Origin of the sequence: Ornithinimicrobium tianjinense, from assembly GCF_014636495.1 — a bacterium.
In the GTDB taxonomy this organism is placed as follows: domain Bacteria; phylum Actinomycetota; class Actinomycetes; order Actinomycetales; family Dermatophilaceae; genus Ornithinicoccus; species Ornithinicoccus tianjinensis.
Genome location: NZ_BMEM01000004.1, coordinates 147,573 through 262,042, shown reverse-complemented (window position 1 = coordinate 262,042; position 114,470 = coordinate 147,573). Strand labels below are relative to the sequence as shown.

Annotated in this window: 103 protein-coding genes, 1 tRNA gene, 1 pseudogene and 1 riboswitch (2 of these 106 cut by a window edge); of the genes and pseudogenes, 59 read left to right on the top strand and 46 right to left on the bottom strand. The window is 72.4% G+C overall.

Going from position 1 to position 114,470, the window contains the following annotated elements; translation table 11 throughout:
* A protein-coding gene (locus tag IEV65_RS12805) for a DEAD/DEAH box helicase (protein ID WP_188431380.1) crosses the window boundary here: on the top strand, positions 1-251 show its 3' portion. It extends 2,371 nt beyond the left edge of the window; the window shows 251 of its 2,622 coding nt (coding positions 2,372-2,622); the start codon falls outside the window, past its left edge; the stop codon is at positions 249-251.
* 255 nt (positions 252-506) lie between these two features.
* Here IEV65_RS12805 and IEV65_RS12800 read toward each other — a convergent pair whose 3' ends face one another.
* The 3 genes and pseudogenes from IEV65_RS12800 to IEV65_RS15850 all read right to left on the bottom strand — a co-directional run.
* Positions 507-1,280, bottom strand: coding sequence for a methylenetetrahydrofolate reductase (locus IEV65_RS12800; protein ID WP_188431378.1), 774 nt, complete (start codon positions 1,278-1,280; stop codon positions 507-509).
* A gap of 97 nt (positions 1,281-1,377) precedes the next feature.
* Complete coding sequence (locus IEV65_RS15855) at positions 1,378-1,905, bottom strand: formate/nitrite transporter family protein (RefSeq protein WP_268235350.1); 528 nt, start codon at positions 1,903-1,905, stop codon at positions 1,378-1,380.
* A 49-nt stretch (positions 1,906-1,954) separates the two neighbouring features.
* A pseudogene (locus tag IEV65_RS15850) lies at positions 1,955-2,215 on the bottom strand (formate/nitrite transporter family protein); the annotation flags it as partial.
* A 161-nt stretch (positions 2,216-2,376) separates the two neighbouring features.
* Here IEV65_RS15850 and IEV65_RS12790 point away from each other — a divergent pair.
* Positions 2,377-3,162, top strand: coding sequence for a DUF5995 family protein (locus tag IEV65_RS12790; RefSeq protein WP_229735249.1), 786 nt, complete (start codon positions 2,377-2,379; stop codon positions 3,160-3,162).
* A gap of 15 nt (positions 3,163-3,177) precedes the next feature.
* Here IEV65_RS12790 and metH read toward each other — a convergent pair whose 3' ends face one another.
* The gene (gene metH / locus IEV65_RS12785) at positions 3,178-6,909 is read right to left on the bottom strand and encodes a methionine synthase (RefSeq protein WP_229735248.1); all 3,732 of its coding nucleotides are present in this window, start codon (positions 6,907-6,909) and stop codon (positions 3,178-3,180) included.
* A gap of 80 nt (positions 6,910-6,989) precedes the next feature.
* On the opposite strand from metH, the gene IEV65_RS12780 reads away from it, so the two are divergent.
* The 7 genes from IEV65_RS12780 (at position 6,990) to IEV65_RS12750 (ending at position 14,106) form a co-directional block, all read left to right on the top strand.
* Positions 6,990-7,526, top strand: a complete 537-nt coding sequence (locus IEV65_RS12780) for a SigE family RNA polymerase sigma factor (RefSeq protein ID WP_229735247.1) — start codon at positions 6,990-6,992, stop codon at positions 7,524-7,526.
* A complete protein-coding gene (locus IEV65_RS12775) occupies positions 7,523-8,440 on the top strand; it encodes a hypothetical protein (protein WP_188431373.1) in 918 nt (305 codons plus the stop codon). Before IEV65_RS12780 ends, IEV65_RS12775 begins: the two co-directional genes overlap by 4 nt.
* 1 nt (position 8,441) lies before the next feature.
* The gene (locus IEV65_RS12770) at positions 8,442-8,648 is read left to right on the top strand and encodes a hypothetical protein (RefSeq protein WP_188431372.1); all 207 of its coding nucleotides are present in this window, start codon (positions 8,442-8,444) and stop codon (positions 8,646-8,648) included.
* Between the two features lie 138 nt (positions 8,649-8,786).
* Positions 8,787-9,071: a Fe-S cluster assembly protein HesB gene (locus IEV65_RS12765; RefSeq protein ID WP_188431370.1), complete on the top strand. Its 285-nt coding sequence runs from the start codon at positions 8,787-8,789 to the stop codon at positions 9,069-9,071.
* A gap of 153 nt (positions 9,072-9,224) precedes the next feature.
* Positions 9,225-11,699, top strand: a complete 2,475-nt coding sequence (treY, locus tag IEV65_RS12760; RefSeq protein ID WP_188431368.1) for a malto-oligosyltrehalose synthase — start codon at positions 9,225-9,227, stop codon at positions 11,697-11,699.
* On the top strand, positions 11,696-13,486 hold the full coding sequence (gene treZ, locus IEV65_RS12755; protein ID WP_229735246.1) for a malto-oligosyltrehalose trehalohydrolase: 1,791 nt from the start codon (positions 11,696-11,698) through the stop codon (positions 13,484-13,486). The genes treY and treZ overlap by 4 nt, the downstream gene beginning before the upstream one ends.
* On the top strand, positions 13,483-14,106 hold the full coding sequence (locus tag IEV65_RS12750; RefSeq protein WP_188431366.1) for a hypothetical protein: 624 nt from the start codon (positions 13,483-13,485) through the stop codon (positions 14,104-14,106). The genes treZ and IEV65_RS12750 overlap by 4 nt, the downstream gene beginning before the upstream one ends.
* Positions 14,107-14,581: 475 nt before the next feature.
* On the opposite strand, the gene IEV65_RS12745 is transcribed toward IEV65_RS12750, so the two are convergent.
* Genes IEV65_RS12745 through IEV65_RS12735 form a run of 3 tightly spaced genes read right to left on the bottom strand, consistent with a single transcriptional unit; the run spans position 14,582 to position 17,252 of the window.
* Positions 14,582-15,517 carry an NUDIX hydrolase gene (locus IEV65_RS12745; protein WP_188431364.1) on the bottom strand — a complete coding sequence of 312 codons (936 nt, stop codon included), beginning with the start codon at positions 15,515-15,517 and terminating at the stop codon, positions 14,582-14,584.
* On the bottom strand, positions 15,514-16,500 hold the full coding sequence (mshD, locus tag IEV65_RS12740) for a mycothiol synthase (RefSeq protein ID WP_188431362.1): 987 nt from the start codon (positions 16,498-16,500) through the stop codon (positions 15,514-15,516). The genes IEV65_RS12745 and mshD overlap by 4 nt, the downstream gene beginning before the upstream one ends.
* 23 nt (positions 16,501-16,523) lie before the next feature.
* Entirely contained in the window at positions 16,524-17,252 is a 729-nt protein-coding gene (locus IEV65_RS12735; RefSeq protein WP_229735245.1) for a winged helix-turn-helix transcriptional regulator, read from the bottom strand.
* Positions 17,253-17,293: 41 nt separating this feature from the next.
* On the opposite strand from IEV65_RS12735, the gene IEV65_RS12730 reads away from it, so the two are divergent.
* Positions 17,294-18,085, top strand: a complete 792-nt coding sequence (locus IEV65_RS12730; protein ID WP_188431359.1) for a hypothetical protein — start codon at positions 17,294-17,296, stop codon at positions 18,083-18,085.
* Between the two features lie 74 nt (positions 18,086-18,159).
* On the opposite strand, the gene ygfZ is transcribed toward IEV65_RS12730, so the two are convergent.
* The gene (gene ygfZ, locus IEV65_RS12725) at positions 18,160-19,176 is read right to left on the bottom strand and encodes a CAF17-like 4Fe-4S cluster assembly/insertion protein YgfZ (RefSeq protein WP_188431357.1); all 1,017 of its coding nucleotides are present in this window, start codon (positions 19,174-19,176) and stop codon (positions 18,160-18,162) included.
* A 66-nt stretch (positions 19,177-19,242) separates the two neighbouring features.
* On the opposite strand from ygfZ, the gene IEV65_RS12720 reads away from it, so the two are divergent.
* The 8 genes from IEV65_RS12720 (at position 19,243) to IEV65_RS12685 (ending at position 24,950) form a co-directional block, all read left to right on the top strand.
* Positions 19,243-20,424, top strand: a complete 1,182-nt coding sequence (locus IEV65_RS12720; RefSeq protein WP_188431355.1) for an LCP family protein — start codon at positions 19,243-19,245, stop codon at positions 20,422-20,424.
* Positions 20,425-20,449: 25 nt separating this feature from the next.
* Entirely contained in the window at positions 20,450-20,947 is a 498-nt protein-coding gene (locus IEV65_RS12715) for a heme-binding beta-barrel domain-containing protein (RefSeq protein WP_188431353.1), read from the top strand.
* An 80-nt stretch (positions 20,948-21,027) separates the two neighbouring features.
* A complete protein-coding gene (locus IEV65_RS12710) occupies positions 21,028-21,870 on the top strand; it encodes a beta-keto acid cleavage family enzyme (protein ID WP_188431351.1) in 843 nt (280 codons plus the stop codon).
* Positions 21,867-22,868 (top strand): asparaginase, encoded by a 1,002-nt coding sequence (locus IEV65_RS12705; RefSeq protein WP_188431349.1) that lies wholly within the window; start codon positions 21,867-21,869, stop codon positions 22,866-22,868. The genes IEV65_RS12710 and IEV65_RS12705 overlap by 4 nt, the downstream gene beginning before the upstream one ends.
* Complete coding sequence (gene dtd / locus IEV65_RS12700) at positions 22,865-23,290, top strand: D-aminoacyl-tRNA deacylase (protein ID WP_188431348.1); 426 nt, start codon at positions 22,865-22,867, stop codon at positions 23,288-23,290. Before IEV65_RS12705 ends, dtd begins: the two co-directional genes overlap by 4 nt.
* A gap of 51 nt (positions 23,291-23,341) precedes the next feature.
* On the top strand, positions 23,342-23,668 hold the full coding sequence (locus tag IEV65_RS12695; protein WP_188431346.1) for a DUF2516 family protein: 327 nt from the start codon (positions 23,342-23,344) through the stop codon (positions 23,666-23,668).
* The gene (locus tag IEV65_RS12690) at positions 23,662-24,477 is read left to right on the top strand and encodes an alpha/beta fold hydrolase (RefSeq protein WP_229735244.1); all 816 of its coding nucleotides are present in this window, start codon (positions 23,662-23,664) and stop codon (positions 24,475-24,477) included. Before IEV65_RS12695 ends, IEV65_RS12690 begins: the two co-directional genes overlap by 7 nt.
* A gap of 53 nt (positions 24,478-24,530) precedes the next feature.
* Entirely contained in the window at positions 24,531-24,950 is a 420-nt protein-coding gene (locus tag IEV65_RS12685) for a phosphomannose isomerase type II C-terminal cupin domain (protein ID WP_188431344.1), read from the top strand.
* A 312-nt stretch (positions 24,951-25,262) separates the two neighbouring features.
* On the opposite strand, the gene IEV65_RS12680 is transcribed toward IEV65_RS12685, so the two are convergent.
* Positions 25,263-26,048 (bottom strand): class I SAM-dependent methyltransferase, encoded by a 786-nt coding sequence (locus IEV65_RS12680; protein WP_188431609.1) that lies wholly within the window; start codon positions 26,046-26,048, stop codon positions 25,263-25,265.
* Between the two features lie 88 nt (positions 26,049-26,136).
* On the opposite strand from IEV65_RS12680, the gene mshA reads away from it, so the two are divergent.
* From mshA to IEV65_RS12665, 3 genes are read left to right on the top strand one after another with little or no spacing between them, the layout of a single operon-like run.
* Complete coding sequence (mshA, locus tag IEV65_RS12675) at positions 26,137-27,399, top strand: D-inositol-3-phosphate glycosyltransferase (protein ID WP_229735243.1); 1,263 nt, start codon at positions 26,137-26,139, stop codon at positions 27,397-27,399.
* On the top strand, positions 27,396-27,893 hold the full coding sequence (locus IEV65_RS12670) for a YbjN domain-containing protein (protein ID WP_188431342.1): 498 nt from the start codon (positions 27,396-27,398) through the stop codon (positions 27,891-27,893). Before mshA ends, IEV65_RS12670 begins: the two co-directional genes overlap by 4 nt.
* A 27-nt stretch (positions 27,894-27,920) precedes the next feature.
* Complete coding sequence (locus IEV65_RS12665) at positions 27,921-28,673, top strand: phosphoglyceromutase (RefSeq protein ID WP_188431340.1); 753 nt, start codon at positions 27,921-27,923, stop codon at positions 28,671-28,673.
* 51 nt (positions 28,674-28,724) lie between these two features.
* Here IEV65_RS12665 and IEV65_RS12660 read toward each other — a convergent pair whose 3' ends face one another.
* On the bottom strand, positions 28,725-29,408 hold the full coding sequence (locus tag IEV65_RS12660) for a response regulator (RefSeq protein WP_188431338.1): 684 nt from the start codon (positions 29,406-29,408) through the stop codon (positions 28,725-28,727).
* Between the two features lies 1 nt (position 29,409).
* Positions 29,410-30,663, bottom strand: a complete 1,254-nt coding sequence (locus tag IEV65_RS12655; protein WP_229735242.1) for a sensor histidine kinase — start codon at positions 30,661-30,663, stop codon at positions 29,410-29,412.
* Between the two features lie 198 nt (positions 30,664-30,861).
* On the opposite strand from IEV65_RS12655, the gene phoU reads away from it, so the two are divergent.
* Positions 30,862-31,581 carry a phosphate signaling complex protein PhoU gene (gene phoU, locus IEV65_RS12650; protein WP_188431334.1) on the top strand — a complete coding sequence of 240 codons (720 nt, stop codon included), beginning with the start codon at positions 30,862-30,864 and terminating at the stop codon, positions 31,579-31,581.
* Between the two features lie 77 nt (positions 31,582-31,658).
* Here the strand turns inward: phoU and IEV65_RS12645 are convergent, their stop codons facing one another.
* Positions 31,659-32,201: a hypothetical protein gene (locus tag IEV65_RS12645; protein WP_188431332.1), complete on the bottom strand. Its 543-nt coding sequence runs from the start codon at positions 32,199-32,201 to the stop codon at positions 31,659-31,661.
* Between the two features lie 142 nt (positions 32,202-32,343).
* On the opposite strand from IEV65_RS12645, the gene IEV65_RS12640 reads away from it, so the two are divergent.
* From IEV65_RS12640 to ispF, 3 genes are read left to right on the top strand one after another with little or no spacing between them, the layout of a single operon-like run.
* Positions 32,344-32,826: a CarD family transcriptional regulator gene (locus tag IEV65_RS12640; protein ID WP_141820351.1), complete on the top strand. Its 483-nt coding sequence runs from the start codon at positions 32,344-32,346 to the stop codon at positions 32,824-32,826.
* 11 nt (positions 32,827-32,837) lie between these two features.
* Positions 32,838-34,193, top strand: coding sequence for a 2-C-methyl-D-erythritol 4-phosphate cytidylyltransferase (gene ispD, locus IEV65_RS15940; protein ID WP_188431330.1), 1,356 nt, complete (start codon positions 32,838-32,840; stop codon positions 34,191-34,193).
* Positions 34,190-34,705: a 2-C-methyl-D-erythritol 2,4-cyclodiphosphate synthase gene (ispF, locus tag IEV65_RS12630; protein WP_188431328.1), complete on the top strand. Its 516-nt coding sequence runs from the start codon at positions 34,190-34,192 to the stop codon at positions 34,703-34,705. The genes ispD and ispF overlap by 4 nt, the downstream gene beginning before the upstream one ends.
* A gap of 37 nt (positions 34,706-34,742) precedes the next feature.
* Here ispF and IEV65_RS15770 read toward each other — a convergent pair whose 3' ends face one another.
* Both IEV65_RS15770 and IEV65_RS12625 read right to left on the bottom strand, forming a co-directional pair.
* The gene (locus IEV65_RS15770; RefSeq protein ID WP_229735240.1) at positions 34,743-34,949 is read right to left on the bottom strand and encodes an AMP-binding enzyme; all 207 of its coding nucleotides are present in this window, start codon (positions 34,947-34,949) and stop codon (positions 34,743-34,745) included.
* Positions 34,942-36,456 (bottom strand): AMP-binding protein, encoded by a 1,515-nt coding sequence (locus tag IEV65_RS12625; RefSeq protein WP_229735239.1) that lies wholly within the window; start codon positions 36,454-36,456, stop codon positions 34,942-34,944. Before IEV65_RS12625 ends, IEV65_RS15770 begins: the two co-directional genes overlap by 8 nt.
* Before the next feature lie 139 nt (positions 36,457-36,595).
* On the opposite strand from IEV65_RS12625, the gene IEV65_RS12620 reads away from it, so the two are divergent.
* Together IEV65_RS12620 and IEV65_RS12615 are read left to right on the top strand one after the other, a co-directional pair.
* Entirely contained in the window at positions 36,596-37,738 is a 1,143-nt protein-coding gene (locus IEV65_RS12620) for an S-(hydroxymethyl)mycothiol dehydrogenase (RefSeq protein WP_188431326.1), read from the top strand.
* The gene (locus IEV65_RS12615; RefSeq protein WP_188431324.1) at positions 37,735-38,364 is read left to right on the top strand and encodes an MBL fold metallo-hydrolase; all 630 of its coding nucleotides are present in this window, start codon (positions 37,735-37,737) and stop codon (positions 38,362-38,364) included. The genes IEV65_RS12620 and IEV65_RS12615 overlap by 4 nt, the downstream gene beginning before the upstream one ends.
* Positions 38,365-38,757: 393 nt before the next feature.
* Here IEV65_RS12615 and IEV65_RS12610 read toward each other — a convergent pair whose 3' ends face one another.
* Positions 38,758-41,046 carry a glycoside hydrolase family 31 protein gene (locus IEV65_RS12610; RefSeq protein ID WP_188431322.1) on the bottom strand — a complete coding sequence of 763 codons (2,289 nt, stop codon included), beginning with the start codon at positions 41,044-41,046 and terminating at the stop codon, positions 38,758-38,760.
* Positions 41,047-41,107: 61 nt separating this feature from the next.
* Between IEV65_RS12610 and cysS the strand changes: the two genes are divergently transcribed.
* The gene (gene cysS / locus IEV65_RS12605; protein ID WP_188431320.1) at positions 41,108-42,565 is read left to right on the top strand and encodes a cysteine--tRNA ligase; all 1,458 of its coding nucleotides are present in this window, start codon (positions 41,108-41,110) and stop codon (positions 42,563-42,565) included.
* A gap of 17 nt (positions 42,566-42,582) precedes the next feature.
* Positions 42,583-43,545, top strand: coding sequence for a 23S rRNA (guanosine(2251)-2'-O)-methyltransferase RlmB (gene rlmB / locus IEV65_RS12600; RefSeq protein WP_188431319.1), 963 nt, complete (start codon positions 42,583-42,585; stop codon positions 43,543-43,545).
* 112 nt (positions 43,546-43,657) lie between these two features.
* Here rlmB and IEV65_RS12595 read toward each other — a convergent pair whose 3' ends face one another.
* From IEV65_RS12595 to IEV65_RS12585, 3 genes are all read right to left on the bottom strand, one after another.
* A complete protein-coding gene (locus IEV65_RS12595; RefSeq protein WP_188431317.1) occupies positions 43,658-45,967 on the bottom strand; it encodes a DNA/RNA non-specific endonuclease in 2,310 nt (769 codons plus the stop codon).
* A gap of 159 nt (positions 45,968-46,126) precedes the next feature.
* Positions 46,127-47,374: a DUF4032 domain-containing protein gene (locus IEV65_RS12590; protein ID WP_188431315.1), complete on the bottom strand. Its 1,248-nt coding sequence runs from the start codon at positions 47,372-47,374 to the stop codon at positions 46,127-46,129.
* 102 nt (positions 47,375-47,476) lie between these two features.
* A complete protein-coding gene (locus IEV65_RS12585) occupies positions 47,477-48,562 on the bottom strand; it encodes an ABC transporter ATP-binding protein (protein ID WP_188431313.1) in 1,086 nt (361 codons plus the stop codon).
* Positions 48,563-48,821: 259 nt separating this feature from the next.
* Between IEV65_RS12585 and IEV65_RS12580 the strand changes: the two genes are divergently transcribed.
* From IEV65_RS12580 to IEV65_RS12555, 6 genes are all read left to right on the top strand, one after another.
* Positions 48,822-50,963 carry an alpha-amylase family glycosyl hydrolase gene (locus IEV65_RS12580; protein WP_188431311.1) on the top strand — a complete coding sequence of 714 codons (2,142 nt, stop codon included), beginning with the start codon at positions 48,822-48,824 and terminating at the stop codon, positions 50,961-50,963.
* A gap of 167 nt (positions 50,964-51,130) precedes the next feature.
* Complete coding sequence (locus tag IEV65_RS12575; RefSeq protein WP_188431309.1) at positions 51,131-52,486, top strand: sugar ABC transporter substrate-binding protein; 1,356 nt, start codon at positions 51,131-51,133, stop codon at positions 52,484-52,486.
* Between the two features lie 110 nt (positions 52,487-52,596).
* Positions 52,597-54,180 (top strand): ABC transporter permease subunit, encoded by a 1,584-nt coding sequence (locus tag IEV65_RS12570; RefSeq protein ID WP_188431307.1) that lies wholly within the window; start codon positions 52,597-52,599, stop codon positions 54,178-54,180.
* A 1-nt stretch (position 54,181) separates the two neighbouring features.
* Positions 54,182-55,111 (top strand): sugar ABC transporter permease, encoded by a 930-nt coding sequence (locus IEV65_RS12565; protein WP_188431305.1) that lies wholly within the window; start codon positions 54,182-54,184, stop codon positions 55,109-55,111.
* The gene (locus IEV65_RS12560) at positions 55,108-57,003 is read left to right on the top strand and encodes a glycoside hydrolase family 13 protein (RefSeq protein WP_443093929.1); all 1,896 of its coding nucleotides are present in this window, start codon (positions 55,108-55,110) and stop codon (positions 57,001-57,003) included. The genes IEV65_RS12565 and IEV65_RS12560 overlap by 4 nt, the downstream gene beginning before the upstream one ends.
* A gap of 70 nt (positions 57,004-57,073) precedes the next feature.
* Positions 57,074-58,069: a LacI family DNA-binding transcriptional regulator gene (locus tag IEV65_RS12555; protein ID WP_188431605.1), complete on the top strand. Its 996-nt coding sequence runs from the start codon at positions 57,074-57,076 to the stop codon at positions 58,067-58,069.
* On the opposite strand, the gene otsB is transcribed toward IEV65_RS12555, so the two are convergent.
* The gene (gene otsB, locus IEV65_RS12550) at positions 58,032-58,835 is read right to left on the bottom strand and encodes a trehalose-phosphatase (protein WP_188431301.1); all 804 of its coding nucleotides are present in this window, start codon (positions 58,833-58,835) and stop codon (positions 58,032-58,034) included. The genes IEV65_RS12555 and otsB overlap by 38 nt on opposite strands.
* Positions 58,836-58,868: 33 nt before the next feature.
* On the bottom strand, positions 58,869-60,344 hold the full coding sequence (locus IEV65_RS12545; protein WP_188431299.1) for an alpha,alpha-trehalose-phosphate synthase (UDP-forming): 1,476 nt from the start codon (positions 60,342-60,344) through the stop codon (positions 58,869-58,871).
* 119 nt (positions 60,345-60,463) lie between these two features.
* Here IEV65_RS12545 and IEV65_RS12540 point away from each other — a divergent pair, with 119 nt between their 5' ends.
* The 6 genes from IEV65_RS12540 (at position 60,464) to IEV65_RS12515 (ending at position 66,240) form a co-directional block, all read left to right on the top strand.
* The gene (locus IEV65_RS12540) at positions 60,464-62,179 is read left to right on the top strand and encodes a serine/threonine-protein kinase (protein ID WP_188431297.1); all 1,716 of its coding nucleotides are present in this window, start codon (positions 60,464-60,466) and stop codon (positions 62,177-62,179) included.
* 279 nt (positions 62,180-62,458) lie between these two features.
* Positions 62,459-63,574 (top strand): transglycosylase family protein, encoded by a 1,116-nt coding sequence (locus IEV65_RS12535; RefSeq protein ID WP_188431295.1) that lies wholly within the window; start codon positions 62,459-62,461, stop codon positions 63,572-63,574.
* 73 nt (positions 63,575-63,647) lie between these two features.
* Positions 63,648-63,720, top strand: a tRNA-Thr gene (locus tag IEV65_RS12530).
* Between the two features lie 102 nt (positions 63,721-63,822).
* On the top strand, positions 63,823-64,608 hold the full coding sequence (locus tag IEV65_RS12525; protein WP_188431293.1) for an META domain-containing protein: 786 nt from the start codon (positions 63,823-63,825) through the stop codon (positions 64,606-64,608).
* A 34-nt stretch (positions 64,609-64,642) separates the two neighbouring features.
* Complete coding sequence (locus IEV65_RS12520) at positions 64,643-65,821, top strand: MFS transporter (protein ID WP_188431291.1); 1,179 nt, start codon at positions 64,643-64,645, stop codon at positions 65,819-65,821.
* On the top strand, positions 65,818-66,240 hold the full coding sequence (locus IEV65_RS12515; protein WP_188431289.1) for a hypothetical protein: 423 nt from the start codon (positions 65,818-65,820) through the stop codon (positions 66,238-66,240). Before IEV65_RS12520 ends, IEV65_RS12515 begins: the two co-directional genes overlap by 4 nt.
* 15 nt (positions 66,241-66,255) lie before the next feature.
* Here the strand turns inward: IEV65_RS12515 and IEV65_RS12510 are convergent, their stop codons facing one another.
* From IEV65_RS12510 to IEV65_RS12470, 9 genes are all read right to left on the bottom strand, one after another.
* Positions 66,256-67,035 (bottom strand): SDR family NAD(P)-dependent oxidoreductase, encoded by a 780-nt coding sequence (locus IEV65_RS12510; protein ID WP_188431287.1) that lies wholly within the window; start codon positions 67,033-67,035, stop codon positions 66,256-66,258.
* Positions 67,036-67,060: 25 nt separating this feature from the next.
* Positions 67,061-68,215 carry an acyl-CoA dehydrogenase family protein gene (locus tag IEV65_RS12505; RefSeq protein WP_188431285.1) on the bottom strand — a complete coding sequence of 385 codons (1,155 nt, stop codon included), beginning with the start codon at positions 68,213-68,215 and terminating at the stop codon, positions 67,061-67,063.
* Between the two features lie 68 nt (positions 68,216-68,283).
* Positions 68,284-69,369 carry an ABC transporter ATP-binding protein gene (locus IEV65_RS12500; protein ID WP_188431283.1) on the bottom strand — a complete coding sequence of 362 codons (1,086 nt, stop codon included), beginning with the start codon at positions 69,367-69,369 and terminating at the stop codon, positions 68,284-68,286.
* Positions 69,366-70,151: an ABC transporter permease gene (locus IEV65_RS12495; protein WP_188431281.1), complete on the bottom strand. Its 786-nt coding sequence runs from the start codon at positions 70,149-70,151 to the stop codon at positions 69,366-69,368. Before IEV65_RS12495 ends, IEV65_RS12500 begins: the two co-directional genes overlap by 4 nt.
* Complete coding sequence (gene modA, locus IEV65_RS12490) at positions 70,148-70,927, bottom strand: molybdate ABC transporter substrate-binding protein (protein ID WP_188431279.1); 780 nt, start codon at positions 70,925-70,927, stop codon at positions 70,148-70,150. The genes IEV65_RS12495 and modA overlap by 4 nt, the downstream gene beginning before the upstream one ends.
* On the bottom strand, positions 70,927-71,316 hold the full coding sequence (locus IEV65_RS12485; RefSeq protein ID WP_188431277.1) for a TOBE domain-containing protein: 390 nt from the start codon (positions 71,314-71,316) through the stop codon (positions 70,927-70,929). The genes modA and IEV65_RS12485 overlap by 1 nt, the downstream gene beginning before the upstream one ends.
* Positions 71,317-71,416: 100 nt before the next feature.
* Complete coding sequence (locus tag IEV65_RS12480) at positions 71,417-72,103, bottom strand: HpcH/HpaI aldolase family protein (protein ID WP_188431275.1); 687 nt, start codon at positions 72,101-72,103, stop codon at positions 71,417-71,419.
* Positions 72,096-72,959, bottom strand: coding sequence for an SGNH/GDSL hydrolase family protein (locus IEV65_RS12475; RefSeq protein ID WP_268235348.1), 864 nt, complete (start codon positions 72,957-72,959; stop codon positions 72,096-72,098). The genes IEV65_RS12480 and IEV65_RS12475 overlap by 8 nt, the downstream gene beginning before the upstream one ends.
* Positions 72,956-73,636 carry a uracil-DNA glycosylase gene (locus tag IEV65_RS12470; protein WP_229735238.1) on the bottom strand — a complete coding sequence of 227 codons (681 nt, stop codon included), beginning with the start codon at positions 73,634-73,636 and terminating at the stop codon, positions 72,956-72,958. The genes IEV65_RS12475 and IEV65_RS12470 overlap by 4 nt, the downstream gene beginning before the upstream one ends.
* Positions 73,637-73,749: 113 nt before the next feature.
* Here IEV65_RS12470 and IEV65_RS12465 point away from each other — a divergent pair, with 113 nt between their 5' ends.
* The 4 genes from IEV65_RS12465 (at position 73,750) to groL (ending at position 78,566) form a co-directional block, all read left to right on the top strand.
* Positions 73,750-74,037 carry a DUF3263 domain-containing protein gene (locus IEV65_RS12465; RefSeq protein WP_188431271.1) on the top strand — a complete coding sequence of 96 codons (288 nt, stop codon included), beginning with the start codon at positions 73,750-73,752 and terminating at the stop codon, positions 74,035-74,037.
* A gap of 65 nt (positions 74,038-74,102) precedes the next feature.
* Positions 74,103-75,800, top strand: coding sequence for a formate--tetrahydrofolate ligase (locus IEV65_RS12460; protein WP_229735237.1), 1,698 nt, complete (start codon positions 74,103-74,105; stop codon positions 75,798-75,800).
* A gap of 10 nt (positions 75,801-75,810) precedes the next feature.
* A complete protein-coding gene (locus IEV65_RS12455) occupies positions 75,811-76,650 on the top strand; it encodes an MBL fold metallo-hydrolase (RefSeq protein ID WP_188431267.1) in 840 nt (279 codons plus the stop codon).
* 290 nt (positions 76,651-76,940) lie between these two features.
* The gene (gene groL, locus IEV65_RS12450; RefSeq protein ID WP_188431265.1) at positions 76,941-78,566 is read left to right on the top strand and encodes a chaperonin GroEL; all 1,626 of its coding nucleotides are present in this window, start codon (positions 76,941-76,943) and stop codon (positions 78,564-78,566) included.
* 162 nt (positions 78,567-78,728) lie between these two features.
* Here groL and IEV65_RS12445 read toward each other — a convergent pair whose 3' ends face one another.
* Positions 78,729-79,025 (bottom strand): WXG100 family type VII secretion target, encoded by a 297-nt coding sequence (locus IEV65_RS12445; protein ID WP_188431263.1) that lies wholly within the window; start codon positions 79,023-79,025, stop codon positions 78,729-78,731.
* 110 nt (positions 79,026-79,135) lie between these two features.
* On the opposite strand from IEV65_RS12445, the gene IEV65_RS12440 reads away from it, so the two are divergent.
* The gene (locus IEV65_RS12440) at positions 79,136-79,471 is read left to right on the top strand and encodes a YnfA family protein (protein WP_188431261.1); all 336 of its coding nucleotides are present in this window, start codon (positions 79,136-79,138) and stop codon (positions 79,469-79,471) included.
* Positions 79,468-80,235 (top strand): DUF4031 domain-containing protein, encoded by a 768-nt coding sequence (locus IEV65_RS12435; protein ID WP_188431259.1) that lies wholly within the window; start codon positions 79,468-79,470, stop codon positions 80,233-80,235. The genes IEV65_RS12440 and IEV65_RS12435 overlap by 4 nt, the downstream gene beginning before the upstream one ends.
* Positions 80,236-80,282: 47 nt before the next feature.
* Here IEV65_RS12435 and IEV65_RS12430 read toward each other — a convergent pair whose 3' ends face one another.
* On the bottom strand, positions 80,283-80,978 hold the full coding sequence (locus tag IEV65_RS12430) for an HD domain-containing protein (RefSeq protein WP_188431257.1): 696 nt from the start codon (positions 80,976-80,978) through the stop codon (positions 80,283-80,285).
* A gap of 507 nt (positions 80,979-81,485) precedes the next feature.
* On the opposite strand from IEV65_RS12430, the gene IEV65_RS12425 reads away from it, so the two are divergent.
* Positions 81,486-83,315: an adenylate/guanylate cyclase domain-containing protein gene (locus tag IEV65_RS12425; protein ID WP_188431256.1), complete on the top strand. Its 1,830-nt coding sequence runs from the start codon at positions 81,486-81,488 to the stop codon at positions 83,313-83,315.
* Between the two features lie 6 nt (positions 83,316-83,321).
* Here the strand turns inward: IEV65_RS12425 and IEV65_RS15760 are convergent, their stop codons facing one another.
* Positions 83,322-83,972, bottom strand: coding sequence for a hypothetical protein (locus IEV65_RS15760; RefSeq protein WP_229735236.1), 651 nt, complete (start codon positions 83,970-83,972; stop codon positions 83,322-83,324).
* Between the two features lie 97 nt (positions 83,973-84,069).
* Here IEV65_RS15760 and IEV65_RS15935 point away from each other — a divergent pair, with 97 nt between their 5' ends.
* Entirely contained in the window at positions 84,070-86,373 is a 2,304-nt protein-coding gene (locus tag IEV65_RS15935; protein ID WP_188431254.1) for a PEP/pyruvate-binding domain-containing protein, read from the top strand.
* Between the two features lie 56 nt (positions 86,374-86,429).
* On the opposite strand, the gene IEV65_RS12410 is transcribed toward IEV65_RS15935, so the two are convergent.
* The 7 genes from IEV65_RS12410 to IEV65_RS12380 form a co-directional block, all read right to left on the bottom strand.
* Positions 86,430-88,466 (bottom strand): HelD family protein, encoded by a 2,037-nt coding sequence (locus IEV65_RS12410; RefSeq protein WP_229735235.1) that lies wholly within the window; start codon positions 88,464-88,466, stop codon positions 86,430-86,432.
* 68 nt (positions 88,467-88,534) lie between these two features.
* Positions 88,535-89,710: a glycosyltransferase family 4 protein gene (locus IEV65_RS12405; protein ID WP_188431252.1), complete on the bottom strand. Its 1,176-nt coding sequence runs from the start codon at positions 89,708-89,710 to the stop codon at positions 88,535-88,537.
* Positions 89,711-89,740: 30 nt separating this feature from the next.
* Complete coding sequence (locus IEV65_RS12400) at positions 89,741-90,976, bottom strand: NAD-dependent epimerase/dehydratase family protein (RefSeq protein WP_188431250.1); 1,236 nt, start codon at positions 90,974-90,976, stop codon at positions 89,741-89,743.
* A gap of 98 nt (positions 90,977-91,074) precedes the next feature.
* Positions 91,075-92,322 (bottom strand): S1C family serine protease, encoded by a 1,248-nt coding sequence (locus tag IEV65_RS12395; protein ID WP_188431248.1) that lies wholly within the window; start codon positions 92,320-92,322, stop codon positions 91,075-91,077.
* 81 nt (positions 92,323-92,403) lie between these two features.
* Positions 92,404-92,838 carry a VOC family protein gene (locus IEV65_RS12390; protein ID WP_308642579.1) on the bottom strand — a complete coding sequence of 145 codons (435 nt, stop codon included), beginning with the start codon at positions 92,836-92,838 and terminating at the stop codon, positions 92,404-92,406.
* A 369-nt stretch (positions 92,839-93,207) separates the two neighbouring features.
* Positions 93,208-94,746 (bottom strand): sensor histidine kinase, encoded by a 1,539-nt coding sequence (locus IEV65_RS12385; protein ID WP_229735234.1) that lies wholly within the window; start codon positions 94,744-94,746, stop codon positions 93,208-93,210.
* A gap of 10 nt (positions 94,747-94,756) precedes the next feature.
* Positions 94,757-95,461 (bottom strand): response regulator transcription factor, encoded by a 705-nt coding sequence (locus IEV65_RS12380; RefSeq protein ID WP_188431246.1) that lies wholly within the window; start codon positions 95,459-95,461, stop codon positions 94,757-94,759.
* A gap of 204 nt (positions 95,462-95,665) precedes the next feature.
* Between IEV65_RS12380 and IEV65_RS12375 the strand changes: the two genes are divergently transcribed.
* Together IEV65_RS12375 and IEV65_RS12370 are read left to right on the top strand one after the other, a co-directional pair.
* Entirely contained in the window at positions 95,666-96,007 is a 342-nt protein-coding gene (locus tag IEV65_RS12375; protein ID WP_188431244.1) for a hypothetical protein, read from the top strand.
* Entirely contained in the window at positions 96,004-96,582 is a 579-nt protein-coding gene (locus IEV65_RS12370) for a hypothetical protein (protein WP_188431242.1), read from the top strand. The genes IEV65_RS12375 and IEV65_RS12370 overlap by 4 nt, the downstream gene beginning before the upstream one ends.
* 35 nt (positions 96,583-96,617) lie before the next feature.
* Here the strand turns inward: IEV65_RS12370 and IEV65_RS12365 are convergent, their stop codons facing one another.
* The gene (locus IEV65_RS12365) at positions 96,618-98,315 is read right to left on the bottom strand and encodes a DNA repair helicase XPB (RefSeq protein WP_188431240.1); all 1,698 of its coding nucleotides are present in this window, start codon (positions 98,313-98,315) and stop codon (positions 96,618-96,620) included.
* 64 nt (positions 98,316-98,379) lie between these two features.
* A riboswitch (FMN riboswitch) is annotated at positions 98,380-98,508 on the top strand.
* 74 nt (positions 98,509-98,582) lie between these two features.
* On the opposite strand from IEV65_RS12365, the gene ribD reads away from it, so the two are divergent.
* From ribD to IEV65_RS12335, 6 genes are all read left to right on the top strand, one after another.
* Positions 98,583-99,659 (top strand): bifunctional diaminohydroxyphosphoribosylaminopyrimidine deaminase/5-amino-6-(5-phosphoribosylamino)uracil reductase RibD, encoded by a 1,077-nt coding sequence (gene ribD / locus IEV65_RS12360; protein ID WP_229735232.1) that lies wholly within the window; start codon positions 98,583-98,585, stop codon positions 99,657-99,659.
* Between the two features lie 2 nt (positions 99,660-99,661).
* Entirely contained in the window at positions 99,662-100,261 is a 600-nt protein-coding gene (locus tag IEV65_RS12355; protein WP_188431238.1) for a riboflavin synthase, read from the top strand.
* Positions 100,258-101,526: a 3,4-dihydroxy-2-butanone-4-phosphate synthase gene (gene ribB / locus IEV65_RS12350; protein ID WP_188431236.1), complete on the top strand. Its 1,269-nt coding sequence runs from the start codon at positions 100,258-100,260 to the stop codon at positions 101,524-101,526. The genes IEV65_RS12355 and ribB overlap by 4 nt, the downstream gene beginning before the upstream one ends.
* Entirely contained in the window at positions 101,523-101,996 is a 474-nt protein-coding gene (gene ribH, locus IEV65_RS12345) for a 6,7-dimethyl-8-ribityllumazine synthase (protein ID WP_188431233.1), read from the top strand. The genes ribB and ribH overlap by 4 nt, the downstream gene beginning before the upstream one ends.
* 18 nt (positions 101,997-102,014) lie before the next feature.
* A complete protein-coding gene (locus IEV65_RS12340) occupies positions 102,015-102,626 on the top strand; it encodes a hypothetical protein (protein WP_188431231.1) in 612 nt (203 codons plus the stop codon).
* A 71-nt stretch (positions 102,627-102,697) separates the two neighbouring features.
* Positions 102,698-103,639, top strand: a complete 942-nt coding sequence (locus IEV65_RS12335; protein ID WP_188431229.1) for a hydroxymethylglutaryl-CoA lyase — start codon at positions 102,698-102,700, stop codon at positions 103,637-103,639.
* Between the two features lie 295 nt (positions 103,640-103,934).
* On the opposite strand, the gene IEV65_RS12330 is transcribed toward IEV65_RS12335, so the two are convergent.
* Together IEV65_RS12330 and IEV65_RS12325 are read right to left on the bottom strand one after the other, a co-directional pair.
* On the bottom strand, positions 103,935-105,533 hold the full coding sequence (locus IEV65_RS12330) for an ABC transporter permease (protein WP_188431227.1): 1,599 nt from the start codon (positions 105,531-105,533) through the stop codon (positions 103,935-103,937).
* The gene (locus IEV65_RS12325) at positions 105,530-106,435 is read right to left on the bottom strand and encodes an ABC transporter ATP-binding protein (protein WP_188431225.1); all 906 of its coding nucleotides are present in this window, start codon (positions 106,433-106,435) and stop codon (positions 105,530-105,532) included. Before IEV65_RS12325 ends, IEV65_RS12330 begins: the two co-directional genes overlap by 4 nt.
* A 77-nt stretch (positions 106,436-106,512) precedes the next feature.
* On the opposite strand from IEV65_RS12325, the gene IEV65_RS12320 reads away from it, so the two are divergent.
* The gene (locus IEV65_RS12320; RefSeq protein WP_188431223.1) at positions 106,513-108,489 is read left to right on the top strand and encodes a M13 family metallopeptidase; all 1,977 of its coding nucleotides are present in this window, start codon (positions 106,513-106,515) and stop codon (positions 108,487-108,489) included.
* 46 nt (positions 108,490-108,535) lie between these two features.
* On the opposite strand, the gene IEV65_RS12315 is transcribed toward IEV65_RS12320, so the two are convergent.
* Together IEV65_RS12315 and IEV65_RS12310 are read right to left on the bottom strand one after the other, a co-directional pair.
* Entirely contained in the window at positions 108,536-110,206 is a 1,671-nt protein-coding gene (locus tag IEV65_RS12315; protein WP_188431221.1) for a BCCT family transporter, read from the bottom strand.
* A gap of 97 nt (positions 110,207-110,303) precedes the next feature.
* Positions 110,304-111,089, bottom strand: a complete 786-nt coding sequence (locus IEV65_RS12310; protein ID WP_229735231.1) for an IclR family transcriptional regulator — start codon at positions 111,087-111,089, stop codon at positions 110,304-110,306.
* A 132-nt stretch (positions 111,090-111,221) separates the two neighbouring features.
* Here IEV65_RS12310 and IEV65_RS12305 point away from each other — a divergent pair, with 132 nt between their 5' ends.
* Positions 111,222-111,719: a DoxX family protein gene (locus IEV65_RS12305; RefSeq protein ID WP_188431219.1), complete on the top strand. Its 498-nt coding sequence runs from the start codon at positions 111,222-111,224 to the stop codon at positions 111,717-111,719.
* Positions 111,720-111,792: 73 nt separating this feature from the next.
* On the opposite strand, the gene IEV65_RS12300 is transcribed toward IEV65_RS12305, so the two are convergent.
* Positions 111,793-114,033, bottom strand: a complete 2,241-nt coding sequence (locus tag IEV65_RS12300; RefSeq protein ID WP_188431217.1) for a helicase-associated domain-containing protein — start codon at positions 114,031-114,033, stop codon at positions 111,793-111,795.
* Positions 114,034-114,043: 10 nt separating this feature from the next.
* Positions 114,044-114,470, bottom strand: the final stretch of a protein-coding gene (locus tag IEV65_RS12295) for a gluconokinase (protein ID WP_188431215.1). Its footprint extends 1,073 nt past the window's final position; 427 of the gene's 1,500 nt are visible here — the last part of the coding sequence; its start codon lies beyond the right edge, outside the window; the stop codon is at positions 114,044-114,046.

Here is a 114,470-nt window from a genome sequence, read left to right as displayed (position 1 = left end):
ACGACCACGGCAGCGTCGCGCTCGACGCCGACGCGCGGGGCCCCCGGCGGCTGCTCGTGGAGCCGCTCCCGGGGGAGCGCTCTGCGATCACCGACGGCCGCCCGGGGCGCGTGTGGCGGGTGGTCCAGACCGTCTCCGACCCGGACGGGCACAACGACTGGGTCATCGAGGCCGAGTGCGACCTCGACGCCTCCGACCTCGTCGGCGAGCCCGTCCTGCTCGCCACAGCCATGCGCCGCCTCGGGGGCTGAGGCTCAGGGCCACCCTGCACCCACGTGACATTGCTTCCCCACTGGAAGCAATCTGTCGCCTGCTTCCGCAGGGGGAGCAATGTGTCATCTGCTTCCGGAGGGGGAGCAATGTGTCATCTGCTTCCGGAGGGGGAGCAAGTGGTTCTTTGCTTCCGGATGGGAAGCAGGCGGTTCTTTGCTTCCGGTGGGGAAGCATGCTCACGTCCTCGCAAGGGGAGGGGTTCGGCGGCGGATCCGGAGCGCCGCGGCCGCCCTTCAGACGATGCCGTCCAGGTAGTCCATGACGGAGGTCCGCACGGGCATGAGGTAGACGTGGTGGCCGTGCTCGCCGGCGGCGTCGATGGCCTGGCGGGCGAACGAGCGCTGCCACTCCAGGGTCAGCTCGAAGTCGCGGGGGAAGGCCACGAGGTTGCGCCGCCTCCAGTAGCCCAGCGAGGCCTTGGACGTCACGGTCGTCGCGCCCCACCAGACCGGTACGTCCTCGGGCAGGATGCTCGCCCAGGTCCGCAGGAAGTGGATGTCGAAGAAGGGCTGGGTGAAGACACCGTCCGCGCCGGCCGACAGCTTGCGCTCCAGGTAGCGCATCTCCTTGGCGATGCCGTCCCGGTAGGGGTCGAGCGCGCAGTAGACCTTCAGGTGCGGCAGTTCGGCCTTGAACCGACGGATGACGTCCACCGCGTCCACCGGGTAGGTGTGATGGGTGAAGTAGTCGGCGATGTCGCCCGAGACGATGAGCACCTCCTCGACACCTGCCGCCTCGAGGGCCTCGGCCATCGGCAGCGGAGCGTCCGGGTCCACGTCGGCGGCACGGATGTGGGGGATGGTTGGGTATGCCGTGCCGTCCCGCCTGACCTTCGCCTCGCGGACCACTCCCGCGGCCTGCCAGCTGCGCAGCTCGAACTTCAGCAGGTCGGGGACGTTGATGTGGCTGACCGAGGGGAGCCGGCTGGCGACCTCGTCGAGCTCGCTGGCCAGCGACTCGGCGCTGCGGGGGACGAGCTCGACGGAGATGCTGGGCTGGTGGCTCACCTGGTCAAGTGTGCCAATCTTCGGCGCAGGTCACGAAATCAGTGAGAAGCCCGAGGATCGTGTGGCATTCAAGGGGAAGCGCGGCGGATGGTTCGGGTCACGCGGTCGATGCTGCCGTGGCCGCCTTGCGGCTGGGCAGGAAGTGGAAGATCGTCCAGTAGAGCACGCCGATCATCACGCCGCCGACGATGTTGCCGAGGGTCACGGGCGGCAGGTTGTCGAGGTAGAAGGAGCTCCAGGTCAGATCGCTGTACGCGGCCGGGTCGAGGCCGGAGGTGCTCCAGTACTCCTCACCCGCGGTGTTCTTGATGAGGATGGCCAGCGGGATCATGAACATGTTGGCCACCGAGTGCTCGAAGCCGCTGGCGACGAACAGCGCGATCGGCATGGTCACGGCCAACACCTTGTCGGTGGTCGTCCGCCCGGAGTAGGCCGCCCACACGGCCAGGCAGACCATGAGGTTGCACAGGATGCCCAGCACGAACGCCTGCAGGAACCCGTGGTGCACCTTGTGCAGGGCGGTGTTGAGCACCACCGCGCCCCAGGTGCCCTGCGCGCTCTCCCACGTCCCGCCCAGGTAGACCAGCACCACGATCGTCAGGGCCCCGAGAAAAGTTCGCGGCATACACGACCACCCAGTTGACGAGCAGCTGCCCCCAGGTGATGCGGCCGCTCGCGCGCGCGGTCAGGGTGAGCGTGGAGCTGGTGAAGAGCTCGGCCCCGGTCAGCACGACCAGCGCCAGCCCCGTGGAGAAGACGAGGCCGCCGATCACCTTGGCCAGCCCGTAGGGCAGCTCGGCGGCGCCGACCTGGCTCGTGGTGAAGAAGACGAAGCCGAGGGCGATGTAGCCGCCCGCGGTCAGTCCGAGCAGGAAAGACCTGAGCGGACCGCCGGTGGCCTTGGCGTAGGCCGCGTCCTCGGCCGCCCGGGCCATCTGGACGGGGCTGAGGATGGTCGTCGACTCGGACATGGGCAACCTCGGGGGCTCAGGGCCGCGCCCGACGTGCGAACCACTACGACAAATAGTAGAAACTCGTCGGTGGTGCCTGCCGTCGCCGGCCTGTGTTCTTCGCCACTCATGGACAAGGCGGCGCGGTGGTGGTCGAATCGGGCATGGGACTGCGCAACCTGCTCGACGTCGTCCGCTCCACCCTGCGGCTGGGCCCACGGCGCGGCGCCGTCGTGCCCGTGCCCCCGCACCAGCTGCCGGACGTCGCGTCGGTGGTGGACGCGCTCCGGCAGCTCCAGGAGGAGCTGGAGCCCGGTGACGGCGTCCGCCAGTTCAACCGCATGTACCTGCAGGTCACGGAGCTTGTCGGGAGCCGGTTGTCCGCCGGCTACTTCGCGGACCCGGAGCTGATGGAACGCCTCGACGTCGTCTTCGCGCAGCTCTACCTGGACGCGGTCGCGTCGGACCGGCAGGGCCGGTCGCTGCCCCAGTGCTGGGAGCCGCTCTTCGAGCGCCGCTCCGTGCCGCTGGCGCCCGTGCAGTTCGCGGTGGCCGGGATGAACGCCCACATCAACCACGATCTCCCGGTGGCCGTGGTGACCGCGTGCGAGCAGCTGGGTCGTGACCCGCGCAGCCGGCGCGTCCGCGAGGACTACGACCGGGTCAACGCCCTCCTGGCGCAGGTGCACGAGGAGGTGAGGCGCTCGTTCGTGCGCAGCCTGCCGGAGGTCGAGGCCGAGCTGAGCCCGCTCCTGACCCTCGTGGGGTCGTGGAGCATCACCCGCGCCCGAGACGCGGCCTGGGTCAACGCGGAGGTGCTGCGGACGCTGAAGGAGGTGCCCGAGCTGCGCGAGGAGTTCCGCGTCAACCTGTGCCGGACCGTGGGGATGGCCAGCCGCACCCTCCTCGTTCTCGTCGCCGAGCCGGTGTGACCGCGGTGACCGGGGTCAGCGCAGCAACGGCCCCAGCCAGCGCTCGGCCTCCTCGACCGACCAGCCCTTGCGCGCGGCATACTCCACGACCTGGTCCTGGTCGATCCTGCCCACGGCGAAGTAGGTCGACTCCGGGTGGCCGATGATCAGCCCGGACACGGCGCTGTTGGGGCGCATAGCGCCGTGCTCGGTCAGCGTGATCCCCGCCGCGCGGTCGGCGTCGAGGAGGCGCCAGAGGGTGAACTTCTCGGTGTGGTCCGGCTGGGCGGGGTAGCCCGGCGCGGGCCGGATGCCGTCGTAGCGCTCCTTGATGAGGTCCTCGACAGGGAGGTCCTCGTCGGGGGCGTAGCCCCACAGCCGGGTGCGCGCCTCCCGGTGCACCCACTCCGCGAATGCCTCGGCCAGCCGGTCGGCCAGCACCTGCACCATGATCGCGCCGTAGTCGTCGTGCTCCTCGTCGCGCAGCCGGGCAGCCAGCTCCTCCGCGCCGTGCACCGACACCGCGAAGGCGCCGACGTGGTCGTCGGCGGGGGCCACGAAGTCCGCGAGCGCGGCATACCCGCCCTGGGAGCGTTCCCGCTGCTGCCGGAGGGTATGCAGCGTGACCGGCTCGCCCTCGACGTCCAGGACGATGTCGTCGCCCTCGCGGTGGGCAGGCCAGAAGCCGACGACGCCGCGCGCCGTGAGCAGGCCCTCGTCGAGGATCCGGCGCAGCCAGCGCTGCCCGTCCTCCCAGGTGGCGCGCGCCTGCTCGCCGACCTTGGGGTCGTCGAGGATGCGGGGGTAGCTGCCACGCAGCTCCCAGGCGGTGAAGAACGGGGTCCAGTCGACGATCTCGACCAGGTCGGCCAGCGGCGGCTCCAGCACCTGGGTGCCCAGCAGCGCCGGCGTGACCGGCACCGGTGCGTCGACGGCCCGGGTCGAGGCGCGGGCGTCCTCGAGGCCGACCAGCCTGACCTCCTTGGCGCCGTGCCGCTCGCGCAGCTCGGCGTAGGTGCCGGCCAGGCGCTCGCGGAGCTTGTCCTCGGCGCCCAGCGCGTCGGCGACCACGCCCACCGCGCGTGAGGCGTCGACGACGTGAACGACCGTGCCCTCGTAGGCCGGGTCGATCTTGACCGCGGTGTGCGCGGCGGAGGTGGTCGCCCCGCCGATGAGCAGCGGCGTCGTCAGGCCGCGCCGCTGCATCTCGGCAGCGAGGGAGACCATCTCGTCCAGGCTGGGCGTGATCAGCCCCGAGACGCCGATGATGTCCGCGCCCAGCTCGTCGGCGCGGGCGAGGATCGTGTCGGCGGGGACCATCACGCCCAGGTCGGTCACCTCGTAGCCGTTGCAGCCCAGCACGACCCCGACGATGTTCTTGCCGATGTCGTGGACGTCGCCCTTGACCGTGGCCATCACGATCCGGCCCTTGTGCGAGCCCGACCCCGCCTCCAGCGCCTCCTTCTCCGCCTCGAGGTAGGGGGTGAGGTGGGCGACGGCCTTCTTCATCACCCGGGCCGACTTCACGACCTGGGGCAGGAACATCTTCCCGGCGCCGAAGAGGTCGCCGACGACGTCCATCCCGGCCATGAGGGGACCCTCGATGACCTGCAGCGGGGAGCCGAGCTCCTGGTAGGCCTCCTCGGCGTCCTCGACGACGAAGGCGTCGAGCCCGTGCACGAGCGCGTGCTTGAGCCGCTCGGTCACCGGGGCGTCGCGCCAGGCCAGCGCCTTGGCGGCCCGCTCGGCGCCGGCTCCCGCCGAGTCGTCGGACTGCTCGGCCTTGATCTCCTCCGCCAGCTCGATGAGGCGCTCGGTCGCGTCGTCGCGCCGGGCCAGGACGACGTCCTCGACCGCCTCGCGGAGGGCGGGCTCGATGTCCTCGTAGATCCCGAGCATGCCGGCGTTGACGATGCCCATGTCCAGGCCCGCACGGATCGCGTGGTAGAGGAAGACGGTGTGCATCGCCTCGCGCACGACGTTGTTGCCGCGGAAGCTGAAGGACACGTTGGAGACGCCGCCGGAGACGAGGGCCCCCGGCAGGTGCTCCTTGATCCAGCGGGTCGCCTCGATGAAGTCCAGGGCGTAGCGGTCGTGCTCGGACATGCCGGTGGCGACGGTCAGGATGTTCGGGTCGAAGATGATGTCGTGGGCCGGGAACGGGTGCGGCAGCGTCTCCGACGGGGTCGTCAGGAGCCGAAAGGCCCTCTCGCACACCTCGATCCGCCGCTCGTAGCTGTCGGCCTGACCGGTCTCGTCGAAGGCCATCACCACGACGGCCGCGCCGTAGCGCCGCACGACGGCGGCCCGGCGCAGGAACTCCGCCTCGCCGTCCTTGAGCGACAGGCTGTTGACCACGCCCTTGCCCTGGATGCAGCGCAGCCCGGCCTCGAGCACCTCCCAGCGTGAGGAGTCGATCATCACCGGCACGCGGGCCACGTCGGGCTCGCCGGCGAGCAGGTTGAGGAAGTGCGTCATCGTCGCCGGCCCGTCGAGCATGCCCTCGTCGACGTTGACGTCCACGAGCTGGGCGCCCGCCTCGACCTGCTGCCGCGCGATCGCGACGGCGGCGTCCCAGTCGTCCTCGCGGACCGCCTTGGCGAACTTGGGCGAGCCGGTGATGTTGGTCCGCTCGCCCACGTTGACGAAGTTGACGTCCGGGCTGAGCGTGAACGCCTCCAGCCCGCTGGTCCGCAGGTATGGCGTGAGCGCGCGGGGCGTGCGCGGTGCCAGACCGTCCACGGCCTGGGCGAAGGCGCGGATGTGGTCGGGGGTGGTGCCGCAGCACCCGCCCACGATGTTGACCAGGCCCTCGGCAGCCATCGAGGCGATGACCTCGGCCATCTCCTCGGGGGTGTCGTCGTAGCCGCCGAAGGCGTTGGGCAGACCGGCGTTGGGGTAGACCGAGACCAGGGCGTCGCTGGCGTCGGAGAGGGCGTGCACGTGCGGGCGCATGGCCTCCGCGCCGAGCGCGCAGTTGATGCCGATGGAGAAGAGGTCGACGTGCTCGGTCGACACCGCGAACGCCTCCGGCGTCTGGCCCGAGAGGGTGCGGCCGGAGGCGTCGGTGATCGTCCCCGAGAGCATGACCGGCACCGGCGCGAGGGGACCGTCGGCGGCGGCCGCGCGGGCCTGCTGCACGTCGGCGATGGCGTGCAGCGCGGCCTTGGCGTTGAGGGTGTCGAAGACCGTCTCGACGAGCAGCAGGTCGGCCCCGCCCTCCAGGAGGGCCGCCGCCTGCACGGCATACGCCTCCCGCAGCTGCTCGTAGGTGACGGTGCGCAGCTCGGGGCGCTCGACGTCGGGGGACAGGCTCGCGGTGCGGTTGGTGGGGCCCATCGAGCCGGCGACCCAGCGCGGGCGGCCGGTCCGCGCGCCGACCTCGTCCGCGACCTGCCGGGCGACCCGCGCGGCCGCGACGTTGAGGTCGTGGACGAGCGCCTCGGTGCCGTAGTCGGCCTGGGCGATCGTGGTGCCGCTGAAGCTGTTGGTCGTGAGGATGTCCGCGCCGGCCTCGAGGTAGGCGCGGTGGACGTCGGCGATGACCTCGGGGCGGGTCAGGCCCAGCAGGTCGAAGTTGCCCTTGAGGGAGGTGTCGTGGTGGGCCTCCCAGGCCGGCCCCTGCCCGTGGAAGTCGTCCTCCGTGAGCTCGACCTGCTGAAGCATCGAGCCGTAGGCCCCGTCCAGGACGAGGATCCTTCGGTCAGCGGCGGCCCGCAGGGGGTGCTGCGCGGGCGATGCTTCGGCGTTCGGGTTCAGGGGCGACACCTGCACACTCTACCGGGGGCGCCGAGCAACGTCGGCGGGGTGCTCGCGCGTCTAGCGGTCATGAGATGGAGGATGAGCCGGTGAGGCTCTTCGGCGGGTCCGGGCGCCAGGCGGAGGCGGAGGCCTACGTCGAGGCGGCGATGCCGCGCCTGGTGGGCCTCGCCTTTGCGTTGACGGGGCACAAGGCGGATGCCGAGGACCTGGTGCAGGACACGCTCGCGCTCGTGGTCACCAAGTGGTCGCGGGTGCGCGAGGCGGAGAACATCGACGCCTACGTCCGCCGCACGATGATCAACACCCTGGCGTCGCGCAAGCGGCGCCGCTCCTCCACCGAGCTGGTCTCGCACGAGACCGTCACCGCGGACTGGTCGGCACCGCCGTCCCCTGCCGCGGACCAGGACAGCGTCGACCGGGCCACCGTGCTCGCCATGGTGCGCGCGCTGCCGGACCGGCAGCGCGCCGTGGTCGCGCTGCGCTACTACGAGGACCTGGCGGACCGGGAGATCGCCCACGCGCTGGGCTGCTCCGAGCAGGCGGTGCGCAGCGCCGCCCACGCGGCCCTGCGCTCGCTGCGGTCCCTGGTCCCCACCCACCTGGGAGAGGAGGCTCAGCGATGAGCTGGCACGACGAGCACGAGGGGTCCCGCGGACCCACGATCGACGACGACCTGCGCGCGGCGCTGGACGGGTCGAGCACCGACTTCGACTACGACGCCCTGATCGCCGGCACCAAGGTGCGCGCCGCCCGGCTGCGGCGCCGCCAGACGGTGGCTCGGGCCGTCACCGCCGCGGTCCTCGCCCCCACCCTGGCGGGAGCGGGCTGGCTGCTGAGCAGCACCCTGGGCCAGCCGGACGCCTCGACGGAGTATGCCGCGCAGCCGACGGACGACGTCTCCGCGACGACCGGGGCAGCACCCACCACCGACGACGTGACCACGACGACCGCCCCCGCACGCGTGGACGGGCCGCCCCACCAGGACCCGGAGGAGCTGCCCGATGCTGTCCTGGAACCGGTGAACCCGGACTGGCCCAACCGCTGGGAGATGCCGGACGTCCGGCCGACCGGGGTCGCCTTCCTCGACGCCCTCGGCGCGCCGCAGAGCTTCGCCCTCTACCCCCGGACCGTGCCCCTCATGCACTTCACGACGGGTGAGGACGGGCGACCTGAGCCGCACAGCGCGGCCAGCTACTACTTCTTCGCCAGCGGCAACGAGGTCTATCAGGACACGGTCGAGATCACCCTCACCGCGTGGGACGACAGCGCCGCCCCGATCGCGGCGCTGCGCGGAGGTGCGCTCTCCGGCACCGTCGTGGAGTGGCCCGGGCGCACCGACGATGACCACCTGCTCGTCGAGGAACGGTTCGGGCAGGGGTGGACGTTCGCCGGCGCCGCCGTCCGGCAGGGCGACTACATCGTCGGGGTGACCGTGCTGGCCGAGACCGCCGAGGAGGCGCGGGCGGCCGCCACGGAGATCGCCGAGAAGTCGGCCGCCAACCTCGCCTACCTCGACCCCGAGAACGCGACGGACTGACGTGGACGCGGCGCTCCTCCGCGCCCTGGAGGACCTGCTGCGGAGGGTCCTCCGGGCGCCCAGCGGGATCGACCTCCGCGCGGTCGCCTCGTCCACCCGGGGCGAGGTGGCCCGGCGGCGGGCCCGGCACCAGGTGCGCCGCGCCGTCCTCCTCGGCCTCGCCGCCGCGCTGGTCCTCCTCGGCTGGTATGCCGCGGGCCGGGCCTGACGTCCGGGCTTGCATCGGGCGCGGGCCTGTCGCAGGGTGGAGGAGTCCGAGGCGCGTGCGCACTTGCCCCGCGAGGTGGTCGTAGGCGTCGAGGTCGGCCCGAGGTCGACCGACCGCACCGAAGACAAGGAGTACTGCATGCTCACCGTGACCGACAACGCCCAGGCGGCCGTCAAGGGCCTCACTGCCGACCAGACCCTGCCCGAGTCCGCCGGTCTGCGCCTGTCGCTGGCCGACGACCCGGGCAAGCTCGAGGTCGCCGTCGTCAGCCAGCCGCAGCCCACCGACCAGGTCGTCGCCGGCAGCGACGCCAACGTCTACGTCGCCGAGGACTGCGCAGAGGTCCTCGAGGACCAGACGCTCGACGCGGGGCAGACGGCCGACGGCATCGGCTTCTCCCTGGTGCCGCAGCACGCGGGCTGAGCCGGGCCCCCTTCCCGACCGGACAGGCGGTGGTGCCGCGGCATCACCGCCTGTCCGGTCGCGCTGTGCCGGGATGCGCCGGGCCGGACATCTCGGCGGGAGACGTCACGACGGACGGAGAAAAGACCGTCCTCCTGCGACACTGGTGCGGACATGAGCCCGACGGAACAGACCGACACCCGACCCCTGACCGCCACCTACCGCATGCAGCTGCACGCAGGCTTCACCTGCGACGACGCCGTGGCGGTCCTGCCCTACGTCGAAGCCCTCGGGGCGAGCCACATCTACCTCTCCCCGGTGCTCACGGCCGTCCCGGGCAGCGAGCACGGCTACGACGTCCTCGACCACACCCGCGTCAACCCCGAGATCGGCGGTCGCGAGGGGCTGGAGCGCCTGGCGGCGGCCGCGCACGAGCGAGGGATGGGGGTCGTCGTCGACATCGTCCCCAACCACATGGCGCTCGTCGCGCCGCTGTGGCGCAACGAGCCGCTCTGGCAGGTGCTGCGCGAGGGCCGACGCTCCCCGCGTGCCCACTGGTTCGACGTCGACTGGGACCACCTGGACGGCCGCTTCGGGCTGCCCGTGCTGGGCCGGCCGCTCGACGAGGCCGTGGCGGCCGGCGAGATCACCGTCGGCACCGGCCGCGAGGACGAGGGCGTCGCCGCCGGTCAGCTGGTCGTCCGCTACTACGAGCACGTCCTGCCGGTCGCGAGCGGCACCGAGCAGCTCGCCGAGCGCCCCGACGGCCTCCACGCGCTCCTCAAGGCCCAGCACTGGCTGCTCGGTCACTGGCAGGACGGCGCCGAGGTCCTCAACTACCGCCGCTTCTTCGAGGTCGACGGGCTGATCGGGGTGCGGGTCGAGGAGACCGACGTCTTCGAGGCCACCCACGCCGAGCTGCTCGACCTGCACCACCACGGGGTCGTCGACGGCTTCCGCGTCGACCACCCCGACGGGCTCGCCGACCCCGAGGGCTACCTCGCGATGCTGCGCGACCGGGTCCGCCCCGACGCGCCGGTCTGGGTCGAGAAGATCCTCGAGGGCCCCGAGCGCCTGCCCGCCACCTGGGAGTGCGAGGGCACCACCGGGTATGACGCGAACGCCGCCGTGCTCGGCGCGCTCGTCGACCCGACCACCGCCGAGGCGGTCAGCACCAGCTGGTTCGCCACCGGCGGCGAGCCGGACCTGGCGGTCGAGGTCGAGCGCTGCAAGCGGCTGGCCGTGGAGGAGCTCCTGCAGCCCGAGGTCGCCCGGCTGGTCCGCCGCGCCCGCGAGGTCCTTCCGCACGCGGACGAGCACCGGCTGCGGGCCGCCCTCGTCGAGCTGCTCGTCGACGTCCACGTCTACCGCGCCTACGTCCGCCCCGGGCACCAGACCGAGGCCGACCCCGAGCTGCTGCGCCCTCTCACCGAGGCGGTCCGGCGCGCCCGCGTGCGCCGACCGGACCTCGACACGGAGCTGGCCGAGCTGGGCGAGGTGCTCAGCCACCCGGACGGCGCGGGCGGCGACCCCGGCGCGGCGTCCGACCTGGCGATCCGCTTCCAGCAGACCACCGGCCCGGTGATGGCCAAGGGCATCGAGGACACCGCCTTCTACCGCTGGCACCGGCTGGTCGCGCTCAACGAGGTGGGGGCCGACCCCGCCGTCGGCGAGCGCCCCGACCAGGCCGTGCAGGCACTGCATACCTGGGCGGCGCACCAGGCGCGGCACTGGCCGCAGGGCATGACCACCCTCTCGACCCACGACACCAAGCGCAGCGAGGACGTCCGGGCCCGGATCCTGGCTGTCGCCGGCGACGCCGACGCCTGGCGCGACATCTCCGCCGCCACGGCCGCTGCCGCCCAGCGCCACGGCGTCGACGCGCCGACGGCCCACCTCCTCTGGCAGACGCTCGTCGGCGCCGGTCGCGTCTCGCCGGACCGGCTGCACGCCTACCTGACCAAGGCGGTCCGCGAGGCCAAGCTGCACACCACGTGGGTCGAGCCGGACGAGGACTACGAGCGCCGGGTGCTCGCGCTCGCCGACGAGATGCTCACCGAGGGCGGGGTCAGCGAGGCCATCGCGGCGGCGCTGCGCGACAACGCCCCGACCGTGCGCACGCTCACCCTGACCCAGAAGCTCGTCCAGCTGACCCTCCCGGGCGTGCCCGACACCTACCAGGCCTCCGGCCTCGTCGACCTCTCGCTGGTCGACCCCGACAACCGTCGCCCGGTCGACTACGAGGAGCGGGTCACGCGGCTGCGCCGGCTGGACGCGGAGGGCTGGCCGCAGGACCTGTCGGACGAGGTCCTCTGGGTGATCTCCCGCGTGCTCCGGCTGCGCACCTGGCTGCCGCAGGCCTACGGGCGTGGCGCGGGCTACGAGCCGCTCGAGGGGGGCGAGCACGTGCTGGGCTTCCTGCGCGGCGGCACGGCGGCGACGCTGACCATCCGGGCGCCGCGTGCCCTGGGCGCCGCCGGCGGCCTCGGCGACACCCGCGTCCGGCTGCCCGCCGACCACTGGCGCGACGCTCTCACCGGCGCCGACCACCACGTGGGGGAGGAGGGTGCGCTCGCGGTCGACGTCTTCGCCCGCGCGCCGGTCGCCCTGCTCGTCCGGGCCCGCGACCTGGAGGAGGGACCGCGGTGACCGAGGGCACCCGCACCTCGCCCGGCCCCCTCACCTTCCGGCTGTGGGCGCCCGACGCGCGCACGGTAGAGCTGCGCCTCGGCGCCGACGGCGCGACCACCGTCCCCATGGTGCGCGGCGACGACGGCTGGTGGGAGGTCACGACCGACCCCGGCGACGGCCGCTACGCCTACTCCCTCGACGGCGGCAGCCCGGTCCCCGACCCCCGCTCGCGCTGGCAGCCCGACGGTGTCCACGCGCCGAGCGCGCTCGTCGACCCGGCCGCGTTCCCCTGGACCGACGCCGGGTGGCGGGGCGTGCCGCTCGAGGACGCCGTGGTCTACGAGCTGCACGTCGGCACCTTCACGCCCGAGCGCACCTTCGACGGGGTCGTCGCGCACCTCGACCACCTCGTCGACCTCGGCGTCACCGTCGTCGAGCTGATGCCGGTCGCCGCGTTCCCCGGCCGCCACGGGTGGGGCTACGACGGTGTCGCCCCGTATGCCGTGCACGCCCCCTACGGCGGCCCGGCCGGGCTGGCGCGGCTCGTCGACGCGGCCCATGCCCACGGCCTGGCCGTCTGGCTCGACGTCGTCCACAACCACCTCGGCCCCAGCGGCAACTACCTGGGCCAGGTGGCGCCCTACTTCACCGACCGCCACCACACGCCGTGGGGCGCCGCCGTCAACCTCGACGGGCCGGGCAGCGACGAGGTGCGGGCCTACCTGCTCGACAACGTCCGCCTGTGGCTCGAGGACTACCACCTCGACGGGCTGCGGCTGGACGCCGTCCACGCGCTGCACGACGAGCGCGCCACCCACCTGCTCGAGGAGATGGCCGCCCTCGCGGACGAGATCGGCGAGCGGACCGGCATACCCCGGACGCTGGTCGCCGAGAGCGACCGCAACGACCCCGCGACGGTGACGCCCCGCGCACCCGGCGGTGCGGGTGGGCTGGGCCTGCACGGGCAGTGGGCCGACGACGTGCACCACGCGCTCCACGTCGCGCTGACCGGAGAGGCGCAGGGCTACTACGCCGACTTCGCCGACCCGCAGGCGCTGCCCAAGGTGCTCGGCACCACGCCGTTCTTCCACGACGGCACCTACTCCACCTTCCGCGGCCGGGTGCACGGGCGCGCGGTGGACCCGTCGACCACCCCCGGCCGGCGGTTCGTCGCCTCGCTCCAGACGCACGACCAGGTCGGCAACCGGGCGACGGGCGACCGGCTCGGGCACGGCATACCCCTGGGGCGGGCGGCCGCGGGCGCGGCGCTCCTGCTCACCTCGCCCTACACACCCATGCTCTTCATGGGGGAGGAGTGGGGCGCCTCGACGCCGTGGCAGTACTTCACCGACCACCAGGAGGAGTGGCTCGCGGAGGCGGTGCGCCAGGGCCGGCAGGCGGAGTTCGCCGAGCACGGCTGGGGCGCGGCCGTCCCCGACCCGCAGGACGAGGGCACCGTCACCGCCTCGACGCTGCGGTGGGAGGAGGTCGCGCGCGAGGGGCACCGCGAGCTGCTCGCCTTCTACCGGCAGCTCATCCACCTGCGCCGGACCGTGCCGGCCCTGCGGTCCGTCGGGCTGGGCGAGGTCGAGGTATGCCGCGGGCCGGGTGCCGCGGTCACCGTCCGGCGCGGCGACGTGCGGGTCGTGGCGGTGCTCGGGGGCGGGAGCAGAGGTGGAGGCCGGGTGGAGGGGGAGCTGCCGGAGGGGGCCGAGGTGCTCGCGCGGTTCGGCGCGGTGCAGCTCGACGGCGGACGTATCGTCGTAGGTCCGGACTCCGTCGTCGTCCTGGGAGGGTGCGCATGAATGAGCAGTCAGGGCGCCGGCCCTTCCACCGACCGACGCTGCGGCCGGGCGAGGTGCTGGAGGAGGTCGCCGGGGGCGTCGACCCGCTCGAGGCGGCCGAGGCCGCGCACCGCACCGCCGAGCTGGTGGTGGGGCGCGGCCGGGACACCGACGACCCGGCGCTCACCGCGCGGCTCGTGGCGCTGGTCAACGAGCTGGGGCTCTCGACGGTGGCGGAGATGTGGGCCGACCGCCCCGCCCGCACGCTGCCGGGCGCGCTGTGGCGCCTCTACCTGCTGCACGAGTGGGTGCAGCGCCAGCCCGACGAGACGGCGCGGCTGTTCGCCGCAGGGGCCGGGCACGCGGAGGTCTACCGGGCGATCGCGGGCGTGGCCGAGCCGCCCCGGCCGGAGACGATGCGGGTGCTGACGGAGGAGATCCTCACCGGCGTCTTCCGCGGCGACCTCGCGGTCGCGCTCGAGCGGGCGGCGGCGTTCTGCCAGGTGATGGCGGTCGGGATGTCCGAGCCGGGGGTCGAGGCGGTGCCGTCGGCGCAGGTGATGCGCGGGGCGCGACTGCGGGACACGGCCGACGACCTCGTGGCCTGCGCGCGGCTGTGGCGGATCGGCGACCTGCACTGAGCGGGTGAGACTCACGTCACACCGGGAACATCCGTCCTGAGCGGCCCGTTGGACCCCAGTGCGTGCCGGGCCGCGGCAGCCCCGGGCTCCAACACTCGCCGCTACGAGCGGCCTCGCGCCGAGAGGCGCTCCCGGTCCGGCACGCACCTTCTTCCTCGGAGCCAGCCGCTCGTGGGCCAGCCGCTCGATCTCCCCTGCTTGACGTCCACGTCAGTGGCGACCTGTGGCCCCCCTGGGGGCCACAACTCGCCACGGACGTCCACGTCAGTCGCCTGACGTCCACGTCCGTGTGGACTTCTGGCCGCTATAGGGCCACAACTCCACACTGACGTCCACGTCAGGCGCGCGGCGGAAGCTGGCGGGGCTGCGCTCCGACGGTGGTCTGGCTGCCGGGAGAGGCCGGGGATCAGTCAGCGTGGGCGAGCTGTCCGGCGGTGAGCTTGTCCGGCGTGGGTCAGGGGAGTCGACCGCGACCTCAGGGGCGGTGACGCTCGACCGCCACCACGCGCGCCTGCGCGCCGGCGCCCTGCATGAGGCACACCAGCACCTCGCCCTTGTCGGGCGAGACCGTGCCCAGGCGGCTGAGCAGCCGCCGGTCGCCCGTGCCGAGAGACGGTGCCGCGCGGCTGCGGAGCTCTGCGAGCACGGTGCCGAAGAGCGGCCGGTGGGTGCACAGGGCGGCCGGGTCGGCAGTCGTGAGCAGCCGACCCAGGTGCTTGACCACCTTGCCCGGCGAGCGCTCGAAGCCCTCCTCGCTGAGACCCTTCTTGGTGACCATGAGTGTCCCGGTCGCGGCGACGAAGGGCTGGAGGGTGTCGACGCACCGGACCGACGGGCTGGAGAGGACGCGGTGCGGGGCGTAGGCCCGGAGGAGGCCCGCCAGCGCCCGCGACCGGGTCTGACCCTCCTCGGTGAGCGGGCGCTCGGGGTCCGGACCTACCCATTCCTGGCGGGCCACGGCGACCGCGTGCCGCACCAGCAGCAACGGCCAGGTGGCCAGCGTGCCCTGCTCGTGCAGCGCGACGAGGGCGTCGCACTGCTCCCGGTCGCGGGCGTAGGTGAGCCGGGCCCAGGCCTCCGTCGGGTCCAGCCAGCAGATCTCGTCCACCTCGTGCTCGAGCGCGCCCTCGCCCCCGACGACCTCGGCCGCCCAATAGCGCACCCGCTTCAGACCGGACCGGCTGACGGGGTACCGGGCCTCGGGCAACGGCATACCGAGCCGGACCTGCAGCCCCGTCTCCTCGCAGGTCTCCCGGGCCGCAGCGGCCGCCCAGTCCTCGCCCGCGTCCAGCTTGCCCTTGGGCCAGGACCAGTCGTCGTACTTGGGGCGGTGGACCAGCGCGACCTGCGGGCGCCCGTCCACGAGGCGGTAGGGCAGCGTGCCGGCGGCGCGCACCGAGACCCGGTTCACGACCCTTCGGTCCCCGCGGCATACATGACGTCGATGGCGGAACGCTCGAAGCCGAGCCGGTGGTAGGTCGCGATCGCGGGGGCGTTGTCGCCGTCGACGTAGAGCGTCGCGGTGTGGACGCCGACGTTGCGCAGGTGGCGCAGGCCGACGAGGGTCGCCGCCACCCCGAGCCCGCGGCCCTGGTAGTCGGGGTCCACGCCCACGACGTAGACCTCGCCGGTGGCCGGGCCCTCGCTGGGGTCGACCTTGGTCCAGTGGAAGCCGGCGATCCGCCGACGACCGTCCGCGTCCACCTCGTCGACGTCCTCGAGCAGGAGGAAGCCGTGCGGGTCGAACCAGGGCTCGGCCTCCCGCTCGTGCAGGTCGGTGAGAGTCATCCGGCCCTGCTCCGCGTGGTGGGCGAAGGCGCGGGCGTTGACCGCCAGCCAGGCCTGCTCGTCCTGGCCGACGATGAAGGGCCGGACCACGATGCCCTGCGGCAGCTCCACGTGGTCGCCCTTGGGCAGCTCTGACCACTCGCCCACGAGCGGGCGGCTCATCTGCCACAGCTCACGGACGACCACCAGCTGGCGGGAGCTGTAGAGGCGACGGGCGTCCTGGAGGTCCCCGTGCGACCAGAGGCGGGCGCGGGGCCAGCGCTCGAGCACGTGGTCGAGGAGCTGTCCGCCGAGGCCGCGACGGCGCCGGGCGGGGTCGATGACGATCTCGACCGACGGGATGTCGGGGTCGCCCAGGTCGACGTGGCCGTAGCCGAGCACGGTGGCGGCGAGGGGGTCCCCGGTGGGGTCGACGTCGAGCAGCAGCAGGTGGACGGAGGTGCTGGTGCTGTCCTCCTGCGCGGTGCGTCTGGCCTCGAGGACGGTCTGCTCGGACAGGGGTTTGACCCCGTCGTGCTGGGCGGCCCGCACGGCGAGGGCGAGCACGTCCCCGGCACGCTGCGGGGGCAGGGAGTTCAGCTCCTCGACGACGGTGTGGCCAGGCATGGGGGTCAGTCTCGCACGCTGCCTCAGCGCTCGCCGCGAGGCCCGCTGAAGCGGTAGCCGACGCCGCGGATCGTGCCGATGAGCGACTCGCGCTCCGGCCCGAGTTTGGCACGCAGCCGCCGGACGTGGACGTCCACCGTGCGCGTCCCGCCGTAGTAGTCCATGCCCCAGACCTCCTGCAGCAGCAGGTCACGGGTCACCACGCGGCCGGGGTGCTGGACGAGGTAGCGCAGCAGCTCGAACTCCTTGAAGGTCAGGTCAAGCGGCTGCCCGCCCGCCCGGACGGTCCAGCTCGCCTCGTCCACGACCACGTCCGCGACCTGCAGGGTGGCGGCGTCCGTGCCGGGGTCGGAGGTGGGCAGGGCGACGGCTGGCGGTGCCGGGCGGCGCGGCCCGCGCTGCAGGAGCAGGCGCACGCGGGCGCCCACCTCGGCGGGTCCGGCGTCCGTCGCGACGACGTCGTCCGCGGGCCAGCTCGCCTCGACGATCCCGAGGGCGGACTCGCCCAGGACCGCGAGCACCGGGCAGCCGAGCTCCAGCTGCTCCAGGGAGCGCAGCGCGCCGTGGCCCGCCATGAGGTCGCTGACGAGGTCCACGAGGACGAGGTCTGGCTCGGCGGGGCGTCTGAGCAGCACGCCGACGTCCAGGGCGTGGGACTCGAGGACGTGGGGAAGCAGGGCCAGCCCGGGCAGCACCAGGGGCACCGCGTCGGAGACGGGGGTCCGTGGGGTGAGCAGCACCAGGTCGGCCACCACCACAGGATAGGGACCAGAGGCTGACATGATGGGCCGTGATGCCGTCGACACCAGTGCAGGAGGCCGCACGCCGCGGGGCCCAGGTGCCCGTGGCGGTGGCCGTCGTGGCGGTCTCCCTCCTCCTCGGTATGGCGTCGCTCACCTCCGCAGGTCTGCTCTCCCTCGCGCTCGCCGCGGCGGTCGTGGTGGTCGCGTGGGGCTGGGCCGGGGCACTCGCGCTTCCGACGCCGCGCGGGACGGTGGGCACGATCACGGTCGGCGGGCTGGCGCTGGTGGCCGCGGTCGGGCTGCCGGCGGAGGGGCCGTGGCTGTCGTGGGTGCCGGCTGCGCTGTCGCTGGCCATGCTCGCGGCCTTCACCCACCAGCTCCTGCGTCGCGACGGTCGGCCGCGGGTGGTGACGTCCGTCAGCGCGGTCGTGCTGGCGCTCGGGATCGTGGCCTGCGGCATCCTGATGGTGCCGCTCTCGCGCACCGACGAGGGCGTGGCGCTGGTGGTGGGGTCCCTCGCGGCGGCGTCCGCGTCGGCGCTGACCGACATGGCGGGCCGGTGGGCGGCGATGGCGACCTGGCTGACGCCCCTGGCCCTGCTGGCCGGCGGTGCGGCGGCGGTCGCGACCGCCCTGGTGATGGACGTCCCGTGGACCACCTGGCTGCTGCTCGGGGTGGCCGGGGCCGCCCTCAGCCACGCGATGCGAGGGATCGTGGCGCCTCTGCCGGCGATGTCCCGACCGCGACCACGGCTGGTCGCCGCGCTGACGTCGGTGCTCGTCGTGGGCGTCGTCCCCTACCTCACCGCCCTCGTCTTCCTGCCCGACGCCCTCCCCCTCTGACCCACCGGGCGCGTCCCGGTCAGCGCGGAGGACACCACCTGGCGCGGTCGCTCGGGTATGGGGTGACCGCTTGGTCAGGGGGCGACGATCAGCGTCTGTGCGGCGCTGGTCGTGCCGGCCAGCAGCACCGCGTCGGGGTCGGTGTTGCGCTTCACCAGCGCGAGTGCGATCGGGCCGTCCTCGTGGTGGCGCGCCACGCTGGTGAGGTGGCCCACCGCTCGCCCGCCCTCCACCGGCACGAGCTCGGTGCCGGGCTCGGGCAGCACGTGGCCGGAGCCGTCGAGGTGGAGGAAGACCACGCGCCGTGGGGGGCGGCCGAGGTTCTTGACCCGGGCGACGGTCTCCTGCCCCCGGTAGCAGCCCTTGCGCAGGTGCACGGCCGTGCGCAGCCAGTCCAGCTCGTGCGGGATGGTGCGGTGGTCGGTGTCCACCCCGGCCCGCGGGCGCCAGGCAGCCACCCGCAGGGCCTCCGCGGCCCACGTCCCGGCAAGCGGGCGGTCGCCCACGGCCGTCTCCAGCTCCTCCACCGGCACGATCAGCTCACGCCAGGAACGGCCCAGCGCCGGGTGGTCGGCCGCGTCCGGCCCGTAGGCGAAGGTCTCGCCCACCAGGGTCGGCCACGGGTCGACCCACGCCAGAGGCTCGCCCTCGACCGACTCCGCGCCGACCGGCTCGCCGAGCACGGCATACCGGGCGCTCACGTCGGACACCTCGACCCGCAGCATGAACCGCATCGAGTCGAGCCACGCCGTCACCGCGGGGGCGGCGCCGGGCTCGGTCGTCAGCCAGGTGGTCTCCCCGTCGTCCACGACGTGGAGCGCGTGCTCGATGTGACCCTTCGGCGAGAGGATGAGGGTCTCGGTGGAGGTGCGCGGGGGCAGGCCGAGCAGCATCTGGGTCGTCAGCGAGTGCAGCCACGAGAGCCGGTCGGGGCCGGTCACGGTGACCACGCCTCGGTGCGAGAGGTCGACGACGGCCAGGCCCTCGGCGAGCAGCACCTGCTCCTTGTGGGGAGCTCCGTAGTGCGCCGCGACCCCGGCGTCGGGCCCGGTGCCCTCGACGGCGCCGGGGCGGGACAGCAGGACGCTCATGCCTGGCAGGCTACGTCACCGAGAACCGGCCTCAGCTGCCAGCCCGGCCCCGTAGAATCCCCGGCCATGGGTGTGGAGCACCGTCCGACGGCGGACTACGACGACTGGGGCGACCCCGACGAAAGCCGCCGCGGCCGCAGGCGCCAGGCCCGCCGCCACCGCCCGCTGAGGGCCATCGCCCTGTCCATCGGCGCGCTCGCCCTGCTCGCCGTGGTCGTGGTCGCGGGCTACGCCTTCTACCTGCAGCGCACGGTGTCCAGGAACATCAGCCACGAGGACCTGCGCGGCGAGGACTCCGTCATCACGATCTCCCCGGACCTCACCGGCGGCATCCAGCCCCCTGACGAGGAAGGTGAGCTGCCGCCGATCGTCGGCGAGGACGGCGAGGCGATCGACGTCGACGGCGCCGAGGTGTCGACCGAGACCCCGGCCCGCTCGCCCGAGGCAGGGGACGCCCTCAACTTCCTCATCATCGGCACCGACAGCCGCGACCTCAGCGTCGAGCGGGGCCGCTCCGACGTCATCGTGCTCATGCACATCAACGACGAGCGCGACCGCGTCGACCTCGTCCACTTCCCCCGCGACCTGTTCGTGCCGATCGCGGGCACCGGCGGCAGCTCCAAGATCAACGCCGCCTACGCCTACGGCGGGGCGCCGCTGCTGGTCCAGACGCTCCAGCCGCTGATCGACGTCCCGCTGGACCACGTCGTCATGGTCAACTTCGAGAGCTTCAAGGCGATGACCGACGCGATGGGTGGCGTGGACGTCAACGTCACCGAGGCGGGCGGCGGTTTCAGCGCCGGCGTCCAGCACATGGACGGCGAGCAGGGGCTGCGCTTCGTTCGCGAGCGCAAGTCGCTGTCGCAGGGCGACATCAGCCGCGGCGAGCGCCAGATGCAGTTCGTCAAGGCCGTTATGCTCAAGGCGCTCTCGCGCGAGACGCTGACCAACCCCGCCCGGCTCGCGAGCTTCATCGACGCGGCGACCACCAACCTGACCGTCGACGAGGACCTCAAGGTCAGCGACATGCGCGACCTGGGCTTCTCCATGCGTGAGGTGCGCGGCGACGACGTCCACTTCTGGCAGGGCCCGTGGTGCGGGATCGACATGCACCCGGTCGCCGGCTCGATCGTGCTGATGTCCGAGAGCCAGATGGGGCGTCTCTCGGACTCCCTGCGCAGCGACTCCATGGACAGCTACGTCGACTCGGTGTCGCCGACCAGCGGTTTCAGCGGCGTCTGCGGCTGACCCCCGGCTCGCCTAGCATGGGGCCGTGCCTATCGAGCTCGACCCCACCATGCACCCCGACTGCGCCCCGCTGGCCTGGATGATCGGCTCGTGGGCCGGGGCCGGCGTCGTCGGCTACCCCTCCATCGAGTCGCGCCACTTCGGCCAGGAGGTCACCGTCACCCATGACGGCCGGCCGTTCCTCATGTGGACCTCGCGCACCTGGCTCCTCGACGCGGACGGCAACCAGGAGCGCCCCAGCGCGATCGAGACCGGCTTCTGGCGCCCCCAGCCGGACGGCAAGGAGGTTGAGCTCCTGCTCTGCCACCCGACGGGGATCGTGGAGATGTATGCCGGCGAGATGTCACCGGCCAAGGTCGAGCTGCGCACCGACGGCGTGATGCGCAGCCCGCACGCCAAGGAGTATGCCGCGGCGCACCGCCTCTACGGCTACGTCAACGGCAACCTGATGTGGGTCATGGACATGGCCGCGACGGGCCACGCGCTGCAGTCGCACGTCTCGGCCGAGCTCAAGCGCGTCTGACCAGGCCCGTCCGCCGCCCGGGGGCCACCCGGGCGACCCGCGCGCGCACGGCATACCCCTGCCCCTGAGAGGATCCCCCCATGTCCGGAACGCTCATCACCGTGGCGCCCACCGGCGCCGAGACCGCCAAGGCCGACGTGCCGCAGCTGCCGACGACGCTGGAGGAGCTGGTCGAGACCGCGCAGCGCTGCGAGGCCGCCGGCGCGGGCCTGATCCACGTCCACGTCCGCGACAGCGACGCGGGGCACGTCCCGACCCTCGACCCGGTGCGCCTGCGGGACACCGTTCAGGCGCTGCGCGAGGCCACCGACCTCGTCGTCCAGCTCTCGACCGGCGGCTCGGTGCACGACCCGCTCGAGAAGCGCCTGACGGTGCTGGACGCCGAGCCGGACTCGTGCAGCCTGACCTGCGGCACCGTCAACTTCGGCGACGACGTCTTCCTCAACCCCTACGGCTTCATGAGCGACCTCTACGTGCAGGCGCAGGAGCGCGAGGTCGTGCCGGAGTTCGAGCTGTTCGACCTGGGCCACGTCGCGGCGCTGCGGCGGCTGATCGACACGCACGGCCTGCCCTTCGGCGGCAAGGTCCACGTCGACTTCGTCACCAACGTCCCCGGCGGCATGCCCGGCACGGTCGAGGCGCTCGTCGCAGGCGTGCAGATGCTCCCCGCCGAGGTCACCAGCTGGTCCGCCACCGGCATCGGCCGGGCCCACCTGCCGATCGCTGCGGCGGCGCTCGCCCTGGGCGGACACCTGCGGGTCGGCATGGAGGACAACGTCATGTATGCCCGTGGCCAGCAGGTGCAGCACAACGCCGAGCTGGTCGAGCGGGCCGCGGGCCTGGCCACGACCCTGCAGCGGCCGCCGCTGTCGACCGACGAGGCGCGCGAGCTGCTCGGCGTCAAGGAGCGTCGCACCCGATGAGCACGAGCCCGCTGGCCGGCGCCCCGGTCGTCGCAGAGGTCGTGCGCAACGGCTTCGTCGAGTCCGTCCACCACGGCGTCGTCGCCGGCACCGGGCCCGACGGGCAGCTGGTCGTCGAGGTCGGCCCGGTGGACGCCCCGATCCTGCCGCGCTCCTCGCTCAAGCCCCTGCAGACGGTCGCCATGCTGCGCGCCGGGCTGGAGCTGACCGACGAGGAGCTGGTCGCGCTGGCGGCCGCGAGCCACTCCGGCGAGCCCTTCCACCAGGACGGCGCCCGGCGCATCCTGGCCTCGGTGGGGCTGGACGAGACCGCCCTGCAGAACACCCCCGACCGCCCGCTGTCGGAGACCGAGCGCCAGCGCTGGCTCGCGGCGGACCTGCCCCCCTCGTCGGTCGCGCAGAACTGCTCGGGCAAGCACGCCGCCATGCTGGCCGCCTGCGTGGCCGCCGGGTGGGACACCGCGACCTACCGCGACCCGGGGCACCCGCTGCAGCGGCTGATCGTCGAGGTCGTCGAGGAGCTCACCGGGGAGCAGGTCGCCGCCGTGACGGTGGACGGCTGCGGCGCCCCGGCCCTGGCCGTCACCTCCGTGGGGCTGGCCCGCGCGTTCGGTCGCCTCGCCTCCGCCGCGGAGGGCACCATCGAGCGGCGCGTCGCCGACGCGGTCCGCGCCCACCCGGGCTGGCTGGGCGGCACCGGCCGCGACGTCACCCGCCTCATCGAGGGTGTTCCCGGCCTCATCGCCAAGGACGGGGCGGAGTCGGTGTATGCCGTCGGCCTCGCCGACGGCTCGGGACTCACCGTCAAGATCACCGACGGCTACGACCGCGCGCGGGTGGTGGTCATGACCGCCGCCCTGCGCCGGATGGGCGTGGAGGGGCTCGGCCCGGACGTGGTGGGCGTGCTGGACGCGCTCGACGCCGACGCGGTGGTCCGCGGGCACGGCGAGCCGGTCGGTGGCGTGCGGGCGGTCCTGCCGGAGGCCACCGCCCGGTGAGGGCGGTGCTGCAGCGCGTCACGCGCGCCAGCGTGACCGTCGCGGGCGAGGTCGTCGGGGCGGTCGAGCGCCCCGGCCTTCTCGCCCTGGTGGCGGCGACGCACGCCGACGGCCCCGCCCAGGTGGAGGCGATGGCGCGCAAGATCGCCGAGCTGCGGATCCTGCGGGACGAGCTCTCCGTCTCCGACGTGGGCGCCCCCGTGCTGGTCGTCAGCCAGTTCACCCTCTACGGCCAGACCCGCAAGGGCCGCCGCCCGTCGTGGAGCGACGCGGCCCCCGGCCCCGTGGCCGAGCCCCTGGTCGACGGGGTCGTCGCCGCGCTGCGCGGTCGTGGGGTCGAGGTCGCGACCGGCGTCTTCGGTGCGGCGATGGAGGTAGAGCTCGTCAACGACGGGCCGTTCACGGTCGTCGTCGACGTCTGAGCCGCGCCCGACGCGCAGGGCAGTCCCAGCCGGACGGCATACCCTAGGAGCATGCCCGCGCTCTACAACGCCCAGAGCCTGCTCTCCTCGGCCGTCGGTGTGGCCGTGTTCGTGATGATGGTGTGGGCCCTGATCCACTGCGTGCGCACCCGCGAGGACGCCTTCCCCGCCGCCGGCAAGCGCACCAAGACGTTCTGGCTGGCGCTCACGGGCGGGGCGACCGTCGTCGGCTTCATCTTCCTGCTCAACCCCTTCAACCTCTTCAGCCTGGCGGCGATCGTCGCGGCGGGGGTCTACCACGCCGACGTCAAGCCCGCGGTGAGCGCCGTGCAGCGTGGTGGCCAGGGCACCCACATGGGTCCCTACGGCCCGTGGTGAGCCGCTTCGGGGCACCCCGCACCGAGCTCGTCGACGGCCCCGCCGGGCCGCTGGAGATCCTGCGCACCGGTCACGGGCGGCCCAGCACGCTCTTCGTGCACGGCCTCGCCGGCTCGATCAGCACCACCCGCCCCTACGCGACGGCCGTCCCCGGGACGCGCACCTTCATGCACCTGCGCGGTCACGGCCGCTCGGCCGTGCCCTCCGGGCCGTTCGGGTATGCCGATCTCGCCGCCGAGGTCTGGTCCGTCGCGGACCGCCCGGACGTGCGCGCGGACCGCGCGCTGGGGGTGAGCATGGGGGCGGGCGCGATCCTGCGCGGCCTGACCCAGGAGCCGCACCGCTTCGAGCGGGTCGTGCTGGTCCTGCCGGCCACGATCGACCGGCCTCGGTCCGACACGGCCATGGCCGCCCTGGAGTCGCTCTCCGAGCGGGTCTCCAGCGGCGACCGCGACGCGGTCGTGGAGCACCTGGTCGCCGACCAGCCCGCGGCCGTGCGGGCGGACCCGGCGGTGCGCGTCTGGGCGGAGGGGCAGGCTGAGCAGCTGCTGTCCTCGGGCGTCGAGGCGGCCCTGCGCCTGCTGCCGTCGCAGGCGCCGGTGCCGGACCGTGCACGGCTGTCCGAGGTCACCTGCCCGGTGCTCGTGCTGGGTCAGGAGGGCGACGACACCCATCCCGCGGAGGTCGCCGAGGAGCTCGCGGATCTGCTGCCCGACGCGGTGCTGCACGTGGCGGGGTCCGGTGGCATCATGTGGGAGCACCGCCTCGAGACCCGTGAACTCGTCGGTGCGTTCCTCGCGGGGCAGTGAGGGACACGAGCCGGGGCGTGCAGGGCGCCCCTGACGAAGGAGTTGCACAACCGGTGCCGACCGACCAGCCCGACCTCACCACGCCGGACCACGACGTCCTCCGCCACGACCGGACCCAGGACGTCTTCGTCGTCGAGCGACCCTGGGGGCGGTTCCAGCAGTTCTCCAGCAACGAGGTCGTGACCGTCAAGACCATCACGGTGGAGCCGGGTCACCGGCTCTCGCTGCAGACCCACGGCCATCGTGCGGAGATGTGGCACGTCCTGGACGGGGCGGTCGACGTCATGGTGGACGACCGCTCCTGGTCCGCGGGTCCGGGAGAGATGGTGTGGGTGCCCTCCGGTGCGGTGCACCGCCTGGGCAACTCCGGCGCGGTCCGCGCCCGGGTGCTCGAGCTGGCCTTCGGCGACTTCGACGAGGCGGACATCACCCGGCTCGAGGACGACTACACCCGCTGCGAGCCCGGCTCCTGAGCAGCGGCAGCACGGCTGGGGGGTCTCCACCGCTCGCCGAAGGAGCCGCCGGCCCGCGTAGGCGTGCGCGCTCGCGCCTGGCCGGTATGGCGTGCGCAAGTCACTCCGGTGAGTGCGTCGTGCTCGCCCCTGGCCGGTATGGCGTGCGCAACTCACTCCGGTGAGTGGGTTGTGCTCGCCCCTGGTCGGTATGGCGTGCGCAAGTCACTCCGGTGAGTGGGCCGGGCTCGCCCCTGGCCGGTATGGCGTGCGCAACTCACTCCGGTGAGTGGGTCGGGCTCGCCCCTGGTCGGTATGACGTGCCCCTCGCCCTCAGCGGGGCGCGACGGCCGACCAGGCGACCGTCAGCTCGCCGAGCCGCCACCGGGCCGGCCCGTGCAGCACCGGCCAGCCCTCCTCGCGCAGGTCGGCGACCGTCGCGACGAAGCGCTGACGGGCGCCGTAGGACGCGAGCGGCGACCGTCGCGCCCACGCCGCGTCCAGCGACCGGAGGAAGCCGTGCACCGGCTCGCCCGGCACGTTGCGGTGGATGAGCACCTTGGGCAGCCGCTCGGCGACCACCGACGGGCGTTCCAGCCCGGCCAGCCGCCAGGCGAGCGTCAGCGACCGCGGGTCGGGCGTCCCCTCGGGGCCTCGCCGCACGTCCACCCACGTCGCCAGGCGGCCGATCTCGTCGCAGGTGCCCTCGACAAGGGCGCCGCCAGGCGCGAGCCGGCCCACCACCTGGGCCCAGGCACCGGGAGACTCGTGCTCGGCATACTGCCGGAGGACGTTGAAGGCGCGCACGACCACCGGCTCGCCGCCGCCGGGCACCGGGACCTCGAAGCCGCCCAGCACGAAGTCCACCCGCGGCGGCACCGCCACCGCCACCCCGCGAGCCACCCGCTCCGGATCGATCTCGACGCCGACGAGCCGCACGTCGGGGCGCACGCGCGCCAGCCGGTCGGCGAGCTCGAGGACGGTCACCGGCGACGCGCCATACCCCAGGTCCACGACCACCGGCGCCGCCGCCGGACCCCGCAGGACGTCCCGCAGCGCCCAGGCCATCCACCGGTCCACGCGGCGCAGCCGGTTGGGGTTGGTGGTCCCGCGCGTGATCGTCCCCACCGGGCGAGGACGGGCAGGGCGCGGGGTCACCCGGCAAGCCTAGGCGGCGCGCCGAACCGCGCGGTGCCAGACTGGGCGGGTGCCTGCCCCGACCACCTCCGCCAGCGCGGTGGTCCGGCGGCTCGCGATGGTCGCCCTGCACACCAGCCCGCTCGAGCGTCCGGGGACGGGGGACGCGGGCGGGCTCAACGTCTACGTCGCGGAGACGGCTGCCCGGCTCGCGCGACGTGGCGTCAGGGTGGACGTCTTCACCCGCGACGCCGGGACGGCCACCGGCGCGGTGCCCCTCGCGCCGGGTGCCACGGTGCACCACCTGACCGCCGGACCCCGGGCCCCCGTCGACAAGAACGCCCTTCCCGCCCATCTGGAGGCCTTCGCGGACGCGCTCGGCGGGGCGCTCGCCACGGGCGGGTATGACGTCGTCCACTCCCACTACTGGCTCGCCGGCGTCGCTGGTCGGGTCGCGTCGGCACGCGTCGGCCTGCCGCTGGTGCACACCGCCCACACCCTCGCCCGCGTGAAGAACCTGGCCCTCGCGGAGGCCGAGCGGCCGGAGCCGGAGGTGCGCGTCCGGGGCGAGCAGCGGGTGGTGGACGAGGCGGACGCCCTCGTCGCCAACACCGAGCTGGAGGCGCGGGCGCTGCTCGACCTGTACGGCGCCGACCCGGGGCGGGTCCACGTGGTACTCCCGGGGGCGGCGCTGGAGACCTTCCGCCCGGGGTCGCAGGCCGCGGCCCGCGCCGGTCTCGGCCTGCCGGAGGACGCGCTCGTCCTGCTCTTCGTCGGGCGGATCCAGCCCCTCAAGGCCCCGGACGTCCTGGTCCGTGCCGCGGGGGAGCTGGTGCGCCGCGACCCCTCGCTGCGCGGACGTCTGGTCGTGCTCGTCCTCGGGGGACTCTCCGGCTCCGGCCTGGCCGCCCCGGACGCGCTGCGCAGGGTCGTCCAGGAGGAGAGCCTCGAGGACGTGGTGCGCCTCGGCCCACCGGTGTCGCGCGAGGAGCTCGCGGAGCACTACCGGGCCGCCGACCTGGTCGCGGTGCCGTCGCACAACGAGTCGTTCGGGCTGGTGGCGGTCGAGGCCCTGGCCTGCGGCACGCCGGTGGTCGCGGCGAGGGTCGGCGGCCTGCCGGTCGCCGTCGGTGACGTGGGCGTCCTCGTCGACGGCCACGACCCCCGCGACTGGGCCGACGCGCTCGCCGCCACCCTCGGGCGGCTCTCCGACCCGGCCCGGCGCGCGGCGTGGGCCGAGCGCGCGGTCACGCACGCGGCCGCGCTCTCCTGGGAGCGCACGGTCGACGGCCTTCTTGCCACCTACTCCACCACCCTCGAGGAGACCTCATGACCGACCTGGCCCGCCTGTCCGCGATCCTCGACGGGCTCGGCGTCGCGTGGGAGCCGGGAGCGCGCGAGGGGGAGACCGTCGTCACGCTGCCCGGCGAGCACAAGCTGCGCACCGTCGTCTCGCTGCACGTCGGCGCCCGAGCCCTGGAGCTGCGCGCGTTCGTCATCCGCAACCCCGACGAGCGGCACGAGGACTTCTACCGCTTCCTGCTGCGCCGCGCGCTCCGCCTGCCCGGTCTCGGGTATGCCGTGGACGCGGCGGGCGACGTCTACGTCACCGCCCGCGTGCCGCTCGGGGGGCTCGACGAGCAGACCGTCGACGAGCTCCTGGGCGGCGTCCTCGCGGCCTGCGACGAGCCCTTCGACGACCTGCTGCGGATCGGCTTCTGGACCTCGATCCGGCGGGAGTGGGCCTGGCGCGTGTCCAGGGGCGAGCCCACCACCAACCTCGAGGCGTTCCGGTCCGAGCTGGAGGCGGAGGACGGCGCGGGGTGAGCGCGTTGGACCACTAGGGTGGGCGTCATGAGCGCCGAGTACACCCTGGTCCTGCTCCGTCACGGCGAGAGCGAGTGGAACGCCAAGAACCTCTTCACCGGCTGGGTGGACGTCCACCTGACCGAGAAGGGGCAGCAGGAGGCCCGGCGCGCCGGCGAGCAGCTGCTGGCCGAGGGGCTGCTGCCCGACGTCGTCCACACCTCGCTCCTGCGCCGCGCCATCACCACGGCCAACGTCGCGCTCGACGTCGCCGACCGGCACTGGATCCCGGTGCACCGCACCTGGCGCCTCAACGAGCGGCACTACGGCGCGCTGCAGGGGCTGGACAAGGCCGCCACCCGGGACAAGTACGGCGAGGAGCAGTTCATGCTGTGGCGCCGCAGCTTCGACACCCCGCCGCCGCCCATCGACCCCGACGACGAGTACTCCCAGGCCGGCGACCCGCGCTATGCCGAGGCCGACGGCGACATGCCGCTGACCGAGTGCCTCAAGGACGTCATCGCCCGGATGCTGCCCTACTGGGAGTCCGCGATCGTCCCCGACCTGCGCGAGCGCAGGACGGTGCTCGTCGCCGCCCACGGCAACAGCCTGCGCGCGCTGGTCAAGCACCTCGACGGCATCTCGGACGAGGACATCGTCGGCCTCAACATCCCTACGGGCATCCCGCTGCTCTACGAGCTGGACGGCGACCTGCGCCCGGTCACCGCGGGCGGGCGCTACCTCGACCCCGAGGCGGCCGCGGCGGCGATCCAGGCGGTCGCCAACCAGGGCAAGCACTGACCCCGGGCGGCACGGCGCCCGAGGGGGCGCCGTGCCGTCCGGCACGGACGATCAGAGCGACTCGAACTTGTAGCCCAGCCCCCGCACCGTGATGATGTGCGTCGGGGAGGAGGGGTTGGGCTCGATCTTGGCGCGCAGCCGCTTGACGTGCACGTCCAGGGTCTTGGTGTCCCCGACGTAGTCGCTGCCCCACACCCGGTCGATGAGCTGGCCACGGGTCAGCACCCGCCCGGCGTTGCGCAGCAGCATCTCCAGCAGCTCGAACTCCTTGAGCGGCAGCTGCACGGACCGGCCGTCCACCTGCACGGTGTGGCGCTCCACGTCCATCCGCACCGGACCGGCCTCCACCGTGGAGGGCACGAGCTCCTCGGGCTCGGAGAGCCGGCGCAGCACGGCCTTGATGCGCGCGAGCAGCTCGCGGCCGGAGTAGGGCTTGGTGACGTAGTCGTCGGCCCCCAGCTCCAGGCCCACGACCTTGTCCACCTCGGAGTCCTTGGCGGTGAGCATGATGACCGGCACGGACGAGCGCTGCCGCAGGGCCCGGCACACGTCGACGCCCGAGAGGCCCGGGAGCATGAGGTCGAGCAGCACGAGGTCGGCGCCGGAGCGGTCGAACTCCTCGAGGGCGGCCGGCCCGGTCGCGGCGACGGCCACGTCATACCCCTCCTTGTCCAGGAGGTAGGAGAGCGGGTCGGAGAAGGACTCCTCGTCCTCCACCACGAGAATGCGGGTCATGTCAGCGGCTCACCTTTCGTGGGTGCGTCGAGGGTATGTCGTCCCCGTGCGCCGGATCGGCGACCCGGAGCGGCCCGTCGGCCGCGTGCGGGGCGGGGGAGCCGGTCGGGCGGAGGTCGTCGAGGGCGGCAGGCAGCCGCAGGGTGAAGGTGGAGCCCTGCCCCTCCCGGCTCCACAGCGTGATCTCGCCGCCGTGGTTGGCGCAGATGTGCTTGACGATGGACAGCCCCAGCCCGGTGCCGCCAGTGAGCCGGGAGCGGGCGGAGTCCACGCGGTAGAAGCGCTCGAAGATGCGTTCCTGGTCGGCCGCCGAGATCCCGCTGCCCTGGTCGGAGACCGCGACCTCGACGACGTCGCCGACGCGGCGGGTCACGACGCTGACGCGCGTGCCGTCGGGGGAGTAGGTGATGGCGTTGGTGAGCAGGTTGCGGATGGCGGTGACGACGAGGTCGTGGGCGCCGTAGATGCGCAGCTGAGGCAGCGGCCCCTGGGTGGCGGCCACGATCTCGTGGTTTCCGGCCAGGGAGGCGGTCTGGTCGATGGCCTCGTTGGCGCAGGCGACGACGTCGACGATGACCATGTCCGCGAGCATGTCGCTGGTCTGCAGCCGGGACAGGTCGACGATCTCGGTCACCAGGTGCGCGAGGCGGTTGGTCTCGGTCTTCATCCGGCCGGCGAAGCGGGCCACGGCCTCCGGGTCGTCGGCGGCGTCCTCGACCGCCTCGGCGAGCAGCGCCAGCCCGCCGACGGGGGTCTTCAGCTCGTGGCTGACGTTGACGACGAAGTCGCGGCGCACCTCCTCCACGCGGCGGGCCTGGGTGCGGTCCTCGACGAGGATCAGCACCAGGTCGTCGTTGATGGGGGCCACGCGCGTCGACAGCTCGAGACGGCTGCTGGTCAGGGGCCCGCGGGCGACGTGGATGTCGCGCTCGCGGATCTGACGGTCGCGGTGGACGGCGGCCACCAGCTCCAGGAGGTCGCGGTCCAGCAGGTTGTGCCCGCGGACGAGGCCGAAGGCCAGGGCGGGCGAGGTGGCGCTGCGCACGCGGTTGCCGCGGTCGACCACGATCGCGCCGGAGCGGAGCACGGCCAGCACGTCGGCCACTCCCCGGGGGAGCGTGGCGGCCTCCAGCGCGGCGGCCTGCGCGGCGGCCTCGGCCCGGCGGCGTGCGGGAAGGGTCGCCAGCCAGACGACCGTCAGAGCCGCCGCGATCCCGGCGAGGACGCCGAGGGTGAAGGCGGGCAGGGGGCTCACAAAGCCCACAGTATGCGGCACCGGCTCGCCCACGAGCCGTCCAGGCCCGGACCCGCCGGTGGAGCGGGCCCCCGTCAGGCGGCCGTCACCCCGATGACATACGTTGTTCATCACACCGTGGGACGATCGGCCACCGTCGGCGGGAGGCGGCCACCGGGGCCGCGGGTGCTGACGGCACGACGACACGAAAGGGATGAGATGCGCAGCGTCTTCCACGACCAGCTCGAGCAGATCTCCGACGGCCTGGTCGAGCTGAGCCGACTGGCCTCCGAGGCGCTGGGGCGGGCGTCCACCGCACTGCTGGAGGCCGATCTCTCCCTCGCGGAGCAGGTGATCAGCGACGACGAGAAGATCGACGCCCTGCGCCGCCAGATTGACAACGACACGATCGACGCGCTCGCGCGCCAGCAGCCGGTCGCCACCGACCTGCGCCAGCTGGTCACCACCCTGCGGATGACCTCCGACCTCGAGCGGGCGGGCGACCTCGCGCGGCACGTCGCCAAGCTCACCCGGATGCGCTACCCCGACCACGTGCTCCCCGCGGAGCTGCACCCGACCTTCGCCGAGATGGCTCAGGTCGCCGAGCAGATGGTCCTGCGCTCGGGCGAGATCATCGCGACCCTGGACACCCAGGGGGCGGCAGAGCTGAAGGCGCAGGACGACACGATCGACCGCCTGCACCGGGCCGTCTTCGGCATCCTGCTGGACGAGAGGTTCCACGGCAACACGCAGCTCGTCATCGACGCCACGCTGCTGTCCCGCTACTTCGAGCGCTATGCCGACCACGCGGTCTCGGTCGCCACGCGCGTGGTCTACCTCGTCACCGGCGGGTGGAACGACGACATCGACCCGGACGACCGCAGCTGGCGCGAGCACGAGGCGGTGGCCCCGCACGAGGTCCCGCGCTCCGAGCTCTGAGCATCACGCCCTGCTGACAGCGCGAGGCGCCGCCGTCCTTCCCGGACGGCGGCGCCTCGTGATGCTGAGGGGCGGGGTCAGTGGTCGCCCTCGCCCTCCTCGGTCTGGTGGGGCTCGACGGTGCCGCCGGCGTCGTCGGCGAAGTCCTCGTAGGGGCCCTGGGGCAGCAGGACCGGGACGTTGGCGGCCAGCGTCTCCCCGCCACCCTGGAGGCGGACCTCCACGCTCTGGCCCGCGGCGTTCTCGACCGCCTCGACCTTCGTGCGCTCGCCCTCCGTGCCGTCGGCGGCGACGCCGTCCAGGCGGACGCTGCTGCCCGGCTCCACGGTGACCTCGCCGGCCGGCGTGCCGGCGACCGTGACGGTCACCGTCAGCGGCTCGGCACCGCTGTTGACCAGGGTGCCGGAGACCACGCCGGGAGCGCCGGCGCCGTGGCTGACCACCAGCACGTCACGCGCGTCGAGGCTGGTGCCGTCCATGTCGATGCCGTCACCGGGGGTGTAGCGCAGCAGGGTGGTCTGCGGGTTGGTCACGGCGCAGGCGCTGAGCGCCAGGGATCCGGCGGCGAGCGCGCCGACAAGGGTGGCGCGGCGGGTGCGGGACGAGGCAGCGGTCTTCACGGGGCCAGCGTAGCGGGAGGTGCGGGGGAGGTCGGTGGTGACGCGACGCCCTTACCCCTGACCAGCGCAAATACCACGCATCAGATTCGTGACGTTCGCCACGCATGGTATTCTGGACTTCCGCGAAAGGGGCCAGCTGAAGATGACGTTCAAGGTCGGCGAGACGGTCGTGTACCCGCACCACGGAGCCGCTCTCATCGAAGAGATGAAGACCCGCACCATCAAGGGCGAGGAGAAGCTCTATCTCAAGCTCAAGGTAGCCCAGGGAGACCTCACCATCGAGGTCCCGGCGGAGAACTGCGACCTCGTGGGTGTCCGCGACGTCGTCGGCAAGGAGGGCCTGGACAAGGTCTTCTCCGTGCTGCGCGCCGAGCACACCGAGGAGCCCACCAACTGGTCGCGCCGCTACAAGGCCAACCTCGAGAAGCTCGCCTCCGGCGATGTGATCAAGGTGGCCGAGGTCGTCCGTGACCTGTGGCGTCGTGACAAGGACCGCGGTCTGTCCACGGGCGAGAAGCGCCTGCTGAGCAAGGCCCGCCAGATCCTGGTCTCCGAGCTGGCGCTCGCCGAGAAGACCAACGAGGACACCGCCGAGGCCACCCTCGACGAGGTCCTCGCGTCCTGAGCGACGCACCGGTGCCCAACGCCGGTGAGGGCTGGCCCGTCGGGCTCGTCCTCGTCGCCGCCGGTCAGGGCACCCGCCTGGGCGCCGGCATGCCCAAGGCCCTCGTGCCGCTGGGCCACGGCCCACGCTCCGCACCCGTCATCGTCCACGCCCTGCGCGCCGCGTTGCGCTGCAGGGCGTTGACGTCGGTGGTGGTCGTCGCGCCGGCCGACCCTGACGGTATGGCGCAGCTGTCCGCCGCGGTCGCGTCCGTCCCCGTCCCGCCGGGCGTCTCCGTCACCGTCGTGCCCGGCGGTGCCGAGCGGGCCGACTCGGTCGCGCTCGGGCTGGCCGCGCTCCCGACGGAGGTGGGGGTCGTCCTCGTGCACGACGCCGCGCGGGCGCTGACGCCGGTCGAGGTCTTCGACCGGGTGATCCACGCGGTGCACTCCGGGCACGCCGCGGTGACCCCCGCCCTGCCGGTGACCGACACGGTCAAGCAGGTGACGGTCGGGCCGACGGGCGTGGAGACCGTGGCCGCCACGGTGGACCGGTCCACGCTGCGCGCCGTCCAGACCCCGCAGGGCTTCCTGCGCGAGACCCTGGAGCGCGCGCACCGGGAGTTCGGTGCAGGGTCTGCGGCGCCGCTGGCGACCGACGACTGCGGGATGGTCGAGGCCCACGGCGGCCGCGTGACCGTGGTGGCCGGCTCTCCCCGCGCCCTGAAGATCACCACCCCCCACGACCTCGAGGTCGCCGCCGCCTGGCTGGACGACGACAACGACAACCCCGACCCCGACTCATCCCCAGACCCCCGCCGAGCGCGTGACGTGGTTGCTCCTGAGGGCACCCGGCGCACCGAAGGGTTGCCCGGCCGTCCCCTGCTCGTCGTCCTCAGCGGCCTCCCCGGTGTGGGCAAGACGACGATCGCCCGGGCGCTGTGCCGACGCATCGGCGCCGCCCACCTGCGCGTGGACACGGTGGAGCAGGGGCTGCTGCGCGGCGGGCTGCCGGAGGACGAGCTCGTCGCCCAGGGCTACGGCGCGACGTATGCCGTGGCCACCGACCAGCTGGCCGTCGGGACCCCGGTGGTGGCCGACATGGTGAACGGCATCAGCCTGGCCCGCGAGGCGTGGGACGAGGTCGCGGCGGCGACCGGTGCACGGCTGGTCCGGGTGCTCGTCGAGTGCAGCGACCCCGGGCTGCACCGTCGGCGGGTCGAGGGTCGTGCCCCCGATCTCGAGGGGCACCGGCTCCCCAGCTGGGAGGAGGTCCGCGACCGTGAGCTCGAGAGCTGGGTGGAGGCCGACGTGTGCCTCGACACCGCCGTGCTGTCCGCCGAGGAGGCTGTCGAGCGGATCATCGCCCAGGTGGAGGACGGGACATGAGCACGCACACGGCATACCCCCTGCCCCGGACCGGGATCGGAACGGACATCCACGCCTGGGCGCCGGACGACGACCCGCGGCCGCTGTGGCTGGGGTGCCTGGAGTGGCCCGGGGAGCGGGGCGTGGCCGGGCACAGCGACGGCGACGTCGCGGCCCACGCGGCCTGCAACGCGTTGCTGTCCGCCGCGGGGCTGGGTGACCTGGGGTCGGTCTTCGGGACCGACCGGCCGGAGATGGCGGGCGGCTCGGGTGCCCGGATGCTGGCCCACGTGAGCGAGCTGCTGACCACGGGCGGCTGGGTCGTGGGCAACGTCGCGGTCCAGGTGGTCGCGCCCAGGCCCAAGGTCGGCCGCCGTCGGGCGGAGATGGAGGCTGCGATGTCGAGCGCGCTCGGCGGCGCGCCTGTCTCCGTCAGCGCGGCCACGACCGACGCCCTGGGGTTCGTCGGCCGCGGCGAGGGTCTGGTCGGGATCGCCACCGCGCTGGTGGTGCCCGCGTCCGGGGCCGGCTGACCGACACCCGGCCTGGTCGACCGACCCGGCCGGAGCGTCAGCCGTCGTGGCGCGGCGGCAGCAGCTCGCGGACGCGGCGGCGCAGCACCTTGCCGAGCTGGCTGCGCGGCAGCTCCTCCAGGACGTGGACCGCCCGCGGCAGCGCGTAGCGTGACACCCGGCCGTGCAGCCACTCGCGGACCGCCGCCAGGTCGACGCTCGCCCCGGGCTCGAGGACGAGCGCCGCGACGACGTGCTCACCCATGGGAGGGGTCCGGCATACCGACGACCGCCACGTCCGCGACGCCCGGTATGCCGCGCACCGCCTCCTCGATCTGGGACGGGTAGACGTTGAAGCCCCCGGAGACGATGAGCTCCTTGCGACGGTCGGCGAGCGTGACGAAACCGTCCGCCGGGTCGCGCCGCACGAGGTCGCCCGTGCGCAGCCAGCCGCCGGGCAGGAGCACCGAAGCCGACTCCTCGGGGGCATCGAGATAGCCCGCGAAAACCTGCGGACCTCGCGCCAGCAGCTCGCCGGTCTCCCCGTCCGGCACGTCCGGCACGTCCGGGGCGCCGGGGTCGGGGTCGAGCGCCTCCGGGTCCACGATGCGCACCTGCGTGCCCGGGAAGGGCAGGCCGAGGGTGCCGGGTCGCCGGTCGGGGCCGAACGGGTTGCCGAGGAGCACGGGGGAGGCCTCGGTCATGCCGTAGCCCTCGATGATGAGGCCACCGGTCGCCGCCTCCCACCGGGAGGCCACCTCGGGGTCGAGGGCCATCGCGCCGGAGATGGCGTAGCGCACCGAGCGCAGCAGGTGCGGGTCGTTCGACCCCGCCGCCGCCTCGAGGCGGTCGAACATCGGCGGCACCCCGGCCAGGAAGGTGAGCGGACGCCGCCGCTGGGCCGCCAGGACGAGGTCCACGTCGAAGCTCGGCAGCACCACCTGGGTGGCGCCCATCGACACGGCGAAGGTGAGGCTGAGCGTCATACCGAACGCGTGGAAGAAGGGCAGCACAGCGCCGAAGGTCTCCTCGCCCTCGCGGAGGCCGGGGATCCACTGACGGCCCTGGGCCACGTTGGCCATGAGGTTGGCCTGCGTCAGCGGGACCAGCTTGGGCGTGCCGGTCGTGCCGCCCGTGGGCAGCAGGACCGCGACGTCGTCCGGCCCCGGACCCGGCCCGGCGGCCGGTGCGGACCGGCCGGCGCGACGCGCGCGACTCACCGCCCGGTCCCACGACCCCACCCCCTCCGGCACGGGCGCGCGGAGCCGGTCGCGCTGGGCGCGGGCGGCCTTGGCCGGGAGCCTGAGGAGCAGCCGGCTGCGCAGCGGCATGGCGGCGGTCAGGTCCACGGCCAGCACCGTGCGCCCCTGGTCCGCCACGACGGGGAGGGACTTCTCCCACGCCAGGACGACGTCCGCGCCGTGCATCCGCAGCTGGTGCCGCACCTCCTCGGGCGCGGCGAGCGGGTTGTGCTCGGCGACCGCGGCCCCCAGCGCGTGGGCGGCGTAGAAGGCGACGACGTGCTGCGGGCAGTTCGGCAGGACCAGCGCGACCCGGTCGCCCCGGCGCACCCCGAGGTCGCGCAGCACCGCGGCCGCCGCCGCCACCTGAGCGGCCAGCTCGGCATAGCTCGTCGTCGCGCCCAGGAAGTCGATCGCCACCCGGTCGGGCCACCGGCGGGCGGCCTCCTCGAGCAGGGCCGTGGTCGAGGAGGCCGGAGCGACGGTCAGGGGGTCGGCGCGGGGAGGTCGTTCACGGGTGGCACGCCACAAACCTACGCTCGCGTAGGTCAGGCCGGGAAACCGCTCCGACCGCCGTCCTCGAGGGCACGACGCACCCCCGGGACCGCGGCGACGCGGCACGGCATACCGTGGGCGCCGGAGCCGACCCAGGGATCAAGGAGCGTCAGGTATGCCGCAGACCGTCAAGGGTGTCATCGCCCGCAGCAAGGGGGCCGACGTCGAGGTCGTCGACATCGTCGTGCCCGACCCGGGCCCGGGGGAGGCGGTGGTGCGCGTGGAGGCGTGCGGCGTCTGCCACACCGACCTGCACTACCGCGAGGGCGGCATCAACGACGAGTTCCCCTTCCTGCTCGGGCACGAGGCCGCCGGCACCGTCGAGGCGGTCGGCGAGGGCGTGACCGACGTGGCGCCCGGCGACTTCGTCATCCTCAACTGGCGCGCGGTGTGCGGCCAGTGCCGGGCCTGCGCCAAGGGGGAGCCGTGGTACTGCTTCAGCACGCACAACGCCACGCAGCGGATGACCCTCGCCGAGGGCGACCCGATGGCCGGAGCCGAGCTGAGCCCGGCCCTGGGCATCGGCGCGTTCGCCGAGAAGACGCTGGTCCACGCGGGCCAGTGCACCAAGGTCGACCGCGAGGCGTCGGCGGTGGCGGCCGGCCTGCTCGGGTGCGGCGTGATGGCGGGCTTCGGCGCGGCGGTCAACACCGGCGGCGTCTCGCGCGGCGACTCGGTCGCGGTCATCGGGTGCGGAGGCGTCGGCAACGCGGCGATCGCGGGGGCGGTCCTGGCCGGTGCGACCACGGTCGTGGCCGTCGACATCGACGACCGCAAGCTCGAGGCCGCCAGGAGGTTCGGGGCCACGCACACCGTCAACAGCCGCGAGACGGACCCCGTCGAGGCCGTCCGTGGCCTGACCGGCGGCCACGGCGCCGACGTGGTCGTCGACGCGGTCGGGCGCCCCGAGACCTACACCCAGGCGTTCTACGCGCGCGACCTTGCCGGGACCGTCGTCCTCGTGGGGGTGCCGACGCCCGACATGGAGATCACCCTCCCGCTGCTCGACGTCTTCGGGCGCGGTGGCGCCCTCAAGTCCTCCTGGTATGGCGACTGCCTCCCCTCGCGCGACTTCCCGGTCCTCATCGACCTCTACCGCCAGGGGCGCTTCGACCTCGACGCCTTCGTCACCGAGACGATCGGCCTGGGGGACGTCGAGGCGGCCTTCGACAAGATGCACGCCGGCGAGGTGCTGCGCAGCGTCGTCGTGCTCGACGAGGGCACCGGCACGCCGACGGCGACGGAGGCGCAGGCATGACCGCGCGCCTGGACCGGACCGTCACGACCGGCACCTTCGAGCTGGACGGCGGTGTGTGGGAGGTCGACAACAACGTCTGGGTGCTCGGTGACGACACCGAGTGCGTCGTCTTCGACGCCCCGCACGACGCCGACGCGATCGTCGAGCTCGTCGGTGACCGCGCCGTGCGCGCCATCCTGCTCACGCACGCGCACAGCGACCACGTCGACGCGGTGCTCGACCTCCAGGAGAAGGTGGGTGCCTCCATCCACCTGCACCCGGCCGACGCCCCGCTCTGGGAACGCTCGCACCCCGAGCGCCGGTGGGACGAGGACCTCCGGGACGGCCAGACGTTCGAGGTGGCGGGCGTGACGATCCACGTGCTGCACACCCCCGGCCACGCACCGGGCGCCTGCTGCTTCTGGGTGCCCGACCTCGGTGTCGTCCTCACCGGGGACACGCTGTTCGAGGGCGGGCCGGGCGCGACGGGCCGCTCGTTCAGCGACTTCCCGACGATCATCGCCTCCATCACCGACAAGCTGCTGACCCTGCCGGACGAGACCGTCGTCCACACCGGCCACGGCGGCGACACGACGATCGGGGCGGAGAAGCCGCAGCGGCAGGAGTGGGTGGACAGGGGTCGCTGACGACAGCGCGAGGACCCGAGCGAGGGACGAGCGAGGCCCGGAGCGCCGAGGAAGGGACTACGAGGGGGGGTCGCTGACGACAGCGCGAGGAGTTCGGTGGCGGGCCGCACCAGGCACCGGCTGAACCTTCTCGGCGTCCCTGACGACATCCCGGGTGAAGGGATCCCGCAGGGACGCCCCGGACAGTCAGGGGAACGCCATGAGGACCACACGTGGTGAGCAGCGGGCGCCCAGTTGATCGGGGTGCACCAGATGATCGATGTGCACGGCTGTCGTGACACAACGAATGCCCTGGCATTGCCTGTGACACAACAGCCGTGCACATCCATGGTCACGTGGGGGCGGCGACCTCGGTCGGCCTCTCGGCGGCCTGAGGCGACAGGCGTGGGCGGCTCACCCGCCCGCGGTGAGCACCTCCACCAGCGCGCCGTGCAGGGACGGGTCGAGGTCGAGCGCCGCCAGCTGCCCGAGCACCGCGGTCGGTGAGCTGTCCGGGGCGGTGAGCAGACGCCATACCCGGTCCTTGGTGAGGTGCTCGACCTGGGCGGCGTCGAGGATGGCGAAGCACTCGTCCAGCGGGCGAAGCAGGAGCAGGTCCCCGCCCAGGTGCACGGTGAGCGCCCGGTCGGTCGGCACGTCGGTGCGGACGACCGGGTCGCCCACGAGGCCGACGCCGCGCACGGTCCAGGTCCGGCGGGCCGGGACGACGTCCAGGTCGCCCTGCGCCGGGCCGATCGTCAGCGTGCGCGCGGCGTCGTCCCAGCGCAGGGGCGTGCGCGCGAGACGCCGCGTGGCCGACGGCCCGTCGTCGTCCTCGACCAGGACGTGCTGCCCGTCGGCGCCGGGGAAGACCTGCACGTCCAGGTGGTGGGGGAGGGCGACACCGTTGCCGACCTCGTCCTCGGCCACCAGGGGCAGCACGGTGCCGGCCCCGGCCAGCGCGACGGTGTGGGTCAGGTCGCGGTAGGCGGCCAGCGTGCGCCCGTGCTCGCCGCCGCTGTAGCGCCGCCCGGTCTCCAGGTCCCACCAGGTGCCCGGCGGCAGCCAGAGGTCGACCCGGGCCAGGCCGGTGCGGGCGTCGCGCGGCTCGACGACCGGCGCGCAGAGCAGGTCCGCGCCGAAGAAGTAGCTCGCGCGGTGGGCGTAGGCCTCGTCGCGCTCGGGGTGCCGGTGGTAGACCGGCTCGACCAGCGGGACGCCCTCGGCGCTGGCGCGCTCCGCCATCGTCGCCAGGTAGGGCAGCAGCCGGTGCCGCAGGCGGAGCGCCTCGCCCATCAGGGCAGCCGCCTCCGGGCCGAAGCGCCACGGCTCCTTGCCCTGGAAGGGGCTGGAGGTCGCGTGCAGCCGGTTGACCGGCGACCACACCCCGAGCTGGACCCAGCGGACCGCCAGCTCGACGTCCTTGACCCCGCCCCAGTGACCGCCGATGTCGTGGCTCCACCAGCCGTAGCCGATGTTGCTGGCGCTGGCGGTGAACTCGGGCTGGAAGCGCAGGGAGGCCCAGGAGATCACGGTGTCGCCGGAGAAGCCGATCGGCGTGCGGTGCGAGCCCGGCCCGGCGTAGCGGCTGAAGACCACCGGCCGCCGCCCGGTCGAGGCCAGCTCGTCGAAGTGCACCTCGTTGAGCGCCCGCAGCGGGTCCAGGCCGGGCAGCCGCGACCACGGCCCGGACTGCCAGTCGATCCACCAGAAGTCGACCCCGTCCCGCTCCATCGGGTGCGCGACGTGGTCGAAGAACGCGCGCAGCCAGGCGGCGTCGGTCACGTCGAAGCTCAGCGGCACCTCGCTCTGCGGGTCGACGCCGAGCGCGCGCGCCATCGCGGGGTAGGCCTCCTCGTGGGCCCGCACGCCGTCGGCCGGGTGGTCGTTGAGCGTGACCCGCAACCCGCGCTCGTGCAGCTCGCGCAGGAAGCCGGCCGGGTCGGGGAAGAGCCCGCGGTCCCAGGTGTAGCCCGTCCACCCGCTGCCGAAGCGGGGATCGGGGTCGGTGACGTGCCAGTCCATGTCGAGCACCGCCACGGAGAAGGGCATGCGCTCGGCGGCGAAGCGGTCGAGGAGGGCGAGGTACTCGTCCGCGGAGTAGGGGTGATAGCGGCTCCACCAGTTGCCCAGGACGTAGCGCGGCAGCAGCGGCGTCGGCCCTGTCAGCGCGTAGTAGTCGCGCAGCGCCCCGCGGAAGTCCAGCCCGTGGGCGAAGACGTAGAGGTCGACGGTCCCCGGCTCGCGCGCCGCCACGTCGGTCACCAGCGGGCCGGTGCGGACCAGGCCGGTCGAGTCGTCGAGGACGGCGTAGCCGTCCCGCGAGACGATCCCGGGCTCCAGCTCGGTGCGGCCGTCGACCTCGTCGAGGGTGCGCGCGGTGCCGTCCAGCGCCCACGCGGGGCGCTGCGGCACGCCATACCTCCACACCGAGTGGTAGGCCGTGACACCGCCCCTGACCTGCAGGGACAGGCTGGACTCGGTGAAGGGCCCACCGGTGTAGGCCAGCTCGAATCCCTCCGTCACGATCTCCACGCCGTCCTCGACGGGGGTCACCCGCGCGTCCACCGGACCGAGGTCGCGCTCGAGCACCACCTGGGTCGGGCGGTCCTCGAAGCGGCCGGAGGGTGACCACTCGACCCGGACGAGGTATGGCGTGAGGACGGTGAGGCGGGCGTGGTCGCTCTCGTGGACGACAGGCATGGTCGTCACGCTAGCGACGCACGAGGCGGGCGGCGCGGCATACCCCCGGTAACCTGTGCGGGTGACCCTGCACCTGTACGACACCGCCTCCCGCGAGCTGCGCCTCTTCGCGCCGCTCGAGCCCGGCAAGGTCGGCATCTACATCTGCGGTCTCACCACGCAGGGCAGCCCGCACATCGGGCACGTCCGCTTCGCGGTCGCCTTCGACATCCTGCGGCGCTGGCTCGAGCGCGGGCACGGGTATGACGTCACGCTCGTCCGCAACGTCACCGACATCGACGACAAGATCCTGGCCAAGTCGGCCGAGGCGGGGCAGCCGTGGTGGGCGTGGTCCTACCTGCACGAGCGGGAGACGACCGAGGCGCTGGAGCTGCTCGGCGTGCTGCCGCCGACCTACGAGCCCCGCGCGACCGGGCACATCACCGAGCAGCTGGAGCTGATCCAGCTGCTCATCGAGCGCGGCCACGCCTACGCCGCCGAGGACGGCTCGGGCGACGTCTACTTCGACGTGCGCTCCTGGCCCGCCTATGGCGAGCTGACCCGGCAGTCGATCGAGGACATGGAGCCGGCGACCGACGCCGACCCCCGCGGCAAGCGCGACCCCCGCGACTTCGCGCTGTGGAAGGGGTCCAAGTCGGCTGAGCCGGAGACGGCGTCCTGGCCGACGCCCTACGGTCGCGGCCGTCCGGGCTGGCACCTGGAGTGCTCGGCGATGGCGCGCAAGTACCTCGGTGACGCCTTCGACATCCACGGCGGCGGCGTCGACCTGCGCTTCCCGCACCACGAGAACGAGCAGGCGCAGTCGCGCGCGGCTGGGCTCGGTTTTGCCAACTTCTGGCTGCACAACGCCTGGGTGACGGTCAAGGGCGCCAAGATGGGCAAGTCGCTCGGCAACGCGCTGGCGGTGCTCGAGCTGGCTCGCACCGTCCGCCCGCTGGTGCTGCGCTACTACCTCGGCGCCGCCCACTACCGCTCCACCATCGAGTACGCAGAGGGGTCGTTCGAGGAGGCGCTCGCCGCGGTCGAACGGATCGAGGGGTATGTCGCGCGCGCTCGCGAGGTCGTCGGCGAGCCCTCTGACCAGCTGGTCGCGCAGGCGCGCGCGCTCCCGGCGGTGGAGGCCTTCCCGCCCGCCTTCCGCGAGGCGCTCGACGACGACGTCAACGTGCCGGGCGCGCTCGCGGTCGTCTTCGGCGCGGTCCGCGAGGGCAACCGCGCGATCGACGCGCACCCCGACTCCGTGGACCAGGAGGCCACCCGGCGCTCGCTGCTGCAGCTGCTCGCCATGCTCGACGTCCTCGGGGTCAACCCCCTGGACGAGGTCTGGGGGGCCGAGCCCGCTGGCTCGGACGCAGCCACGCAGGTGCTCGCGGCGCTCGTCGAGGAGCGGCTGCAGGCACGGGGGACCGCCCGCGCGGAGAAGAACTTCGCGGAGGCCGACGCCATCCGCGACCGGCTCACGGCGCTCGGCGTCGTGATCGAGGACACCCCTTCCGGCGCGCGCTGGTCGCTGCGCTGAGGGCAGAGGAGACAGACATGGCTACCGGCAACCAGCGTCGACGCGGCGCACGGACGAGCAACAAGAAGGGCGCGGTCGTCGGCTCGGGCGGCCAGCGCCGCAAGCAGCTGAAGGGCAAGGGACCGACCCCGCGAGCCGAGGACCGGGTCGGTCACCCGGCCGCGCGTCGGGCGGCGCGCGACGCCAAGGCCGCCGGGGCGGCGGCGCGCCGGGCACCGGCCCGCCGCGGCAGCACGAAGGGCTCCTCGGAGGTCGTGGCGGGGCGCAACAGCGTCCTCGAGGCGCTGCGCACCCACATCCCGGCGAGCACGCTCTACGTGGCCTCGCGGATGGAGTCCGACGACCGGGTCAAGGAGTCGATCACGCTGGCGACCGAGCAGGGCGTCGCCGTGCTGGAGACCCCGCGCACCGAGCTGGACCGGATCACCGACGGCGCCGTGCACCAGGGGCTGGCGCTGCAGGTGCCCGCCTACGAGTACGCCCACCCCGACGACCTGCTCGACGTCGAGCTGCCCGGGCTCCCGCTCATCGTCGCCCTCGACGGGGTGACCGACCCGCGCAACCTCGGCGCGATCATCCGCTCGGTCGGCGCCTTCGGCGGCCACGGCGTGGTCGTGCCGTCGCGGCGCTCGGTCGGGATGACCGCGTCGGCGTGGAAGACGGCCGCCGGCGCGGCCGCCCGCATCCCCGTGGCGCAAGCGACCAATCTGACCCGGGCGCTCGAGGCCTACCGCAAGGCCGGCTTCTTCGTCATCGGCCTCGACGGTGACGGCGACGTCGAGCTGCCCGGCCTCGCACTCTCCGACCGACCGCTCGTGGTCGTCGTCGGGTCCGAGGGCAAGGGCCTGTCCCGGCTCGTCCGCGAGACCTGCGACCAGATCGTCTCGATCCCGATCTCCGGGGTGACCGAGTCCCTCAACGCCGGCATCGCGACCGCGGTCGCTCTCTACGAGATCTCCGTCGGCCGCAAGCGCGACTGACGGGGCCCTCCCCGGGCAAGAGCGCTCGAGGACGCGCCGCGCCGCGGCCGCCGCTGGCCCCGCGGAAGGGGTCCCGAACGTCGAGTGAGTGTCCGGCCCCACGTCGCTGGTGTCAGATCATGATGTCGTCGTAGGCCCGGATCGGGATCACCCTGCGTCCCGAGACCTCGAGGGTGCCCGGGTCCCCGCCGGCGGCCAGGTGGTCGTGGTCGCGCAGGACCGGGAAGGTGAGCCCCGTGAGTTCCTCGACCGCGGCCACGGTGGTCTGGACCGTCGCGACGTCGAGGGTGGCCTCGAAGCCGGGCAGGCCGGTGATGTCCTGCTGGTCCAGCACGAACGCCGTGGCCGACAGCGTCCCGTCCGGGCGCACCAGGGCGCACACCTTCCAGAAGGCGAGGGGGATCCGCGCCGGCGCGTCCATGTGGTCGTTGCGGTATGCCGGGTCGCTCGCGCGGAACACCGGGCCGGTGGCGACGCTGATGCGCCGCTGCTCCGCGGTGGCCTTGCGCTCCAGCAGGAACTGCTCGATGCCCTGCCAACGGGCGGTGCGCTGGTTGAAGCCGTCCAGCTGCAGGCAGGCGTTGGTGAAGTGGAAGGAGTCGGCGGCCGCGGCCATCGCCTCCTCCACCGTGCCCCAGGCGACGTCGGCGTAGCGTGTCAGGTGCCCGCGGTCGGTGTTCTTCGCCGCGTACAGGTCCTCGCCCAGCTGGTGGACGGGAGCGCGGGGGTCGTCGATGCGCGGGTCCACGAACCAGCGGTCGCGGCGCCTGGGCAGGTCCGGGCGGGCCTGGCCGTCGACGTTGGCGGCGCTGTACCACGCGAACCGGCGCTCGGAGTTCATGGCGAGCGAGAAGTGGTGGTAGGCGAGCACGTGGCGGTCGCGGCCGACCCGGAACCGCTCCGGCACCACCACGCTGCGGGCCTTCATCGCCCGCGAGAGCCGGGGGAGGGGGACCCGTATGCCGAGGAAGCCCGGGTCGTAGCCGCGGCGGCCGCCCCAGTCGGCGTCCACAGCGACCTCCTGCAGGGTGGAGTCCGGCGGGAGGTCCGTCGACGCTCCCGCGGCACCGAGCGGGAGCGCGCCGCCCGGTGCCGCGGCCGTCCCCAGGGACACGGTGACGGTCAGGGGGACGGTGAACGAGACCGACCCGCCCGGCCCGGGCACGGCCACCCCCGCCCCGGCGCCAGCCCCGGCCGCGACCACGGTCGAGGGCGACGGCATACGCTCCGGCCCCGGCGCGCCGCGGCGGGCGAGCTCGACCGGGTTGGGCGGGGTCGCGGTGAGCATCTCCTCGCGCAGGTCCGCGGGCAGCTGGGCGAGGTCCATCGCCCTCAGCGAGGCGACTATCGCCGAGACGCGCGCGCCCTCGTTGGCGATCCAGTCGATGAGGCCGGGGTCGTCGACCGCCTGGTCCCAGGGCGTGCCGTCGCGACGCAGGATCCGGTCGCCGTCGGTGCGGGGCACGCCGGAGTGGTGCAGCGCGATGAGCTCCCACTGGTCGTTGAAGCAGGGGGAGCCCGAGGAGCCGGGCTCGGTGTCCGTCGTGTAGTAGAGGAAGTCGGACTTCCCGCTGGGGATGAGGATGACGTCGTTGCTGCGCAGCGCCACCTGCTTCAGGCCGCCCCGGGGGTGCTGGACGATGTTGACCGGCTCGCCCGCCTCGGCCTTGCCGAGCGTCGCGATGAGCTGCACCCAGGGGTAGCCCGAGACCGGCACGCCCCTGCCGGAGGTGGGCTGGACGGCCACGACGGTGAAGTCGAGGACCGGGTCCGTGACGAAGAACCGGGCCGGGTCGAAGCGGAAGGACTGGACCGGGAGCAGCTCGCCGGAGGCGTTCTCCTGGTAGTCGAACTGCGCCTCGGCGGTGAGGGCGGCGTCCGCGGAGCGGATCACGTGGTTGTTGGTCATCACCAGCCCCGGACCGACCAGGAAGCCGGTGCCGGCGCCCGCCCCGATGCGGATCCGGCAGACGGCGCGCGCGACCGCGACGGCCAGCTCGAGGTAGTTGATGTCCTGCAGGTCGGAGGAGCCGATGATGCGCTCCTGCGCCAAGGTCGACAGCGTGTCCTGGGCCGTCGTCGGGGTCTCGGCGAGGACCGTCGCCGGTGGCACGACGATGACGGGCGAGGGGCCCTCGGACGGTGGGACGGTCGTCGGCTCGGCGGTCGGTGCGGGTCCAGGGGCCGGCGCGGCCGCGACCGGCTCGGGCCCCGAGGGGTGGGCCTCCGCCTCAGCCACGATCGCGCGTGCCCGTTCGGCGCTCAGGGACTCCAGGACGTACTTCTTGCGCCTCCGGGACTGGGGGTCCGCGGGCGGTGCAGGATCGGCGCTCGCCTCGGGCAGCTTCTTCTCGTAGCGGGTAGCCGCGGCCAGCGCCTGGTCGATGTCGAGCACCTGGTCACCGGGGTAGGGGGTCTTCATGGCGCTCCTCGTCGGGTGGACGGCGCGGGCCTCGCGTCACCTCATGCTCCCGCCCTTGGCTGACTTCCCACAAGGGGCCGCCGAGCCTGCGCGCCCTGCTCCCATGGCTGCCGGCGGGCACTGGGCCCGCGCACGAGCCGGGCTCGCAACCCTTGGGCGCTACGAGTCCAGGATCGCGGTGATGGGGATCTCCTCGGTGTCGACGCCGAGCACGGTCACCTCGTCCGGCCGGCCGGGTAGGACCGTCGCGACGTAGTCCCTCACGGTGTCCTCGATCGGTATGTCGTGCCCGGCCCGCTCGGACAGGTACCACCGGTGCTCGAGCAGCTCGTGGAAGATCTCGGCGGGTTCGAGCTTGTCGCGCAGCTGCGGTGGGACGGTGCGGGTGATCGGCTCGTAGATCTGGTTGAGCCAGGCGTGCGCCACGAGCTCCTCGTCGTCGCCCTGTCGGTGGGTGGCCGCGCGGTAGGAGTCGAGGTCGTTGAGCAGCCGCCGAGCCTGGTTCTCCTCCACGTCCAGACCGGTGAGGCGCATGAGCCGACGGGAGTGGTGGCCGGCGTCGACCACCTTGGGCTGGATGCGGATCGTGGTCCCGTCGAGGTCGGTGCTCATCTCCAGCTCGTCGACGTCGAACCCGAGGTTGTTGAGCCGCCGGATCCGCTCGTCGACCTTCCACCGGTCACCGCGTTCGAAGCGTTCCTCGCTCGTCAGCTCGTTCCAGAGGAGGTCGTAGCGGTGCATGATCCGGTTGGCGATCTCGATCGGGTCCTCGCCCTCGTCGAGGTGCCCGCCGGCCTCGAGGTCCATCAGCTCGCCTGCGATGTTGCCGTGGGCGACGAAGAGGTCGTGCTCGCGCTGGCCACGGGAGAGCTCCGGATGGATCTCGGCGGTCTCGGCGTCGACGAGATAGGCGGCGAAGTCGCCGGCGTCCCGGCGGAACAGCGTGTTGGACAGCGACACGTCACCCCAGAAGACCCCGGCCAGGTGGAGCCGGACGAGCAGGACCGCGAGCGCGTCAAGGGTGCGGCGGGCGGTGTCGTCGCGCAGACGCTGGGAGAAGACGGCGCGGTACGGGAGGGAGAAGCGAAGGTGCCGGGTGATGAGGCAGGCATCGAGGGCGGTGCCGTCCCCGGCCACCCGCCCCGAGACCACGGCCAGAGGCTCGACAGCAGGCTGTCCGAGCCGGCGCAGGTTGCGCAGCGTCTGGAACTCCCGGCGCGCCAGTGGCTCGCTGATCTCCTTGACCGCGATGACCTCCTGGCCCAGCCGCACGAATCGGACCACGTGCCGCGAGATGCCGCGGGGGAGCGCGGCGAGGTGTTCCTCGGGCCAGTCCTCGAGCGGGACGCTCCACGGGAGGTCGAGCAGCGCCGGGTTCGGCGAGATCGCCGTGATGTCGATCGCCATCCGAACAGCCTAGGGCCACCCGCTCCCGAACCGGGCAGCCAGAAGGGCCGGTGTCGCCACCGGCCCCTCCGTCAGCGCCGCGCTGCGGCGTCGTCGAGCGCGTCAGTCGCTGATGCGCTCGCCGCTCTCGGCGTTGAAGATGTGCAGGTGCTCGCCCTTGGGCTGGAAGTGCACGACCTCGCCCTTGGCCGGCGGGGTCCGGCCGTCCACGCGGGCGATGAACGGCTTGTCGCCGGCGTCCTGGCCGGGCATGGAGCCGTAGATGTAGGCGTCCGCGCCGAGCTCCTCGACCACGTCGACCTCGATCGCCAGGCCGCGGCCGGAGTCGGAGATCTCCAGGTCCTCGGGGCGCACGCCCAGGACGACCTCGCTGCCCGTGGCCTTGCCCAGCACGTCGCGCTCGACGGGCTGCACGTAGTCGCCGAGCTTGAGGCCGCCGTCGGCGACCGGCACCGACATGAGGTTCATGGCGGGGGAGCCGATGAAGCCGGCGACGAAGACGTTGTCGGGGTGGTCGTACATCCGCCGCGGGGTGTCGACCTGCTGCAGCACGCCGAAGTTGAGCACCGCGACGCGGTCGCCCATCGTCATCGCCTCGACCTGGTCGTGGGTGACGTAGACGGTGGTGACGCCGAGACGGCGCTGCAACGAGGCGATCTGGGTGCGGGTCTGCACGCGCAGCTTGGCGTCGAGGTTGGACAGCGGCTCGTCCATCAGGAAGACCTGCGGCTGACGCACGATCGCGCGACCCATGGCGACGCGCTGACGCTGACCACCGGAGAGCGCCTTGGGCTTGCGCTCCAGGTAGGGCTCCAGGTCGAGGATCTTGGCGGCCTCCTCGACGCGCTGGCGGATCTCGGCCTTGGGCTTGCCGGCGATCTTGAGCGCGAAGCCCATGTTGTCGGCCACCGACATGTGCGGGTAGAGCGCGTAGTTCTGGAAGACCATCGCCACGTCGCGGTCCTTGGGCGGCATGTGGGTGACGTCGCGGTCGCCGATGAGGATGCGCCCGCCGTTCACCTCCTCCAGGCCGGCCAGCATGCGCAGCGCGGTCGACTTGCCGGAGCCCGACGGCCCGACGAGCACGAGGAACTCGCCGTCGGCGACCTCGATGTCGAGCTGGTCGACCGAGGGTGTGTCGGCGCCGGGGTAGATGCGGGTGGCCTTGTCATAGGTCACGGTTGCCATGGTGGTTCTCCTTCACCGGCAGGTACGTGCCGGACGATCCGTCGTAAAGGAACCCCGCGACGGCGCCGCGGAGCCAGTCGCCGTCGGCGGCAATGGACCGCATCTGAGCGGGCCAGGGCAACGCTGCCGGTGACGTGGATCACCGTAGCAGGTAGGCCGCGACAGTCGTCTGCAGCAAGCTCTTGCGCGCCGGTTGCAAGTTCTGCCATAGTGGCTTGGCGGGGCCGCCCAGTGGCCTGAGGAGCGAAGGAGAGTCCCAATGAAGCGAATCGCCAAGACGCTAGTCCTCGCCATGATCAGTGCTGGCCCACTGACGGTGGCGGCAGGAATGGTTCGACCGAGCATGACAGCAGATGCTGCGGGAGATTGCTCCGCGCTCAGTGTGGGGAACAGGAACAACTATGAGGGCGATGTCATCTACCAAGTTCTCACCGATCGCTTCGCCGATGGTAACCCCGCCAATAATAACCCATATGGCAAGCCAAACGCATACGACCCAGCACGAACAGACATCAATAGATACTTCGGCGGAGATTGGCAGGGGCTCGCGCAAAAAATGCCGTACCTCGCAGGCATGGGCATCGGGGCAGTATGGATTTCCCCTCCGTACAACAACCTCGATGATGCCTACCTTGAGAACGGGAATTACTACAACGGTTACCACGGATTCTGGGCCAAGGACTACTTCGTCCCGGACGAGCATTGGGGGTCTTGGGCGGACTTTGATGCATTAGTCGAGGCGGCCCATGCGCACGGCATCAAAGTTATCATCGATTTCGCCCCGAATCACACGAATCATGTCGATAGCGTGGAAAACGCCGGATTCTACCGCGACGGGCTACTCGTCGGGCGCTATTCCTCGGATACGCAGGGCTATTTCCACCATCTAGGCGAGCGTGGGAACGATCAAACTAGCGACTACGACTTCCAATATCGAGACCTAACAAAATTGGCGGACCTGTCGACCGAGAATGACGCGGTCCAGCGCTACTTGACAGACGCCATGAGTACTTGGCTTGCTCACGGCGTGGACGGAATCCGCAACGATGCGACTCTACATCAGACCGAAGCTTTCAGGACTGTCTTTGCAGACGAAATCAACCGACAAGGCGGCGCTTTTCATTTCGGGGAGTATTTCATCGGCTCGCCAGATCCGAAGTACGATGACTACCGAACCTCGCCTGAAGCAACGGGGATCAACATCCTGGACTTCGAGTTTGCAAACATCTCTCGGGATGTCTTTGGATCATTCTCGAAGGATATGAACGACCTGTCCCACATGCTCGAATACACTGCGGCCGACTACAAGTACGAAAATGATGCGGTCACATGGTTGGACAGTCACGATAAGTCGCGTCTCGCTAGCATTCAGGGCAACCAAGGAGTTCTCCACAGTGCGTTAGCGTTTCTGTTGACAAGTCGAGGGACGCCAGTGATCTATTACGGCACCGAGCAGTACATGACTGGGTCAAATGGCGACGCTGGTCGTAAGTGGATGGGCAGCTTCGACACAACAACTCCTGCCTATCAAATGATCCGGAAACTGGCGGATCTTCGGGCCGAGAATCCGGCCCTCCGTTATGGCGGAACCACAACTCGGTGGGTGAACCAGGACGTCCTCGTGGTGCAGCGAAAGTTCTATGGAAGTGTTGTCGTAGTTGCGCTTAACCGGAGTGGGGCGACCTATAATCTGACTGGCTTGACCACAGATCTCCCAGCCGGTACCCATCAAGACGTCCTAACGGGAACGCACAGCGGTGGGCCCCTGGTGGCCAATGCTGATGGTTCGGTCGCGACGTACGAGCTCGGACCGAGTGAGATTGGTGTTTGGTCCTATGTGGAGCCTGTTGGCGGAAACCCCAAGGTCGGCGCGGTGGGGCCTACGCAGGGTGCGCCTGGGTATAGCGTTTCCATAGACGGAAGCGCATTCGGAATGCCAGGTACTGTTACCGTAGGTGGTGTTGCGGCTGCCATCGAGTGTTGGAGCGACGATCAGATAATCTTCACAGTGCCTGCAGTGGGTTCCGGCGAACAGCCCGTTGTTGTCCAAAATGACATGGGCCAGTCCAACTCTTTTGCGTACAAGGTAAAAACAGGATCGCAGACACAGGTTATCGTTCATGCGAATGTCACGACGGTTCCAGGCGAGCAAATATACCTTGTTGGTAACGTCGCAGAACTGGGTGCTTGGGATCCTGCTGAAGCAGTCGGCCCATTCTTCAACCCAGAATACCCAGAGTGGTTCCTCCCAGTTAGTATGCCTGGGGGCGAGCAAGTCGAGTTTAAGCTGATCAAGAAGTCCTCTGACGGGACCGTGACATGGGAGGGGGGTAACAACCGAACATATCTGGTTCCAAACACTGGCGCAACCGACTCGCCGGTGTATACCTGGCAGCCGTAGTGTGCGGGCTTGGTTGTCGCAGACGGGCAACTGGCACACTCTGCAAGATTTTGCGCGATTCTTCACGGCCCCATGCTTGGGCTACGTCGTGCATGGGACAAGACGTCCATAAGTGCCCTCCCGACAGACGACGGCGAGGGCACGGCCACACAGTTCGAAGGAGAACCATGAAGCGCACCACTCGTGCCGTTGCCGTTTCTGCGGCTGCGGCTTTGCTGTTGTCTGCCTGCGGCGGAGGCAGCAACACGACCGAGACACCCTCATCCACGGGCGACACTGCATCAGCCGGTGACGCTGCTGAAAATACCGCCGAAGACAGTGCGGCAGAGACCGACGTAGAGGCTGCTCCCGCGGACGACGCTGAGTCCACTGAAGCGCCCGTCCGTGACGCTAACGCCGAGCTTGTGATCTGGGCGGACAATGATCGGGCAGAGGCCCTCAAGGAGTTCGCGAAGCAGTTCGGGGACGAGTACGGCATCACGACACAGGTACAGGTGTCCACGGACGTCCGCGCCCAGTTCAGTCAGGCTCACACGGTCGGCCAGGGGCCAGACATCATCGTTGGTGCGCATGACTGGCTAGGCGAGTTCGTGCAGAACGGAAGCGTTGCGCCAGTGCCGTTGGCCGATGATGTTCAGGCACAGTTCGTTCCCGAATCCATCGAGGCAACAAAGTTTGACGGCCAGATCTACGGAGTGCCGTATGCGACAGAGAACCTGGCGCTCATGCGCAACACGGACCTTGCCCCCAATGTTCCTGCGACCATGGAGGAACTTGTGGCGCACGGAGCAGAGCTTGTGGAAGCGGGCGACGCCGATGCACCCATGGGTGCACCGGTGGGCCTCGTGGGTGACGCCTACCACGCTTTCCCGTGGCTGGACGCTTACGGGGGCGGAATCTTCGGTCAGAATGCCGACGGGGGCTGGGACGCCAGCAAGGTAATCATTGATAGCCCCGAAACCATCAAGGGCGCGGAGAAGATGGCCTGGCTGGCCGAAGAGAAGGCCCTCAATGTGAACATGGACGGGACCGCGATGGCCGCAATGTTCGCCGAGGGGCGTCTGCCGTACATGATCACTGGACCGTGGAGCACCACGGGTGCCGCCGAGGCCGGTATCAACTACGCAATCTCGCCGATCCCGGAATTCCAAGATGGCGGCAAGCCGCTCCCGTTCCTTGGCGTCCAGATGTTCTACGTCTCGTCTGATGCCAAGAACCCGGCGATGGCGCAGGAATTCGTCAATCAGTATGTGCCCTCCGCTGATCTTCAAATGGCGATGTATGAGAACGCAGGCGAGCGGGCGCCAGCTCTGCTCGAAGCCTTGGAAGAGGTCTCCGCGAAGGATGAGGACCTTGCAGGATTCTCGGAAGCGGGCAAGGGTGCTCCGCCGATGCCCAACATTCCTCAGATGGCGTCCGTCTGGCAGCCTCTTGGCCAGGCCACGGCGGACATCATCGGCGGGGACGATGTAGAGTCCCGACTGAAGGACGCCCAGAAGGAGATTGTGGCGAATATCGGCTGACAAAGCCACCGTCGGCCGCCACCCCAGGCTTGGCGGCCGACGGGCCACCCCACTCATCCCGGCTCGCGAGGATGCGGGCGTAAACGTTGTGTTGTCCTGAGGTGAAACATATGGTGACGGAATCGCCGGAGACTGAGCAGCAACTCAAATTTGAGAGAGGAGAGCCCTGGTGGGCGAAGAGTCTCAAATGGGGTCTGATTCTCCTATCTATCACGATTCTCTTCTACGCCGCCACAGTGCTGGCCGAAGCGGGCCACTGGCTCTTCGTTGTCATCACTGCGTTCGTTGCCATGGGCGTCTTGATCGTCTACGCGACGCGTAGATGCGTGCCCTTCAAGTACCTCTATCCCGGGATACTCCTGACTCTCGCTCTTCAGATCTGGCCTATCGTCTACACGGTCGGCATGTCCTTTACCAACTACGGGTACGGGCATCTGGTGAGCAAGGAAGAAGCCATACAGGCCATCGAGGCCAGCTCCGTGCGTCAGGTGGAGGGTTCTCAGAGGTATGGACTGGCCGTCGCCATCCCCGAGGGGCAGGATCCGGCAACTGGAGAAATTGTCTTTTTGTTGACAAGCCCTGACGGGAGCATCAATGCTGGCTCGCTTGACGGATTAGAACCCGTGGATCCGGAATCCGTGCAGACCAGTGAGCGTGGGCGCATTACGGAGGCGGACGGGTATACTGTCCTGACCGGTAGCCAGGTGAACGCCCGTAGCGTTGAGCTGTCGGAGTTCGCCGTGCCTACCGAGTCTGGAGGCATCAAGATGATCGGACTCTCGGAAGCCTTCATTGGCGAGGCAACCCGCGTCTACGACGCGTCGTCAGATACCATCCAGGACAAGGTTACAGGGCAAGTCTTCGTCGTCAAAGATGCTCGATTCGTGCCACGGGACGGCGTCGGGTCCGGATTGCCGCAGGGTTGGGTGGAGAACGTTGGGTTCGATAACTACACCCGCGCGCTAACTGATCCCCAGCTGCGAACGGGCTTTGTGAACGTCATCGTCTGGAACTTTGTCTTCGCGTTCCTGTCTGTGATTACCACCTTCCTGCTGGGAATGTTCCTAGCGCTACTGTTGAATGACCCCAGGTTGAAGGGGAAGGCGGTCTACCGTTCACTGCTCATTCTGCCGTACGCGTTGCCTGGATACATCACGGCTCTAGTTTGGGGCTCGATGTACAACCGTGACTTTGGGTTAATCAATGAGCTGTTCCACCTCAACATCAACTGGCTTGGGGATGGCACACTCGCCAAAATTGCAATCCTGATCACAAACTTGTGGCTCGGATTCCCATACATGTTCATCGTGTGCACCGGGGCGCTCCAGGCGATACCAAGTGACGTGAGGGAGGCGGCCGCGATCGACGGCGCGAGTGCGTTCAGGACGGTCCGCTCCATCATCATGCCGTTGCTTCTCGTTGCCGTCGGACCGCTTCTCATTGCGAGTTTTGCGTTCAATTTCAACAACTTTGGGCTGATCTTCTTGCTTACTGGTGGTGGGCCCTTCGAAGGAGGGCAGAGTATGATCGGATCAACGGACCTCCTCATCACGATGGCCTACCGGCTCGCCATTGGGGGTACGACGCCAAACTTTGGATTCGCGGGCGCCATCTCGGTGTTTATCTTCATCATCGTTGCAGTGATTAGCTATTTGGGCTTTAGGCAGACGAGTGCCCTTGAGGATGTGAACTGATATGACTGACTTTCAGCCCAGCGCCATGCTCCAAGCGGAGACCAAGATTGGGTCAGGCCATCAGTCCAAAGGAGGGCTTCTGCGGTCACAGTACAACACCGGTGTCTGGTGGCGTCATCTATTGGCCTTGCTAGCTCTAGCCTTCGCACTGTTTCCAATAGTCTTTATTGTTTCGTCGGCATTCAATAACGCTGGGACCCTTTCCACGTCGGGTCTGCTGCCATCGGCACCAGGGGTGAGGAACTTTGAGAAGCTTTTCAACGACCCTATCCGGCCGTTTTGGACTTGGATGCGAAACTCGATTCTGATTTGCGGATTGGGCTCCATCTTCACTGTTCTCCTAGGTGCTGCGGCGGCTTATGCATTTTCTCGACTGCGGTGGCAAGGTCGCCGGGTGGGTCTCCTTGCAATACTCCTCATACAAATGTTCCCCGCCATCCTTGGCTTCGCGGCAATCTATCTTACATTTGCGAAGGTGGGCGAGCTGTTTCCTGGGGTAGGCCTGAATACGCTGGGAGGCCTAATTCTCGTCTACCTCGGGGGGGCCATGGGTGCAAACATTTGGCTCCTGAAGGGCTACTTTGATACTGTTCCTAAGGAACTCGACGAGGCAGCAAAGGTCGACGGTGCCTCGCATGCCCGGATCTTCTTCACTCTGACCCTTCGACTCGTCGCTCCCATCTTGGCGACGGTCGGCATGCTGGCCTTTGTTGGACTTTGGGGCGAGTTCTTGCTTGCCAGCATTTTTCTCACCAATGTCGATAGCCAGACGCTTGCTGTCGGCCTGTGGCAGACGCGGAATGCGGATCAAGACCGACTATTTGGGCAGTTTGTTGCGGGTGCGCTTATCGCGTCTGTGCCAGTGGTTCTGCTTTACCTTGCCCTCCAGCGACAACTGATCGGTGGTCTAACACAGGGGTCGGTCAAGTGACTAGTTCTTCTCTGACCAGGATTTGTCGTCCGCATCATGACGGCTCGGAACTGTACGTCACGCCGTCGAGGCCTTCGCCCGGGGACTCGGTGACTCTTCGTCTGCGCTTACCGCACTCTGCTGGGCTCGGTGAGGTCCACAGTGTCTATGTGCGCTACCTTAAGGATCACGAGCCTCGCTTTGAAAGGGCTCGAGAGTTGGTTCGCAACGGGCACGAGAGTTGGTGGAGCGTGCAGATCGAGCAACGAAATGTTGTAGTTAATTACCGATTTATTGTGGAGATCAAGGACGGTGAGTACGTTTGGTACAACGGGACTGGTGTGCACTGGCGGGACGTTCCTGACGCGGACGACTTCAGGCTGGTTGCGTGTGCGGCGCCCAAGTGGCTCGGGGACGCTGTTGTATACCAGATCTTTCCTGATCGTTTCGCTCGGTCGTCTGCTGCCGACCATAGATCGTGGCCCAGGTGGGCCATGCCTGCGCAATGGAACGAACCCGTGGAAGGTGAGATGCCCGGGGTCGGTGCACAAGTATTCGGCGGAGACCTTGACGGTGTGGCAGAGAGATTGGATTACCTTGAAGAGCTCGGTGTCAACGTTGTGTATCTCACGCCATTTTTCCCGGGTGAGTCAAATCACAGGTACGATGCGAGGACATTCGCGGAGGTCGACGAGCTGCTGGGAGGCAGTTCGGCGCTGCAGAGGCTTTCCGAAAAGGCACACGCACGGGGCTTCCGGGTGATTGGTGACTTCACCACGAACCACACCGGTGTCACGCATGAGTGGTTTGTATCTGCTTCTTCGGGTGATGATGCAGAAGCGCGTGACCACTACTATTTCGGTTCTAATCACGGTGCGTCTGGATACGCGAGCTGGCTAGGTGTTCCGAGTCTACCAAAATTGAACTACGCAAGTGATTCGCTTCGCGCAAAGTTGTTCGATGGTCCTGAGAGCGTTGTTGAGCGTTGGCTGAGGCCCCCGTTCTCGTTGGACGGATGGCGGATTGATGTGGCGAATATGTCCGGCAGGCACGGTGCAGATGACCACTATGAGGAGGTCCAGCTTCTAACTCGGCAGGCTGCAGTCCGAGCCAATCCCGATGCTGTTGTCATTGCTGAACACTGCCATGACTTGGCAAGGGATGTCGATGGGACGGGTTGGCACGGTGCCATGAACTACTCGGCGTTCACGCGTCCGGTATGGACCTGGCTGCGTGACACGCGCAAGGCTCCCAATTTCCTTGGGTCGCCTCTTTTGGTCCCGAAGAGGGGTGGGAGGGCGGTGGTGGATACGATGGAGGAGTTCATTTCACAAGTGCCTTGGGAGGTAACACGATCGAGTTGGAACCTCTTAGGATCGCACGACACCACCCGGATTGCGACCTTGGTGGGGAACGTTCGGTTGGTCGAAGTGGCTGCGGGGTTTCTTTTCGCGATGCCCGGTGTGCCAATGATGACCTATGGCGACGAGGTTGGAATGGAAGGCGAGTGGGGGGAGGACGGGCGAAAGCCGATGCCATGGTCAGGGGTCGACAAGTCCAGTGAGTTGTGGAGGGTCTACGCGGCACTGATCAACGTACGTCGGTCCAGTACCGCCTTGACGAGAGGAGGTCTTAGATGGGTCGCCGCCGATGATGATTTTGTAGTTTTTGTCCGTGAGCATCAGGATGAGTGTGTGCTGGTTCACTTATCCCGACGTGGGCATGAGCCGCTCAGCGTGGATGCTGGGCTGCTTCCGGGCATCCAAGGAGGTCGGTTGTTGTTTGGCAGGGCGCCTGCTCTCGAGGATGAATGCATCACGCTGATTGCCGAGGCGGCAAGTGTCAACCTCTGGTCTTGGGTTCCCGAATTGCCGGCTGCGCTCATGCGGGAAGTGAGTGTTCGTGGTGGCTAAACTTATTGGTAGCGCGGAGGCGAGCTTCGCGCGAGGTGACGGAAATGGTGAGGCCGGTCCTCGCGGCCGGCTGGCCGACCTGGCGGCCCACGCCGGCGTCAGCGAGGCGACGGTCAGCCGTGTCCTCAACGACAAGCCCGGGGTGGCGGCGAGCACGCGGCAGGCCGTGCTCACGGCCCTCGACGTGCTCGGCTACGAGCGGCCCAGCAAGCTCAAGCGCAACAGCGCGGGCCTGATCGGGCTGGTCGTGCCGGAGCTCACCAACCCCGTCTTCCCGATGTTCGCGCAGGTCATCGAGACCCAGCTGGCAGCCGGCGGGTTCACCCCGGTGCTGTGCACGCAGACGCCAGGGGGGGTCCATGAGGACGAGTACGTCCAGATGCTGCTCGCCCGCGGCGTCTCCGGCATCGTCTTCGTCAGCGGCTTCCACGCAGACACCCGCGCGAGCGTGGACCGCTACACCCAGCTGCGCGACCGTGGTCTGCCGATCGCGCTGGTCAACGGCTACCGCGACGGCATCGACGCCACCTTCATCTCGCACGACGACGTCGCCGCGATGCACCTGGCGGTCCGGCACCTGCGGGACCTCGGCCACACGCGGATCGGCTTCGCCACCGGGCCGTCGCGCTACGTCCCTGTGCAGCGGCGCGTGGCCGGCTACCGCGCGGCGATGGCGGACGTCCCCGGTGTCGACCTCGATGAGCTCGTCAGCACCACGCTCTTCACGATCGAGGGCGGCGCCGCCGCCGCCCGCACGCTCGTCGAGGCGGGCGCCACGGCGGTCATCGCCGGCTCCGACGTCATGGCGCTCGGTGTCCTGCGTGCCGCCACGCAGCTGGGCCTGACGGTGCCGGGCGACCTGTCGGTGATCGGCGGCGACGACGTGCCCTTCATGTCGTTCATCGACCCGCCGCTGACGACGGTCCGCATGGACGTCAACGCGATGGCCGAGGCGGCCGTGACCGCCGTGCTCGAGGAGATCGCGGGGGAGAAGGTCGAGCACCGCGAGTATCTTTTCGAGCCCGAGCTCATCCTCCGTCGTTCGACCGCCCCGCTCGCGCGCTGAGCAGCACCTCGAAGGCCCGCACGAGCGCCCGTTCGTCGTTCACCCGGTGCTGGGCCGCGCTCTCGCCGTCGCCCACCCGGATCGTCAGCCGGCGCTCCGCCCGCGCGAGGTCGGTGTCCTGCGCCAGCGCGACGAAGGCGTGCTCGTCCGTCACGTCGTCGCCGGCGTAGAGGACGGCGTCGACGCCCAGCTCCTCGGCGAGCGCGACCAGCGCCACCCCCTTGCCGACGTGCGCGACCGCGAGCTCGACGACCTCCTTGCCCGGGGTCACCACCAGGGAGGTATGCCGCTCGCCCACGGCGGTGGCCGCGGCCAGGGCGGCGCCGCTCACCTCGGGCGGCAGGCCGCGCGTGTGCAGCACCCGCCCGGCGGGCTTGTCCTCGATCCGGGCGCCGGGGTGCTGCTCGACGACCGCCCGGAGGGCGTCCTCGAGCTGCGTGAGCAGGGTGCGCTGCTCCTCGCTGAGGGCCAGCCCGTCCGGGCGGCGCGAGTCCTCGGCGCCGTGGCTGCCGATCAGCAGCAGCGGGTCCTGCGCGCCGGAGAGCTGGCGCAGCGGGCCGAGCGCGCGCCCGCTGACCAGGGCGACCGTCGTGCCCGGGAGGTCGGCGAGCGCGGCGAGCGACTCCATACCTCCCTCGACGGGACGGGAGTCCATCGGGTCGAGGACGAGCGGGGCGAGGGCGCCGTCGAAGTCGGTGGCCACCAGCACCCGGGGGTGCGCGGCAAAGGCACCGAGCGCGTCGACGAGGGCGGGGTCCAGGGTCACGGGCTCTCCTTGGCAGAGGTCGTCGGGGAAGGGTCAGATCAGTCGCGAGATGCTCCGGCGTGCCCGCGGCGGCCGTGCCGGCGCCATCTCCAGGGCACGCAGGAAGTCGTCGGCCCAGGCCTGGACGTCGCGGGTGCGCACCTGGCGGCGCATCATCCGCATCCGCCGGCGCTTCTCCTCGTGGTCGTCGCGGATGGCGCGCAGGATCGTCTCCTTGAGACCGGCGATGTCGTGCGGGTTGCACAGGTAGGCCGAGTGCAGCTCCTCGGCGGCGCCGGTGAACTCCGAGAGGACGAGGGCGCCACCGCCGTCGTGGCGGGCGGTGACGTACTCCTTGGCGACGAGGTTCATCCCGTCGCGCAGCGGCGTGACGAGCATGACGTCCGCCACCTGGAAGAGCGCGGCCATCTCCTCCCGCCCGTAGGACTGGTGCAGGTAGTGGACGGCGGTGTCGCCGAGGTGGGAGAAGTCGCCGTTGATCCGGCCGACGGTGCCCTCGATCTGCTGGCGCAGCGTGCGGTAGGCCTCCACGCGCTCCCGGCTCGGGGTCGCCACCTGGACGAAGGTCACCTCCGGAGGGGCGATCTCGCCGTCGGCGAGCAGCTCTCCGATCGCGCGGAGCCGGTGGCGCAGGCCCTTGGTGTAGTCGAGCCGGTCGACGCCCAGGAGGACGACCTGCGGGTTGCCCAGCGACTCCCGGATCTCGGCGGCCCGGGCACGCACTGCGGGGGAGTCGGCGAGCTCGCGCAGGCCCTGGGCGTCGATGGAGATCGGCACGGCGGCGGCGCGGGCGACCCGGGGCGACCCGCCGAGCCGACCGTCGTCGGAGCCCTGCCACCGCACCGTGTCGCCCTTGACGGTGGCGTCGAGGACGGCACGGCAGGAGCGCAGGAAGTTGCGGGCGTCGTCGGGACGCTGGAAGCCGAGGAAGTCGGCGCCGAGCAGACCGCGCAGCACCTGGGCCCGCCACGGCAGCTGGGCGAAGAGCTCGACCGGCGGGAACGGGATGTGGTTGAACCACCCGATCCGCACGTCCGGCCGGCGGTCGCGGACCATCGCTGGCACCAGCTGCAGCTGGTAGTCGTGGATCCAGACCGTCGCGCCCTCCGCGGCGACCTCGCAGACGGCCTCGGCGAACCGCTCGTTGACCCGGCGGTAGGCGTTCCACCAGGAGCGGTGGTAGGTCGGCGGGACGATGACGTCGTGGTAGAGCGGCCACAGGGTGTCGTTGCTGAAGCCCTCGTAGTAGTCGGTGAGGTCCTCGGCGCTCAGGCCCACGGGGTGCAGCCGCAGCCGGCCGTCGTCGAAGGGCGCGGGCGCGTCGCCGGGGAAGCCCGCCCAACCGACCCAGGCGGCCTCGCGGTCCCGCATGACGGACTCCATCGCCGTCACGAGGCCCCCGGGGCTGGTGGTCCAGGTGACGGTCCCGTCGAGGCTGACGGAGCGGTCCACCGGGAGCCGGTTGGCCGCGACGACGAAGTCGAAGGTGCTGCTGGTGGATGAAACCATGGTGGCCTCTCGGTCGTTGGTCTCACGGGCTCTGCCACCACCCTAGGGCCCGCCCCCTACGCCCACCTGCCCGGGCGACCTGGACGCCCGAGCCGAGGAGACGGCATACCGTGGACCCTGTGACCACCGAGCGACCCCGCACGCCCGCCACCGAGGTGACCCGCCCGGTGCCCGTGGTCGTGCCCCGCCAGCTGGGGCCATACACGCTCGCCGAGCGGCTGGGCGAGGGCGGGATGGGCGTGGTCTGGCGGGCGACCGACGAGGGTCGCGGCGGTCGGGAGGTCGCCGTCAAGGTGCTGCGCGAGCACATCGCCCACGACGAGCACGCCCGCGCCCGCCTGCGGCGCGAGGTGCACACGCTGGCGCGCGTCCACCACCCCCGGATCGCCTCGGTCATCGACGCGGACGTCGACGGGCCGGCTCCCTACATCGTCACGGAGTACGTCCCGGGGCCACCGCTCGACCAGGTCGTCGCCGAGCGCGGACCGCTGCAGGGCGAGGAGCTGCTGCGCCTCGGCCGGGGGCTGGGTGAGGCGCTGCACGCGATCCACGCGGCCGGCATCGTCCACCGCGACCTCAAGCCCGGCAACGTGCTGCTCGTCCCCGGTCCTGACGGCCTGCTCGAGCCGGTCGTCATCGACTTCGGCATCGCCCAGGTCGCCGACGACGTGCGCCTCACCGCGACGGGGCTGGTCATGGGCACGCCCGGCTACCTCTCGCCCGAGATCGTCGAGGGAGGCTCGGTGAGCGAGGCCACCGACTGGTGGGGGTGGGCCGCCACCCTCGCGTATGCCGCGTCCGGCCGGCCGCCCTTCGGCCGCGGCCAGCTCACCGTCGTGCTCGACCGCGTGCTGCGGGGTCGCGTGCAGCTGGAGGGCGTCGACCCCGAGCTCGCGCCGCTGCTGCAGGCGGCGCTCGACCCCGACCCCGCGCGTCGCCCGAGCGAGGCGCAGGTGCTGGACGGGCTGGAGCGCTACGCCCGCCACGAGGACGTCACGGGTGCGCTGCCGGTGTGGATGACCCAGGCGGAGCCGGTCGACGCGACCCGGGTGCACGCGGCGCCCGAGCGGACCCGCGTGGCGCCGGTGCGGCCCGAGACGGCCGGGCAGGCGTGGCCCGAGCCGGCCGGGCAGGCGTGGCCGGAGACGGACCGGGGTGACGGAGCGGCATACCCGCTCGTGCCGCAGGCCCCGCTGCCGGGCGAGCAGGGCGGACCGGACCCGCGCCTCGGACGCAGCTCGCGGCGCGGGACGCTGGCCGCGCTGCTGGTCGGGTTCGTGGGGCTGGCGGCGACCGCGCCGCTGCTCGCGTGGGCCCTGTATGCCGTGTGGGGCGTCCTCGCGCGCACCGTGGACAAGAGCCTGACGACCCTCGTGCTGCGACGGCACCAGGCGGGGCCGCGGCGCAGCGACGTGCCGGTGCTCGTGCTGGCCTCGCCCTGGCACCTGCTGTGGGCGGCCCTCGAGACCGTGCTGTCGGTGCTGCTGGCGGCCGGGCTCGCCGCGGTCATCGCGGTCGTCTCGGCGGGGCTGCTGTCGACGTCGGGGGTGGTGCGCGGCCTCGCGCCGGGCCTGCCGCTGGTGGTCGGCGCCGCCTCGCTCGTCGGCGCGTTCGTCGGCTGGTGGGGGCTCGCGTCGACCTCGCTCCGCCGCGGGTCGCGGACGGTCCTGCGCGCCACCGTGCCGAACGGCCCTCCGACGCTGATCCTGGTGACGCTCTGCCTCGTCGGCGGCGTGGCGCTGCTGGTGTGGGGGGTGCTCGACGGGCGCAGCGTGTCGTGGTGGCCCCTGGGGCCCGACTTCGACCCGCGCGGCCTGCTGCCGGGCTTCTTCTGAGGCGCGTATGAGGCGCGTCTGAGGGGCGTCTGAGGGGCGTCCGTAGGGCGTCCGAGGGGCTGACGGCCCGGACATTCAGACCGGCACTTTCCCTGAGCTCCCCTTCCCGGCCGCGTGGTTGCTGGGCCGGCTCGCCCTCTGGCACAGAAGTGCCGGTTGTGCTGCACGCCACTGTGTCGCTACCGTGGTCAGGCTCGTCACTCTGACCACATGCGTCCCGCCGGTCACAGGAGGCGACGGGTGCGCCACCCTTGTCGTCCCCGGAAGGACCTCGTCGACATGGCCACGAACCCGCGGCACCGCTCCACCGCCCGACCCTCCGGCCTGCGTCGCGCCGGCCACCTCGCCCTCGCCGGGGCCGCCTCCGTGACGGCGGTCGGCGTCACCGCCCCCACCGCGGCCGCGGCCGAGACCGACAACGTCTGGGACCGCGTCGCCGAGTGCGAGTCCGGTGGCGACTGGTCGATCAACACCGGCAACGGGTTCTACGGCGGGCTGCAGTTCTGGCACCCGACCTGGCAGAGCTTCGGCGGCGAGGACTTCGCCCCCTACGCCCACCAGGCCACGAAGCTGCAGCAGATCACCATCGGCCAGAAGGTGCTCAAGGTGCAGGGTCCCGGCGCCTGGCCGGTGTGCTCGGTGCGCGCGGGACTGACCATGGAGAATGGCCTCGCGCCCTACCCCGGCCAGGACGACCCCGCGCCAGCCCCGGGCACGTGGTGGGTCAAAGCCACGCCCGGTGCCAACATCCGCAGCGGCCCGGGCCTGACCTACTCCATCGTCGGCAGCGCCGCCAACGGCACCCAGGTCACCGGCACGATGAGCGACGGCTGGGTCAGGCTCGCCGACGGCCGCGGCTGGGTGAGCGCGACGACGCTCACCACGACCGCGCCAGCCCCGGCCCCCGCGCCTCCGAGCAGCAGCACCTCCTGGGTGGTGACCGCCACGGCGGGCGCCAACATCCGCTCCGGGCCGGGCACGTCATACCGGATCGTCGGCGGAGCCGCGCACGGCACCACGGTGACGGGCACGCTCAGCGACGGCTGGGTCAGGCTGGCGGACGGGGGCGGCTACATCAGCGGGACCATCCTGGCGCCGGCGGGCGGGGGTGGCGCCTCCGACATGGCGCCGCTGGTGGTCGACGGGCAGCGCGGCCCCCTGACCGTCAAGGCGATCCAGCGATGGGTCGGCATCGCCGAGACCGGTCGGTGGGACACCGCGACCATCAAGGCGCTGCAGTCCGAGGTGGGCACCACGCCGGACGGGCTGTGGGGCCCGCGCTCGCAGGCCGCCCTGCAGACCCGCATCGGTATGACGCGCGACGGCTCGACCTACATGAACTACCGGACCGTGGTCGCCCTGCAGACGTGGCTCAACGCCAACGTCATCGGCTGAGCCGGGGTCGGCGCTTCGGGCGGCGGGCCGGCACGGCATACACTCGTCGGGCGTCCGGCGCGCCGGACGGTCCGCTGGCGTGGCGCAACTGGTAGCGCACCTGTCTTGTAAACAGGTGGTTGAGGGTTCGAGTCCCTTCGCCAGCTCCCATCCTGACCGGTCGGTGGCCAGCGCCCGGAGGCTCGACTCCTGCGAGGACGCCGACCCGGGGCCGGGAACTCCACGCGCTGCCTGCTCGTCCGAGCGGCATGAGGTCTCTCCGGTATGCCGTCGCGCTCGCCGTCCCCCTGCTCCTGCTCACGGCGTGCGGGGAGCTCGTCGGTCCGGCCGGAAGGCCGGATGTGGCCGGGCGCACCTTCCTGAGCAGCGGCGTGACGGAGGACGGCGCCCCTCGCGACCTGGTGGAGGGCACCCGGGTGCGGCTCTCGTTCACCGACGAGGAGATCTCGGCGAGCGCCGGGTGCAACACCATGGGCGGGACCTTCCGGATCATCGACGGGACACTCCTCGTGGGCGACCTCGCGATGACCGAGATGGGCTGCCCGGACGGGCTCGCGGAGCAGGACACCTGGCTCGCCGGGCTGCTGGGTGCCGAGCCGGCCCTCTCGCTGGAGGAGGACACGCTCACCCTCACGACCGGCTCGACGGTCCTCACCCTGCAGGACCGGGAGGTGGCCGACCCGGACCTGCCGCTGCAGGGCACGGTGTGGCGGCTGGACAGCTTCATCTCCGGTGACGCGGTCTCGAGCGTGCCCGCGGGCGTGGAGGCCTCTCTCACCTTCGGCCCGGACGGCACCCTGGAGGTGCAGGCCGGCTGCAACACCGGCAGCGCGCCCTACACCCTGGGCGAGGACGGCACCAGCGTGAGCGTGGGTGACGCGGTCATGACGCTGAAGGCCTGCGACGACGAGCGTGGGCTCGTCGAGCGGATGGTGATGGAGGTGCTCAGCTCCAACGAGCTGGAGGTCGACATCACCGCCAGGACCCTGACGCTCCAGGCCCACGGCCGCGGCCTCGGCCTGCGCGGCGACTGAGGCCAGGGCGCGCCGCCCACCTACCCTGGGTCGGGTGTCCACCACCCGATCCCGTCCAGCCCGCGCCCGCGTCGGCGTCTCGCTGCAGTTCTTCACCAACGCCGCCGTGGTCGCCACGCTGCTGCCCCACTACCCCCAGCTCAAGGACCGCTTCGACCTGTCGAACTCCGGCTTCGGCCTCATGGTCGTCGCGTTCGCGGTCGGCTCCGTCCTCACGGCGGCGTGTTCCGGGTGGGTGCTGCGCCGGTTCGGCGCGATGCGGGTGGCCACCGTCGGCACCGTCGTGGTCTCGGTGCTCGTCGCGGCCGCGGCCTCGAGCCCCTGGTTCTGGCTGCTGTTCGCGGCGTTGTTCCTCGCCGGGACCATCGACCCCGTCCTCGACGCCGGCCAGAACGTCCACGGCCTGCGGATCGAGCGCGCCCTGGGCCGCTCGATCATCAACTCCCTCCACGCGGTCTGGAGCCTGGGGGCCGTGGTCGGCGGTCTCGTGGGGGCCTGGACCGCAGGACTCGGCCTCCCGGTCGGGCCGGTCCTCGTCGCCAGCGCCGTGGTCTGGTCCTGCGTCGCCGTGCTGGCCGGGTGGCTCGCCCGGCTGCCGGGGGAGGACGACCACCACAGCGCGGGGCAGGAGCGCACCACCGGTCGCCGCGGGGCTCTGCTGCTGGTCGCGCCGTTCGCGGCGCTGGCCGTCAGCGGCACCCTCGTGGAGGAGATCGGCAACTCCTGGGCGGCCCTCTACACCCGGGACGCCCTCGGCGCGGCCGCCGGCGTGGCGGGCCTCGCCTACGTCGCGGCCTACGCCGCACAGTTCGTCGGGCGCCTGCTGGGGGACGCGGTCACCGACCGTCTGGGCCGCGGCCGGACCGCCGCCGCCGGGGGCGTCCTCATCACGGCAGGCGCCCTGGTGACCATGCTCGCGCCGGGCGTCCCGGCCGGCATGGTCGGCTTCGTCCTGCTCGGGCTGGGCTGCTCCACGCTCGTGCCGGCCGCCTTCGCCGCCGCCCACGACCTGCGCGGGCTGCCCTACGGCGCGGGCGTCGGGCTGGTCACCTGGCTGATGCGCGCCGGCTTCCTGCTGACGTCCCCCGTGTATGGCGTGGTCGCGGACTCCGCGGGACTGCGCGCCGGCATGGTGCTGCCACTGCTCGCCGGGGTCGCCGCGGTGCTCATCTCGGTGCGCTGGCTGAGGCCCGGCGCTAGCCTGACGCCGTGACGACCGCCGAGGAGGACCGGGGGGAGTGGCTCATGCAGCCACGGTGGGTGCCGCTGCTGCGTGCCGCCCTGGGGTGCCTCATCGGCGTGAGCGCCCTGGCCGCGCTCGTGCTGGCGCGCCCGACGCACCCCGCGGCGGTGGTGCTGACGCTCGCCGCGCTCGGACTCGGCGTCTTCCTGATGTGGGCGGGCCGCTTCGAGCGCAGCGGCACGCGTCTCGACCCTGACGCGCTCACCGTCATCGAGGGGCGTAGGCCACGCCGGCTCAGCCGGGCGGACGTCCTCGACGTGCGAGGGGAGCCGGCTGGCGGCATACCCTGGAGGGTCGTGGCCGTACTGCGCGACGGCGAGGAGGTCACCCTGCTCGGGGTCCCGCCCGCCGAGCTGGACCGGCTGCGCCGCTGGCACACGGGCACCTGAGCCCGGGCGCCGGGCTCAGCGCGGGGGCATGCGCAGGGCGCCGTCGAGGCGGATGACCTCGCCGTTGAGGAGCGGGTTCTCGACGATGTGGGCGACGAGCGCGGCATACTCCTCGGGCTTGCCCAGACGCGCGGGGTGCGGCACGAGGGCCTCGAGCGACTCCTTCACGCCCTCGGGCATGCCGGCCATCATCGGGGTCTCGAAGACGCCGGGCGCGATGCACATGACGCGGATGGCCTTGTCGGCGAGGTCGCGCGCGCAGGTCAGGGTGAGCCCGGCGACGCCGGCCTTGGACGAGGCGTACGCCGCCTGGCCGATCTGACCGTCGAACGCCGCCACCGAGGCCGTGGTGACGATGACGCCGCGGTCACCCAGGCCGCGCTCGTCGGGGACCGGCTCGTTGCCGGCCATCTGCTCGGCCGCCAGGCGGAGCACGTTGAACGTCCCGATCAGGTTGATCTCGACGACCGTGCGGTAGGTCTCCAGCGGCAGCACGCCCCGCTTGGAGAGGACGCGACCAGGCGTGGCGACCCCGGCGCAGGCGACGACGACGCGCAGCTCGCCCAGACCGGCGGCGGTCGCGACGGCCGCGGCGACCTCGCCCTCGTCGCGCACGTCGGCGCCGGCGAAGTGGGCGCGCTCGCCGAGCTCGGCGGCCAGCTGCTCGCCGCGCCCGCCAGGCAGGTCCACGAGCACGACCTGGGCGCCGTCGGCCAGCAGGTGTCGGGCGGTCTGCTCGCCCAGGCCGGAGGCGCCGCCGGTGACGAGGGCGACGGTGGACTCGGTGATCTTCATGCTTCCTCCGGTATGCGGTCGAGGGTCAGCGCCGGGCGTGCTCGGCCAGCACCTGGCGCGAGATGACGAGGCGCTGGATCTGGTTGGTGCCCTCGAAGATCTGGGTCACCTTGGCCTCGCGCATGAAGCGCTCGGCCGGGAAGTCGGTGGTGTAGCCGTAGCCGCCCAGCACCTGCACGGCGTCGGTGGTCACCTTCATCGCGGCGTCGGTCGCGACGAGCTTGGCGATCGAGGCCTCGAGGGTGTGCGGCTGGCCGGCGTCCTTGAGGCGGGCGGCGTGCAGGTAGGTCGCGCGGGCCGACCCGACGGCGGCGGCCATCTCGGCGATGAGGAAGGCCAGACCCTGGTTGTCGGCGATCGGGCGGCCGAACTGCTCGCGCTCGGTCGCGTAGGCGCTGGCCACCTCCAGGGCTCGCTGCGCCAGGCCGGTCGCGGCAGCCGCGATCCCGAGGCGACCGGAGTCGAGTGCGGCGAGCGCGATCTGCATACCCCTGCCCTCCTCGCCGATCCGGTGCTCGGCGGGGAGGCGAACGCCGTCGAGGAGCACCTCGCCGACCGTGTCGCAGTGCAGGCCCATCTTGCGCTCGGGCTCGGCGAAGGTCAGGCCCTCGGTGCCGGCCGGGATGTGGAAGCACGACAGCCCACGCCCGCCGTCGTCGGAGGTGCGCACGAAGGTCGTGTAGTAGTCGGCGTGTCCCGCGTGGCTGATCCACGCCTTGCCGCCGGTGATGACGTAGTCGTCGCCGTCCCTGACGGCGCGGGTGCGGATCGCGGCGACGTCCGAGCCGGCCTGGGGCTCGGAGAGGCAGTAGGCGCCCAGCTGCTCGCCGCCCAGCATCCCCGGCAGCCAGCGCTCCTGCTGCTCGGCGCTCCCGAAGGTCGCGAGCGGGAAGGCGGTGAGGGAGTGCACGGAGACGCCGACCGCGACCGACATCCAGGCGCGGGCGATCTCCTCGACGACCTGCAGGTAGACCTCGTAGGGCTGCCCGCCGCCGCCGTGCTCCTCGGGGTAGGCCAGCGACAGCAGCCCGGTCCGCCCGAGCATGGTGAAGACCTCTCGCGGGAACCGCTTCGCAGCCTCGGCCTCGTCGACCTGGGGGAGGAGCTGCTCGTCGGCGATCTCGCGGACGAGTGCGAGCAGGTCCTGCGCCTCGTCGCTGGGGAGCACGCGTTGCACCATGGCGCGCACCCTAGCGCCGGACGTGGCGTCAGCCGTGAATCGGGGCGCGGGACCGGCCGGGCACCTGGTCACGCCTCGGGGTAGACCTCCACCTCCGTCGCCTTGACGCCCGCCCACAGGCGGCGGCCGGCCACGACCCCCAGCTGCGCCACGGCCGGCAGCGTCACCTCGGCGACCAGGTCGGTCCCGGGTATGCCGCGCAGGCGCACCCGGGCGCGCTGCCCGGTCACCGTGACCGCGGCGACCTCCAGCTCCCACAGGTTGCGCGCCGACGCCGCCGGCCGCTCGGAGTAGAGGGTGACGGCGGCCGGGTTGACGGTGGCGAGCAGCCGGTCGCCAGGTCGGGCGTCCTCCGGCACGCCGGCCACGACGAGGCGCGCCCCGTCCGCCAGCTCGAGGGTCGGTGAGCTGTCGGCGGCGAGCCGCCCGCGCAGGAGGTTGAGCCCGACGACGGAGGCGACGTAGGGGGAGCGCGGCCGCGCGATGACCTCGGTCGGCGTGCCGGCCTGGACGACCCTCCCGTCCTCGAGGAAGACCAGCCGGTCGCCCAGCGTCAGCGCGTCGAGCGGGTCGTGGGTGACGAGGATCGTCGTCCCGGGGAAGTCGCGCAGTCGGTGCGACAGGTCGGCGCGCGTCGCGGACCGCGTCTGCGGGTCGAGCGCCGAGAGCGGCTCGTCGAGGAGCAGCACGACCGGGTCGGTGGCCAGGGCCCGCGCGAGCGCGGCGCGCTGCGCCTGGCCCTGCGACACCTGCCCCGGCCTGCGGCTGCCGAGGTCGGCCAGACCCACCCGGCCCAGCTCCTCGGCGGCGCGGGCGCGGGCGCCGGCGCGCGGCATACCTCGGGAACGGGGCCCGAAGGCGACGTTGTCGAGCAGGGTGAGGTGCGGGAAGAGGAGCGGGTCCGCGAGGACCATCCCGACGCTGCGCGCCTCCGGCGCGACGTGGGTATGCCGTGCCGCGTCGGCCCAGGTGCGCCCGCCCACGCGGACCTGCCCGCCGCTGAGGGGCAGGAGCCCGGCGAGGGCCTTGAGCAGGGTCGTCTTGCCCGAGCCGTTGGGGCCGAGCAGCGCGGTCACGCCTCCGTCGCACGAGAGGTCGGCCTCGACGTCGAAGCCGCCGACCGCGACGCCCAGGCGCGCGTCGAGGCGGGTCACCGCAGCCACCGGGAGCGGAGCGCGCCGAGGACCACGACGCTGACGAGGAGCATGACGAGCGAGAGCGCGATGGCGGCCTGGGGGTCGCGCTCGAGCGCGGCGTAGACGCCGAGCGGTGCGGTCTGGGTGCGCCCCGGGAAACTGCCCGCGAAGGTGATCGTCGCGCCGAACTCGCCGAGCGCCCGCGCCCACGCCAGCGCCGAGCCGGCGGCGATGCCGGGCAGCACCATCGGGACGACGACGGCGCGGAAGGTGCGGACAGGGCCGGCGCCGAGCGTGGCGGCGATCTCGTCGAAGCGGCGGTCGAGGCCGCGCATCGAGCCCTCGACAGAGATCACGTAGAACGGCAGCGCCACGAAGATCTCCGCCATCACGACGGCGGCGGTCGTGAAGGGCAGCGTGACGCCGAGGGTCGACTCCAGCCATCCGCCGAGCACGCCGCGTCGCCCCCACGTCATGAGGAGGGCGACGCCCCCGACCACGGGCGGCAGGACGAGCGGGACCGTGACGAGGGCGCGGCCCCAGGCGGTGAGCGGGTGCTCGGAACGGGCGAGCAACCAGGCGAGCGGGGTGCCCAGGATCCAGACCGCGACCATCGTGATGCTCGTCGTGAGCGCGGAGAGGCGCAGCGACTGCCCGACCACGGGTGCGGCCAGGTGGGTGGCGAGGTCCGCCCAGTCCGCACGCACGAGGAGCGAGAGCAGCGGGAGGACGATGAACGCCACGCCCACCGCGGCGGGGGCGACGAGCGGCAGCCGGGCGCCGGCCCCGCGCGCTGTCATGGCGCGCCGAAGCCCGCGTCCGCGAGGTGCTGCTGGCCGCGGGCCGACAGCATCTCCTCGATGAGCTCCAGGGCAAGCGGCGAGCCGGACACGGCGAGCACGGGGTAGGAGCTGACCACGTTGTCCTGCGCGGGGATCTCGACGCCGAGGACGGCCCCGTCGGCCGCGGCGACGTCCGTGCGGTAGACGACGCCGACGTCGGCCTCGCCCAGCGCCACCTTGCTCAGGGTCGCGCGCACGTCCGGCTCGTAGGAGGCGACCTGCGGGTCGATGCCGAGCCGGTCGAAGAGCGTCGCGGCCGCCGTGCCGCAGGGGACCTCGGGCTGGCACACCACGAGGCGCAGGCCCGCGGCCGTCAGGTCCTCGACCCCGTCGACGGCCGCCGGGTTGTCCGGGGGCACCGCCAGCTCGAGGGTGTTGGTGGTCAGGACGACCGGCTCGGAGACCCGCCGGGCCTGCTCGAGCGGCTCCAGGGCCTGCTGACCGGCGAGGGCCACCACGTCGGCGGGCGCGCCCTCGTTGACCTGCTGGACGATCGTGGAGCTCGCGGCGAAGGAGGTCTCGACCGTGACGCCGGGGTGGTCCGCCTCGAAGTCGGCGGCGATCTCCGCCAGGACGTCGGTGAGCGAGGCGGCGGCGAGCACGGTCACGGTGCGGTCGCCTGAGAGTGCCCCGGAGCTCTCGGCGGTCGCCTCGCACGAGGTCAGCGCCAGGCTCGTGGTGGCGGCGAGCAGGAACGTCAGGCCGCGACCGGTGAGGGCGGTGGCGGGCGCCATCACCCGAGGCCGACGGTGACGTTGGTGGACTTGACGGAGGCGACGACGACCGAGCCCGGCTCGAGGCCGAGCTCCTCGACGGCCTCGGTGGAGATGAGCGACACCAGCCGGAAGGGCCCGGCCTGCACCTCCACCTGCGACATCACCGTGTCGCTGAGGACGCGGGTGACGATGCCCCGCATCTGGTTGCGCGGCGAGGAGTGGGTGGCAGTGGACTCCGACGGCTGCCCGTGCTCCTGGGCCATCCGGGCCACGTCGACGGACTCGACGACCGTGCGGCCGGCATCGTCCTTGCCCCCGGTCAGCCGGCCGGTGTCCACGGCCCGTCGGATCGTGTCGGGGGAGACGCCCAGCAGGCTGGCAGCCTCACTGACTCGCATCTGCGCCATGAGCAGAGCGTAACAGCCGCACGTGCGGCACTTTCGGGGGTTGTGGGTGTTCCGCGGAACACCTGTCGCCTCAGTGGCGAGGTCGACGAGGTCGGGCGCGTCAGCCGCCGAGCAGGCCGGCGACGCCCTGCCGCAACGCGGTGATGTCGGTGTCGACGGCGACGAGGTCGAGGTCGGCCGGGAGCTGGGGATCGAGCTCGCGGTGGGCGCTGAAGGCACCCGCGAGCAGACCGCGCTCGCGGGTCACCTCCCGGACCCGCGCGATCCCGGCGACGACGTCGGCGTCGGTGACTCCCGGGCGGCCCAGCGAGAGCGAGAGGTCGTACGGCCCGACGAACAGACCGTCCACGCCGGGCACCGCCGCGATCTCCTCGACCGTCTCCAGCGCCCCGCGCGTCTCCACCATCGGCAGCAGGAGGGGGCGCTCGGGTCCGCCCACGAGGACGGCGCGCGTCAGGCCGGTGCTGCGCCGGCCCTCGGGCGGGAAGCGCACCGCGGCGACCAGCGACTCCACGTCGGCCGGCGACTCCACGCCGGGCACGATGACGCCGGCCACGCCGGTGTCGAGCACGCGCGCCAGGTGGCCGGGGTCCTGGGAGGCGGCCCGGGCCAGCACCGGAACCTGCGCGACCCGCAGGAGACCGGGGAGGTGCGCCACGTCATACACCCCGTGCTGGAGGTCCACGCCCAGCCAGCCGATGCCGTCCGTCGGCAGCAGCTCCAGCGCGTCCGCGCCGAGCACGCACAGCCACAGGCCGCGGTGCGTCGTGAGGTCAAGGTCAGCCATCGTCGGGCTCCTTCTCGGGTATGGCGTGCAGGCTCGGCTCGTCCGCGGGTGCCAGGTCGGGCCGCTTGGGGGTGACGTGGTCGCCGGAGGAGCGCCCGGTGAGGCGGCGCTGGACCCAGGGGGAGAGGTACTCGCGGGCCCACTGGGCGTTGCCGCGGACCGTCTCGAGGGTCCCCGCCGGCGCCTGCGGGGGCAGCGGCACGTGCCAGTCGGCGTCCTGCGGGTCGTGGCCGAGCGCGGCGTAGGCCGCCAGCGCCACGCGCCGGTGCCCCTCGGGCGTCATGTGGATGCGGTCCTCGGCCCACATCCGCCAGTCCTTGAGGACGTCCAGGGCCCACTGGTTGAGGACGTAGCAGCCGTGACGGCCCGCGATCGTCCAGATGTGGGCGATGTAGGTGGCCGCACGGCCGCGGGTCAGCCCCACGACGGGCGCCCCGGCCGGGTCGGTGGGGGTCGCCATGAGCACGTCGGCCCCGGTCGCGCGGATCCGGACGACCGCGGCCTCGAGCTGGGCGGCCAGGGCGTCGATGTCGGCGCGCGGGCGCAGGATGTCGTTGCCCCCGCCCACGATGCTGACCAGGTCGGGCCCGAGCGCGAGAGCGGCGTCGAGCTGCGGCCCGGCGATGTCGTCGAGCTTGCGGCCGCGCACGGCCAGGTTGGCGTAGCCGAACTCCTCGACGTGCGGGGCGAGCAGGGTGGCGAGCCGGTCGGCCCACCCGACGTAGGCGTCCGGCGTGCGCGGGTCGGGGTCGCTCATCCCTTCGGAGAATGAGTCGCCGATCGCGACATACCTCGTCCAGGGCCGCGGGAGCGGCCTGATCGCGCCGGCGCCGGAGCCGGTCGGGGGGAGCGTCACGGGAGCCTCCAGTCGACGGGGTCCGCGCCCTGGCGGACCAGCAGCTCGTTGGTGCGGCTGAACGGCCGGCTGCCGAAGAAGCCGCTGCGGGCCGAAAGCGGCGAGGGGTGCGCGCTCTCGATGCGCGGCACGTCGCCGAGCCGTGCTGCGAGCCCGCGCGCGTCGCGGCCCCACAGGATCGCCACGAGGGGGCCGCCGCGCCGCACGAGGGTGTCGATGGCCAGCTCGGTGACCTCCTCCCAGCCCTTGCCCCGGTGGCTCGCCGGGGTGCCCGGGCGGACGGTGAGGACCCGGTTGAGGAGCATCACGCCCCGCTCGGCCCACGGGGTGAGGTCGCCGGACGACGGGGTGGGCAGGCCGAGGTCGGTGGACAGCTCGGTGTAGATGTTCTGGAGGCTGCGGGGGACGGGGCGGACGTCCGGGGCCACCGAGAAGCTCAGGCCGACGGCGTGCCCGACGGTGGGGTAGGGGTCCTGGCCGACGATGAGCACCCGCACCTCCTCCAGCGGCCGCTCGAAGACGCGCAGCACGTGCTCGCCGGCCGGCAGGTAACCGCGACCTGCGGCGACCTCCTCGCGCAGGAAGGCGCCGAGCTGCGCCACTGTGCCCTGCGCCGGCTCGAGCGCCCGCGCCCAGGACGGGTGCACGAGCTCGCTCAGCGGGGTGGGGGACGGCACGGCACGAGAGTATGCCGTCCGCCACACCGGGCCAGGAATGACACCTGTGTAAGTCTGATGGCGTAGTCTTGGGCCCACACACGTGAGCGAGCAGTCGAGAGGGAGACGGGACATTGGGTGCAGCCACGCGGATCCAGCCCGGGCAACCGACCTCGCTGACCGACCGTGACCGCGAGATCCTCGACTTCGAGCACCAGTGGTGGAAGTACGCCGGGTCGAAGGAGCAGGCGGTCAAGGACCTGTTCGACCTGAGCCCCACGCGCTACTACCAGATCCTCAACCAGCTGATCGACAACGACGACGCGCTGGCGCACGACCCGATGCTCATCAAGCGCCTGCGTCGCCAGCGCGCCCGCCGGCAGCGGACGCGCTCCGCCCGGCGCCTCGGCATCGAGCTCTGAGGGACCCCTCCGAAACGGCGTTCTCGCCGTCGCGCTACCGTTTTCTGCGGTGGCGGGTCGACGAGATGACCGCCCTGTCCGCAGGAGGTCCCCCAGTGAAGTCCGACGTCGAGATCGCCCAGGCGGCCGAGCTCAAGCCCATCGGTGAGATCGCCGAGCAGCTGGGCCTGTCCGTCGACGAGTACGCCCCCTACGGTCACGACAAGGCCAAGATCTCCCTGTCGGTCCTGGACCGGCTCGCGGACCGTCCGGACGGCAAGCTGATCCTCTGCACGGCGATCAACCCCACCGCGGCCGGCGAGGGCAAGACGACGACCAACGTCGGTCTGTCGATGGCCCTCAACCGCATCGGCGCCAAGACCATCACCACCCTGCGTGAGCCCTCCCTGGGCCCGGTCTTCGGGATGAAGGGCGGCGCGGCCGGCGGCGGCTACGCCCAGGTGGTGCCGATGGAGGACATCAACCTGCACTTCACGGGTGACTTCCACGCGATCACCTCCGCCCACAACCTGCTGGCGGCGCTGCTGGACAACTCCCTGCACCAGGGCAACCCGCTCAACATCAACCCCAAGCGCGTCGTCTGGCCGCGCGTCCTGGACATGAACGACCGCGCGCTGCGCAACGTCGTCATCGGCATGGGCAAGGTCGGCGACGGCGTCGTCCGCGAGTCCGGCTTCGAGATCACCGTCGCCTCCGAGATCATGGCGGCACTGTGCCTGGCCACCAGCCTCGAGGACCTCAAGGAGCGCTTCGGTCGGATGGTCGTGGCCTACACCTACGACAAGAAGCCCGTGACGGCCGCCGACCTGGAGGCTCCGGGGGCCATGGCGCTGCTGATGAAGGACGCCATCAAGCCCAACCTGGTCCAGACCCTGGAGAACACCCCGGCGATCATCCACGGCGGGCCTTTCGCCAACATCGCCCACGGCAACAACTCCATCGTCGCCACGAAGACCGCGCTCAAGCTGGCCGACTACGTCGTCACCGAGGCGGGCTTCGGCGCGGACCTGGGCGCGGAGAAGTTCTTCGACATCGTCTGCCCGGCCGGCGACCTCAAGCCGAGCGCGGCCGTGGTCGTCGCCACCGTCCGTGCCCTCAAGCTCAACGGCGGCAAGGACAAGAAGGAGCTCACCAACGAGGACCTGTTCGCCCTGGGCAACGGCATCGTCAACCTCGAGCAGCACCTCGAGAACCTCGCGAAGTTCGGCGTGCCGGCCCTGGTGGCCATCAACCGCTTCCCGAGCGACACCGACGCCGAGCTCGACCTCGTGCGCCAGCGCTGCGAGGCGCTCGGGGTCAGGGTCGTGCTCTCCGAGGTCTTCGCCAAGGGTGGCGAGGGCGGTGAGGAGATGGCGCGCGCCGTCGTCGAGCTGTGCGAGCAGGAGAGCAGCTACCGTCCCCTCTACGACCCGAGCGACGAGCTGCACAGCAAGATCGAGACCATCGCGCGCGAGATCTACCGCGCCGACGGTGTCGACCTGGCACCCTCCGCGGCCACCCAGATGGGCCAGATCAAGGCCGACGGCTACGGCGAGCTCCCCGTCTGCATGGCCAAGACGCAGTACTCCTTCAGCGACGACCCGACCCGGCTCGGCGCCCCGCGCGGCTTCCGGATCACGGTCCGCGACCTCGTCGTCAACGCGGGGGCCGGGTTCGTCGTCGCGCTGACCGGGGACATCATGCGGATGCCCGGCCTGCCGAAGGTCCCGGCGGCCAACGGCATGGACATCGCGGACGACGGGACGATCACCGGCCTCTCGTAGACTGCGGCCCATGGCTGAGGTGACGTGGGAGCAGGTCGCGCCCGGCGTCCACGTGCGTCGCCACGAGGAGCTCAACCTCAACTGCGGCCTGGTCGTGGGCTCCGAGCGGGCCCTCGTCATCGACACCCGCAGCTACCACGAGCACGGTATGGAGCTGCTCGCCGCGGTCCGCGAGGTCACCGACCTCGAGGTCGTCGTGGTCAACACCCACGCCCACTACGACCACTGCTTCGGCAACAGCGCGTTCCGCGACTCGCAGATCTACGCCCACTCTGGTGCCGTCGACGACCTGGTGCGCACGGCGGAGATCCAGCGGGAGGCGATCGTCGCCCACATGCGCCGGACCGACCGCGAGCACATCGCGCGCGCCATCGAGATGACCGAGATCGTCATGCCGTTCTACCTCGTCGAGGAGGACACCGAGCTCGACCTGGGCGGCCGGGTGGCGACGCTGATGCACCGCGGGCGCGGGCACACCGACCACGACCTCGTGGTCGGCGTGCCCGACGCCGGCGTGGTCTTCATGGGAGACCTGGTCGAGGAGGGCGCCGACCCTCACATGGAGGACGCCTACCCGCTCGAGTGGGGCGCGACCGTGCGGGCCTTCCTCGACTCCGACCTCGGAGCAGACAGCGGGACATGGGTGCCGGGCCACGGGCTGGTGGTGGACCGCGCGTTCGTCGAGGACCAGGCGTCCCTCCTCGAGCGCCTGGCCGCTCGGCTCCGTGAGCTGCTCGACGCCGGAGCGCTGGGGGTGGACGGCCTCGTCAGCGGCTGCCGCGGCCTGGGTCTGGAGGACCAGACCCTCCGCGACGCCGCCGTCCGCGCCCTCGAGCTCCGCACCCCCTGACCTGACCACACCTCCCTGCGACCGAGCGCGTCACGTGGTTGCTGCCGGCGCGGTCGGTGGGTATGCCGTTATCGTTCCGCGCGCTCGGTGGCGTGCGGAGGGTGGCATTTGCACTCGAAGGGGTCGAGTGCCAACATGGGCGTTAGCACTCTCGGCCTGAGAGTGACAGATCCGATCGGCAGTGTCGAGGGTCGGGCAGCGGTGGCGACGTGAGCCTCGCGGGCCTGGCTCGTCCGTCGCGGGCGACTCCGCCGGTCATCCGCCCATCAGCGTGTGGAGGAAAGACCACGATGGCCAAGACCATTGCGTTCGACGAGGAGGCCCGTCGCGGCCTCGAGCGGGGTATGAACACCCTTGCCGACGCCGTGAAGGTGACCCTCGGCCCCAAGGGCCGCAACGTCGTGCTGGAGAAGAAGTGGGGCGCCCCCACGATCACCAACGACGGTGTCTCGATCGCCAAGGAGATCGAGCTGGAGGACCCCTACGAGAAGATCGGCGCCGAGCTGGTCAAGGAGGTCGCCAAGAAGACCGACGACGTCGCGGGTGACGGCACCACCACCGCGACCGTCCTCGCCCAGGCCATGGTCCGTGAGGGCCTGCGCAACGTCGCCGCCGGTGCCAACCCGATGGCCCTCAAGCGCGGCATCGAGGTCGCCGTCAAGGCGGTCAACGACGAGCTGCTGAGCATGGCCAAGGAGGTCGAGACCAAGGAGCAGATCGCGCAGTCCGCGTCCATCTCCGCGGCCGACACCGAGATCGGCGAGATGATCGCCGAGGCCATGGACAAGGTCGGCAACGAGGGTGTCATCACCGTCGAGGAGTCCAACACCTTCGGCCTGGAGCTCGAGCTCACCGAGGGCATGCGCTTCGACAAGGGCTACATCAGCCCCTACTTCGTCACCGACACCGAGCGCATGGAGGCCGTCCTGGAGGACGCCTACGTCCTCGTCGTCAACTCCAAGATCTCCTCGGTCAAGGACCTGCTCCCGCTGCTGGAGAAGGTCATGCAGTCCGGCAAGCCGCTGGCGATCGTCGCCGAGGACGTCGAGGGTGAGGCCCTCGCGACCCTCGTCGTCAACAAGATCCGCGGCAACTTCAAGTCCGTCGCCGTCAAGGCCCCGGGCTTCGGCGACCGCCGCAAGGCCATGCTGGCCGACATCGCCATCCTCACCGGTGGCCAGGTCATCTCCGAGGAGGTCGGCCTCAAGCTCGAGACCGCCGAGCTCGACCTGCTGGGCACCGCCCGCAAGGTCGTCGTCACCAAGGACGAGACCACCATCGTCGAGGGCGGCGGCGACGCCGACCAGATCGCCGGTCGCGTGGCCCAGATCCGCGCCGAGATCGAGAACAGCGACTCCGACTACGACCGTGAGAAGCTGCAGGAGCGTCTGGCCAAGCTGGCCGGGGGCGTGGCCGTCATCAAGGCCGGCGCCGCGACCGAGGTCGAGCTCAAGGAGCGCAAGCACCGCATCGAGGACGCCGTCCGCAACGCCAAGGCTGCGGTCGAGGAGGGCATCGTCGCCGGCGGTGGCGTGGCCCTGATCCAGGCGTCCAAGGCGTTCGAGGGCCTGTCGCTCGAGGGCGACGAGGCCACCGGTGCCAACATCGTCAAGGTCGCCGTCGAGGCCCCGCTCAAGCAGATCGCGATCAACGCCGGTCTCGAGGGCGGCGTCGTGGCGGAGAAGGTCCGCAACCTCACCCCGGGCCACGGCCTCAACGCGGCCAGCGGCGAGTACGGCGACATGCTCGCCTTCGGTGTCGCCGACCCGGTGAAGGTGACCCGTTCTGCCCTGCAGAACGCCGCCTCCATCGCGGCCCTGTTCCTCACCACCGAGGCGGTCATCGCCGACAAGCCGGAGAAGGCCCCCGCGATGCCGGGCGGCGCCGACGGCGGCATGGGTGGCATGGACTTCTGATCCACCCGGATCGGAGACAGACGCGCCCGCGTTCCTCGCGGGCGGTCAACCACGGACGGGGCGGTCCCTCCTCACGGAGGGGCCGCCCCGTCGGCCTGTCCCTGGGGGAGGACAGGCGGTGCCGCGCCGGCGGTGCAGGGGTCGGGGCCGACGCGGCACCGGTCACTGGGGCACGAAGCGCATCCGGTTGGTGAGCTCGACCTGCTCGTAGTCGTGGCCCGTGACCCGCAGCGTCGTGGAGATGTGCTGCAGCGAGGACCGGACCTGCTCCTGCGTGACGCTCCACTCCTGGGTCACCGCCTGGAAGCCGCCGGCGGCCGCTCCTTGCCAGCAGTCGCCCAGCGCGGTGAGCTTGGCCATCATCGCCCGGACCTCTGACTCGATCGTGCTGGCGATCCGCTCGATGTCGGCCGACGCGGCGGCGATCCGCGCGGTGTCGACGGCGAAGGTGTTGCTCATGCCTGTCCCTCCCTGGTGATCGGCGGCGCCTCCCGCCACCGCTGTCTGCGACGCTAGGCGAGCGTCGCCATACCCCGCAGAAGTTGTCCACAGGGCTAGGGTCTGACCTCATGACCGGCCGCTCGACCCTCCTCTTCGCCCTTGCCGCGCTCCTCGAGATCGGTGGCGCGTGGCTGGTCTGGCAGGGCATCAGGGAGTCGCGGGGCTGGCTGTTCGTCGGGCTCGGCGTGCTCAGCCTCGGGCTCTACGGCGTCGTGGCCGCGTTCCAGCCGGACGCGCACTTCGGGCGGGTGCTGGCGGCCTACGGCGGGGTGTTCATCGTCGGGTCCCTGCTCTGGGGCGTGGTCGTGGACGGCTTCCGCCCCGACCGGTATGACGTGATCGGCGCCCTGGTGTGCCTGGCCGGCGTCGCCCTGATCATGTACGCCCCCCGGGCCGCCGCGTGAGCGTCCTCATCGACCCGCCCCTGTGGCCGGCGCACGGGCGCCTGTGGTCGCATCTCGTCTCCGACACCTCCCTCGCCGAGCTGCACCTCTTCGCGCGCCGCGCGGGCCTTCCCGAGCGCGGCTTCGAGGGGGACCACTACGACGTGCCCGAGGAGCGGTATGCCGATCTGGTCGCCCTGGGCGCGACCCCAGTCGGGGCGACGCAGCTGGCCCGGATCCTGCGCGACAGCGGCCTGCGCTTCCGCAAGCGCAAGGGCGAGCGACCGCTCGCCCGGGTCGAGAACGGGCTCAGCGCGGCGACCGCCGCGCCCCACGTGCTCGACGTCGTGGCTTCACCCCACGAGCGCGTCGACGCCGGTGCCACGGTCGTGCTCGTGCGGGCGGGTGACCTGATGGCGATGGTCCGCAACGCCTCGCGACCCGGATGGGCGCCGCCCGGTGGCAAGCGAGACCCGGGGGAGAGCGCGCGGGAGGGTGCGGTCCGCGAGCTCTCGGAGGAGACCGGGCTGCGGCTGCGGCCCGACGACCTCCGGCCGGTCGGCTACGAGCGCGTGACCGTCGATGAGGGCGTGGACGCGTGGCCGTTCGGACCGGGGGCGAACCACCTGCAGGTCTTCGCCGCCGCCGTCGAGGTGGCGGTCCCGCTGCGGCCCGCGCTGGACGACGTGCTCGAGGCCGCCTGGTTCGCGCGCGGCGACGCCGAGCGACTCTCCGGAGCGCAGCCGTGGTGGCCGATCGTCGACTGGTGGTGGGAGCGCCTCTGAGCGGGCCGACGCAACGAGATGGCGCGTTCGGTGGGGGGTGAGCGGGGTCAGGCGAGGTCGGCGAGCTCGTCGGCGAGGTTGACGCGGGCCTGCGCGGTCCAGGCAGCGTGCGCGTGGTCGGTCCGGTAGATCCGCTCCCGCCCGGCGAAGCCCCCCATCACGGCGGCCCGGCCGGCGCGGAAGAGGTGGTCCGGCACGTGGGCGTACTCCTCGCGCACCTGGGCGCGGTACGCGGCATACCTCGGGGACGGTGCGGAGAGGATCCACAGGTCGGCGTCGTGCACGGCGTCCAGGACCCGCGCCCCGACCCCGCCCTCGACCCCGCCCGGCCGGACCTCGTGCGTCGCCGTCATCAGCACCCCGTCCTCGACCGTGCCGACGAGCGTGTCGTCGACCCCGAGCGCGTGGAGGTGGTCACGCGCCATGGTCGCGCTGCGGTGCTCGTTGCTGCCCGGTGCGGCACTGGGGTCGTAGTGCAGGTCGTGGTACCACCCGACGGCCCGAGCCAGCAGCGCCTCCCGCACGTCCAGGTGCCCGGCGCCGGCCAGCTCGTCGAGCGCCGCGAGCACCTCGGCGAGGTGCTCCGCCGTGTGGTAGCGCCGGTGCGGCTCGCCCCAGCCCCGCAGCAGCAGCGAGCCCTCCCGCAGCCACAGGTCGCGGCCGGCACGCGGGGCGAGCAGCTCGGCATCGGCCAGCCAGCGGTCGAGGAGCGGCTCGGCCAGCGCGTTCACGACGGGTTCCACGGACCCACTGTGGCATCCGGGCGCCAGGCTGCGCGTCCGCGGGGTCTGGTGGTGGGCGCCACGCGGATCTACGCTGGATCATTGCCCGTGACGAGTGGGGAGCCAGACCCCTGCTCCTGGTCGTAGAGCACGACGCCGCCCGGCTGGGGAGCACCGAGTCGGAGCTGTCGCGCAGCTTCGCCTCGTCCTACCGCGTGCGCGGCGAGGTCGGCGCCCCCGACGCGCTGCGCGTGCTTGAGGGGGCGCACGAGCGCGGGGAGCGGGTCGCCCTGGTCCTGGTCGGGGACGGTATGCCGCCCGCCGCGCGGGCGGAGGTGCTCGCCTCGGCGCGGAGCCGGCACCCCGAGGCCCGGCGCGCGCTGCTCATCGACTGGGGTGCCTGGGCCGACGAAGGGGTGGCCGGGTCCATCCTGCGGGGCACCGCCGTCGGCGACCTCCACTGCTACGTGCTGCGGCCCTGGACCGAGGACGACGAGCTCTTCCACCGGACGCGCCGACCCCTCGGCCATGACGGGGGCCGACCTCGTGGCCTTCGGGCAGTCCGCCTGGTGGACGAGCCGCCCGGAGCGCTCCTTCCAGCTGCGGGAGACCGCCTTCGCCCGGCTCGTCGAGGAAGGGCTGCCGGAGGCCGCCGGGAAGGTCGCGGTCTCCCACGCCTGGGACTTCTCCGCGCGGGGTCAGATGGCTCCCTACCAGGGCTGGATGGCCAAGGCCGAGCGGGTGCTGGAGGGCCGGGAGGAGTCCCCGAGCTACGCCTACCTGCTCGTCGTCCGCGGGTTCAACCTCATGGAGTCCGGCAACGTCGCGGAGGGCCTCGTCGACCTCCAGCGCGCCGAGGGGCTGGGTGGCGAGCTCCGGCTCAAGGACGTCGTCGCGCTGGCCCGGATCGCCCAGGGGACGATGAAGGTCCGGTCCGGCCAGGTCGACGAAGGGCTGGCGATGCTGGACGAGGTGACCGCCTCGGCGGTGAGCGGCGAGCTGCCGGCCTTCGAGTCGGGCCTGATCTACTGCGTGACGATCTCCACCTGCCACGACGTCGGCGACGTGCGTCGGGCCGCGGAGTGGACCGAGGCCGCCAGCGCCTGGTGCGACCAGCACGACCTGACCGGCTTCCCCGGGGCCTGCCGGATCCACCGGGCCCAGCTGCTGCGGCTGCGAGGCCTGTGGACCGACGCGGAGCGTCAGTGCCAGGCCGCCTGCGAGGAGCTCGCCGACTACAACGCCTGGATCACCGCCGAGGGTCGCTACGAGATCGCCGAGATCCGGCGCCGGCGGGGGGAGTTCGGGGCCGCCCTGGAGGGCTACCGCGACGTCGCCGCCGTCGGCATGGACCCCCAGCCGGGGCTGGCCCTGCTCCGGCTGGCGGAGGGCAAGGTCGACACGGCCGCCGCGGCGCTGCGCCGCAGCCTCGCCGAGGGCGGGGCGCCGCTGGGACGGATGGCGCTGCTGCCGGCGCAGGTGGAGGTGGCCCTGGCCGCCGGCGACCTGGCGACCGCCCGCGCGGCCGCCGCCGAGCTCGAGGCGACGATCACGGCATACCGGATCGGGGACGTGCCCGCCCCCGCCTTCCAGGCGCAGCTGCACCTGGCCACGGGGCGCATCCAGCTGGCCGAGGGCGACTGGGCGGCCGCGGCACGGAGCCTGCGGCTGGCGCGCTCGGCCTGGCAGCAGATCGGTGCGCCCTACGAGGTCGCGCAGGCGCGGATGCTGCTCGGCCTGGCCTACCGGCACGAGGGCGACGAGGACGGTGCCACCGGAGAGCTCGAGGCGGCGCAGAGCACCTTCGCCCGCCTCGGGGCGCGGCTGGAGGAGGAGCGGGCCAAGGAGCTGCTCGGCCGGCTGGAGACCCGGCGCACCTTCGTCTTCACCGACATCGTCGGCTCGACCGAGCTCGCCCGCACGCTGGGCGACGAGAAGTGGCGGCGGCTGCTGGCCCGGCACGACCAGCTGCTGCGCGAGCGGATCACGGAGGCCGGCGGCGAGGTGATCAAGCAGACGGGCGACGGGTTCTTCGCCGCGTTCGAGCGGCCGCGCGCCGCGGTCCAGGCTGCGGTCGCGATCCAGCGGGCTCTCGCCGAGGAGGTGGTGGCGCCCGACGTGCGGATCGGCGTGCACACCGGTGGGGCGTTCCACCCCGACGGTGACGCGTCCGACTACGCGGGCCAGGGGGTGCACATGGCGGCGCGGATCGGCGCGGCGGCCGGCGCCGGGGAGATCCTGGTGAGCGCCGAGACGCTGGACGGCACGACGGACACCGGGTCCCTGTCCGAGCCTCGCGCGCTGGCGCTCAAGGGCTTCGAGGACCCGGTGCCGGTCGTGGCGGTGCGGTGGAGCTAGCGGACCTCAGCGCTTGAGCATCGCGTCCGCGAGGTCGGCCAGCGCGTCGGCGAGCTCCTCGCGGGCGTCGTGCGCGCTCGCCATGAGGCCCTTGACGCCCTTGTGCGCGCTGCCGGAGCCGGAGTGCACCGCGCCGCCGACCGCGCTGGAGATCCCGTGCCCGACCGAGCTGGCCGCGCCGGTCACGCCGCCCGCGACCGCGCCCGCGGCCCCGGTGACGCCGTCGGCCACGGCCTGGGCGGCGTGCTTGGTGCCGGAGAGGAAGGACTGCATGGCCAGGGTGGCGCCGGCGCCGACGAGCCAGACGTCCTTGGCGAGCCCGACGCCCTGCTCGGTCGGCCGGATGCCGTCGTCCTGGGTCATGCCGGGGGTCTTGAGGTAGAGCCCCGTCAGGCCGGCGCCGAAGGCGGCCAGGGCGCCGCCGGCGACGGCGGAGGGGACGGTCGGCAGCAGCAGCATCGCCCCGAGACCGATCTCGCCGTAGGCGAGCAGCTTGGCGAAGTCGCCGGGCTTCATGTCCTTGAACATCGGGTAGACGCTTGACGTCCAGCCGTGCATCTTCTCCTGCGCGGCCTCGTCGGCCTTGAGCTTGCTCAGGCCCGAGTTGAGGATGAAGGCGCCGGTCGCGACGCGGATCGGGACGTGGGTCGGGTGCATGGTCACTCCTGTTCGGCGAGACATCGGTGCTGCTCACACCGTATGCCGCCGCCCCACCGGCCCGCCACCGGGGCGTCCTCGCGGGTAGCGTCGGGGTGTGGAGCTGTGCGTCCCCCTCGCCGACCTGACCCGTGCCGAACTCGCCGTGGCCGGGGGCAAGGGCGCCAACCTCGGTGAGCTGGTGCGGGCCGGGTATGCCGTGCCGCCCGGCTTCGTGGTCACGACCGAGGCCTACCGCCTGGCGGCGAGCTCCGGGTGGGAGCATGTCCCCGCCGCCGTGGCCGAGCAGGTCCGTGCCGGCTACGCGGCGCTGGGGGAGCCGCCGGTGGCGGTGCGCTCGAGCGCGACGGCCGAGGACCTTCCGGGCGCGGCGTTCGCGGGTCAGCAGGACACCTACCTCGACGTGGTCGGCGCCGAGGCGGTGGTCGCGGCGGTGGCCGACTGCTGGCGCTCGCTGCGCACCGAGCGGGCGGTCGCCTACCGGCGCCGGCTCGGCATACCGGAGGAGAGCGTGTCGATGGCGGTCGTGGTGCAGGAGATGGCGCGGCCCGACCACGCCGGGGTGCTCTTCACGGCCGACCCCGTGACGGGGCGGCGCGACAGGGTCGTCGTCGACAGCTTCCCCGGCCTGGGCGAGGCCGTGGTGGGCGGGCACGTGACGCCGGACCACGCTGTCATCGATGCGGCCGGGGAAATGGTGGAGCGCCGGGCGGGCGAGCGACCGGGCGAGGAGCTGCCCGACGAGGTGCTCGCGGAGCTGGCGCGCGTCGGGCGGGGCGTCGCCGCCCACTTCGGTATGCCGCAGGACGTCGAGTTCGTCGTCGAGGACGGACGGGTGGTGCTGACGCAGGCGCGGCCGATGACGGCGCTGCCCCCGCCGCCGGTGCGGCTCAACCGCCTGCAGCGGGCGACGGGTCCGGTGCTGCTCGAGCTGCTGCCGCGGCGGCCGCTGCCGCTGGAGCTGACGGCGTGGGTCGACGAGGTGCTGCGGCGGCACCTGGGGCGGATGTTCGGCGAGATGGGCGGGATGCGGTTCGACGGGGCGGACGTGCTGCCGCGCGAGGACGGGGTGCTGCAGTCGTTCGTGCCGCCGGTGCCGCGGCCGAGCCTGGCCAGTCCGCTGCGGGCGGTGCGCTCGGCGTGGCGGTCGGTGCGGCACCCCGCGCGCGGCTGGCGGGACGATCCGCGCCTGGACGCGCTGCGCAGCCGGGCGGACGCGCTGCGCGGACCCGGGCTGGAGGAGCGGTCGTGGGACGACCTCCGCGACGCCCAGGCCGAGGCCGCCGACCTGCTCGACGAGCTGGGAGCCCTGCGGGCGCGCTACCTTCCGGCGGCGTTCCGCGCCCTGGTCCTCCTCGCGCTCTCGGTGAAGGTCGTCGGTCGGGGGCTCAGGGTCGTCGACCTCGTGGGCGGCGTGGGCTCGGAGACGACGAGGCTCAACGCGGCGCTCGCCGACCTGGCCGACCGGGTCCGCGCGGAGCCTCGTCTGCGGGCCCTGTTCGCCGGACGCTCGGGGGAGGAGCTGGCCTCAGCGGTCCGGCAGGGCCCGGCCGCCGTGCCTGTGCGCGAGCAGCTCGACGCGGTCCTGCAGCGGTGGGGGCACCGCGAGGGGTCGACGATCCTGCTCCTGCACGAGCCCTCGTGGGGGGAGGACCCCGCGCCGGTGCTGGGCATCGTCAAGGCGCTCGCCGCCGACGCACCGCCGACCACGGTCCATCGACCACCGGCGGTCCCCCGGGCGCTGCGCAGGCTCGCCCGGGCCGCGGCGGAGGGCGCGGCGATGCGCGAGGACACGCACCTGGAGATCAGCCGGTCGATGCCGGGGCTGCGCCAGACGTTCGTGGAGATGGGGCGTCGGCTCGCCGAGCACGGTCACCTCGAACGGCCGGAGGACGTCTGGTACCTCCTGCGGGACGAGCTCACCCAGCTGCCCGACCCGGCCGCGGCACAGAGTGCTGGAGCGACGGCATACCCGGAGCTGCGCGCACTCGTGGAGCGCCGCCGCAACGGCTATGCGGCGCTCGCGGGGTCGCCGCTGATCGCGCGGGCGAGCCTCTACCCGGGACAGGGCGCGCGGACGGACGCGCTCGTGAGTGGCATCGCGGGGGGCGGCGGGAGCGCGACGGGGACCGTGCGGGTGCTGGCCGGGCCGGAGGAGTTCGGCTCCTTCCTGCCCGGGGAGGTGCTCGTGTGCGCGGCGACGAGCCCGCCCTGGACGCCGCTGTTCTCGCGTGCAGCGGCCGTCGTCGTCGACCACGGTGGACCCGCGTCGCACGCGGCGATCGTGGCGCGCGAGTACGGCCTGCCCGTCGTCCTCGGCACCGGGACCGCCACCTCCACCCTGCGCACCGGCCAGGTCGTGACGGTCGACGGAGACCGCGGCACCGTCACCGCACCCTGACCCCCCCCACCGAGGGTGGAGCGGTTGCTGTCCGCCGAGGGGCTGGGGGAGGGGGGCTACGGAGCGGCGAGGGGTGCGGGGAGGGGGTCGGCGTGGACGACCGTGAGGCCGGTGACGGCGCGGGTGAGCACGACGTAGAGCCGGCGCAGGCCGGTGCGCTCGTCCGGCTCGGCCGCGGCGATCGAGGCCGGCTCGACGACGACGACCTGGTCGAACTCCAGGCCCTTGGCCACGGTCGCCGGCACGAGGTGCAGCGGCAGGATCCGCTCCTCGGCGTGCTCGCCGTCGAGCACCTCGTGCTCCAGCCCCGCGGCGCCCAGCGCATCGCCTACCCGACCGACCCACGCGTCGGGCACGATCACGCCGACCGATCCCTCGTGCTCCGAGGCTGACCGCGCCGCCTCGACCGCGCCGGCCACCGCGTCGCCGACCACCACCACGTCGAGCCGACCCGGGTTGGACCGCACGGACCGCGGCGCACCGAGGCCGGGCGCCATGTGGGGGAGGAGGCGAGCGGCATACTCGATCACCGCCGCAGGCACGCGGAAGCCGCGGTCGAGCACTTCCAGGTGCACGCCGTCCGCGCCGAGGTCCTTGCCCAGGTGATGCAACGACTCCTCCCACGAGCCGGTCGCCCACGGCGTCGTCCCCTGCGCGATGTCGCCGAGCACGGTGAGCGAACCGGTCGAGGCCCGGCGCCCGACGGCCCGCAGCTGCATCGGCGAGAGGTCCTGCGCCTCGTCCAGGACGACGTGGCCCAGGCTCGGGGTCCGTTCCACCACATCCGCGAGCTCGTCGAGCAGCGCGAGGTCGGCCACGCTCCACCGGGCCCTGCCCGGCGTCCGGGAAGGCTTGTCCCACACCATGACCCGCTGGTCGTCGGCCAGCCCCTCGCCGGTCGACAGCACGTGGTGCAGCACCACCTGTGGCGTCAGCTCGGGCCAGACGGCCTTCACGTACGCCTTCACCGCGGCCGACCGCGCGACGCTGTCCTGCACCGTGTCGTCCGGTGAGTCCCCCGCCCGCTCCATCGCCACGAGGACGGCGTGCGCCAGCCGCTGGGGGAGCATCGCGCGGGCCGCGGCATACCTGACCCCGCGCGAGCGCAGCTCGTCGAGGATGTCCTGCACCTCGTAGGCCGGCACGCGCCACCGGTGCGCCCCGCGCGGCACCACGAGCGCCTCGGTCGCGGGCCGGACCCGCGACCACACCGCCTCGCGCAGCACTTCGGCCATCCGCGCCTCGCCCTTGAGCCGCGCGACCTCCGGTATGTCGTGCGCGCGCACCGTGCCGTGCGCGGCCAGCTCCTCGACGGTGGTGTGCCGCACGGTCACCTCGCCCAGCGAGGGGAGCACCGCCCCGACGTGCTCGAGGAAGGCGCGGTTGGGGCCGACGACGAGCACGCCGGAACGGGCGAGCCGGTCGCGGAAGGCGTAGAGCAGCCAGGCCGCGCGGTGCAGGCCGACGGCGGTCTTCCCGGTGCCCGGCGCCCCCTGGACGCAGATGGTGGTCGCCACGTCGGAGCGGACGATCTCGTCCTGCTCCGGCTGGATGGTGGCGACGATGTCGCGCATGGGCCCGATGCGGGGGCGCTCGATCTCGCGGGCGAGCAGGGCGCTGGAGCCGGTGGCGGCAAGGCGGTCGTCCGCGGGTGCCCCCTGCAGCTCCTCGTCCTCGAACGCCGTGATCCGCCCGGCCTCGACACCGAAGCGCCGCCGTCGGCGCAGCCCCATCGGCTCGGTCGGGCTCGCCCGGTAGAACGCGGTGGACACGCCCGCGCGCCAGTCGACGACGACCGGGTCACCGCCCTCGTCGCTGACGTGCCGGCGCCCGATGTAGAGGGTCTCGGGCGCGTCGGTGTCGATGCGGCCGAAGAAGAGGGTCGTGCGCGGGTCGTCCTGCAGCGCGCGGGCGCGCAGCCACAGGGTGTGCGCCAGGGCCTCCCCGGCGATCGCGTCGCCCCCGTCGGCCTGCAGGGACAGGGTGTGCTCGCGCATGCGCGCGAGCTCGGCGCGGGCGCGGTCCAGGTGGGCGCGTTCGGCGGCGAGCTCGGTCTCGGGGGAGGAGGGCTGGGTATGACGTGTGGCGGGCACGGGTGACCTCGGCGGGTGAGGGGGGGAAGAGCGAGGCTACCCGACTGCTCGTCCCGCCGTCCCCGCCCTCAGGGGTGGCGGGCGCGCAGGGCGCGGTGCACCGGGGGGCGGCCCTGGTGCCGCTCGAGGGCCAGCTCGTAGTAGCCCACGAGCGCCTCGGTCGCCGCCCGCCACGAGTGCCGCTCGGCGTCGGCGCGGGCTTCGGCGCCCATCCGGGCGCGCAGCTCGGCGTCGGTCAGCAGCTCCTGCAGCCGCGCCGTGAGGCCCTCGGCGTCACCGGGTGTGACCAGGAAGCCGGTGCGCCCGTGGTCGACGGCGAACGGGATGCCGCCCGCGTCGGCCCCGACCACCGGGACGCCGCTGGCCATCGACTCCAGCGCCACCAGGCCCAGCGTCTCGGTCGTGGAGGGGAAGGCGAAGACGTCGGCGGAGGCGTAGGCGGCCGCCAGATCGGCGCCCGCCAGGTAGCCGGTGAACACCGTCGGGGTCCCGGCGAACCTCCGCTCGAGCTCCTCCCGGCCGGGGCCGGAGCCTACGAAGGCGAGGCGCGCGCCATACCCCGAGAGACGACGGATCGGCTCGAGGAGCTGGTCGAGGTCCTTCTCCTTCGACAGCCGGCCGACATACAGGATCAGCGGGGCGTCGGGGTGACCGTCGGTGAGGCGGTGGCGCATCGCCTCCGTCCGGGCGCCGGGGTGGTAGGTCACCGTGTCCACGGCCTTGGGCCACAGGTCCACCTCGCGGATCCCGACCTCGCGGGCGCGGTCGACCATCTGCTGGGAGGTGCAGAGGTTGACCTCGGCGAGGTTGTGCATGCCTGTCGTCCACCCCTGGACCGGGGCGCGCAGCACCTGCAGACCGTTGCCGATGGCCGTCGTGTAGGAGGGCACGTCGGTGTGGAAGCTGGCGAGCAGCGGCAGGTTGCGGCGCCGGGCGGAGAGCACGCCGTAGGCCGCGAGCCACACCGGGTTGACCGCGTGCACGACGTCCGGCTGGAAGGCCTGCATCTCGCGGGCGATGCGCGGGGTCGGCAGGCCGACCTTGATCTCCGGGTACCACGGCCGGAAGGACACCGAGCGCACCCGGACCACGCGGTGCGGGCCGTAGTGGCCCGGCGGGTCGCCCGGCGCGAAGACCAGAGCGGTGTGGCCGAGCTCGGTCAGCTGGTCCAGCGTGCGGGTGATCCGGGTGACCACCCCGTCGACCTTGGGGAGGAAGACCTCGGTGAAGAGCGCGATGCGCATGGCCCTGCCTGGTATGCCGTGACGTCCGGGTCAGACCGCGGTCGCCGCGGTGGCCGCGGTCGCCGCGCTCCGCGACGGGGGCACGCCGGGCCGCTGCTCCTGCGTCCAGACCGAGGTGCACGGGATCTTGTCCAGGTCGGCGCGGTCGGCATACCGGCGCGCGACGTCCTCGACCTCGACCAGCAGTCCCTCCTCCAGGAGCGTGGGCTCCAGGCCGAGGTCGAGGAAGGTGTCGTTGCGCACGTGCAGCTCGTTCTCGGCGGCCTCGTGGCGCGGGTTGGGGACCAGCTCGACGGTCGCGTCGCTGATCCGGGCGACCAGCTCGGCCAGGTCGCGCACGCGGTGCGTCTGGGTCATCTGGTTGATGATCATCACGCGATCGCCGACGGCCGGAGGGTTCTCCAGGGCCAGCTGCACGCAGCGGACCATGTCGCGGATGTGGATGAAGGCGCGCGTCTGCCCGCCGGTGCCGTGCACCGTCAGCGGGTAGCCGACCGCGGCCTGCATGAGGAAGCGGTTGAGCACCGTGCCGTAGTCGCCGTCGTAGTCGAAGCGATTGATGAGCCGCTCGTCGCGGGCGGTCTGGTCGGTGTGCGTGCCCCAGATGATGCCCTGGTGCAGGTCGGTGATCCGCAGCCGGTCGTTCTTGGCGTAGTAGGCGAAGAGGTTCTGGTCGAGCACCTTGGTGAGGTGGTAGACCGAGCCGGGGTTGGTCGGGTAGAGGATCTGCTGCTCGACCGGCGCGGCCCCCTCGTCCTCCGGCGTCACGGTCACGTCGAGGTAGCCCTCCGGGATCTTCATCCCGGCCGTGCCGTAGCCGTAGACGCCCATCGTCCCCAGGTGCACGACGTGGATGTCCAGGCCGGTCTCCACGACGGCGGCAAGCAGGTTGTGCGTGGCGTTGACGTTGTTGTCGACCGTGTAGCGTTTGTGGGCGGGGGACTTCATGGAGTATGGCGCGGCCCGCTGCTCGGCGAAGTGCACCACCGCGTCCGGCCGCTCGGTGAGGAGCAGGTCGCGCAGGTCGTCGTAGTCCTGCGCCACGTCCAGCTCCACGAACCGGATCTCCCGGCCGGCGACCTCGCGCCAGGCCGCGACCCGCTCCTGGGGGGTCGCGATGGGGGTCAGCGAGGAGGCTCCGAGCTCCTCGTCGATCCGGCGACGGGACAGGTTGTCGACGAGGAGCACGTCGTGGCCGAGGTCGCTGAGGTGCAGCGAGGCCGGCCAGCCACAGAATCCGTCGCCGCCGAGGACCACGATCTTCACGGGGAGCTCCTAGAACGAGGGTGGCACCACCGGGACATGGAGGTGCCGTCCGACCAAACTTACCCTGCAGGTCGGACGGCACCCGGCATCCGGGGAGGTCAGCCCTCGTCGGGGCGGGCCGCCAGGGTCACGGTGACCTCCTCGCGCTGGCCCTGGCGCACGTAGTCGATCGTCACCTCGTCGCCCGTGCCGCGCTCGCGCACCTGGCCGACGAGCGCGGTGGCCGAGCTGACGGACTCGCCGTCGATCCCGATGATGAGGTCTCCGGCCTGCAGCCCTGCCTGCTCCGCCGGGGAGCTCGGCTCCACCTGGCCCACCTCGGCACCGCTCAGCGTCGCCCCGTCCGTCTCGGCCTCACCGTCCCCCAGCGTCACCCCGAGGAAGGCGTGCTGGGCGGTGCCGGTGGAGATCAGCTGGTCGGCGATCAGCCGCACCTTCGTCGCCGGGATGGCGAAGCCGATGCCGATGGAGCCCGCCTGGCTCTGGCCGGCGGACGGTAGGGCCGCGATCGAGGAGTTGATGCCCACGAGCTCTCCGGCCCCGTTGAGCAGCGCGCCGCCGGAGTTTCCCGGGTTGATCGCCGCCGACGTCTGGATCGCGTTGGTGACGACGGGCGCCCCCGACATGCCGGACGCATTGCCGCTGCCCTGCGTGGTGACCGGGCGGTCGAGGGCGCTGACGATGCCGGTCGTGACGGTGCCCGACAGGCCGAGCGGGTTACCTACCGCCATCACGGGGTCACCCACCGCCAGCAGCTCGTCGTCACCGACCTTGATGGGCGTCAGCCCGTCCGGCACGGTGTCCAGCTTGACCACGGCGAGGTCGCTCGAGACGTCGGTGCCGACGACGGTCGCCGGGTAGGCACGCCCGTCGGACAGCACGACCCGCAGCTGCTGGGCGCCCTCGACGACGTGGGCGTTGGTGACCACGTGCCCCTGGTCGTCCCAGACGACTCCCGAGCCTGCCCCCTCACCCTGCGCGCCCGCGGTGTCGATCGACACCACGCTGGGGGTCACCTCGGTGGCGATGGACCGCCAGTCCTTCTCGCCGGTGAGGGCCACGGTCGTGCCCTGGTTGGAGGCGGAGGTCCCGGACGCCTCGTCCGAGGTGCTGCTCGAGCTCACGGTGCTGCCGTCGTCGGCGGCGCGGACGGCCGCGTAGGTCCCGCCCGAGGCGAGCGCCGCCGCCAGGACGCTGGCCACGGCGACGTCGCCGAAGCGCCGCCGCTGCCGCGGCGCCGGCGGCGTCGCGTACGGCGCGGTGGGCGCGTTGGGTGCGGTGGGGTCCACCGCGTCGGGGCGGTGCGGGTACGAAGAGCTGTCGGGTCCCTGCGGCGAGGTGGTCATGGCCCCCATCAGACACCAGGGAGGTCGGTGCGGGCTGGGGGTCGGCTGTGACTTTCCTGGACGCCCTCGCCCGGGCCGGGGTCAGCCGTCCTCGCCCGCGCTCGCGGCGACGTCGAAGGACCACATGACGCCGAACCGGTCGAAGACCTGGCCGTAGTGCGACCCCCACGGGGCCAGCGCGAAGGGCATGTTCATCGAGCCGCCACCGGCCACGAGCGCGTCGATCAGCTCGCGGGCGCGCTCCACGTCGTCGCGGGAGTACAGGAGGGAGTACACCGTGTCGCGAACGGCATACTCCTCGCCGGGCATGGCATCGCCGCCGGTGATCCGCCCGCCGTCCACGTCGAGCTGCGCGTGCGCCACGGCCTGCGGGTCGGGCTCGAAGGGCATGCCGGTCATCTGCGGGACGTCGGAGTAGCGCATCAGCAGCAGCTCGCCGCCGAACACCTCCTGGTAGTGCGTGAACGCCTCGGCGGCGTTGCCGAGGAAGGCCATGTAGGTCGACAGCGTGGCCATGATGACTCCTCGTCCGGGGAATGGATGCTGCCGAGGCTAGTGCCGGCCGCCGACAGAGGTGCGGTTCCGGACGCTCCGCGACAGTGGTCGAGAACTGGAGCGGCTCCGGTTTGGCGTGCGTGTCCTGCTCCGGTGAGTGGGTTGTGCACGGGCTCGCCCGGTATGGCGTGCGCGTGCCACTCCGGTGAGTGGTTTGCGCGCGCCCTCGCCCGGTATGGCGTGCGCGTGCCACTCCGGTGAGTGGGTTGTGCACGCGCGCCCCCGGTATGGCGTGCGTGTCTCACTCCGGTGAGTGGGTTGTGCACGGGCTCGCCCGGTATGGCGTGCGCGTGCCACTCCAGTGAGTGGGTTGCGCACGCTCCGCGGGCGTCAGGAGCGACGGCGGTGGGCGCCGGTCTCCTCCTTGTGCGAGGGTCGGCGCACGCTGATCTCCCCGGTCACCGGGGGAGCGGCCGGGAGCTCGACCCGGAAGGTGGCGCCGCCGCCCGGGGTGGGAAGGTGGCGGACGGTGCCGCGGTGCCGCGCGACGATGGCGGAGACGATCGCCAGGCCGAGCCCGGTCCCCCCGGACTCCCGGCTGCGTGAGCGGTCCGCACGATAGAAGCGCTCGAAGACCCGTTCGGCCGTGCCCGGCTCCAGACCGGGACCGTGGTCACGGACCTCCGCCACGACCGTCTCGCCCACCCGCCCCAGGGCCACCTCGATCGGCGTCGCGGGCGGCGTGTGGGTGATCGCGTTGGCGACCAGGTTGGTGAGCACCTGGCGCAGTGCGCCGTCCTCACCGACGACGGTGTGCCCGTCGCGGGACGTGCCCTCGAGTGTCACCAGGGCGATCCGCCGGTCGGGGGCGCGCACCTGGGCGTCCTGGACGACGTCGTTGGTCAGCACCGTCAGGTCCACGCGCGTCGGCGACATGGCGGGCTCGGAGTCCAGGCGTGTCAGCGTGAGCAGGTCCTCGACCAGCCGGGCCATCCGCGTGGCCTCGTCCTCGATGCGGCGCATGGCCCCCGGCACGTCCTCCGGGGCCACGGCGCCGAAGCGGTACAGCTCGGCATACCCTTTGACGGTGGCCAGCGGCGTCCGCAGCTCGTGCGACGCGTCGGCGACGAAGGTGCGCATCTTGCGCTCGGAGGCCTCCCGGACCGCGAAGCTGTGCTCGATCTGCGCGAGCATCCGGTTGAGCGAGTCCGACAGCGAGCCCACCTCGTCCGCAGCGCCGTGGGGAGGGACGCGGCGGGTGAGGTCGCCGTCGGCGATCGCGGCGGCGGTGTCCTCGATCCGGGTCAGCGGGCGGAAGGCGCGGCGCACGGCATACCAGCCGAGCACGCCCACCACCGCCAGCGTGGTCAGGCCGATCACCAGGGTGAGGCGCAGCAGGGTGGCGACGGTGCTGTCGACATCGTCCAGCGGCGCCGCGACGGCGATCGTGCCGCCCTCGGTGAGGCGTTTGGCCAGCACCCGCCAGGTCCCGTCGTGCCCGCGCGCCTCCACGGTGAACGGCGAGCCCAGCCGGTGGTCGTCGTCGTCCACGCGCTCGAGCTCCGGGCGGCTGATCTCCGAGCGGCTCGGCAGCACGAACGGTGTCGGCGCCGCGGTCTTGTCCGGCGGGGTGTAGATGACGAAGTAGGGGTTGGGCGGCACGAAGGTGCGCTGCTCCAGCGCCGGCTGCCCCGTCGCCTCCTCGATCATCTGGCTCAGCGCGGTCACCGCGAGAGGCTCGATGTAGGCCTCCAGGTCCGCGTCGGTGCGGTCGAGCAGGAAGCCGCGCAGCATCATGATCGTCACCGAGGTGGTGAGCAGGTAGGCCGCGAGGACGAGCAGGATCACCACCGTCACCAGACGGCGGGTCAGGGACAGCTTGTGCAGGCGCTGGTATGACGTGCTGCGCAGCCGGGCGAGCAGCCTCACCTTGCGCGCGTCACCGGGGAGCGCGCAGGACGTAGCCGACGCCGCGCTTGGTGTGGATGAGCGGGTCGCCGACGACGTCGATCTTGCGCCGCAGGTAGGAGATGTAGGACTCCACGATGTTCATCTCGCCGCGGAAGTCGTAGTCCCACACGTGGTCGAGGATCTGGCTCTTGGACAGCACCCGGCCAGGGTTGAGCATGAGGTAGCGCAGCAGCTTGAACTCGGTGGGGGAGACCTCGATGACCTGCCCGTTGCGGCGGACCTCGTGGCTGTCCTCGTCGAGCTCGAGGTCGGCCACCCGGAGGACGTGCGCGTCCTCCTCGATGGTGCGGGTGCGGCGCAGCACCGCCCGGATGCGGGCCACGACCTCCTCGAGGCTGAAGGGCTTGGTGACGTAGTCGTCGCCGCCGACGGTGAGCCCCTTGACCTTGTCGTCGAGGGAGTCGCGGGCGGTGAGGAAGAGGATGGGGACGTCCTGGCCGCGCTCGCGCAGGGTGCGGGTGACGGTGAAGCCGTCCATGTCGGGCAGCATGATGTCGAGCACCGCGAGGTCGATCTCGTGCTCGCCCGCCAGCTGGAGGGCGGTACGGCCGTCGGGGGCCGCATGCACCTCGAAACCGGCGAAGCGCAGGCTGGTCGTCAGCAGCTCGCGGATGTTGGTCTCGTCCTCGACGACGAGGAGAGTGGCCTCCGGGGCGTCGTGCGTGGTCGTCATGCCCACCATCGTCCGACCGTTGCCTGGGAGATGGCTGGACATGGGCTGGGGCCGGGGTCGGTCCGTGGGAGCCGGCGTGCCGTCAGTCGCTCGGTGCCCATGGGTCGGTGATCTCGCGCAGCATCGTCAGCGCCTCGCGCAGCGCGCGCATCCGTCACCGCGCGGATCCGGCAGACGGTGGGCTCCAGGCGCCACAATGCCGGAGTGACCCCGCGCGACACGCACACCGACATCGTGCTCCACGGTCAGGACATCGCCCTTCCGCTCGGTATGACGCTTCCGCTCGCCCCCGAGGAGGCCGCCATCGCGGCCGACCGGCTCTGGCAGGTCCGACCGTCCCGGCTCTCCTCCGTCTACAGGCGGATCGCCCTCGACGGGCACCGGCTGGTGGCCGACGACGTCGACTGGCAGGTGGGCCGGGGCAGCGAGGTCCGCGGCCCGGTCCTGGGCCATCTGCTCCTGCTCTCCGGCCGCACCGCGCTCCTGGACCAGCTCCACGGTCCGGGGGCGGACGCGCTGCGCCGCGGCTGCGAGGCCGCGGCGTGAGCACGCGCCGCCGGCCGGGCCTGGGCCGACGGGCGCTGCTGAGCGTCGCAGGCGTGGTGCTGGCGGTCGCCGTGTGGTTCGTGGCGGGCCCGCAGCTGACGGCCATCGGCTGGGTCGGCAAGGGCGACTGCGCGCGAGTCGACGAGAACGGCCGAGGTGTCCCGCCGCGGCTGGTCGAGGCGGACTGCGAGGGCGCGGACGGCCATCTCACCTACACCGTCACCGACACCAACATGTCCGCACAGGTGGCGCACTCCCTGTGCCCGGGTGCCGACGTCGGCTGGTTCGAGAAGAACTACCCGCGACCGGGCCGCGCGCCCGACCCCCAGGCCCGGGCGCGGTTCGCCTGCCTGGCCCCGAACCTCGAGGTCGACCGCTGCTACCGCGCGTCGGGGGAGCTGCCGGACGAGGTCGACAGCTACTGGGCCCGGCCCACCTGCGACGAGCGGGGTGTGGGCTACCTGCGGGTGGTCTCCCAGGACGACCGGGCCGGCGGCCGCTGCGAGGAGGGGCAGATCGCCCTGTCCTTCCCCGTGCCCGGACGGACCTACTGCGTGGAGCTGCAGGAGGGCTGAGCCCAGCCCGCACGAAGTGATGCGTGGCAGGGAGGTCAGCGTCCGGTCGGCGTCGCGTCGAGGCTGCCGAGGTCGTCGGCGTCCACGATGCGGTAGGCGTAGCCCTGCTCGGCCAGGAAGCGCTGCCGGTGGGCGGCGAACTCGGCGTCCACGGTGTCGCGGGCGACGACGGTGTAGAAGTGCGCGGTCCGACCGTCGCCCTTGGGGCGCAGCACCCGGCCGAGCCGCTGGGCCTCCTCCTGGCGTGACCCGAAGGTGCCTGACACCTGGATCGCCACGGACGCCTCGGGCAGGTCGATGGAGAAGTTGGCGACCTTGCTCACGACGAGCAGGCTGATCTCGCCCTCGCGAAACTGCCGGAACAGCTCCTGCCGCTGCGTGACCGTCGTCTCGCCGGTGATGAGCGGGGCGTCGAGGGTGGTGGCGAGCTGGTCGAGCTGGTCGAGGTACTGCCCGATCACCAGCGTCGGCTCCCCGCGGTGCCGCTCGACCAGCGCCCTGACGACGCCGTCCTTGGCCGGCGCGCAGGAGGCGAACCGGTAGCGCTCCTCGGGCTCGGCGACGGCATACGCCATCCGCATGGACTCGGACAGACTGACCCGGACCTCGACGCAGTCGGCCGGGGCGATGTAGCCCTGGGCCTCGATGTCCTTCCACGGCGCGTCGAAGCGCTTGGGCCCGATGAGAGAGAAGACGTCGGACTCGCGGCCGTCCTCGCGCACGAGCGTGGCGGTGAGGCCGAGCCGGCGGCGGGCCTGCAGGTCGGCCGTCATCCGGAAGATGGGGGCCGGGAGGAGGTGGACCTCGTCGTAGAGGATGAGCCCCCAGTCGCGCGCGTCGAGCAGGTCCAGGTGCGGGTAGACGCCCTTGCGGCGCGTCGTCAGCACCTGGTATGTCGCGATCGTCACCGGGCGGATCTCCTTGCGCGAGCCGGAGTACTCCCCGATCTCGTCCTCGGTCAGCGTCGTCCGCCGCAGCAGCTCGTCGCGCCACTGGCGCGCGCTGACGGTGTTGGTCACCAGGATCAGCGTCGTGGTGCCCGAGCGCGCCATGGCCCCCGCGCCGACCAGGGTCTTGCCGGCGCCGCAGGGCAGGACGACGACGCCGGAGCCGCCGTCCCAGAACCCGTCGACCGCCTGCTCCTGGTAGGGCCGCATCGACCAGCCGGTCGTGTCCAGCTCGATCGGGTGCCTCTCGCCGTCGACGTAGCCGGCGAGGTCCTCGGCGGGCCAGCCGACCTTGAGCAGCTCCTGCTTCAGGTGGCCGCGCTCGGAGGGGTGGACCAGCACGGTGTCGTCGTCGACGCGGTCCCCGATGAGGGGCTTGATCTTCTTGTGCCGCAGCACCTCCGCCAGCACGGCGCGGTCGGTGGTGCGCAGGACCAGCTGAGTGACGGGCAGCCCGGTCTCCGGGTCGTTCTGCCCGTCGACCGGCTCCTTGAGCAGCGTCAGCCGGCCGTAGCGGTCCATCGTCTCCGCGACATCGACGAGCAGCGCCTGCGGGACCGGGTAGCGGCTGTGCGTGATGAGGGCGTGCACGACCCGCTCCGCGTCGTGCCCGGCGGCGCGGGCGTTCCACAGCCCGAGCGGGGTGACCCGGTAGGTGTGGATGTGCTCCGGGGCGCGCTCGAGCTCGGCGAAGGGCGCGATGTCGCGCCGCGCCGCCTCGGCGTCGGGGTGGTCGACCTCGAGGAGCAGGGTCTTGTCGGACTGGACGATCAGAGGGCCGTTCATCGTGGTGCTCAACGGTAGGTCAGGTGGTGCGCATTCCGTGAGCCGGTAGCCTGGGTCGAACGACAACGCGCTCCGGGGTCGGTGAAACTCCGAGCCGGCGGTGACAGTCCGCGACCCGGCCGCAGCCAGCGGCCGGTTGACCTGGTGAAACTCCAGGACCGACGGTGAAAGTCCGGATGGGAGGCAGCGCGAGGGTCGGCGGGCCTGCCCGTCCCCTCCTGTCTCCCGTCGTCGCTCCCCTGGGGCCACCGACGACCGGAGGACCAGGTGACAGATCTCCTGCGCGGCCGCGCCAGCAGCGCCGGGCCGCCCCCTGCCGCGCTGGCCGACGCCCTGCGCCGCGCGGTGACGCTCGCCCGCCGCGGCCCGGCGCGCGACCCCAACCCCCGCGTGGGCTGCGTGCTCCTCGACGACCGCGGCCGCACCGTCGGCGAGGGCTTCCACGCCGGGGCCGGCAGTCCGCACGCCGAGGTCGTGGCGCTCGCCGGGGCCGGGACCGCGGCCCGGGGGTGCACCGCCGTCGTCACCCTCGAGCCGTGCGCGCACACCGGCCGCACCGGTCCGTGCGTCGAGGCCCTCCACCGGGCCGGCGTCGCGGCGGTCCGGTATGCCGTGCCCGACCCCACCCCCTCCGCGGGCGGCGGGGCGGCGGCCCTTGCCGCGGCGGGGGTCGACGTCGCCCGGCTCCCCGACGACGAGGCGGAGGAGCTGGTCGCGGACTGGGGCGCCACGTCGCGCCGCGGTCGGCCGCACGTGACGTGGAAGATCGCCTCGACCCTCGACGGCCGGGTCGCCGCGGCGGACGGGTCGAGCCGCTGGATCACCTCGCCCGAGGCGCGGGCGGCCGCGCACGCCCTGCGCTCGCGGGTGGACGCCGTCGTCGTCGGCACCGGCACCGCGCTGACCGACGATCCCGCGCTCACGGCCCGCGGGCCGCGAGGACGGCTCGCCCTCGACCAGCCGCTTCGCGTCGTCGTGGGCGCGCGCGACCTCCCCGCGGACGCTCGCCTCCACGGCCCCGGCGGCCAGGTCGTCCACCTGCGCACGCACGACCCGGCCGCCGTCCTTGCCGACCTGCGGGAGCGCGGGGCGCACCGGGTCCTCCTCGAGGGCGGCCCCACGCTCGCCGGCGCCTTCTGGCGCGCGGGCCTGGTCGACGAGCTGCTCGTCCACCTCGCGCCCGCCCTGCTCGGGGCCGGCGGGGCGCCCGCGGTGCCCGACCTCGGCATACCCGACATCGAAGGGGCCGCCCGGCTGGAGCTGGTGAGCCTGGACCGCCTCGGACCCGACCTGCAGCTGCGCCTGCGCCCCCTGCCCGCCCGCCCCACCGACCTGGAGGTCTGACCATGTTCACCGGCATCGTCGAGGAGCTCGGCACCCTCGTCTCGCGGACCGACGGCGCGCAGTCGTGCGTCCTGGAGGTGCGCGCCCCCACCGTCGCCGCCGACCTGCGCCACGGCGACTCGGTCGCGGTCGACGGCTGCTGCCTCACCGTCGTCGAGCCCCGCCGCGACGGCTTCACCGCCGACGTGATGGCCGAGACGCTGGCCTGCACGACGCTCGGCGGGCTCGTCCCCGGGGCCCGGGTCAACCTGGAGCGTGCCGTGCGCGTCGACGCCCGTCTGGGCGGCCACGTCGTCCAGGGTCACGTGGACGGCACCACCACGCTCCTGGGCCGCACGCCCGGGGACCGGTGGGAGGTGGTCCGGCTCGCCCTGCCCCCGGAGCTGTCCCGGTATGTCGTGCGCAAGGGCTCCGTCGCGCTGGACGGGGTCTCGCTCACCGTCTCGGCGGTCGACGACGACGCCTTCGAGGTCAGCCTCATCCCGACCACCCTGGCGCTCACTACCCTCGGGACGCGCGCCGTGGGCGAGCGGGTCAACGTGGAGGTCGACGTCCTCGCCAAGTACGTCGAGCGCCTCGTCGTGCAGGGGGTCGCCGGATGAGCGCGGTCGAGGAGGCGCTGACCGCCCTTCGGCAGGGCCGTCCGGTCCTGGTGCTCGACGACGTCGACCGGGAGAACGAGGGCGACGTCGTCCTCGCCGCCCAGACCCTGACGCCGGAGTGGACGGGATGGGCGGTCCGGCACAGCTCGGGCTACCTGTGCGCGCCGCTGCCGGACGCCTGGGCCGACCGGCTCGGCCTGCCCCTGATGGTCACGCAGAACGAGGACGAGCTGCGCACGGCATACACCGTCACGGTGGACGCCGCGACGGGCGTGACCACCGGGATCAGCGCCGCCGACCGCTGCGCGACGGCCCGCGCGCTCGCGGACCCGGCGAGCGGGCCGGGCGACCTGCGGCGGCCGGGGCACCTGGTGCCGCTGCGGGCGCGGGAGGGTGGCGTGCTCGTGCGGCGCGGCCACACCGAGGCCGCCGTCGACCTCTGCCGGCTCGCCGGGCTGGCACCCGTGGGCGTCATCGGCGAGCTGGTCGACGACGCCGGCGAGCTGCTGCGCGGTCCCGCCGTGCGCGCGCTCGCCGCCGAGCACGGGCTGCCGGTGCTCACGATCGCCGAGCTGGTCGCCCACCGGCAGCGTCACGACCGGGTGGAGCGCCTGGCGAGCACCGTGCTGCCGACCGCCGCAGGGGAACTGGTCGTCCACGGCTACCGCGACCGCGTCACCGGCGCGGAGCACCTGGCCCTGGTCGGACGGCCGGACCCCGGGCCGCGCCCGCTCGTGCGGCTGCACTCGGAGTGCCTGACCGGCGAGGCGCTGGGCTCGCGGCGCTGCGACTGCGGGCCGCAGCTCGACGACGCCCTGGGCCGGGTCGCGCGCGAGGGCGGCGTGGTCGTCTACCTGCGCGGGCACGAGGGGCGCGGCGTGGGCCTGCTCGACAAGCTGCGCGCCTATGCGCTCCAGGACGAGGGCGCCGACACCGTCGAGGCGCAGCTCGCCCTCGGGCTGCCGGTCGACGACCGCGACTACGCGGCCGGCGCGGCGATCCTGCACGACCTCGGCCTGGACACGCGACCGCTGCGGCTCATCACGCACAACCCCGACAAGGCCCAGGCGCTGCGTGCCCTCGGCCTCACGGTCACGGCCGAGACCTCGCGCACCTGCCCGCCGCCGGAGTCGCACGCCTACCTGAGGACCAAGGTCGACCGGCTCGGGCACGCGCCCCACCACGTCGCGACCAGCACACCGACCAGCACACCGACCAGCACACCGACCACCACCACTGCAGCGAGCACGAGGAGCACAGCATGAGCAAGGCCGGAGCACCCACCCTGGACGTCGACGGCACCGGGCTGCGCGTCGCGGTCGTCGCCGCGTCGTGGCACACCACGGTCATGGACGGCCTACTGGACGGCGCGCACCGTGGTCTCGCCGACGCCGGGGTCGCGCCCGAGGACGTGCGCGTGGTCAGGGTCCCGGGCAGCTTCGAGCTGCCCGTCGCCTGCGCGCAGCTCGCCCGTTCGGGCCGGTATGACGCGCTCGTCGCCCTGGGCGTCGTCGTCCGCGGGGGGACGCCGCACTTCGACTACGTCTGCCAGGCCGCCACCACGGGGCTGACGCAGGTGGCGGTGGAGACCGGGGTGCCCGTCGGCTTCGGTGTGCTGACCTGCGACGACGACCAGCAGGCCCTCGACCGGGCAGGGCTGCCCGGCTCCTCGGAGGACAAGGGGCACGAGGCGGCGACCGCGGCGGTGGCGACCGTCGTGGCGCTGAGTGCCTGACCCGGGCACGATGGGGGAATGCCCGTGGCTCCAGCGGTGCCCGTGCTCGTGCTCCTCGAGGGGCCGAGCGACGTCGCCGCGCTCGACGCCGTGCTCGACGGGCAGAGCCAGGGGCAGGGGCCTCGCAGGACGGGGGAGGGCACGGCATACCGGCTGGTCGACATGGGCGGCGTGACCAACGTCGCCCGGCACCTCGCGGCGGCGGGGCGACAGCGCCCCGCCGCGGAGGTGCTCGGGCTCTGTGACGCGGCCGAGGCGTGGGTGGTGGTGCGCGCGCTGCGCGAGGCCGGGCGCGACGTCGACGACGTGGCGGACCTTGCGCGGTGGGGCTTCTTCGTGTGCGACCGTGACCTGGAGGAGGAGCTCATCAGGGCCCTCGGCGCCGAGGCGTGCCTCGCGCTGCTGGAGCGGGAGGGGCTCGGGGAGCGGTTCCGGGCGTTCAGCCGGCAGCGCCCCTGGGTGGACCGCCCGGTCGAGGACCGGCTGCACCGCTTCGCGGGGGTGGCGTCCGGCCGCAAGATCAGGCTGGCCCGCGCGATGGCTGCGGCGTTGCGCCCGGACGAGGTGCCCCCGCCGATCGCGGCCCTGGTGAGCCGGCTCATGGCCGACCGCCGGTCCGCGCGGGCGTGACAACGCGACCCGGCCTCGAGCGCTACGGTGCCGGGGGGCCCGGCGGTGGTGGCTCCTGACAGGATGTGGCCATGACGACGCCGTCCCTACCCATGACCGTGTCGATGCCCGGGATGCCCGAGCGGGTGACGATCTACGAGGTCGGGCCGCGCGACGGCCTCCAGAACGAGAAGACCGTCGTTCCCGTCGCGACCAAGGCCGAGTTCGTCCGCCGGCTGCTCGCCGCGGGGCTGGACACCGTGGAGCTGACCAGCTTCGTCCCGCAGAAGTGGGTGCCGCAGCTCGGGGACGCCGAGGAGCTGCTCGACCTGCTGGGGGAGTCGGGGACCGGGCAGCGACGGCCGGTCCTGGTGCCCAACGAGCGCGGGCTGGACCGGGCCCTGGAGAAGGGCGTCAGCGCCATCGCGATCTTCGGCAGCGCGACGGAGAGCTTCGCGCAGGCCAACCTCAACCGCTCGGTCGCGGAGTCGGTCGAGATGTTCGCGCCCGTGGTCAAGCGGGCCCTGGACGCCGGCACGTGGGTCCGGGCCTACGTGTCGATGTGCTTCGGCGACCCGTGGGAGGGGCCGGTCCCGGTGACGCAGGTGGTCGACGTGTGCTCGCGCCTGATGGACCTCGGCTGCGACCAGCTGTCGATCGGCGACACCATCGGCGTGGGCACCGCAGGCCACGTGCTGCGGCTGCTGGACGCGCTCGAGGAGGCCGGCATCGGCACCGACCAGGTGGGCGTGCACTTCCACGACACCTACGGCCAGGCCCTGACCAACACCCTCACCGCCCTGCAGCGCGGGGTCAGCGTCGTGGACGCCTCGACCGGCGGGCTCGGCGGGTGCCCGTACGCCAGGTCCGCCACCGGCAACCTCGCGACCGAAGATCTCGTCTGGGCCCTCGACGGGCTCGGGATCGAGCACGGCGCCGACCTGCAGGCCCTCGTCGAGACGAGCACCTGGATGGCCGAGCAGCTCGGGCGCCCGGCGCCGTCCCGCGTGGTCAGGGCGCTCGCGGGCGGCTGACCGGCCCTCCGCTGGCGGTCGGGGTCGCCGAGCGCGGGCCACTCCGGTGAGTGGGTTGTGCACGCGGTCCCGGGGCATGGCGTGCACATGCCACTCCGGTGAGTGGGTTGTGCACGCGGTCCCGAGGTATGGCGTGCACATGCCACTCCGCTGAGTGGGTTGTGCACGCGGTCCGGGGGTCTGGCGTGCACATGCCACTCCGGGGAGTGGGTTGGGCACGCGGTCCCGGGGTATGGCGTGCGCGGGCCGCTCCGGTGAGTGGGTTGGGCACGCGGTCCCGGGGCCCGGAAGATGCCTAGGGCAGCCGCAGGTCCCGGCGTCGGTAGCCCCAGAGCCCCATAGCCATGAGGGCGAGCGCCGCCCCGGTGATGGCGAGGACCGGGGTCCAGTCCATCTCCTCCACCGGCAGGGCGGGCAGCACCTCCCACGGGGTCAGCCGCACAAGCCAGTCGGGCAGGCCCAGGATCGACCCGACCCACACCATGAACAGCGACCACCCCACGACGACCCACACGATCCAGCTCAGCCGGGGTGCCCAGCCGTGCAGGAGCACCGCCAGCCCGAGCACGAGCAGCGCACCGGGCACCAGCACGAGCGCACCCCGCAGCGACCCGAGCATCGGCCCGAGGTCGCCCTGGGCCAGCGTCTCGGGCAGCCCCAGCAGCGCCCCGAACGCGGCGAAGAGCACGGTGCTGCCCACCGCCGCGAGGAGCAGGTATGCCGTGGCGAGCCGGGTCCGCGGGACCGCGGTCGCCAGGATCAGCTCGGCGTGACCCCGATGCTCCTCGACGGCCAGCCGCTGCCACAGCTGGACGGCGAGCACCCCCGCCAGGACGGCCACGATGCCGAGCATCGCCACGAAGAAGGCGTCGACGAGCGTGTCCGCACCCTGGCCCAGCCGGCGCAGCATCATCTCCAGCCGCGGGATCCGCTCGAGCATCGTGTCGAAGCTGCCGGACAGCGAGCCCATGCCGAGCGCGAACACCGCCAGGCCGACGAACCACCCGACCAGGCTGCCCCGCTGCAGGCGCCACACGAGGCCGCCGACCGACAGCAGCGCCGGGGTCGCGCGGTCCCGGCCGGGCCGGACCGCCCAGAGGCCGGCGCCGTGGTCGCGCCGCCCCTCCAGCGCGAAGGCCGCGGCCACGAGCAGCACGGTCAGCGCGGCCGGCAGCAGCAGCACCCACCAGCGCTCGCCGTCGTAGGGATGCACGAGCGCCATCCACTCCACGGGGGAGAGCCAGGCGAGGCCGCGGACCACGCTTCCCTCCTCGGAGGCGTCGGCGACGGCTCGGAGCAGGTATGCCGCGCCCAGCACCGCCAGCCCCAGGCCGCGGGCGGCCCGCGCCGAGGAGGTGACCTGGGCGGCGACGGCACCCACGCCGACGAGCACCGCCGGCACCAGGGCGCTGCCCAGGCCGTAGGCGACCGAGCCCACGACCGGCTCACCGACCGCGACCATGCTGACCCCGACGAGCAGCCCGAGCACCGCGCAGGCCAGCAGGCCGACGACGACCGCGGCGGTGAGCGGCGCGTGCCGGCCGACGACGCCGGAGCGCAGCAGCTCGGTGCGGCCCTCCTCCTCGTCCGCCCGGGTCACCCGGACCACGCCCAGGATCGCCATGATCCCGGCGACGGTCGCCATGAAGGTGCCCACGCGCCATACCGTGAAGGGACCGGGAGAGGTGAGGTCGTAGGGCGGGCCGAGCATCGCGCGCATCGTCGGGTTCTCCGCCAGCAGGTCCAGGGCGCCCGTGGTCGCGAGGCCCCCGACGATCGTCTCGTAGGCCGCAGCTGTCGCCGGGACGACGGCCGCCATACCCAGGATCCAGGCGGCGTAGAACCAGCGGTTGCGCCGCAGCGCCAGCCGCACCAGCGTCGCGAGGCCGTTCATGACCGCGGCGTCCCGGCGCCGCTCTGGTCGTAGTGCCGCAGGAAGAGCTCCTCCAGCGTCGGTGGCGTCGAGGTCAGCGCGCGCACGCCCAGCGGGGCGAGTCGGGCCAGCAGGTCGCCGAGCGCCGCGTCCTCCACCTGGGCGGTGAAACGGTGGTCGTGGACGACGGCGTCGTGCACGCCGGGCAGCCCGACCAGCTCCGCCGGCACGGGGGAGGAGACCTCGGCCTGCACCTGGGTGCGGGTGAGGTGGCGGAGCTCGGCCAGGGTGCCGGACTCGACCACCCGGCCGGCGCGGATGATCGAGACCCGGTCGCAGAGGTGCTCGACCTCGGAGAGGATGTGGCTGGACAGCAGCACCGCCCGGCCGTCGACCTGGTCCTGGCGGATGACCTCCCGGAACTGCGCCTCCATGAGGGGGTCGAGCCCTGCGGTCGGCTCGTCCAGCAGGAGCAGCTCGACGTCGGAGGCCAGGGCCGCGACGAGCGCGACCTTCTGCCGGTTGCCCTTGGAGTAGGTCGAGCCCTTGCGGGTGGGGTCGAGGTCGAAGCGTTCCAGCAGGTCCTTGCGACGGCGCTCGTCGAGGCCCCCGCGCAGCCGACCGAGCAGGTCGATGACCTCGCCGCCGGTCAGCCCGGGCCAGAGGTTGACGTCGCCCGGCACGTAGGCCAGGCGTCGGTGCAGCTCCGCCGCGTCCGACCACGGGTCGCCCCCGAGCAGGCGTGCCGTGCCGGCGTCGGCGCGCAGCAGGCCCAGCAGGACGCGGATCGTCGTGGACTTGCCTGCGCCGTTGGGTCCGAGGAAGCCGTGGATCTCCCCCGCCTCGACCGTGAGGTCGAGCCCGTCGAGGGCCACGGTGGACCCGAACCGCTTCACCAGGTCATGGATCTCGATGACGCCCACTCCTCGCAATGTACGCCTGTGGCGTGACGCGGCGGGCGGCGTGGAGAAGGTGTGAGGTACGACATACCCTGACGGGCATGCAGACCGGTATCGACCGCGCCCATCTCGACCCCTCCGTGCGCCCGCAGGACGACCTCTTCGCCCACGTCAACGGCACCTGGCTGGCGACGGCCCAGATCCCGGAGGACCGGTCGCGCTACGGCAGCTTCGACCAGCTGCGCGAGCAGGCGGAGGCGGCGGTGCGCGAGCTGATCGAGGCGGCCGCCGCCGAGCAGCCCGCGCTCGAGACGCCGGCGGGCAAGGTCGGCGCCCTCTACGCCAGCTTCATGGACACCGACCGCGTGGCCGCCCTGGGCACCGAGCCGCTGGTCGCGCCGCTGCGCGACGTTGCGGCCGTCGCGACGCCCTCGGACGTGGTGCGGCTGAGCGGCCGCCACCAGCGCGAGGGCCTGGACGGGCTGGTCAGCCCCTGGGTCACCGCCGACGCCGGCAGCCCCGAGGACTACATCGTCTACCTGCACCAGGCCGGGATCGGCCTGCCCGACGAGGCCTACTACACCGCCGAGGAGCACGCCGCGGTCCGCGACGCCTACCGGACCTACCTCGCCCGCCTGCTCGAGCTGGGCGCGCCCGCGCTCGAGGCGGCCGGACTCGACCTCGGCGCCGACGCGGCGGACCGTGTCTACGCGCTCGAGGAGCGGATCGCCGACGCCCACTGGGACCGGGTCGCGACGCGCGACGCGGTGCGCTCCTACACGCGTCTGTCCGCCGAGGAGCTGGCGGCCTCGACCCCGGGCTGGGACTGGGAGGCGTATGCCGAGGGGCTGGGTGCCCCTGCCGGTGCCCTCGCGCACGTGGTCGCTCGGCAGCCCGACGTGCTGACCGCCATCGGTGCCGCGCTGGCCGAGGTGCCGGTCGAGGACTGGCGCGCCTGGCTCGCTGTCCGCGTGCTCGACGGTCTGGCTCCCTACCTGACCGAGGACCTCGTCGCGGCGCACTTCGCCTTCCACGGGACCGCGCTGTCCGGCACGCCGGCCAACAAGGAGCGGTGGAAGCGCGGCGTCGGCCTGGTCGAGGCCCTGCTCGGCGAGGCCGCCGGCGAGCTCTACGTCGCGGCGCACTACCCGCCGGCCGCGCACGAGCGGATGACCGAGCTGGTCGCCAACGTCACCGAGGCCTTCCGGCGCCGGATCGGCGAGCTGGAGTGGATGGGGGAGCAGACCCGGGCCAGGGCCCTGGAGAAGCTGGCCGCCTTCCGGCCCAAGATCGGCCACCCGCCGACCTTCCGCGACTACACGGCATACCGGCTCGACCCGGAGGACCTGGTCGGCAACGTGCGACGGGGCGCGGCCTTCGAGACCGACCGCGAGCTCGCCAAGATCGGGCGACCCATCGACCGGGACGAGTGGCTTATGACGCCCCAGACGGTCAATGCTTACTACCACCCGGTGCTCAACGAGATCGTCTTCCCGGCCGCGATCCTGCAGCCACCGTTCTTCGACGTCGAGGCCGACGACGCGGTCAACTACGGCGGCATCGGGGCGGTGATCGCGCACGAGATCGGGCACGGCTTCGACGACCAGGGCAGCCGCTACGCCGGCGACGGGTCGCTGACCGACTGGTGGACCGAGGAGGACCGGGCCCGCTTCGACGAGCGCAGCCAGCGGCTCGTCGAGCAGTTCGGGCAGCTCTCCCCGCGCGACATCCCCGGCGGCGAGGCCACGGTCAACGGCGGCCTCACGGTGGGGGAGAACATCGGCGACCTGTGCGGCCTGGAGCTGGCGCACCTGGCCTACACGATCGCCGCCGACGGCGCCGCCCCCGAGCTGGACGGGTGGACCGGTGAGCAGCGCTTCTTCCTCGGCTGGGGAGCGGTATGGCGCACGGTCGCCCGGGAGGAGGAGGCGCGCCGCCTGCTGTCCGTCGACCCGCACGCCCCCGCCGACCTGCGCGCCAACACCGTCCGCAACGTCGACGCCTTCCACGAGGCGTTCGGGACGACCGACGGCGACGGGTTGTGGCTGGCGCCGGAGGAGCGGGTCAGGGTCTTCTGAGCGTGACCCCCCGGCCCGGACTGCGGGCCGGGGGGTATGGCGTGGGTCAGGGCAGGTCGGGGCTGTCCTGCGGCACCACGCCGGCCTGCAGCGAGAGGATCGCCGCGCTCTTCTCGGCGTCGTGCTCGAGGATGTGGTCGCGCACGGCAGAAGGGAGCGTGGAGAGGAAGGGCTCGTTCTTCAGCTCCTTCCACAGCGACACGCACATGCCGACGAGAACGAGCACGAACGGGGTGGCCACGATCGTCACCCCGGTCTGGAGCGCGGTCAGGCCGCCGGCCCACAGCAGGACGGCCGCCACCGCGCCGGTCGCGACGCCCCAGAAGACGATCAGCCAGCGGCTGGGCTCCTCGACCCCGCGCTGGGACAGCATGCCCATGACGATGGAGGCGGAGTCGGCGCCGGTGATGAAGAAGATGGCGACCAGCACCACCGCGAGCACGGTCGTCACGGATGCCAGCGGGTAGTCGGCCAGCGTCGTGAACAGCGCGCTCTCGGTGCCATCGGCCAGGCGTGCGGCCATGTCGACGCCCTGGTTGAGCTGCAGGTCGAAGGCGGAGCCGCCGAGGATCGCGAACCACACGAAGCTCACCAGGCTCGGGATGGCGATGACGTAGGTCACGAACTCGCGGATGGTGCGGCCCTTGGAGATGCGGGCGATGAACATCCCGACGAAGGGGGTCCAGGAGATCCACCAGGCCCAGTAGAAGATCGTCCAGCCGCCGAGCCACTCGCTCCCGCCGAACGCGCCGAGGGTGAAGCTCATCATCGGCAGGTGGGTGAGGTAGCCGCCCAACGACTCGGTGAGGGTCATGAGGATGAACACGGTCGGGCCGACGACCAGGAGGAAGAAGGCCAGCGCTGCGGCGGCCACCGCGTTGGCGTTGGAGAGCCACTTGATGCCCTTCTCGACGCCGCTCACGGCGGAGATGACGAAGCACAGCGTCAGGAAGGCGATCACCGCCACCGCGAGGGTCTTGTCACCGCCGCCCCGGCCGAAGATGTGGTCGATGCCGCCGGTGATCTGCAGCGCCCCGAGACCGAGCGAGGTCGCCGAGCCGAAGAGGGTCGCGAGCAGCGCGAGCACGTCGATGCTCCTGCCGGCGGTGCCCTCGGCGTGCCGGCCGAGCAGCGGCCCGAACGCGGCGCTGACGAGGTTGCCGGTGCCCTTGCGGTAGGCGAAGTAGGCGATGGCCAGGCCGATCACGGCATACATGGCCCAGGGGTGCAGCCCCCAGTGGAAGAAGGTGTACTCCATCGCCAGCGCGGCGGCGGCGCCGGAGCCGGGCTCCGCGCGCCCGAGCGGCGGGGTGTTGAGGTGGGTGAGCGGCTCGGCGACGCCCCAGAACATCAGGCCGATGCCCATGCCGGTCGCGAACATCATCGAGACCCAGGAGAAGGTGCTGAACTCCGGCGTCGCGTCGTCGTCGCCGAGCCGGATGTTGCCGTAGCGGCTGAAGGCCAGGAAGGCCGAGAACACGACGAAGCCGGCGCTCGCCAGCACGAAGAGCCACCCGAGGTTGGTCGTGATCCAGGTGAGCGCGGCTCCGGCCCCGGCGGAGAAGCTCTCGGTGCCCAGCGACCCGTAGGCCAGGAAGACGAGCGCGAGGCCTGCAGCGACGAGGAACACCGTCCGGTCCAGCGGAGGTCGTGGGTCTGGCGGCTCGACCCGGCCCGGGGGCCCGTCGGTGGTCGTGGTCGTGGTCGTGTCCAGCATGGGAAATCGTCTCCGTGGCGTTGCGTTCTGAGGAACATGGCGCGTCTGGCGCAACGACCAGTCTGAACGTGCGGGTGGAGCGCGTCAAAACGTGGCCCTAGGCAGGCCACCCCATCCGGCGGGAGATCGCGGCCGCAGCCTCGACCACGAGCTCCTCGAGACGGTCCAGCCGGGCGGGCCGCATCCGGAAGCTGGGGCCCGACAGGCTCAGGGCCCCGCACACGCGTCCGTGCACGTCGCGCACCGGGGCCGCGACCGTGGACAGCCCGACCTCGAGCTCGTCCACCGCGCGCGCCGAGCCGCGCTCCCGGACCGCGGCCAGCTCGCGTTGCAGGGCGTCCAGGTCGGTGATGGTCCGGTCCGTGTATGCCGTGAGCTCCCCGACGATCCGCGGCACCTCCTCCTCGGGCTGGGCGGCGAGCAGCACCTTGCCGTTGGCCGCCGCGTGCAGCGGCAGGTGCTGGCCCACCCACGTGTAGGTGGGCAGTGTGCCCAGGGATCCGACCTGGTCGACGTAGAGCGCCGAGCCCCGGGCCAGAACGGCCACGTTGGCGGTGGCATCGGCGGTCGCCGCCAGGCGCTCGGCGACCGGTCGGGCCTGCTGCACGAGGTCGAGCCGGGCGCTCGTCGCCCCGGCGAGCCGGACCACGCCCACGCCCAGTCGGAACCGGCCCCGTTGTCCCGACTCCTCGACCAGCTCACGCCGCTCCATGGCAGCGAGCAGGCGGCTCGCCGTGCTCTTGTGCACCCCCAGCTCCCGCGCGAGCTCGCTGACCCCGAGGGTGCCCCGGCCCGCGAGGGTCTCGAGGATCGTCACGGCCCGGTCGACGGACTGGATGGTGGGTTCGGGGCTCCTGGGCTCCGGGCTGGAGGGGTCGGCCATGCTCGCGACGATAGTCGGGCCTGGGATAGGTGTCCGGTGGTGGCGGTGGTGGTGCTCGTCGGTCGGCCGGTCGACGGTTCAACCTGCACAGGAGCAGGCTCCTCGTGCATAGTTGCGTCTACAACTATTGTAGTGTTAACAGACGAAGGATCCCGATGTCTCCTCGCCCCCGCCCGCAGCAACCCCGCCCTCACCGACGCGGCGCTCCTCGTGACCCGCGTCGCGGTCGGCTTCGTCCTGCTGGCCCACGGCCTGCAGAAGGCCTTCGAGTTCACCCCCGCCGGCACCGCTGGTGCGTTCACCCAGATGGGTGTCCCGGCTGCCGGGGCTGTCGCCTGGTTCACGATGCTGGCCGAGATCGTCGGCGGCTCGGCCCTCATCCTCGGCGTGCTCACGCCTGTCTTCGCTCTGATCAACCTGGTCAGCATGGTCGGCGCGATCGTCCTCGTGCACCTGCCCAACGGCGTCTTCGTCACCGCCAACGGCTACGAGCTCGTCCTGTCCATCGCGGCCGCACTGGTCGCCGTCGCCGCCTTCGGCGCCGGTCGCTGGAGCGTGGACGGCCTGATCACCCGTGCCTCCGCGCAGAGCGCGGTGGCCCCCGAGCGCGAGCGCGCCCTCGTCGGCTGATCCCGGTCCGGCCGCCGACCGGCTCTGACCAGCGGGCGTCGTCGATCCTCGGGATCGGCGGTGCCCGCTGCGCTCAGTCCGCCGCGCGAGCCCTGGTGACCCGGTGGAGCAGGAAGCTGCGGACGACGTCCGCCTCGCCCACCGTCGCCCGCACCCGGCCGCCCTCGACCGACTCCGGCCGGACCAGGTGCGTGGCCACCCCGCCGGCGTCGTCGGCATACCCGATCCAGACCGCGGAGCCGGACGCGACCGCCTCACGGAGCACCGCCGTCACGACCACCGGGTCGGTGTGCGTGCCGGCCTCGTCGAGCCCCGAGGACCGCGCGCCCTCGCCCCGCCGCATCAGCGCGACGACCTGGCGCGCGACCTCGTCGTCCACGGTGCTGACGTGCACGGGGGCGAGGGGGCGCGCGGTGGTGCGCCGGGTGGTCGCGGCGGCCAGCGCGAGCCCGCCGTCGCCGCCCTCGACGACCGGGCCGTACTGCTCCTCGCGCAGCAGGTCCAGCACCGTCGGCGCGGGCACGGGGGAGACCAGCACGGTCGGGGCGATCCGGCGCCACTGCAGCATCCCCAGGGCCCGGTCGCGCTCCACCCGGTCCAGGAGCGCGGGGTCGTCGGAGCGCAGGTATGCCGCGCACGACCCGACGCGCGCCTGGCCGTGGCGGCGCGCGACGTCGCGCACGAGGTAGTCGAGCGGCTGGGGCACGCCGGTGCGGGAGACCGCGGCGAGCTCGGCGAGCACCCGGTCGGCCGTCCATCCCAGGTCGAGGGCGCGGCGGACGCTGGTCTCGCTGAACCGGTGCACGGTCGCCCCGCCCCGCGACTCGACGTCGCTGACGAGGTGCACCAGCGCGCGGACCGGGCCGTCGAGCCGTCCCGGGGCGATCGCGGTGAGGTCGGCCTGGAGCAGGACGTGGTCGACCGCAGGAGGGACGAGCGGCTCCATCAGCGCGGCCGGGTCGTGGCGGTCGCCGTTGGGCACGTCCCGGCGGTCGTCGTCGGTCACGAGCGCCCTGCCGGGGCCGGAGAGGGCGCCGCGACCGGTGACCCCGGCCCACTCCGCCTCCCGCAGGGCGGTGTCGGCACCCACGCCGTGCTCGGCGCCGAAGCGGGCCGAGCGCAGCGGATGACGCCAGCGCAGCAGCGTCTCGACCTGCTCGGCGTCGGGGGCCGCGCCGGGCGGCAGGCTGGCGAGGGCGGTGAGGGTGTCGTGGCGCCGCAGGCGTGCGAGGGGGTAGGAGGTCTGGGTCGAGAGCACGTTGACGCGCCCGGTCGTGCCGGTGCCCACGAGGCTCGGCGCCGCCGGCATCGCCCACCACGCCCGCGCGAGCCGGGCCCAGCGTTCGCCGGGGGAGCGGTCCGACCAGTCGTCGGCCTCGAGGGTGGGCGCCCAGGTGGGCTCCGCGCCGGACCTCGACCCGCCGTCGTCGACGGCGAGGAGCCCGGCCGCGTGGGCGGTCTCCAGCAGCCATGCCGCCTGCTCGGTGTCCACCTCCAGGTGCGCCGCGAGCCGACCCAGGTCACGCACCGCCAGCCCGCCGGAGCGCAGCACCCGTGGCGGGCGCGAGCCCCACAGGTCCACGACCTCGGTGACCAGCACGATGAGCTCGGCAGCGCGCCCGCCGGCCGCTGCGTCGACGACCTCGGGGTCCAGCGGGGCGAGGTCGAGCGCGGGCGGCTCGGTGGAGGGATGGCGGTGCAGCCGACCGCCGCGCAGCGCCAGCGCGACCTCGCGGGGCAGCTCGACGTGGTCCTCGTCCACGCGGGTGAGCAGGCCCGCGGCGACCAGGGTCTCCGCGGCGTCGGCCATCGCGCCGCCGTGGCTCAGGGCCCCGACGGGCGGGCCCCAGGTGAGGGCCTCGAGCAGGCCCCGAGGTCGCGGGCCCAGACCCTCCAGCGCCGAGGCGAGCGCAGCCCCCTCGGGGACGCCCGGTGCCTCCGGACCCAGCCCCGCCGGGGTGCCGACCACCTCGGCCACGGGCCGGGCGGGCCGCATACCCTCCGGCGCCGGCCAGCACAGGGCCAGCTGGTGCAGCCGGTCCATCAGCGTCCGCGCCCGGCGCACGGGGCAGTCGAGCAGCGCGGCGACCGCGGCAGGCGAGGCGGGTGCGGCCACCACCACCGCCTCCAGCGCCTGCAGGTGGGCGAGGTCGAGCTGGTCGAGCGCCCGTTGGATGCTCGCCCGGGTCGTGGCGCGCGCGGCCAGGGTGGTCACGTCGGAGGGGGCCGGGCGGGCGAGATCGGGGCGCGCCCTCAGGAGGGCGGCCAGCTCGTCGTCGCTGCGGGCGCGCAGGTCGTCGGCCAGCGACCTCACCGGCGCGACCTCACCCGAACAGCGCGTCGTAGACCCGCTCGAAGCGCTGGAACCGCTCGGTGTAGTAGGGGCGGCGGCCGTAGTCGGGCGTGAGGGTCGGTCCCCGGTCCGGCTTGGCCCGGCGCACGTCGGGGGCCAGCGACTCCAGGGCCAGCAGCGCGGTGCCGTGCAGCGTCGAGCGCTTCATCTTCACGGGCGTCACCGACGTGCGCATGGCGTCGGCCATCACCTGCAGCAGCTCGGGCCGGCTGGAGGTGACCGACCCGCCGCAGTAGAGCTTCTCCGGCTGCGGCGCGACCTCCCGCAGCTGGGATGCGATGCGCGCGTAGGACAGCGCGATGCCCTCCAGGACGCCGCGGTAGACCTCGACGGGCGCCGAGCCCGCGCCGATGCCGGTCACGACGGCCCGCGCGTCCGCGGCCCAGCCGGTGCTCCGC

Bases quoted from the DNA above. Each gene is read 5' to 3' on its own strand.
- IEV65_RS12355 (WP_188431238.1), top strand. From the start codon at position 99,662: ATGTTCACCGGCATCGTCGAGGAGCTCGGCACCCTCGTCTCGCGGACC.
- IEV65_RS15760 (WP_229735236.1), bottom strand. From the start codon at position 83,972: ATGCACCCGACCCACGTCCCGATCCGCGTCGCGACCGGCGCCTTCATC.
- ispF (WP_188431328.1), top strand. From the start codon at position 34,190: ATGAGCACGCACACGGCATACCCCCTGCCCCGGACCGGGATCGGAACG.
- IEV65_RS12730 (WP_188431359.1), top strand. From the start codon at position 17,294: ATGCCGTCGACACCAGTGCAGGAGGCCGCACGCCGCGGGGCCCAGGTG.
- IEV65_RS12320 (WP_188431223.1), top strand. From the start codon at position 106,513: ATGCAGACCGGTATCGACCGCGCCCATCTCGACCCCTCCGTGCGCCCG.
- IEV65_RS12330 (WP_188431227.1), bottom strand. From the start codon at position 105,533: ATGAACGGCCTCGCGACGCTGGTGCGGCTGGCGCTGCGGCGCAACCGC.
- IEV65_RS12610 (WP_188431322.1), bottom strand. From the start codon at position 41,046: ATGCCTGTCGTCCACGAGAGCGACCACGCCCGCCTCACCGTCCTCACG.
- phoU (WP_188431334.1), top strand. From the start codon at position 30,862: ATGCGCAGCGTCTTCCACGACCAGCTCGAGCAGATCTCCGACGGCCTG.
- ygfZ (WP_188431357.1), bottom strand. From the start codon at position 19,176: ATGAGCGTCCTGCTGTCCCGCCCCGGCGCCGTCGAGGGCACCGGGCCC.
- IEV65_RS12765 (WP_188431370.1), top strand. From the start codon at position 8,787: ATGCTCACCGTGACCGACAACGCCCAGGCGGCCGTCAAGGGCCTCACT.
- IEV65_RS12575 (WP_188431309.1), top strand. From the start codon at position 51,131: ATGAAGCGCACCACTCGTGCCGTTGCCGTTTCTGCGGCTGCGGCTTTG.
- IEV65_RS12535 (WP_188431295.1), top strand. From the start codon at position 62,459: ATGGCCACGAACCCGCGGCACCGCTCCACCGCCCGACCCTCCGGCCTG.
- IEV65_RS12505 (WP_188431285.1), bottom strand. From the start codon at position 68,215: ATGGTGCAACGCGTGCTCCCCAGCGACGAGGCGCAGGACCTGCTCGCA.
- IEV65_RS12525 (WP_188431293.1), top strand. From the start codon at position 63,823: ATGAGGTCTCTCCGGTATGCCGTCGCGCTCGCCGTCCCCCTGCTCCTG.
- treY (WP_188431368.1), top strand. From the start codon at position 9,225: ATGAGCCCGACGGAACAGACCGACACCCGACCCCTGACCGCCACCTAC.
- IEV65_RS12595 (WP_188431317.1), bottom strand. From the start codon at position 45,967: ATGAAGACCCCCTACCCCGGTGACCAGGTGCTCGACATCGACCAGGCG.
- IEV65_RS12480 (WP_188431275.1), bottom strand. From the start codon at position 72,103: ATGGCTGACCTTGACCTCACGACGCACCGCGGCCTGTGGCTGTGCGTG.
- IEV65_RS12510 (WP_188431287.1), bottom strand. From the start codon at position 67,035: ATGAAGATCACCGAGTCCACCGTCGCCCTCGTCACCGGCGGCGCCTCC.
- IEV65_RS12615 (WP_188431324.1), top strand. From the start codon at position 37,735: ATGACCGCGCGCCTGGACCGGACCGTCACGACCGGCACCTTCGAGCTG.
- IEV65_RS15770 (WP_229735240.1), bottom strand. From the start codon at position 34,949: ATGGGTGAGCACGTCGTCGCGGCGCTCGTCCTCGAGCCCGGGGCGAGC.
- IEV65_RS12710 (WP_188431351.1), top strand. From the start codon at position 21,028: ATGTCCGGAACGCTCATCACCGTGGCGCCCACCGGCGCCGAGACCGCC.
- ribB (WP_188431236.1), top strand. From the start codon at position 100,258: ATGAGCGCGGTCGAGGAGGCGCTGACCGCCCTTCGGCAGGGCCGTCCG.
- IEV65_RS12380 (WP_188431246.1), bottom strand. From the start codon at position 95,461: ATGACGACCACGCACGACGCCCCGGAGGCCACTCTCCTCGTCGTCGAG.
- IEV65_RS12750 (WP_188431366.1), top strand. From the start codon at position 13,483: ATGAATGAGCAGTCAGGGCGCCGGCCCTTCCACCGACCGACGCTGCGG.
- mshD (WP_188431362.1), bottom strand. From the start codon at position 16,500: ATGCCTGGCCACACCGTCGTCGAGGAGCTGAACTCCCTGCCCCCGCAG.
- IEV65_RS15855 (WP_268235350.1), bottom strand. From the start codon at position 1,905: ATGCCGCGAACTTTTCTCGGGGCCCTGACGATCGTGGTGCTGGTCTAC.
- IEV65_RS12665 (WP_188431340.1), top strand. From the start codon at position 27,921: ATGAGCGCCGAGTACACCCTGGTCCTGCTCCGTCACGGCGAGAGCGAG.
- rlmB (WP_188431319.1), top strand. From the start codon at position 42,583: ATGGCTACCGGCAACCAGCGTCGACGCGGCGCACGGACGAGCAACAAG.
- IEV65_RS12310 (WP_229735231.1), bottom strand. From the start codon at position 111,089: ATGGCCGACCCCTCCAGCCCGGAGCCCAGGAGCCCCGAACCCACCATC.
- IEV65_RS12340 (WP_188431231.1), top strand. From the start codon at position 102,015: ATGCCCGTGGCTCCAGCGGTGCCCGTGCTCGTGCTCCTCGAGGGGCCG.
- IEV65_RS12580 (WP_188431311.1), top strand. From the start codon at position 48,822: ATGAAGCGAATCGCCAAGACGCTAGTCCTCGCCATGATCAGTGCTGGC.
- IEV65_RS12545 (WP_188431299.1), bottom strand. From the start codon at position 60,344: ATGGTTTCATCCACCAGCAGCACCTTCGACTTCGTCGTCGCGGCCAAC.
- IEV65_RS12395 (WP_188431248.1), bottom strand. From the start codon at position 92,322: ATGACCACCTCGCCGCAGGGACCCGACAGCTCTTCGTACCCGCACCGC.
- IEV65_RS12670 (WP_188431342.1), top strand. From the start codon at position 27,396: ATGACCGACCTGGCCCGCCTGTCCGCGATCCTCGACGGGCTCGGCGTC.
- IEV65_RS12455 (WP_188431267.1), top strand. From the start codon at position 75,811: ATGGCTGAGGTGACGTGGGAGCAGGTCGCGCCCGGCGTCCACGTGCGT.
- IEV65_RS12565 (WP_188431305.1), top strand. From the start codon at position 54,182: ATGACTGACTTTCAGCCCAGCGCCATGCTCCAAGCGGAGACCAAGATT.
- IEV65_RS12720 (WP_188431355.1), top strand. From the start codon at position 19,243: ATGGGTGTGGAGCACCGTCCGACGGCGGACTACGACGACTGGGGCGAC.
- IEV65_RS12620 (WP_188431326.1), top strand. From the start codon at position 36,596: ATGCCGCAGACCGTCAAGGGTGTCATCGCCCGCAGCAAGGGGGCCGAC.
- groL (WP_188431265.1), top strand. From the start codon at position 76,941: ATGGCCAAGACCATTGCGTTCGACGAGGAGGCCCGTCGCGGCCTCGAG.
- IEV65_RS12695 (WP_188431346.1), top strand. From the start codon at position 23,342: ATGCCCGCGCTCTACAACGCCCAGAGCCTGCTCTCCTCGGCCGTCGGT.
- IEV65_RS12485 (WP_188431277.1), bottom strand. From the start codon at position 71,316: ATGGCGCAGATGCGAGTCAGTGAGGCTGCCAGCCTGCTGGGCGTCTCC.
- IEV65_RS12570 (WP_188431307.1), top strand. From the start codon at position 52,597: ATGGTGACGGAATCGCCGGAGACTGAGCAGCAACTCAAATTTGAGAGA.
- IEV65_RS12590 (WP_188431315.1), bottom strand. From the start codon at position 47,374: ATGGCGATCGACATCACGGCGATCTCGCCGAACCCGGCGCTGCTCGAC.
- modA (WP_188431279.1), bottom strand. From the start codon at position 70,927: ATGGCGCCCGCCACCGCCCTCACCGGTCGCGGCCTGACGTTCCTGCTC.
- IEV65_RS12440 (WP_188431261.1), top strand. From the start codon at position 79,136: ATGACCGGCCGCTCGACCCTCCTCTTCGCCCTTGCCGCGCTCCTCGAG.
- IEV65_RS12315 (WP_188431221.1), bottom strand. From the start codon at position 110,206: ATGCTGGACACGACCACGACCACGACCACCGACGGGCCCCCGGGCCGG.
- IEV65_RS12495 (WP_188431281.1), bottom strand. From the start codon at position 70,151: ATGACAGCGCGCGGGGCCGGCGCCCGGCTGCCGCTCGTCGCCCCCGCC.
- IEV65_RS12390 (WP_308642579.1), bottom strand. From the start codon at position 92,838: ATGGCCACGCTGTCGACCTACATGGCCTTCCTCGGCAACGCCGCCGAG.
- IEV65_RS12585 (WP_188431313.1), bottom strand. From the start codon at position 48,562: ATGGCAACCGTGACCTATGACAAGGCCACCCGCATCTACCCCGGCGCC.
- IEV65_RS12705 (WP_188431349.1), top strand. From the start codon at position 21,867: ATGAGCACGAGCCCGCTGGCCGGCGCCCCGGTCGTCGCAGAGGTCGTG.
- IEV65_RS12335 (WP_188431229.1), top strand. From the start codon at position 102,698: ATGACGACGCCGTCCCTACCCATGACCGTGTCGATGCCCGGGATGCCC.
- ribH (WP_188431233.1), top strand. From the start codon at position 101,523: ATGAGCAAGGCCGGAGCACCCACCCTGGACGTCGACGGCACCGGGCTG.
- IEV65_RS12775 (WP_188431373.1), top strand. From the start codon at position 7,523: ATGAGCTGGCACGACGAGCACGAGGGGTCCCGCGGACCCACGATCGAC.
- IEV65_RS12460 (WP_229735237.1), top strand. From the start codon at position 74,103: ATGACCGCCCTGTCCGCAGGAGGTCCCCCAGTGAAGTCCGACGTCGAG.
- IEV65_RS12640 (WP_141820351.1), top strand. From the start codon at position 32,344: ATGACGTTCAAGGTCGGCGAGACGGTCGTGTACCCGCACCACGGAGCC.
- IEV65_RS12660 (WP_188431338.1), bottom strand. From the start codon at position 29,408: ATGACCCGCATTCTCGTGGTGGAGGACGAGGAGTCCTTCTCCGACCCG.
- IEV65_RS12405 (WP_188431252.1), bottom strand. From the start codon at position 89,710: ATGCGCATCGCGCTCTTCACCGAGGTCTTCCTCCCCAAGGTCGACGGG.
- IEV65_RS12425 (WP_188431256.1), top strand. From the start codon at position 81,486: ATGACGGGGGCCGACCTCGTGGCCTTCGGGCAGTCCGCCTGGTGGACG.
- IEV65_RS12445 (WP_188431263.1), bottom strand. From the start codon at position 79,025: ATGAGCAACACCTTCGCCGTCGACACCGCGCGGATCGCCGCCGCGTCG.
- IEV65_RS12365 (WP_188431240.1), bottom strand. From the start codon at position 98,315: ATGAACGGCCCTCTGATCGTCCAGTCCGACAAGACCCTGCTCCTCGAG.